This window comes from Flexithrix dorotheae DSM 6795, from assembly GCF_000379765.1.
GTDB classification, from domain to species: domain Bacteria; phylum Bacteroidota; class Bacteroidia; order Cytophagales; family Flammeovirgaceae; genus Flexithrix; species Flexithrix dorotheae.
Genome location: NZ_KB903454.1, coordinates 403699 through 519041, shown reverse-complemented (window position 1 = coordinate 519041; position 115343 = coordinate 403699). Strand labels below are relative to the sequence as shown.

Below are 115343 nucleotides of genomic sequence, written 5' to 3'. Positions count from 1 at the left end.
AAAATGGTGGCAGTTTTTGAAGGGGGGATTCTTTTGGCCAAAACAACAGGTAAGTTGCACTACTTCAATATGTTAATGGAAGATTTAGAAAGGGAAATATTAGAAAACCTTAAACTTTGATTTTTTTTAATTAAAAATATACCGATCGGTATATTTTGTTTTTGTCCAAATTAATTCTGGAGTAAACCTAAAAACAGATCTATGAAAAACAGAAGAGTAGTCATTACGGGAATGGGAGCCATTACCCCAATAGGAAATAATTTAAATCAGTATTGGAAGGCATTGGAGGAAGGAAAAAGCGGAGCGGCCCCAATTACAAGGTTCGATCATAAACAATTTAAAACGCATTTTGCCTGTGAGGTAAAAGATTTTGATCCACTGGATTATTTTGACAGAAAAGAAGCCCGGAAAATGGATTTATATACGCAATTTGCCATGGTTTCCAGTGAGGAGGCTTTAAATGATGCTGCACTTCCTTTGGATCAAATCAACAAAAAAAGAGTTGGGGTAATTTGGGCCACTGGAATTGGTGGATTTCAAACTTTTGAAGAAGAAGTGGAAGGCTTTGTGAAAAATGAAGGAAACCCAAGGTTTAATCCCTTTTTCATCCATAAGATTATTCCCGATACTGCCGCTGGACTGATCTCCATAAAACACGGTTTTCAGGGAATTAACTTTTGTACTGTTTCTGCCTGTGCCTCTTCCTCCAACGCTATTATTGACGCCTTCAATTACATAAAATGGGGCAAGGCAGATGTTTTTGTTACAGGAGGGTCAGAGGCGCCTATCACTCAGGCTTCTGTAGGCGGTTTCAATGCTATGAAAGCTTTATCCACCAATAATGAGGATTTCACCCGGGCTTCCAGACCATTTGATGAAAACAGAGATGGGTTCGTAATAGGAGAGGGAGGGGCTGCTTTAATTTTGGAGGAATATGAACACGCTAAAAACAGGGGAGCAAAAATATATGCAGAAATTATTGGAGGGGGGATGGCTGCTGATGCCTACCATATCACAGCTACGCACCCGGAAGGAATAGGAGCCTTTGATAGTATGAGCTTGGCCATCGAAGATGCCGGAATTTCTCCACAGGAAATTGATTATATCAATGCACATGCAACTTCCACTGGTCTTGGTGATGTATCAGAATTGAAAGCCATTTCAAAGCTGTTTGGACATGTTGAAAAACAACCCCTGATTAGTGCCACCAAGTCAATGACTGGGCACTTACTTGGTGGGGCAGGAAGTATTGAAGCAGTAGCTTCCGTAATGGCCATTCATAAAAACATTATTCCTCCAACCATTAATACTACTCAAATAGATCCTGAATTGCCAGAGGATGTTTCCTTAGTAATTGGGGATAAAGTAGCCGCCCCGGTAAATGTGGCTCTCTCAAATACATTTGGCTTTGGCGGACACAATGCCAGTATAATTTTTAGAAGAGTTAAATCACATTAAAGAGTAATCTGGCCACCATAAAATAGACTGCTAATCCTAATAAATCATTTGCTGTGGTAATAAATGGGCCTGAAGCCAAAGCCGGGTTTATGCCCATTTTATCCAGCAAAATCGGAGTTATAGTACCCATAAAGGAGGCCAATAAAACCACCGCAAATAAAGCGAGAGCAACCACGATAGCCATTTGAATGTCGGCAAAGAAAATATTGAATACAAATACAACTGTGGAAATGACCAACCCGTTAATCAAGGCCACTAAAAATACTTTAAAAAGCCTTTCCGAAGCAGAACTGGTAAAAATTCCCGCACTATTGGCTAAGGCCTGAACCACGATGGTGGAGGATTGAATGCCCACATTTCCCCCTGTAGCCGTGATCAGGGGAATGAAAAAAGCCATGGCAGGCACAAGTTTCAGGTCATTTTCAAATAAACCAATAAATTGTGCACCTATTAATCCGCCCAACATTCCCACTAAAAGCCAGGGTAATCTGGCTCTGGACAGCATCCAGACATTATCATCTTCTTCCACATTTTCGGAAATACCCGACATGATTTGCTGGTTTACTTCTGCGGTTTCTGTGATCACATCAATAATATCATCAATGGTAATTCTGCCCAAAAGTTTACCCTGAACGTTGACCACCGGAATCGCTTCCAGGTCATATTTTTGCATAATTTCGGCTACTTCTTCTTTATCGTAGTAAGTTTGGACCGATTGGATATCCGGAATATAAATTTCTTTTATTTCAGTATCGTCCTTCGAAAGAATTATTTTTTTTAGGGAAATTCTTCCCATCAGAGCATTCTGATTATCTACCACATAAACCGTTAATATTTTATCAACATTTTTGGTTTGCCGTCTGATCTCCTCAATTGTTTGTTTTACCGTCCAATTAATATTGGCACGAATAAGTTCTTTGGCCATTAATCCTCCGGCACAATCCTCATCATATTTCAATAAATCACGGATGTAGGCTGTTTTTTCCTTATTCTGCATGCCTGCGAGAACCTCTTCCCGAACTTTCACAGGTTGTTCATTCAGAATATCTGCAGCATCATCGGAATCAGACAAATCCATGAATTCGGCCAATTCCCTGGAGTTGAAAACCTTTAGAAAATCTTCCTGGGTATCTTCTTCCAGATTGGTGATAATGTCAGCCCCAATCTGTTTATCCAAAAGGCTTAAAACATATCTGCACTGTTCTGCCTCCATCTGGTCAAGGATCATAGAAATATCAGCAGCATGAAGTCCATCCAGCATTTCCCTAATGGCACTATCCTGCTTATTTTCTATGGCCTCCTCCAAATTTTTTAGATAATCTTTGGTTACCTCTAGAGACATGGTTTACTTTGGTTAAAAGTTTTCGGTAAATTTAATAAGGGCGTAAAGGTAAATATTCATTCTTACACCGAAAAAAATAACTTTGGAAGAATTATTGATTTAATAATTCTTTAATTTTCCTCGTTGACTTTTTGTACAGGATTTTTTAAATTATTTCAAATATTTTTTAATCATATGAATTTTTTTAGGTACTCAATACTTAGCACTATTATTATTTTCTGTTTCTGGATACAGTCAAATGCACAAAATTCTGATTCCACTTCTACCCAAAATTCACTTCAGGGGCAGTTTGAAGACCTTAAAAAGAAGTCTTCGGATTATGAAGTTTATGAAGTAGTTAAAAAATCGAACTTAAATAGTTTCTGGAAATCTATTACCGATTCTATTGCCGCACGGGATGGTGAGATCGCTAAGGGAAAAAGCAAAATTGTGGAACAATCCAAATCTATTGACGATTTAAAAAACCAATTGGCAGAGACGGAAAAAGCACTGGAAGAAAGTAAAGAAGGGCGAGACAACCTGAGTTTCATCGGTATAGTGATGAATAAGGATACTTACATTTACATCAGTTGTTTTGTTATTTTTATTTTACTTGGTGTGGCGGGAATTGCCTTTTCCAGATTTAAAGCCAGCAATGAAATCGCTCAGGAAAAAATAAAAGAATACGAGGAGGCAACAGAAGAATTGCAGGATTATAAAAAGAAAACTTATCAGAAGGAAACAAAACTCAGAAGGGAACTTCAAACTGAAATCAACAAGAATGAAGAACTAAATCAAAAACTGTTGAAAATTCAGAATAAATAAATGTTTTACTAAGGGAAAAAGAATAGGTTGAAATATCAAAAAAGCCAACAATCATCGCAGATTGTTGGCTTTTTTGATTACATGATAATCAATTTTTCAGGCTACTGATTTTTTAAAATACCTGCTCAGCCAGGTGTCTCCGGCACAGGTTAGCCATTCACTTTTCAGTTTTTCTTTTGTATCTACTAAGTTATTGAATGTAAGTGATTGAGGAGTGATTACTCCCGACTCCACTTTCTGTTTTATTTCCGAAAGGTTTACGGTAGTGACTTTTCCTCCTTCTTCTAGAAATGGAATTTGAGTTCTTTCAAATAAGCCCACACCCAAACCATTTTCTATTTCTTTTAAAGCGGCCACGGAGCTGTCAATGGAACAACCAGATGGTAAATTATTGGTAGTATCTACGCCCAATATAATAAATCTGCGGTAAAGTATTTGGAAAGAACCACAGAGGTTTGACCCATGTGATTGCCAGGTGCTAATAAAGTAAGTTAACCAGTCTTCAACTTTTTTTATTTCTTCTTCAGTTAAATCTCTAGCTGCCTGGTAGATCCATACTCTCGAATTTGAAGGCAGTTCAGAAAAGTTAGTGTACATAAATAAATTTTTAATTAGTTAAATTACGACATTTCATTACAAAAAAGGATTGTAATTGGTAGTGTTTGAGGCTATAGGCTAATTAATTTTGAGTGAAAAAGTAAAAATTAAATCCTTTACAACTGATAAATAAACAAAAAATTAATTTATTATTCCAATTAATCAAAAAAAATACAGCTTTCCGGGCTGAATTAATCTCAAATTCATATTTGGAAGGCAAAAATTAAGCAGTTTAACGGATTGCCCAGGCCCTATCTTCCTGACTTAAGTAAAAAGCAAAGCGATTACTTGTGCATTTTAAATAAATGAGCGTTTTAAACTTTCAGGTTTTTTTAAGCTTAGGTACACGCAAAATGCGTGCACCAGCTTAAGTGATTGTATCCAAAAAATATATAACCACTACAAATCATTTGCAGTTGCAATTAGTTCGGCTAGGTCCAGTACTTTTACTTCCTTTTCCCTTTCCTTATTTTTTACGCCATCGGAAAGCATGGTCATGCAAAATGGACAACCTGAGGCGATTACCTTTGCACCTGTGGAAAGCGCCTCTTCAGTTCTTTTTATATTAATTTCCTTTTTGCCTTTTTCCGCATCCTTAAACATTTGTGCACCACCTGCGCCACAACAAAGCCCGTTTTTTTTGCAATTTTTCATTTCTACCAGATCGGCATCCAGTGTTTCCAATACTTTTCTGGGGGCTTCGTAAATATCATTGGCTCTGCCCAGGTAGCAGGAATCATGAAAGGTAATCTTTTTCCCTTTAAATTCTCCGCCCTCTTTCACTTTTATTTTGCCACTGTCAATAAGTTGTTGAAGATATTGGGAATGGTGGATAACTTCATAGTTTCCCCCAAGCGCAGGGTATTCATTTTTGATGGTATTGAAACAGTGGGGACATGCCGTTACAATTTTTTTAATTTTATAGGCATTTAGAACTTCAATATTGGAAACAGCCTGCATTTGGAATAAAAATTCATTTCCGGCTCTTCTGGCAGGGTCACCCGTACAGGTCTCTTCCGGTCCTAAAACTGCAAAGTTTATCCCAACAGCATTTAAAATTTTTATGAAAGCTATAGTCACTCTTTTATATCTGTCATCAAATGAACCGGCACATCCCACCCAGAAAAGGATTTCAGGCTCCTGGCCTTTGGCAGCCATTTCTTCCATAGTGGGTATATTTAATGTATTGCTCATATATCTTATTGGTATTAATTTTTCCGAAAATAATTTAATTGCTGGGTTTTGGGTTACCCTTCTCCATTGTTCTTGAGGTCTTCCGCCCATTTAAACCTGTCAGTGGGAGGGAAGGCCCAAGGTGCTGCGTTATTTTCAATATTTGAAAACATGGCATTCCAGGCTGCTGGAGTAGACGATTCTTCCATGGCGATGTAACGCCTTTGTTGCAAAATAATATCCAGTGGATTGATATTGATAGGGCAGGCTTCCACACAGGCATTACAGGTAGTACAGGCCATCAGTTCCTCTTTGGAGGTGTAGTCACCATATAAGGATTTACCATCCTCAAAATTTTTCCCATGTTCATCAATATTGTGTCCTACTTCCTCCAGTCTGTCTCTGGTATCCATCATGATCTTTCGTGGAGATAATTTTTTTCCCGTCTGATTGGCCGGGCAGACTGAGGTACAACGTCCGCATTCTGTACAGCTGTAGGCATCTAATAAATTTTTCCAGGTCAGGTCGGTTACATCTTTGGCACCAAAGGTACCCACAGCGTCATCCGCAGGTAAGTCTCCTTCATTGCCATTGGTCATTCCCAGCATAATTTTAACTTCTTTAGTCACTGATTCCATATTGTCCATTTCCCCTTTGGGTTTCAGATCGGAAAAATAGGTATTAGGGAAAGCCAGGGCAATGTGTAAATGTTTGGAATAGGTGATGTAAATGGCAAAAGCAAAAATGCCAATGATATGAATCCACCAGGAAAACCGCTCCAGGTAAATAAGTGCTTTTGTATTTAATCCTTCATAAATGGGAATGAAAAGTTGGGAAACTGCAAATTTCCCCGCATCAGGGTAGTGACTTGCCACAAACGTACTCTCATCTCCTCTGGTCTGTAATATGCTATCGGTGGCATTCATAGTGAAAAGTGCAAACATAAGTACAATTTCCCATATTAATATAATGTTGCCATCAAGCGCAGGCCAGCCTTTCATTTCTGGTTTTTGAAAACGGGGTACCAGCTTGGAATTTCTCCTCAGGATAAAAACGGCACAGGCGAATACCACACCAAGGGCGAGAAGTTCGAAGAAATGAATTAAAAATGGATAAAATTCCCCAAGGAAAGAATAAAACAGCCTGTGAGTACCCAATATACCGTCCAGCACAATCTCAAGTACTTCCAGATTGATCAACAGGAAACCAATATAAATGGTGAAATGCATAAACCCGGCAAAAGGCCGATCAAACATTTGTTTTTGCCCTAAAGCCATCAGGGCCATGGTTTTCCATCTTTTCCCAGGCTGATCAGTCCTGTCTTCAGGTTTCCCCAATAAAATATTTCTCCGGATAAACCTTACCCGATTGTAAATTAATATGCCGGCTGCAATGAGTAAACAGCCAAAACAAAGTTGTTGAAATATTTGAAGGAATTGTTCCATTTAGCTTTGTGAGTTTGGTTTTTGGTTTAGGTTCAATAACTTAACTTAAGGTCATCGTTTGGAAAACTTAAATATTTTTTTTAGCACCAATGAACTTAAGTTCTTCAATCTACTTTTTTAATTAACATTTTCAAAATTAAAAATGTTATGCATGCAGAGTATTTTTTTCAAATATGCTGAAAGGAATAAAAAAATCAAACCTTGTAATCATATATTTTTAATAATTTTGGGGACAATTTTGAAAAACTTGAATGAAACTTTTTGATCCCTTAAAATTTGTTGATTATAATATTGACGGAAAAAATGCTATCCTTTATTACCAATGGAAAAAGGAATCGGAGACCATGGCTGAGGATGATTATAAATTAACGATGGCTTTTCTCCTCAACCAGGTAAAGGAGTACGACCTGAAACACGTAATTGCCAATCAGGTTGATAAAAAATTTACTATTGGACTCTCTATTCAGGATTGGGTCGCCAACATCATCAGAGTGGTTTCCGATTTTGGGGTGGTGAAAATAGCTATTATTGAAAGTCAGGAGTTTATCGCCCAACTTTCATTGGAGCAATTGGTGGAAGCAAGTAAAAAAATGCAGCATAAAGCCACGGTTTTATTTTTTAAGACCAAAAAAGAAGCTTACCAATGGGTTTTGGAGGAGGAATAGTGCAATTCATTAAATTATTCAGGTCTTGTTTCCCATAATTGCATATGATGGGTATCTTTACCCATTCATTAAAATTTTTATGGACATATTTTTTGTCCGCCATGATGAAAGGAGCTAACAATTCATATTTTGGTTCTATGGCAGAAGCCATAAAAACCACTCTCACCGGGTTTAAACTTACCTTTAAACACATGAAAGATGCTGTTACCACTAAAAGAAGGGGAACAGAATCAGCCAGCGATCAAAATTATTTTAAAAATCAGGAGGGTATTGTGACGCTTCAATACCCAAAGGAGCAAATCCCTGTGCCCGATAATGGCAGATACAAACTCCATAATGAAATAGATGATTGTATTGTTTGTGATAAATGTGCCAAAATTTGCCCGGTTAATTGTATTGATATTGAGGCCATTAAATCCACAGAAGCAATAGGAGAAACTTCTGATGGTACTGTAAAAAGGCTTTATGCAGCCAAATTTGACATAGACATGGCCAAATGTTGTTTCTGTGGTTTATGTACTACAGTTTGCCCAACAGAATGCCTTACCATGACTAAGGACTACGATTTTAGTGTATTCGATATCAATGAAATGAATTTTGAGTTTGCAGTGCTTACTCAAGCCGAGGCTGATGAAAAGAGAAAAGCATATGATGAAATTCAACGCATAAAAAAGGAAAAGACTTTAACTTCCAAAAAAGCTGCTGAATCTGAAAGCTCCAGTGGGGAGGAACCTAAAACTCCTGGTGCCAAACCGGTTTTCCGACCGAAATTAAAACCCAAACCAGCTGCATCAGCTAAGCCAAAAACTGAAGGGAAATCAGAAGATGCTGATTCTACTGCTAAAAAGCCTGTTTTTCGTCCAAAAATGAAGGCGGTAGTTAAACCCAACCAAGAAGGGGAGACTTCAAAAAACAGTGAAACAGGGGAAACTCCCAAACCTAAATTCAGGCCTAAGATTCGGCCGAAAATCAAATCAAAAGATGCTGCTGAAAATGAAACCTCAGAAAATGCTTCAGAGGAAGTAAAAGCCGAATCTGCTGAAAAACCTAAATTCAGGCCAAAGATTCGACCGAAAATTAAACCAAAAGATGCTGCTGAAAATGAAACCTCAGAAAATGCTTCAGAGGAGGTAAAAGCCGAATCTGCCGGAATACCTAAATTCAGGCCAAAGATTCGACCGAAAATTAAACCAAAAGATACTCCTGAAGATGAAGCCCCAGAAAATACTTCAGAGGAAGTAAAAGCCGAATCTGCCGGAAAACCTAAATTCAGGCCAAAGATTCGACCGAAAATCAAGCCTAAAACTGAGGAAGAAAATCCTGAAGCGGAAAAGTCTGCCAATGAAGAATCTGAAGCTAAGGATATAAAGGAAGAAAAGCCTGCTTTTAAACCTAAAATGAGACCTAAAATTAAACCTGTTATCAAAAAAAAGGATGACGGTGAGCAATAGGATTTTATCGCAAACTCATTTTTAATTTTTCATTATGACCATAGAATTAGGATTTTTTTATGCATTTGCCGGGATAACCCTGATCAGTGCTTTAATGATCATTTTTAGCAAGAATGTACTCTATAGTGCAATCTGCCTGCTGGGAACTTTATTGGGGATGGCTGCTTTGTATGTATTTACCAGAGCTGATTTCCTGGCGGTTACCCAGATAATGGTTTATGTAGGTGGAATTCTGATTTTACTGATTTTTGGAATCATGTTTACCAACAAAAAAGGGGAAGACCGGGTGTATTCGGGAGATAGGAATAAATTCATAGGAATAGCTATTGGAATAGCTTATTTTGTTTTATTGGTGACATCGGTGTTTTCTATCAATTTCCAGCAATTGCCATGGATCAAACAAGCTATGGCCAACGAAAATATTGTCAATAATTCTACCGTAAATCAAATTGGTATTAACTTAATGACAGACAGTGTTTTTCCTTTGGAAATAGCCGGATTTCTTTTGTTGGTAGCCCTAATTGGAGCGGCATTTATTTCAGGGAAAAAAGTGTGAATTGGAAATTAGGTTTTAGAATTCAGAAGTTGGTAATTAAAATGAAGATTTCTTCAGTTTTTTTCCATCAACCACTAAACCCTAACCACTAATCTCCAATCCCTCATAACTAATATTTTCCGCTTAAGCACTAAACTATTCCGGCTCCGTATTGAAAGTGTTCATTCACTGTAACAGGTAATTTTCCCTCAGCGGTGATTTTTCCCAGTATCAGTTTTGATGCACTTTTCTGGGTGAATTCTGATTCCTGATAAGTTAATATCAAGCCTTTCGTTTCCTGTATCTTTTCGAACTTACTGAGTGCATATGCATTGCCAAATACGGAAATAATGCTATTCTCTAATCCTGAAACATAATTTACCAGAGCTTTCATTTGCTCACTTATGCCAAAATCTTCCCTTGGTTTCATGGCAAGTTTATGAATGCCCAGAATCACTTTATCGTAGGAAGATATTTGTGCTTTGAGCTCCTCTAAACTTTTCCCGTTCAGTTCATTATCGAGCAAAAGCTGGTCTGCTTCAAATTTTTTTGAAATCGCTTTTTGAAAAACCAAAGCCTCCTGCTTATCGTCATTTTCTTCTTTACTTTTAAAGTGATGCTGAAGTTGCTTGGCTAATTCTGGTTTATGGAAAACCGGTACAACATCTTTGGCCATGAGAGAAATAACCAAAACCTTTTCCTCAGGTTTTAAAGGAAGTATAGCCCCCTCATTCCTGAGTAAAGTAATGCTTTTTTCTGCTAATTTTTGATTTAGATTTTTAGAAAAATTATTGTTTAATTCTGATTGAATCCTTTCTGTTTCAATAGGTTGAAACTTATCCAGTCCTGCCCATTTTTTTGCGGCCAACAATTTTTGACATCTCCAGTCAATGGCTTCCTGGGTAATCTCACCATTTTCTATGGCTTTTTTTATTTCCGTAATCGCTTTTTCCGGATCAACTGTGAAAAGTAATACATCATTTCCTGCCACCAGAGCCTTTGCATCTACTACTCCGGACGGAAATAAATCTGCCACTCCTTTCATATCCAGCGCATCAGTAAATGTGAGTCCTTCAAATCCCAAATCGCCTTTTAATAAATCGGTGATGATAGGCTTGGAAAGGGTGGAGGGCATATTTGGAGCAGGGTCAATTGCTGGTACATTCAGATGGGCAATCATCATACTGGCGATTCCTACTTCAATGAGTTTGCTAAACGGATAGAGTTCATTGTCTTCAAATCTTTCTTTGCTATGGCTGATCACGGGAAGTCCGAAATGAGAGTCGGTACTGGTATCCCCATGTCCGGGGAAATGTTTGGCACAGGCCAAAACTCCTTCATCCTGAAGGCCTTTCATGTATTCAGCAGCCTTTTCGGCAACCATTTCCCTATTTTCTCCGAAAGACCTAAAACTGATCACAGGATTATCCGGGTTATTATTGATATCGGCTACAGGGGCAAAGTTTACCTGAATTCCTGCCCTTTTACAATGCTTGCCAATTTCTCGTCCCATTTCGTAGATCAGGTGATTTTCTTCCAGAGCACCCAACGCCATTTGGTAAGGGAAAGCCGTAGAATTATTCAAACGCATGGCAAGTCCCCATTCTCCATCAATGGAAATCATTAAAGGCACTTTAGCCTTTTCCTGAAAATGGTTCACCATTTGGGCCTGTTTTTCAGGGGTTCCCTGAAAGAAAATAATGCCACCAATTCCCAGTTTTTCCACCAGCTGTAGAAGATCTTTTTCGTGGTTTTCATCCCTGTTGGAATATCCGGCAACATGGATAAGTTGGGCTATTCTTTCCTCAGGGCTAAGTTTTTGAAGTGTTTTTAATACCCAGGAGTGTTCCAGGTAATCTAAAAAAGCGGGTCTCATATAATTCTTTAGTTATGTGTTGTATCTTTTGGTATTTATTGATTTGGGTATTTGTAGTTGTTTTCCTTTCTGAAATTCAAATTATTACAAATGCTCCTTATTAAAAATCAATAAAAGTTTACTTTGATGGCTCAAAACTAATGATCCAAATTTAAAATCAGGTTGATTTCAAGTTAAAAAAATAAAGGCCTGGGCAGCAGTTTTTTTAAGTCAATAAATTTATTCTGGTAAAAATATAATTCAGTTTTTCTTTATTAATAATCATGCGGTAATAATCGGATTTTTCCAGTTGCTCAGGTTCATATCCATTGTGATTCAGGTATTTTTTTGAAGTGTTTTTATCGAACCAGTGGACCAGGCTAATTTCCCCATTAGCAATTTCCAGACAAGTCATTCCCCTTTTTCCTATCACGCAACCCGAGTTAAAAAGGCATGGAATGTTAATCATGGAATTATAAATTTGTTCTTTTTTCAAATCTTCATCTGTGGTATTTTCATAAATTTTTTCCAACTCCTTTTTGTACAGCTTAATCAGTTTTTTCAATGGTTTACCAGTAATCTTATCCATGGAAGAATATTCTCTGCAGAGCTGTTCTACCCTGGCTCTTATCCTTTCAAATTTACTCAAAGACTCGAACAACGGCCGGTGGGTATGTCCAATTATAGAAACTATTTTGTTCCGGCTGGCAAACTGATAGGCATTTTTTTCAATTTTATATTGCTTACGGCTGTTGTGGGAAACCGTATAATTTTTTATGCCTAGGGGATTAGCCAAATACCTTAAAGAATATCCCACCAGGGCATTATGTTCACTATATTTTTTGGATGCCTGATGCCCGTGAAAAAGGAAAATATTATTTTCCTTATATCTTAATGTAAGGGCATCCAGAATAGGATATGATTGGGCTGGAAAACCCTCTGCGTGAAGCCCTATATCGTGATTACCAATTATTTTGTAGAAATTACCTGCTTTATGAAACTGATCAAAAATATCATAAACATCCTGCCATTTTTTAACTATTTTATCCCAATCGAATCGTTGTAATTCTTCTACATCACCATTCAATATCAGCTTATATTTCTTTTTTAGATAATATTTTTTTAGGGCAGATTTAAAAAGATCGGCACTTTGCTTAAAGTCATCATTTTTCCCTCCATCACCCATATGAAGATCACTGAATACCACAATTCTATCTTTTTTATCAATAGAAACTTTCGGTGAATCTTTAAATAAATTATTGAGTAGGGAATAAACTACTCCTTTTTTTTTCTCTTCCATTTTGAGAAAGTCGGCAAATGGTTTTTGCGAATCTACAAATTTTAGGATCAGGCCTATGGGCCTTAAGGTAAAAATATGGTTAATTAAATGAATGGCCATAAGGTTACTGAACCTAAAATCGGTGGTTGTTAGTAATTTTTAAACTTTAATTTAGAATTACTTAAAAAAAATCGGAGTGATTTTTTTATTTCACTGTACCCAAATAAACACTTCCGTAAGTTCCAACCCTATCCCTTTTATGAAAATCCATCAGGTCTTTAGTGGTTTTAAAAGAAACAGCTTCTTTCACAAAATCGGGTAGGAAGTCAATTTCAAGGGCCGCAGATCTCATTAAAATTTGCGTGCCGGGAGTACTATTTTTCAGAATCAGTTCCCATTCCTCATTTAGCGCCTCAGGATCGTGAGAAGCCAGCCAATCCTGATGATCAAGTAAGATATAATGACTGTAATTTCCCGGATTTTCCTTTAAAAATCCAGAAATCGTATTGTTGTGTAATTTTAATCTGGAAGTTTTCTCTCTCAACTCCTGGAAATTCTCAAAGTTTAAGTATTCAGGGCAGCAGGATTTACTGTAACTTCCAGTAATGTAGGCATGCCAGAAGTAATTTTCATAAATAGGCAATTTGGTGAAAACATGTCGTAAACTAGACGAAATATAAGAAGGAACACCTCCCGGGAACTGATCCAGAATCAGTTGTTTTTGGGGTCTGGGAACACCCAACATGGACATGGTAAGTTGCCTCCCCAAAACCCATTTGATGAAATTATTGAAAAGTTTTGGCTCTATCTGATTATAAACTTTTTCCTGTTCATCGATTGATTTGGCATGAACAAGGTCATAAGTTAATTTCCTTAATGATTTATTACTGTCAAAAAAATTATTCATCCACCAGGCAAAACTTCCTGAAGTTCCATTGAAGTAAAAAGATTTTCTAATTCTGGAATCATAGAAGTACTTAAGTTTTTTATCCCAAAACTGTTGGGCATATTCAGGGATTAAACTTCTCAGGTTATCTTCATATAGTTTTTTGCTCTCTTTAAAATGACCCTTACCAAACATGGCAAAAAGATAATCGAATCTTCCATGTTCGAAAAGCGCAATTTTTAAAGCTAAAAGTGCATTCTGCTTTGGGTTAACATCAATGGTATCAATAGATTTGGGATTATCCAAAAGGTAATCGAGCACATTGCAACCGGCACTCGTAATCATTACAATCTTACTTTCTTGGTTGAAATTTAACAATTCCCTGTCTACTCTGGGGTCTTCCCAGCAAGCGTTATACACCAGATTCTTTGAATGAATTTCTTTGAATATATTATCCTTTAATCCATTGATTGTTTTTTGTAACTGAATACCCATATGCTTTTTGTTGAGTTGTGAAAATCGAGTGCCGACTCACCTGATTTAAGCCTTATTTTTCAGGCAGCCCGCAAAATTTCCCGGCAATTTAGAAAAAGCTGTCAAACAGTGTTTCACGGAATTTAAAATTTAAAACACTGTTGATTCCCCCTTAAACTTAGGTTTTGGGATATGTGCTGAATGTTAATAAATAGGTAATAATAAGTGAACGAAGCCGGTTTTTAAATTTTTTATAAAAAAGTTAGGGAAAGGGTGTACCTTTTTTTTGTACCTGTATTATGAGGAGCATAACATAGAAACAAACTCAAAAAAATATAATTATGGCAGGTTCAAATAAAGAAACAACCCGGCAAAAAATGATCGGTTTAATGTATATCGTTTTGGTGGCTATGCTTGCTCTTCAGGTTTCCAATACGGTTTTGGACAAATTTCTTCTTATTGATGAAAGTTTACAGCACTCGGTATCCTCCATCAGAAAAGAAAATTTAAGGGTATTTGAGGGAATTAAACGCTCGGTAAAAGACAGGGGAAACAAGCCGGAAGATTTGGATGTGGTAAAAAAGGCAAAAGATGTGATGTCTGAAACTGATGTGGTGATAAATGAAATTGAGAATTTAAGAAATGAAATTGTTGAAATCACGGGAGGATTGGATGAAAATGATCATTATAAAGGAATTGAGGAAGATGAAAAAGTAATGCAAATTACTTTGGGAAAAGGGGATTCGAAGGATGGAAAAGCTTATGAGTTGAAAAGATTACTGAATGCATATGCCGAAAAAATCTCTAAATTCGATTCATCGCTTAACATTCCAAATATAGCCCTAGATGCCATTGAAATCGATCGTTTTAAAAATGATAAAGATCAGAAAAACAAAGATTTTGCAGAGTTGAATTTCGAAGAGACTCCTATGATTGCTGCAATGGCAGTTTTAAGTCAGTTTGAAAATGAAGTAGTAAGAATTGAGGCCAAAGCCCTGGATGTACTTGCAGACAAAGTTGGCTTGGAGGAAGTCCCTTTCGATCAGGTAGAAGCTTTTGTCAGTCCGGTATCCAAAGTGGTCACTGCAGGTACTCCCTATAAAGCTACGGTAATGTTGGTGGCTTCATCCTCGGTGGCAAAACCCAAAATAACTACTTCTGAGGGAACCGTGGACATAGGGCTGGATGGTAAAGGAAGTGTGGAGTTTGTAGCCAATAGCAGTAATTTTGGACAGGATGGTAAAATAACCAAAACCTGGAGTGGAGCAATTGAAATTAATACCCCGGCCGGACCAAAAACCTACGAATTTACAGAAGAATTTGTAGTGCAGAAACCCAACCTTCAGTTTGAATCGGCTGCTATTCAGGCTTTGTATTACAATTGTGGAAATGAACTGAATGTAAGAGTTCCTGAATTAGGTATTCATTATAATCCAGAATTTAAAATTACCGGAGCGGAATATGAAAAAGGTAATCAACCCGGAAAGGTAACTGTAATTCCCAAGTCCAAAAGTGTGGAGGTTATGGTGAAAAATAATGGTGTGGAGATTGGAAAGCAACAATTTAGGGTAAAGCCAATTCCTTTGCCTACTTTGAAAATTTTCAATGGAAACCGGCCTATCGATCCGGTAAAGGGAGGGGCTCTTCCAAGAAGAATTAAAGCAGTTGCAATCCCTGATGCAGATTTTAAGGAATTTAACCCAAGAGATGCCAGATATAAAGTGACGGATTGGGAACTGATGATTGTCAGAAATAACAGGAATGTATTTTCAGACCGCTTTAGTAATGATGAAGTGAACCTAAGGAAGTTTCATGAAAAAGCCAAAACCGGTGACCAACTGGTGATGCAGATTCATAAAGTGGAAAGATTGAATTATAAAAGTGACAGAGAAGAGGTGAAAATGGGGCTGCAGGTATTTTATTATCCTATTAACTAATGGGTGTCCTAGGTGTTAAATAAGCTAAATTCATGGATAATAAGCTTGTTAACCTATTGATACGCTTTGCTAATTTCGTTAGGACAAACCCTTTGCCAGTTACACTTGAAATGGTTTAGAAAATTATCTTCATTACTAGCAATTAAACTAAAAAAATCTAAACCTTAAATTAAAAAGATATGGCCGGTACTACCATTTTAAGCCTCAACCATCAGGCTATGGAAAATCAATTGGAAAATAGAAGAATAATTTCATTCTATTTCCTTTATTTGAAATGGGAATTATTCTTTCCCCCTCGTTTAGAAAATTTGTTAACCTGGATTGTTCTGGTGTATCGGCCATTATTTTTAGAAATTACACTCCTGATCAACAAGATCAGCTTTTTGAGGTTATTTCAAATACTTTGGGCTACCTCTTCTCAATTCCATAAAACGGAAGATGAGATTAGGGCTGAATATCAATTGGTTGCCAATGCTCAGCAAAATCCTAAATTTTTCGCTCCAATTTACGAAAGATATTACGATAGCATTTTCATTTTTGTAGATCGAAGGATTGATGAAGAAGATGTGACCGCAGAAATTACCTCTCTGGTTTTTTATAAGTGCCTCAAGAATATAAAAAAATTTCAATTTACAGGTGTCCCGTTTTCAGCCTGGTTGTTCCGAATTGCCATCAACGAAATCAATCTGTTTTTCAGAAGCCAAAAAAATCATCCCAGAGCGGTTAGTCTTAAGCAAAACCATGTAGAAGATTTATTCTTTGAAATAAACCCCGGACACGTAGAAGTGGATAAAAGCCAGTTGGTGGTCAAACTATTGGAAACCTTAGATCCGGAAGAATTACAATTTTTGGAATTGAGGTTTTTTGAAGGAAGATCATTTAAGGAAATGGGGTTTTTGCTTGAACTTACAGAAGTAAATGCCAAAATAAAAACTTATCGCATTCTGAAAAAACTAAAGAAAGTTGCAGAAAGCCAACTGCAGTGAAACCTTGGACAAAGTAAAAACCCGGGATTATTCTACAAAATAATTGTTGGGTTAACTGGTTTCTATTTTAACCTTCCCAAAGGAAAAATCTAATTTTATTGTAAATTTGATAAGGTGAGTAGTAGAAGGTAATAATCACCAATAAATTTATTACAACTGATTGATTTTGAGGTGAAATTGCGCAATATTAAAAAGTACTGGTACTGAAGAAATGGTAAAAATAAAAGTCAATATAGATAAGCCAGATCCTCCAAAAAGGGTAATTCATAAGCATAAAAACTTTAATAATTTTATGGATTCCTACCATAAGTTTCATACACAGGATGGCATTCGGGAGATGTGGTACAGAGATAAGAAAACCCTGGCTTATATTGCCATCGCAGTGGTTTTTATTTTATTGATGTTATTTTCCAAAGATGAAAATCCGGAAAATAATCAGGATAATACCACCCCTAAAACAGAACAGGAAAAATAATTCCTGAAAATTATTAAGATAACGGGATTAAATTTTTAATATAGCAGGCATAGTCCGAATGGGTTATGCCTTTGTATTTTAAGTAGGAATTCATTTAAAACTAAAACCTTAAGATGTCAGAAAAGAAAATAAACTGGGGAATAATTGGATGTGGGGATGTTTGTGAAGTGAAAAGCGGGCCTGCTTTTAATAAAGTTCCGGATTCAAAACTGGTGGCTGTAATGCGAAGGAATGCGGAAAAAGCTGCAGATTATGCAAAAAGGCATGGAGTGCCTAAAAGTTATAGTGATGCGGATAAATTGATTAATGACAGTGAAGTAAATGCTATTTATATTGCCACTCCTCCGGGAAGTCATAAAGAATATACCCTAAAGGCAGCAAAAGCTGGAAAGCCTATTTATGTGGAAAAGCCAATGGCAGTGAATCATCAGGAATGTGAAGATATGGTTGCCGCATGTGAAGCGGCTGGTGTTCCCCTTTTTGTAGCCTACTACCGAAGATGTTTACCCTATTTTTCAAAGGTGAAAAGTATTCTGGATAGCGGTGAAATAGGCAAAGTCAGAATGGTAAATATTAAACTATATCAGGCTCCAAAACCTGCTGATCTGGAAAATGATTCGGAAAATTGGCGAGTCGATCCTGCTTTGGCTGGCGGTGGTTATTTTTATGATTTGGCATCTCATCAATTCGATTTTTTAGACTATTTCTTTGGTCCAATTGCTTCTGTGGCTGGTCAACAGGCAAATTTCGGTGGGTATTATAAGGTAGAAGATACAGTTACTGCTCAGTTTCAATTTGAAAATGGAATAATTGGGACTGGGAACTGGTGTTTTGTGACCAGTCCGGAGGAGGAAATCGATGTGGTGGAAATCATTGGGGAAAAAGGAGGTATTCACTTTTCTTCTTTCAATCTGGATATTCCGGTGACATTACTAAAAAATGGAAAAAAGGAAACTTATGATCATCCAAAGCCAGCCCATGTCCATCAGCCATTAATTGAAAAAGTAGTGGAAGAGTTAACAGGAAAAGGAAAATCTCCAAGTACAGGAGTTTCTGGAGCGCGTACAAACTGGGTTTTGGAAAAAATTGTAAGTTATTAGAACGAGTTGAATTTTAACCTTATTGGGGATTTATTCCACAGTTTGTTGAAGTTTTAAGAATGTTTTTGAAATCGCTAATTTTGTAAGTGGTTCATATTGAATGTTTTAATTATTTGGTATATAAATTTCATTAGTAGGAGCACAAACCAAAATTTACTACTAATGAAATTCTTAAAACCCTATCTTGTTTTTTGCATCATTATTTTTACGGTGCTTTCTTTTAATGCACCTGTAATTTATGGGGCTCAAAATCAGGATATTTTTATAGAGGGAGATTCTTCTAAAAATACTGTAAACTACATTGCCGAAAACCAGGATTATAAAGAAAACAAAAAATACCTGGTGATGTCGGATGAGGATATAGAGAAGAAAACTAATGAGTTAGCAGGAATTATTCCCGAAGTCACTCAAACAAATGGGGATACTTTTACACCAGCTTATTTCACCTGGGGAACAGTGGAAGAATTAAAATCTGATCAGATTTTGAATGAAAAAGGGGAGGTGTCCATAGAGGAAGACCCTAATCAGGTGGAAAGAGAGGTACAGGAGAAATTTATGATGGTAGATATGGAAGAGTTGAGCACTTTGCCTATTCTTGGAGAAAACCCTGAGCTCATTTCAGAGCATCCTTCAGGGACTTTTAAACTTGAAACCAAAGGAGCTCCAAAGCTCGTCATTTTGGATAAAGACAGGTTCTGGTCAGCATCTCCTTTTCTGGTGATTAAAATTGATTAGAAACAAAACCAAATAATAAAAAAAAGGGCTGCCAGGAGCAGCCCTCTTTATTCGGTACTTAAACTTCGGTTAAATAATTTGGCATGTGTTTAATGTGTTGCTTATAGCTTAGGTTAAAAGAAATTGCTGGTTCAAACTTCAAGTGTTTCTTTAATGGACTTCCCAACGAGGGGAGCACCATTTAAGATTTCTTCATTGGCATAACTGGCAAATTTTTCAAAGTTTTTGTGAAATGCTTTTGCCAGTTGAGTAGCTTTCTCATCATAGCGTTTTCCATCTTTCCAAAGTCCTCTTGGTGAAAGCACCTCTTTCGGAACTTCCGGGCATTCCTGTGGAATTGATAGTCCAAACAATTTGTCATTTTCATATTTCACATAATTTAATTTTCCTTCCAAAGCGGCCTGAATCATAGCTCTGGTATATTTTAGGGATATTCTTTTCCCTTCCCCATATGCTCCTCCTATCCATCCGGTGTTCACCAACCACACATTCACTTTATTTTCATCCATTTTTTTTCCTAGCATTTCTGCATATACTGTTGGGTGAAGTGGCATGAACGGTGCACCAAAACATGCGGAAAAAACCGTTTGAGGTTCTGTAACTCCTTCTTCCGTTCCTGCTACTTTTGCGGTATATCCCGAAATAAAATGGAACATTGCCTGGCCTTTGGTTAATTTGGAAATTGGAGGCAAAACACCATATGCATCACAGGTAAGGAAAAATATATTTTTGGGTTTTCCGGCAATTGAAGGCTCCATGGCATTATCTATATGATAAATAGGGTAGGAGACTCTGGTATTTTGGGTAACAGAAGTATTGGTGAAATCCACTTTTCTGGTTCCCGGATAGGTTCTCGTATTTTCCAGTAAGGCCCCATATTTTATAGCTTTCCAAATCTGAGGTTCTTTTTCCTCTGACAGATCGATCACTTTGGCATAACAACCTCCTTCGAAATTAAAAATACCGTTGTCTGTCCATCCGTGTTCATCATCCCCAATCAGTTTTCTGTTAGGATCGGCCGAAAGTGTGGTTTTCCCAGTTCCTGAAAGACCAAAGAAAATAGCAGGATCTTTTTTATCACTTGTATTGGCACTGCAATGCATAGATAATACATTCCTTTTGTGAGGAAGAAGGAAGTTTAAAACACTGAAAATACCTTTTTTAATTTCACCAGTATATGCAGAACCTCCAATCAAAATGATTTTTTTGGATAAGTTGATAATAGAAAAGTTTTCATTTTTTGTACCATCCACCTGAGGATTGGCTTTAAAATCCGGTGCGGCAATTACAGTAAATTCTGGTAAAAAATTGATTAATTCCAGTTCTGTGAGCCGGATAAACATGTTGTAACAAAAAAGATTTTGCCATGGAAGTGTATTAATAATTCTGACATTTAGTGCATATTCCGGTTCTGCTCCAGCCATTACATCCCGAACATACAATTCCTTACCACTTAAGTGTTGAACCATTTTATTGTAAAGGTTGTCGAACTGTAAAATTGAAAAAGGCTGGTTAATATCACCCCACCAGACGCTATCCATGGTAAGCTCATCTTTTACGATATACCTGTCTTTTGGAGCCCTTCCTGTAAATTTTCCGGTATCACACATTAAGGCTCCGGTTTCAGTAATTTTCCCCATTTTTTGTTTAAGGGTTTTTTCGATCAAAAGCGTAGGTTCCAGATTATAGAAAACACTTGGGTATTCTATGCCTATTTGATGTAGTTGATTTGCAATCTTTGTTACATTGGTCTTTTTCATGGGGATCGGTTAATTTACTTAAAAGTGTGTTTTTTATTTTAGGTTGATTCAAATATAGAGGAATTAATTTATTTAGCGAAATTTCGCTAAATAAATTATTACGCTAATTAAGTATTATTCACAAAGGTATGCCATAGGAGTAAATGAGAGCATATGAACCACTTGGAACTCATCCGGAAACGTTTTAAATTTTATAGAGGACAGGTTATGTTTTGGTGGTCCAAATCTTGGTTTTTGATAAATATTAAGAGCCCTACAACAAAAAACCTCTGGTAATTACCAGAGGTTTTGCCTCAAAAAAGAAGTATTTGGATAGGAATTTAAACTTTCAGAATCACCCCTGAAGAGGAATCTTTAGAAGCCCCGGTCACCGAACTCAAACAGTTAATTTCATTTCTCCACCGCAAAGTAGCCAGGAATCCGAAAATCATGGCTTCTTTAAATTCTATAATTTCCCTGGAAGGAATTTCAATTTTCACCTCAGGTAGTAATTTCCCTAAAGTTCTAATCAGGAAGGCGTGATAGGCTCCACCTCCGGTGATCAATAGTTTTTCCTGACTCCCTTTATCTTTTTGTTCCTGGTTTATCTTTACTGAATTGGCAATTTGGGAGGCAATATGATGGGTAAATGTATGGGCGATGTCCCAGTGAGCATAATCCTTGTATTTTTCAATTAAGGGAATTACTGTTTCCAAAACCCATTCTTTTCCCAACGATTTCGGTTCATTATTTTTATAAAAGTCAAGGTTTTCAAGTGCTTCAAAAAGGGTTGAAATGAATTTCCCATTCTCCGCATTTTTCCCGCCATCATCATAGCTTAAGTTTTCTTTTTGGGAAAGGTAATTCAATACCATATTGCAGGGACAAATATCAAAAGCTATTCTGTTTCCTTTAGATTCCGTAGAAATATTGGCAATTCCTCCGAGGTTCAGACAAAACTGATAATCGGAAAACAATAATTGATCGCCAATAGGCACGAGAGGTGCGCCCTGTCCACCCAGGGCAAGGTCCAGAATACGGAAATCATAAACCACAGGAATTTGTGTTTGGGCAGCAATTTGAGCTCCTGAGCCGATTTGTGTGGTCAGTTGAATTTCAGGTTGATGGTAAATGGTATGTCCGTGCGAGCCAATAAAGTCCACAGAAAGCTGATGCTTTTGAACGAAACTGGCAATTGTTTTTCCCAAATGTCTTCCCAGGTCTACATCAAATTTTGCATATTCCAATGCCGATTTGTTTTCTATAGAAGCTAATTGCGCCATCCAATCTTGGGAATAGGGGAAAGTCTCGGCTTTTAAGATTTGATAATTCCATTTTCCATTCGCCAACTTGAATTCACAATAAGCAAGGTCAATCCCGTCAAGCGATGTACCAGACATTACTCCGATAACTTTATAGCTGTTTTGTGTCATTTTGGTTGTTGGTTTTTTTGGTCTTTAATATGTGTTTTTTGATCTATTTATGAATCCTGATTCAAACGTGTAGGAAATGAAGTGGACGCATGGAAAAAGAAATAAGTCAGACCCTTTCGCCATTGTTGATTATTCTAACCCCTAATCCCCAAATACCAATTCCTGGCCACTAACTCCTAACCCCAAATATGCTTCCAGATGATATCATAAACCTCAACGGCTTTTACAGCAGGGTGGGGAAGTAGTTCCTTTTCCTTACTCATCAACACTGCCTGATGCTCGGGTTCTGTTGTTAACCTGCCATGGGAACCTTTTACCAAAGTAGCATCCAGGGGAATTACATCCATTAAATATCTGAATCCCAATTTCTTTTTGATGAGTTTTCCCCCGACTTTCAACAATGGCATTTTGATTTTCGGATCAAGAAACATTTCTACCGGATCGTAGCCCGGTTTCCGGTGAATGTCCACTGTCCTGGCAAAATCGGGTGCTTTATTGTCATCCAGCCAATAGTAATAAGTAAACCAGGAGTTTTTATCTGCTACAGCCACTAGTTCGCCAGCCCTGTCATGGTTGATATGATGTTGCTTTTTACCTTCTTCATCCAATACCATTTCAATTCCATCAACCTTTTCCAATAAGGCTTTTACCTTGGGAATATCTTCCTCATTTTTCACATAAACATGAGACAATTGATGATCCGATGCAGCAAAAGCTTTACTGGCTCCGGCATCTAGAAGTTCCAACCCCAATTCTTCTTTAACCGTGATATAGCCATTTTTTCTTAAAACCCGGTTAATATCAATTGGATGATTAACATCAGTTATACCATATTCTGAAAGTAAAATAACTTTAGCATTTTTCCCTTCATAGTAATTGATTAGCATTTCCAAAACACCATCAATTTCCTTTAAATCTTTGTGGATTATGGAGAAGTCATTGCCATACCGCTGGATATTATAGTCCAGATGGGGAAGGTAAATTAAAGTTAAAGTAGGATCATGCCATTGGTCTACTTTTAAGGAAGCATCTGCAATCCACTTACTCGAATTAATCGTAGTTTTTGGGCCCCAAAATTCAAAAAGAGGAAATTGCCCCAATTCTTTTTGCAGCGTATCTCTCAGATCCATCGGATGACTGTATACATCGGGTAATTTTCTACCATCTGCCGGGTACATTGGCCGGGGAGTAACTGAAAAATCAGCCGATGAATACATATTATACCACCAAAACATATTAGCACAGGTGAATTCCGGATTTTCAGCTTTGGCTGCCTCCCAAATTTTTTTGGCCTGCACCAGGTGATTGGATTGTCTCCAGAATTTGACTTCACATTCATCCCGGAAATACCAGCCATTTCCAACAATGCCATGTTCTGAAGGCCAGTTTCCGGTAAGGTAAGTATATTGGGCAGTACAGGTAACTGCGGGTAAAACCGGTTCAATATTGATCTGTTTCCCCTTTTCTAACCATTTGGAAAGAAACGGAGTATGTTCTCCTATTAATCTGGAAGTTAATCCAACAACATCTATGACAACCGTTTTTTGCATGAAGTGAAGTTTTATTTCAGTTTTTGATTAAATGTATCTTTCACCCAATTCAATTCCCGTGAAATGGAATCTGCCAGATTAATCTGTATGTCTTTGGGTAAAACCTCCCATGTATAGGTTTCTACCTCCAGATGATTGGTTATATGATTTGTTTGGATGTACGCCAATACCTTTTCAATTTCATCCTGAGTAGAATACAGTTTCCCATATTCTTTTAGAAAGATGGGTACGTGAAAATGGGTTCTCCATTCTGTGATGTCAGGTTGGTAAAAGTTTTCGAGGGCTGCAGGCAAATCATTGTAATTAATTAGCTTGCCATCTTCCTTTTTGGCAATTACCTGATGCAGATAGGTAGATTCCACAAATGGCAGAAAGGCTCCTTCTACCAGTTTCCTTTCCGGCTGATCTTTGGGCAAATGCGCCTTGAGCGCAGCACTGATTTGTATTTTGCCGATTTTTATGCCTTCTTTTTCAAATGCTTCAAAAACCGATTGAGGTTCTTCATATTCCACTGCAAAATGGCAAACATCATAGCAAATTTGTATGTGTTCCATAATAACCCGCTTGGCTTCCTCTGGAGAAATTCCTATGGTTTTAACCAAATGTGCACTGCCAACGGGAATCAACCAGTTTTTATAAAAATCAATGGTTTCCTGCGTATTTTCTATCAGTCCATCAGGTTCAGGTTCAATATCCAGATGTAGATTTTGATTTTTTAAGGCCTTAATTTCTGCCAGATAAATGGCGACTTCTGCATATTGAATGACGGATTGCTTAAAAGCCTCATTCAATTCTTCCTCTGTTTTGTACCAGTATTTATAGGATGCCGGTGAGGTGGAAATTCCCCCGTCTGGTTGATTTTCTGGGAGAAGTACAGAAAGTACATCGAATAACCTTTTGGTATAATCCAACCTGTCTGTTGTAGTCCAGTCAGGTTTATGGACATCATCTTTTACCCGGGTGTTGTGAAATCCTCCATAGGGAAAGCCATTAAGTGTGAAAACGTAATAATCATTAGCTGAAAGCCATGCTTTAAACTCAGCCAAATGGTTATCAGTTAAAATTTCTTCACTGGCTTTGCCTGAAAGTCTTAAACCAACTCCAAGAGGCTGATTAGGAGAGGACTTTTCCTTGATTTTTGGGAGGAAGTTTTCCAAACTTTCCTTTACCTCTTTCCAGCTTTCTCCAGCATGGATATTGGTACAATAGGTGAGATAATAATTGTTAGTTAATTTCATGTATTCAAAAAATCAAATTCAGATGAAATAATTTTCAGGTGATCCGTCCTTCTTGTTAGGCTTAGCTAAACAAGGAGGAGAATTTTAAAATATCTACTAAGGGAATTCCTTTTCTTAAAGCAAATAATCCCTTTCCAAAGAAAAAACAAAACCCTGAATAAATCAGGGTTCAGTATTAAATTAATTCAGAAGCTTATCGGAGAATGTTTTTCATTTTTCAATATCCACTTCCTGAAATTTTTCGAGTAAGGTAATAGATTGTATAATCAGGTCATTATCCATTTCGTGTACTTCAATTCCTTTACCCAGTTCTTCTAAAAGCATGATGGTTAATTCACCACCCAAATGTTCTCTGAATTCATTCAGACCATTTAAAACCTGAAGGTTCCCTTGTTCATCTTTTTGAGAAAGGCCCGGATGATAAAGTTCAAAACCTAAATCTTTGATCAATTGAATCACTTGTTCCCAATCCGACTTATTAATTCTGTTCTGCAAATACGAATAGGTCACATCAAGGGCGATACCTATGGCTACCGCTTCCCCATGCCTTACTTCAAAATTGGTCAGTTGCTCCAGTTTATGTGCCGACCAGTGGCCAAAATCCAGGGGCCTGGAAGAGCCCATTTCAAATGGATCACCGCCTGCTATATGGTCCAGGTGCATTTGGGCACAACGGTAAATCAATTCTTCCATAGGTTTCATTTCTCTTCTTGCCAAAGCCTTGGCATCTTTTGCTATGGCGTCAAAAAATGTTTTGTCTTTGATGAGGGCGACTTTTATCGCTTCGGAAATACCTGATCGCCAATCCCTTTCATTCAAAGTAGTGAGAAACTGAAAATCATTAATTACTGCAGCCGGAGGGGCAAATGAGCCCAGGTAGTTTTTCTTATTAAAGGCATTTACTCCATTTTTTACTCCAACTCCGGAATCATTTTGTGATAATACAGTTGTGGGAATTCTGATGTGTTTAATACCTCTGTGGGAAATAGCTGCAGCAAACCCTACCATATCCAGCACGGCTCCTCCACCAATTCCAATGATTAATGAATGTCGGTCAATGCCAAATTTGCTGGTGGCTTCTAAAATCTTTTGCAGGTACTTATTGTCATTTTTGGCCAATTCTCCACCTGGTACTTTTAGCACTTCATCGCATAAACTGACCTTGTGGCTAAGTGGCTTAAAATAATTGCGAATTTGCTCAACCAGATCCGGATGGTGTAGTATGACGCCATCATCAATCACTACATAAGCCCTGATGGATTTTACTTCACTAAATTTTAAAAGTAAATTTTTAAGCAGGGGATTATCACCCTGAAAAAGGTAATTTGTAAAAAAAACCTGATATTGAAAAGGCACTGAAAATGCCTGGTTTATAACCTTCATATACTTATCGATTCATAGCGGGTACTTTTAAAAAAGAACCCTTTCTGTAGCAGTAAATTGATATTCCCAGGAAATTATTTCCCAAAACACAACCCTAAAATTAAAACAGAAAAAATGATTTATTAAATCCATTTTGTTAATTAAGTTGATGAAGTGGGTTTATTGAGGTTTAAGTCACTGCAAATGCCTTGGCAATTACAATGGAAATGGGTAAAAGTATTAAAATAAGAATTCCAGTTTCCCATCCGGAAAATCCTGCAGAAATTGAAGCATCCATTACAATTAAGGATAATACCCCGGCTTTTACAGCTTTCCCAATTAAAGGTGGTTCCTGAAGTTTAATGGCTTTAAACAATGGTGGAAAAATTAAAAAGGCGAATAAAGCCAGAAAAGGGATACAGAGAATGGCATCAAAAAATGGAGTGAAACTTAAAGCCAAAATGGCCGATATGACAATGAGATACAAGGCTACACCACCTTTAAGCGCTTTTAAATTTTTCCCATGAACCTCTCCTCGGCTAATCATGGTAATGGCTGAAATGTATACGATTGGAATAAAGGCCAAATACCAGAATTCGTGAAATGCCAATGGAAATACACTAATGCCCAATAATAAATTTCCTCCCCTGCAAAGTCCCATATTTATTGGTCCAAAATAATGCTGGTGTTTTCCCCAGGCATCATACACCAGGGCAGCAATGGCTACTAAAACAGCTAAAATTAAACTCAATTCATTTACCTGATAAGCGGCCAAAATTCCAAGAAATAATAAACTTCCACCCAAAATAGCTGCATTTCCCCTGCTCACAACACCACTGGGAATTGGTCTTTCCGGTCTTTCAATTTTATCTAATGCTGCATCGAATACATCATTAAAAACTACTCCGCCTCCATAAAGTCCAATAGTGGATAGAAGCAGCCAGCCCAGGTTGGGGTCTGCCAGGCTTTCAAATGAGGGTTTGTTTTGTAAAGCAATACTAACAGAAAATCCGGCTAATATGTCTGCTAAAGCAGTGACAATATTAGCCGGACGAGTTAGCTTTAAATAAGCTATTATTTTCATCTAAGGTTTAATAATTTATAATCTGGTGCTAAAGCTTTTGTTTTCACTCCAGAGTTTAAATTTGTACTTATTTCTATTTAAAATTTAGATCAAACAATATGTTTGCCTAGCGAATAATATTGGATTCGTTCTCTATTTTTGGAGTTTGCCCTCTCAATACAGTATTATCTGAGAACATTTCCCTTTGGTCAATCGGAGCCCTTTCCAGCCAGTCGCTTTCTTTTAGTTGACCACTTTGGGCATAAGCTTCCAAAGGATTGTAATAGCAGGTTTTTTCCACATGGTCTTTTGGAATGCCTTTGTCCAACATTAAGGCAGCGGTTTTGGGAACAGAAAGCGGATCACTCACACCCCAATCTGCAGAACTATCCACAATAATTCTTTCAGGACCGTACTGCTGTACCACTGCAGCCATCCTTTCATTGCCCATTTTTGTGTTGGGGTAAATGGTAAAAGCTGCCCAAAAGCCTCTGTCCAATACATCTTTCACCGTTTCCTCATTATTATGGTCAATCACTACCATTCCAGGATCAATACCATGCTCCAGAATTACTTCCATACTTTTTATGGTACCCTGTTTTTTATCTCTGTGTGGCGTATGTACCTGAACCGGCAGATTCATTTCTTTTGCAAGTTCCAATTGTGCCCTGAAGTATTTGTCTTCAGCAGGCGTCTGGTCATCATAACCAATTTCACCTACACCCACTACACCTTCTTTCGCTACAAACATGGGTAAAATTTCCATAACCTGCTCGGCAAGGGCCTCATTATTGGCTTCCTTGGAATTCAAACCAATAGTGCAATAGTGTTTAATCCCAAACTGGCTGGCTCTGAATCTTTCCCAACCAATCAGGCTGCTGAAATAATCTTTGAATGTACCCACTTCTGTTCGGGGTTGTCCCATCCAGAAAGCCGGTTCAATGATCGCTACGATTCCGGCTTGTGCCATTCTTTCGTAATCGTCAGTGGTTCTTGAACTCATATGAATATGAGAATCGAAGAACTTCATGCCTTTTATATGCTCCATCATAATTTACTAGAATTTTTAGTTGGTTGTGCGTTATTGCTCAAAGTTACCAATTTATTTTTTAGAGATTAGTATGTTTTGTAGAAACCCCACTGCCAGCCTGCTGATAACCGGAAGGAAGTTGCCCTAATGTTTTCAGGTAATTTTTACCCAACTGATTCCAATCCAGATTTTTGGTTTTTACCCTTTTGTCAATTTCTGGATATCTGGCTTTTAATTCGGTGGCTTCTGGTAAATTACTGTCCTCGCAAACCAAAATAGCCGCTTCCTGCTCCAGTTCATTGCCTTCCTTCAAAAGCCTTTCAAGATCAGTAAACCTGGCCGTACTTAGGAATTTTCCGGTAAATCGCCACAGCTCGGGAATGACATATCTTCCAGCTGCCCACCTTTCGTGCGCAAAATCAAATAAAGTATCCGCAAGTTTTTGATTGGCTCGCTTGTCTGCTCCTGTAATTTTAAAAATTGGTCGTTCCGTAAATATAGATTTGAGAAGCAATTGATTCCAGGCAATTTCATCCAAATATTCGGCCGGGTATGGATTTTCAATGGCGATAGCGTCCAGGACTACAGTCATGTTTGTTCTTACTCCTTCAGCAGCTCTTTTAGTATGAGCTTCAGGCCTTGGCCAAAGTGGAATAGCTTTATAAAGTGCAGTGATTTCCGCTACATCTCCGGTTTCAAATAATTTATCAAGTGTGCTGATGTAAACTTTTTCGTCTTCATAGGGAATGAAAAGGGAAATATAAACCCGAACCACTTCCAACAGATTCCAGGAAGCAGGTCTAAACCCTGACCTGAGTTTATCTGCTTCAGCAATGCCGGATTCTTCCAGAGAAACTGGTTGTTTCTCGAAGAATCTGGAGGCAGCACTAAAAGCCAGAAAAAGTGATCGTTCATTGTAATTTTCTTCCAGCTTCTGAATTTGTCCACTGAGCCAGTTTAAATGTTTTTCTTCTGATGCAGCAGTTATTATGTTTAGTAGAAACGTTTTTGCCTGTTTAAGGTCGGCTTGAAAAGTGACGTTTTCCATTATATAAGATCTTTGTTTAATAAGGATGAAGGTATTAAAATATGGGAAATCAAACAAAAAAGGTATTATGACTTTTATCAATATCTCGCCAGAGGGTGAAAAATGCTTGCTTAAAAAGAGGAATTTTCTTTGGCTTAAGTAAAAGCGAAGCGACTTCTTTAGCCTTAACTATTAATGAAAGTTTGTAACTTTCTGGTTGAATAGGGACCTTCAGCGAAATGTCAGTCAATAACCATTTCCCTCAACAGCCCGATTTCCTTACTGACATCTACTTCATTAATTCCTTCCAGTTTGGCAATAGTTTTTCTTAAAAACTGCTGGTATTCATTTGATTCCTTTTGAAATGGCCTGTGGTTTATAGCCTTGCTTAATTTTTCCCATCGTAGGATAAAAGCTTTGGTCTCTTCATTAAAAAATGCATTGGAAAACTGTTGCCAGATGTACTCAATCGCCACATCAGAAGGATGAAGCATATCGCTGTTGTAAAACCTGTAATCTCTCAGATCGTCCATCATGATTTCATAGGAAGGGAAATAATGAATATTGGGAAATTCAGATTCAATTTGATGGCAGGCCATGCGCAGGGTAGATTTGCTTATAAAATTATTGGTAAAACCATCTTTAATATGCCGCACCGGACTAACTGTTAGAATGACCTTTATGTCTTTAGGTAGGAGTTGATGTATATCTTTAAATGCCGAAGTTATTTGTTCAATAGTCAGTAACTCTTTTTCAAAAAGGGAGGAGGGCATTTTATGGCAGTTGGCTACAATTTCTCTTGAAAGTTTGAGCCGGTACACATAAGCGGTTCCAAAAGTGAGAATCAGGTATTTGGAATGTTTTACAAAATCATTAGTTTGATTGAGTGCGGTTTTTATTTCCGCAGTAAGCGCCTCTTTTTCCTGTCCGCAAAAGGAGGAATGAAAATCGTAATGTACCCATTTTTCTCCGGAATTAATCAGTTTTTCTTCTGCAAAATCATGAGTTTTTAAAGTACATTCCAGCAAATTAAAAATGGAAACCGGATTGAATATAATTCCAAAAGGGTTGGATTTAGCCTGAAATTTATGGTCAATTAGTTTGTGGCCAATATTATCAGAAAAGCAGGAACCTAAAAGAAGCACAGGGTCATGTAAATTGATTTTTGGGTAAAGTATTTCCTGCTGTATGGGTGTCCTGAAAACTTGACTCATAAATATTCGTGGGTTTTTAATTTATTGTATCTATTAGAAAATGGTTAATTCTTCAATTGGAAAATATAGCCTGAGTGCCGGGGAATTTGCATATTGATGCCTTCAATAAAATCTTTTTTTGTTAAATCTTTAATCGTATAATTATGTCCAAGTGTATTTTCCAAAATGTAATTCTTTTCCTCTTTAATTCCTAAAAGTGGAATTACATCTTCGGGAATAACCAGGCTAATTTCCTGTCCTTTCGCTTTATCGAAGTTGACGATTATCAATACTTTTTCCTTTTGGGCAATGCGGAGAAAGGCATAAATTTTTTCATTATAATTTCCAGAATTAATCTGGTTAAATGGATGAAGGTCAAATAATCTTCCTTCTGAGAATGCAGAGTTAGACCTGACCATCACCAGCAAATCTTTGTAAAACTCCCTCAGGGAAGTTTGTTCATTGCTGAGTAGTGCACCATCAAATTTACCATCATTCATCCATCGCTGATGTTCGGGTACTCCCCAATAATCGAATATGGTTGTTCTTCCATCATTTCCTCCAAATCCCTCTTCGCCATCGCCTGGCTCGCCAACTTCCTGCCCAAAATAAATCATCACGGGTCCGGAATACCAGGTAGCGGAAATAATCATGGCGGGTTTGGCAAATACCGGTGAGCCTGCAAAACCTTTGGAAGCAATTCTTTGTTCGTCATGATTTTCCAGAAACCTTAACATGTGCTTATTCATGCCTTTTAAATCTCGCCAAATGGGAGGAAGGTCGTTGGTGCTGCCAATTCCTTTGGTAATACTTTTTAGTGTATCGTAAAGCTGCACTTTATCATAAAGAAAATCGAATTTTCCGGTTTTTACATAGTTTTCATATTCCTCGGGATTGTAGATTTCAGCAATAAATATCAAATCTGAATTAATTTCTTTTACCTGCGGGATCACCCACTGCCAAAATTCTACCGGAACCATTTCCGCCATATCGCAACGAAATCCATCGATACCTTTCTCTGCCCAGTAAATGAGAATATCCCTCATTTTTATCCAGGTATCTGGAGTGGGTTCAAAATGTTTTTGTTTGTCGTTCTCGTAATCTACTCCATAATTCAGTTTTACCGTTTCAAACCAGTCGTTAATTCCTGGTTTTTCTGTAAACTGATCATTGCCAGTGGCTTTGGCAGGAAACTCATCAAACTTTCCATTTTTGGTAGGGAATGCACTTCCCTTTCCAAGTGATTCATATTCAGCCGGAACCACAAAAGATTTTTCGGGGATATAGTAAAAATTATTACTGGAATCGAAGGCTACTGCAGTATTATCATTTTCCCCGAAATCGGTTACACCTTCTGGTTTTGCATCAGAATGATAGAAGCGTGCCACATGGTTGGGTACAAAATCTATCAGTACTTTCAGCTTGTTTTTATGGGTTCTGGTGATGAGTTCTTCAAATTCTTCCATTCTTTTGTCCACCTCCACTGCCAAATCGGGGTTTACATCATAATAATCCTTGATGGCATAGGGCGAACCTGCTCTGCCTTTTACCACATCAGCATCATCAAGGGGGATGTTATATTTCTGATAATCAGTTAGAACTGCATGTTCAATTATCCCGGTGTACCATATATGGGTAATGCCCAAATCATAAATTTCTTCCAGGGCTTTGTCAGTGATATCATTGAACTTTCCCACTCCATTTTCTTCAATGGTACCGTATTTTTGATTTGTTTTTACCTTATTCCCAAAAAGCCTGGTCATCATTTGGTAAATCACAATTTTGTCCCCCTTGGGATACTCATTTAGCAGGTATTGGCCCATAGCAGTTGTACTTAAATTCAGTTCTTCATCTGTTGTTTTTTTCCAACAACTCCAAAAAATAAAAGGAATAAATAAAAGTATTGTCCTTTTGATTGACATCGAAAAAAATATTGCTTTTAAATTAAGAATAGCCTTAAAAAAATGCTTTGATTCTAAACTTAAAGTAAATACTTTAAAAATTGAAAATGGAAGAATTATGGAGATTTTTTAAGAGACTATGCGAACTATAATATTAAAGTTAATTCTTAGCAGGGGCTTCTATAGTGGCCTTGCGTATTTTTGGCTTCTGAGTTTCAAAAAAGCAAAATTTCTACGAAAACCCTATGGGGCAAAAATTTTCCGAGAAATACAATGACCTTTTGAAGTCAAAACCAATACAAACTTCCATAATGTTTTTTAGTTATGATTTGGTTCCTGTTTTTACCTGAGAGAATTATTTATTTGACCTTCAAGAAATCTAATTCATTAGGCCAAAACCAAATACTGGGTAGCCATCCATTTCTGGAGATTGTTTTAAAAGCTTGTAACCATTTTCATTCATCATTTCAAGAAATTCATCAATTGTGTATAGGGGCTTGGCACATTTCGAATCGGAGCAAAAATCTCCTTTTCCATTATCCCCTTTGAAAGCATCCCTAATAAATATTTTACCTGTTGGTTTTAGTGTTTTTCGGAGGTTCTGTAACATTTCATTGGGTGCATCGAAAACATGAATTGTGGCATTTGTATAAATGACATCCACAGACTGATCTGGAAGATTAGATTTTGTTGGAGTTCCATAAATTATTTCGAATTGATTTCGAGCTCCCAGGTCATAACCAAGTTTACCCGAATAATGCGAGATCATTTTGTCCACATTGTTTTGTTGGAGGGTTTCCTGGTCAATGTCCTGAATAAGTACCTTGCAACTATCGAATTGGGTAGCCATAACTATGGTAAATATCCCAGACCCTGCCCCCACATCAGCCACCGTCATACCAGGTTTAATCTCCATAAATTCAATATAAGGATGAAAAATTTCATTAGTTTCTTCAATTGTAAAGACAGGCCCCTTCGCGTAAGGAGCACAAGAGGAAATTACAATAAGGGCAAGCAGAATAAGGCGTAGGTTCATCATGGTTATTAGTTTCAGTTTGATAAATCAATTCGAAAATAAAACCTCCATTTTTATACCAAGGTTAGTAGAAAGTGCAAATTCGGGCAATACAATTGCTGCCGGGCGCATTGGGAACAAAAGTGTTGTGTGCGGATTACAAATCCTATGATACAGATTCGCCATTACAAATGACGAATAGCCTAATTCAAGACATAATATAAGAGTTCTTTAATGAAGACCTTGCGAATATTTAGCTTTATTTACATTCGCTTTGGCATGAATCAAGAGATTATCTAATTTCTACAAAGTCGAATTGACCATTGTTGTTTTTATCATATAGTTTTAAAACTTTTCCATTCTCAAGTAAAATTTCATAAAACTCAAATATTTGATCATTGTCTTTATCAATGCTTTTTCCAACAAAATCACCATTCAGATTATAGAAAGATATATCCTCAAAATATCCATTTTCATCCTTATCTTTTGAAATACTTGATGGATTAATACCGCCTTTGTATTCTTCTACTTTTTCAAAATTTCTATCCTGATTTTCATCATAGTACCTTAAATATATTTTTTGATTGTTTTTTTGTATATATTCGACTATTGAATTATTATGGTTCCAGATTATTTCAAAGTTTCTATGATTTTGTTGATTGTAACTTGTATCCCAATTATTTATTAATAAAATTGTAATAATAACCGCATATCCAATTAATGCATAGTTTATCAAGTTAGAGGATTGCCTTTTTCCTTTTTCTAATCCAAAAATCAAATAGCCATTAGGATTATTTAGCTGAGTCAAAATACTTTGTACTTCATTTTGGAACTCCAATTTTATTGTAAGTTCACCAAATGCAAATTCACCTTTTTCAGGAGGGTTTGCCATATTTTTCTCTTCAAAAGGAATTGCAGCATGTTTAAATTCAGAAATGAGAATAAAATGGGCGGTTCGATTGAGTGTTTGAATTTTAAATTTTTCCATATAATTTTCTGAAGGTTATTTTTATTTAAAAACAAAATTAGCCTTTATCTTAAACAGATTTAAAACAAAAAAGCCCGGGAAACCCCAGGCTATTTTGTTTGGAATAATTACCTATTACATTAATTGTTGTATTAACAAAAAAATCATTCACTTCTCAGGCATTTGGCTGGGTTTACATTAGCTGCTTTTACTGCCTGCATGCCTACAGTGATCCAGGCAATGAGCAAGGCCAAAAATCCTGCGCCAATGAAAAACCAGATTTCCAGATCGATTCTATAAGCGAACCTTTGTAGCCAGTTGTCCAAAGCAAAGTAACTGATAGGCAGGGCAATGAAAATCGCAATTACCACCATTCTGGTAAAATCCCCTGAAAGCAAATAAATGATATTGATTACACTGGAACCCAGTACTTTCCTAATTCCTATTTCTTTCAATCTTCTTTCGGCTGTAAAAGTAGCCAGCCCGAAAAGCCCCAGGCAGGAAATGAGAATGGCGAATCCCGCAAAATACTGGGACAGTGTGGCCACTCTTTGTTCCGCTTTATATTGATTTGCATATTCCTGATCCAGAAACTGGTAATCGAAAGTAAACCCCGGATTGAAATCCTGGTAGAAATCTTTAATCTTTTCCAATGTTTCTTTTTCTTTTCCAGCCTCAATTCTAGCCATGATATTCCAGGTGATTTCAGGATTTATTATAAAGAAAAGAGGACTGACTTCTTCATGAAGGGACTGAAAATGAAAGTCTTTTGCAACTCCTATAATTTCCAGGTCATATTCCCCCCAAAGTTTGATCACTTTTCCAATCGGGTCTTGCAAACCCATTACTTTTATCCCCGCTTCATTGAAAATAATTTTACTTGTATCGGTACTAAATTCGGTGGAAAACGACCTCCCTTCCTTCATTTCGATTCCAAGTGTTTCTATTAAGCCAAAATCCGATCTCACATTTTCAAAGAGAATTTTATCATCAGGATTTTTACCCTCCCATTCCAGCCCACTGGTATTGTTTTGCCTTCCAATCATATCGTGTCCCACACTGGTGGCATTCACCACTCCGGGAATTCTTTTCAACTCGTTCAGAAATGTTTCCCTGCTTTCTTCCACTTTGCCATCCATAGGGAAATAAATGACATTATCTTTGTTGAATCCCAGGTTTTTTTTCTGTACAAATTCGATTTGTTTGTAGACCACCGCCACCGAAACAATGAGCATGATTGAAAGAATAAACTGAAAAATCACCAAACCTCTTCTTGCCCACAACTCTCCAAGTGAACTTCTGATTTCTCCTTTCAATACCACCACAGGGCGGAAACCTGACAGGTAAAGCGCAGGATAACTTCCCGAAATTATGCCGGTAAGTAAAGCTATGGCAAGCAGGGAGAGCACCAGGTTACCATCCAGTGCCAGTGCTATTTTCTTTTCGGTGATTTCATTGAATTGTGGTAAAAATAAAACTACCAGAATCAGTGCTACGAAAATTGATAAAAATGCCATGACCATGGACTCCCCAAGAAACTGAGAAATTAAAGCACTTCTTTTAATTCCCAATGCTTTTTTAACCCCAACCTCTTTCACTCTTCTTGAAGCGCGTGCGGTAGATAAATTCATGAAATTGATGCAGGCAATAAACAGGATAAAGGCGGCAATAATGGAAAATAGCCTGACATATTCTATTCTTCCCCCAGACTGTACTCCATTTTCATAGCTTCCAAACAGATATCTTTCCGAATAGGGCTTTAGAAATAAAGTGACATTGGACTGTTCGTTTTTTTTCTTTACAAAATCGGCAATTTTCTTTTCGAGTTCTTGTGGATTTGTGCCTTTCTTCAATACTGCAAAAGTGGGAGGCCCATTATTACCCCAGGAAGTTACCCATTCATTTTCATCCTTAAACTGTTCGAATGGCAAAACGAAATCAAATTGATAGGAAGAATTTTTGGGCACATCTTTAAATACTCCGGTAAGTTTATAATTTTTTTTATGTTGAACTTCAATGGTTTTACCAAGGATGTCTTCTGTAGTATCAAAAAGCTTTTTGGCCAGGGATTCGGAAATTGTGATGGAAGTTTTGTCAGCTAAAACCTGGTCTTTGTTTCCCTGAATAAGGTCGTAAGAAAAAATATTAAAAAAATCTGCCCCAACATAATAGCCATCTGCCTTTACATTGTGATCCTCTATAGAAAGTGTAAATGGGGAAATCCAGGTAGTGGTGGCTGTATATTCAAATTCGGGATATTCTTCTTTTAAAGCCTCAGCCAGAACTCCAGGGGTGGAAGACGTGGTCATGATATCTCCGGCATATTGTTGGTGCTCCATCACCTGAAAAAGTTGAGTGTCCTTTTCATGGAATTGATCTACCTTTAATTCATCAGTTACCCATAAATAGATAAAGAGGGTACAGGCAAGACCCGTAGATAATCCAATCAGATTAATGAAAAAGCTGTTCTTAAACCTTTTGAAATTTCGAAATGCGAGAAGCAGGTAATGTTGAAGCATAAAAAATGGAAGTTTGGAATTTTTATCTTTATTGACATAAGTGAGTACTTATGGTTGCATGAAAGGTTACAAAAGTTTGTTTAAATTTTATAAGTGGAGTAATAAATATTTTAATGGTAAATTAAATTGTATTTTAGTATAAAGTATAATTCTACTTATAGAGTAGAAGTATATGGTATAATTTGTTTTTCCTTAATTTATCTACATTTTGTTTCATTATTCAGGGTTCCTCCTTAATTTGAATTCTATTATGGTAAAAACGATTAGCATGGCTTAAAACCGCCATAAGAGTTTTTTCAATAGTGGTTCACTATAAATACTGCAATTATGGATCTCACACAAATATCAATTAAAGACTTTTTAATACAGAAAGGTTATCTGGATATTCAGGTAAAGCCCAATAAAGTCGGGCTTTTTGAGGTGGTTGGGAAATTTATGGATAAGGAAATGACCTTTCTGATTGACACTGGGGCTTCGAATACGGTACTTAACCTTGAACTGGCCGAATCTTTTGATTTGCAAATAGAGGAACTGGATACTCCCGGAGGAGGGGTGGGCACCAGTGAGGCTAAAGTTTATCAGGTAGATTCCTCACCCATTTCCATTCAGGGGTTTAATTTTGCCGATTTTGAATTACTTGCCATTGATTTTACCCATATCAATTTATCTTTACAAGCTAAGGAAATTGATCCGGTGGACGGTGTAATTGGTGCGGATTTATTAAATAAGTATGCGGCCATAATCGATTATAAAACCTCCACTTTATTTTTAATGGAAGATTAAAATGATCCGCCATTTTTTCATAACTGTATTATTCCTTTAGTTTTGGGGGAATTATGCGTAATTGAAATTGCTTTGGGAATTATGGGTGTTAATTACCTCCTAATATTCCATTACTTAAAAGGGATTCTCCATTAAAACAAATAGTGGTTCACTGTAATTTGATTGAAAAAGGATGTTTAAAAAGGAAGTAGAAAACTGGTTTAAAGGATTACAAAATGAAATTTGTGCTGCTTTGGAAGAAGAAGATGGGAAAGGAAAATTTAAATCTGACATTTGGGAAAGAGCCGAAGGGGGAGGAGGGGACTCTCGTGTAATTGAAGAGGGAAATATAATTGAGAAAGGTGGTGTGAATTTTTCCGCTGTTCATGGGCCAACACCTCAAAAGATATTAGAGGCGCTTAAACTAAAAAAGGCAGATTTTTTTGCCACAGGTGTATCTATTGTTTTACATCCGAGAAGCCCTATGGTACCTATTATCCACATGAATGTCCGGTATTTTGAGATGAGCACCGGGGTAAGCTGGTTTGGAGGGGGAATAGACCTTACTCCGCACTATATAGTAGAGGATGATGCCCGGTATTTCCATCAACAGCTCAAGGCGGTTTGTGATAAACATCATTCTGGTTATTATCCGAAATTTAAACAATGGGCGGATGATTATTTTTTTATCAAACACAGAAATGAAACCCGGGGAATAGGTGGAATATTCTTCGATCGACTTTCTGAAAATGAGGATTTTACCCTCAGACAAAGGTTTGAGTTTGTGAAAGATGTGGGGCGGAAATTTGCTCCAATTTACAGGCATTATATGCAAAAAAATCAATCTCTTCCTTTTGCTAAGGAGCATCTGGACTGGCAAAGATTGAGAAGGGGCCGGTATGTAGAATTCAACCTGGTTTGGGATAAGGGAACTAAGTTTGGCCTGGATACCAATGGAAGAACAGAATCCATTCTGATGAGTATGCCACCCGAAGCGAATTGGGTATATAACTACCAACCCAAGGAGGGTTCCCCTGAGAAGCAGACTTTAGATCTCCTTAAAAAAGGAATTGACTGGGTTTAATATTTTAACTGTCCTGATTTATTGAACCAAAATTATTTTGTTTAGTTATTACCTATTGATGATCCGATTGGATTGTTAGTTGATTGTTTGAACCATTCCCCGGCTTAGCATTATTATTCAACTTATTTTCCAGGGATTTACTCTTTTTTATGAAAGCCAGCCACATTACAAGTATTGGAGTTGCCGTACCGGAAGCCAGATTCTCTCAGCAGGCTATTGCCGATACCATGGCGGACTTAATTGATCTTGATGAGGAGAAAAGAAAAAACCTTCAAATTTTATATCGTGCTACCGGCATTAAATACCGACATTCTGTGATTGGAGCGTTGGAAAATGGGGATTTTACAAATTTCTATTTGTCCGGAAAAAATCAAAATCAGTTTCCCGATGTTGCAGCCCGGATGGAAGTTTATAAGGAAGAAGCCATCCAATTAAGCTTAATGGCAATTGAAAATGCACTCTCAGGTTTAAACAATTTTGAGACTCAGCAAATTACCCACCTGATTACGGTGAGTTGTACAGGTATGTATGCGCCAGGACTGGATATTGAAATTATTGAGCACCTTAAACTCAATTCATTTACCCAGCGAACGGCTGTAAATTTCATGGGCTGTTATGGTGTTTTCAATGGCTTGAAACTGGCTGATGCCATTTGCAAGGCAGAAGAAAATGCCAAAGTATTGTTGGTTTCAGTGGAGCTTTGTTCACTTCATTTGCAAAAAAGTGAAGACCCGGATGATTTGTTGGCGGCTTCCATTTTTGCAGATGGTGCTGCAGCGGCCATTATCGAATCAATGCCTTCAGCCGATTTATCATTATCTCCCCTCAATTTTTATTGCGATTTGTATCCCCAGGGCAGGGAAGACATGGTTTGGGAAATCGGGAACTTTGGTTTTGAAATGAAGCTTTCCGCTTATGTACCCGGTTTGTTGGGCAAGGGGATTAATACTTTAGTAGAAAATTTACTAAACCAACTTGGTTTAAAGTTGGAGGATATCCATCATTTTGCCATCCATCCCGGAGGTAAAAAAATACTGGCTGAAATTGAGCAAGCTTTAGCCCTCCAGCGGGAACAAAACGAAGCTGCTTATCAGGTGCTCAGAAGTTATGGTAATATGTCTTCGGCTACCATTCTTTTTGTAATCAAGGAAATATTGGAAAATCTCAAATCGAGCAATAAAAACCAAAATTTACTTGGAATGGCTTTCGGACCGGGGCTTACTATGGAGTCTATGCTTTTGAGGGTTTGTTAAGGGGGATTGGCTAATTGGAATTTGTAATTCCTAATTACTTACTGGTTTCAGTTTGTAACTGAAACTTGCGGATATTTTCAAGTTTATAAACTTGATTTATTATAAAGCTTAAGTTGCAAACTTAAGCTAGGTTAGAACTTGGTCTCAAGAATTTTCGCTCTTCGGAATTTGTAATTCCGAAGCCTTTTCGAAGGATTACAAACTCCGCTATTCGGAATTTGAAATTCCGAATCCCTTTAGTAGGATTTTTAATCCGAAAAACATTGCAGATGGATAACAAATCCAGCGATATAAATTCGCCATTGCAAATGGCGAATAGCCCAAAAAAAGATGAAACCCCAACCAGAAAACAAAAAAAGACTACCCAGCCGGGTAGTCTTTTTTTTAATTGGATTAACTAATAAACCTTAATTTTTGATTACACGTCTTGTGTGTCTTGCGCCTTCTTTGGTGATTACCTGAATCAGGTAAATACCTGATGGCTGAATGCTTAAGTCCAGCTGATGCCTCAACACTCTGTCGGATTTTGGAAGTACTTCCACATTAACCACTTTTCCAACAGTGTTAAACACTTTTACAGTCATTGGGGCATTACCCGGCATATCCACTTCCAGATTGAAGATTCCTTCACTTGGGTTAGGATAAACCTTTGTACTTTGGGCAAGGAATTCATCCTCAATTCCGGTAACAGCTGTGATACTGGCCACATTAGAATAGGGAGAAAGTCCTCTTTTACTGTAGGCCCTCACTCGGTAAGAATATTCAGATTCACCATTGATCAGGTTTTTATCCACATAAGTGGTTGTGCCTGCAGGAAGTGTATCCAATACTACAAATTCACCCACAGAAGTTAATGCTCTTTCCAGTCTGATTTCCAGTGCATCAGGATCAGTGGCTGTCCAGGCAAGATTGACTTCATCTGTAGTTTCTGACTTCGCTGTTAACTCAGTTGGTGTTTCTGGTTTATCACTTTCACTGGTTATTGGGGTAAATTCAATCATATCGAATTTATTCAAACCATCATCACCAGAACCAAGTCCTACATAAGCTCTACCGTCCATAGTCATGGCTATACCCGAGCTTCTGCCATCTCCAAACACATCCAGAACTTTTGTCCATACATCATTGGTGGCATCATATTCCCATAGGTTGTTATTTCGGGTTTCTTCATTGAGCTGACTCAATGGATTGCCCAGGAATCCTTCATTTCCAACTACCAGCCCAACATCTTTCAAATCTCCTTCTTCGTCATCTCCGGTAGCCAGATAAGCTTTACCATCAATTACAAAAGACACGGCTCCAGCTCTGGCAGATCCATCAAAATCTGCTTTTTGCGTCCAGCTATCCTCGGTGGCATTGTATTCCCAAACATCAGTTAACCGGTCTCCATTATCACCAGTAGCGATATAGCCTTTTCCATCTACTACAAAAGCAACTGCACCGCTTCGGGAAACACCTTCGAAATCATTGAGTTGTGTCCATGAATCGTTGGTAGCATCATATTTCCAGAAATCTTTCAGGTGTTTGTCTCCATCACTTCCTGTTCCTATGTAAGCAGTTCCATCAATTACAAATGCTGATGCTCCGGCTCTGGCACTTCCTGGGAAATCTTCCAGTTGAGTCCAGCTTCCCGTTTTGCTGTCATATTTCCAGAAATCGTTTCTATGATCAGTTCCGTCACTTCCTGTTCCTATATAGAAATTTCCATCAATTTCGAAACTCACTGAGTAGGCTCTTTCCACACCAGGGAAAGCATCTTTTTCCTCCCATTCATCAGTTACACTATTGTATTTCCAGAAATCTGCCAAAATATTATTTCCATTGGCACCGGCTATTACATAACCATTGTCATCCATTCCAAATGCAGCTGCAGCACTCACTTCAGAACCGGCAAAAACACTTGTCTCACGATATACACCCAATTCAGAATAAGTCAGCACATTGGAAGCATCTGATTGTTTGGTGCCTTTTGTAGCGACTACCAGATAGTTATAAGCTTTGCTTTCTACAATGGTTTCATCAGCATAAGTGCTTATATCTTTATCAACTGATCCTAATTCTGTGTAATTTAAAGGATCATCAGCTGGTGCCCTGAAGATTTTATATCCATCTTCATTCTGCGCATTGTCATCCCAGTTAAGGGTCATGGCAGTTGCAGAAACTTTGTAACCTGATAACTTGGTTGGAGCCACCAGAGCATCTCCTTCGGCAATCCTTCCCCCAGCTGCGTTTAGATCTGCATTGCTGAAATCGAACACAACTGTATTACTTTTACCTGATCTCCCAAATTCGTTGAGGGCAACCGCACCTATTACAATTTTGATTTTAATATTTGGCAGGATTTTCAGCAGGTTTTCTATACCAGTCATTACTTCCTGAGGAATCTCAATTTCTGTAGAAGTATTGGCTAAACCTTCTTTTACTCCTTCTCCAAGTACTACGCCACCTACTACAAATCTTCCAAATACATTGTATTCAACCGTTTCACTATTGGGGAATTCTGGTGCTTCCCATTTTGCGGAAATCTTATTGCCTTCCAATCCAGCAGTAAAATTGAGTGGAGCGGATGGTCTTGCACCAGTTGTAGTAACTTCCAATGTATCTGAAGCCGCTTCTCCGTCATGGTTATAGGCGATTACCACATACTTGTAAGTCGTTTTGGGAGCAAGACTGTCTTCATCTACAAACCAGGTTGTGTTTGCTTTCAGGTCTTCCTTAATAATTTCCCCATTTCGAACCACTTTGAATCCAGTTTCATTATTGGCATTGTCCGACCAGTTAATACCTGCCTTTCTAGCCAATACAAAAGTGGTACTTAATCCACTTGGCGCAGATGGTGGAACAGGATCTTCTGAAGTAGTGGCTTCAGCCTCCACGGTGGAAGAATTTCCTGCAATGTTGAAAGCACTCAATCTATATTCGAAAATAGAATTTTCATCCAGATCAGCATCAGTATACCAGGTAGAACCAGCTTCCAGAGTATCTAAAGGAATAAATTCTCCTTCTTCTTTTCTTTCTAATATAAATCCTTTTTCATTGTTGGAATTGTCTTCCCAACTCAGGTTTACTTGCGAAGTGGAAACTCCTTCTGCTACAAAAGCAAGTGGGGCATCCGGTGCGGAAACTGTAAGTTCAGTAAGTGTCCTGGCCTGAATTACAATTCCAAAACCAGAATTTCCATCGGCACTTACCGCTCTCAATCTATACTCATACAAAGTGTTTTCAACTAACCCTTTGTCATCAGTAAATTCTGATTCTCCGATTATGGTGGCAATTTCCCTGAATTTTCCTTCACCTTCTGCCATTCTACGCTCAATTTTCACTCCGGCAAAATTCACTTCATCCCAGCTGATCAGAATTTTGTCGACATCAACACCCTGGGCAGAGAAAACCGGAGCTGTTGGAGGCACAGGAACACTGGCAGTGGTGGTATCAATACTTTCAGAGAATCCGGAAACCCCATCAATATTGAAACCCTGGATGGCAAAGTTGTAAGACGTTGCGGGTTTAAGTTGCTTTACAATAAAAGCATTTTGTTTTCCTACTTTAATGAACCTTTTGTGGCCTGAGGAATCGCTTACCTGAATTTCATAACCCAGGGCCTCATCCGTAGAATCTTTCCAGGAAATCCATACAGCCGATTGCGTTACTCCTTCCACATTTAAACCAAATGGTGTGTTTTGTGGAGGCTTTGATTCATTCAATGTAGTGGCATCGGCAACATTACTGGCTTCTGAAGCCATATCGTTAATGGCTTTTACCCGGAAATAATAAGTGGTTTGGGGTTTTAAGTTAATACTATAAAATTCGGTAGCATTTTTAGGTACAAATGCCAGGTTCTTAAATTCCCCACCTTCTGTTTTTCGCTCTATCTGGAATCCAAATTCATTTGCTGAATTATCATCCCAGGTCAGTTTTGCAACATGTTTACCCAATGCTTCAGCTACTAAATTGGTTGGGGCATCAGGAGCCACACCACCTACTTTAAACTTCACAGGTTGTGTCCAGGCTGAGAAAACACTGTCTCCACAAACTGCTCTGATTCGTGATTCAAATTCACCAATTGGATGGTTTTTCAATACCACAGGTGAAGTGAATTTACCCTGAGAAACCCAGAATCCTTTGATTAAACTTTGAGCTTCTACGGTATCGCCTTCCCATGTAAAAGTGACTTCTCTTTCTTTAACTGTGGCTAATAAATCTGTTGGTTTTTCGCAAAGTGTCCCTCCTGATTCAGTTGTGAAATTAACGGTGTCTCCAACTGAATAGTGATTCAATTTCAAATCGCAAATCGCGTGAATAACTGCTTCATATTCTGTTTCACTTTCTAAACCAAAAACTGAAAATATGGAGTCAAAAGCTACCATTTCCTCCCAGTCATTTTCTCCTTTAATTCTGGTTTTGATCAAATAACCTTTGCCTTTTCCAGTCCAGCTTAATTCAGCAAAATTGGCAAATGCTTTTGCCGCTAAATTGCTCACAGGCTCACAGGTTGGCAAATCTCCGGTGGTGATGGAATAAGCTACCGGCTCTGACTGACGGAATGGCTCTTTGCTACAAATGCTGGCAATTTTAAGCTCATAATTTGTATTGGGTAACAATTGGAATAAAATAATTCCATTGTGTTTGGTAAATTCTACCCTTTCAATTGTTCCATCTGTGGAAACCGTTTTGACCAGATATTCTTGAGCGCCTTCTACAGCTGTCCAAGTTAATTTTACCTCAGTAGCACTTATGGTACTATCTGAAATATTGGTAACTACTTTGCAAACCTCTTCAGGTTTTAAGGTTTTCACCACAATGACATTGGAGTTCCCAGAAGTATTTCCTTCCTCATTCTTTGCTTTAATTCTATAGAAATATAATTTATCAGCAGATAAATTTCCTACAGGAATGGCTGTAGAATCAACTTCCAAATTATCATATCCCTCTACCAAAGAAGTAAAACCGCTATCGGAGGCCACTGAGAAAAGATATCCTGTGGCTCCAGGCATTTCATCCCAAACTGCTACGAATCCATCAGTTTTTACATTAAATGGTTTTCTGGCGATTGGATTAATTGGCGTATCAGGGAAAGTGTTGGCAAAAGCAATATTTGAAGGCCCTGAATCTCCTTCCTGGTTGTTGGCAATAACTTTATAAAAATATTTCTTACCAGGCTCAAGGTTAATATCAAGGAATTCGGTATTGTTTGCCTGTACTTCTCCAATCAGACTATAATCAGTCTCTCCTTCTTTCTTTCTGAAAATGATAAAGAAATCTTCATTTGGAGAATCATCCACCCATTGCAATAAGATAGATTTGGAAGAAACAGGTTCGGCAAATAAATTAACTGGTGGTACAGGAATCGCTGCTCCAGTCTGAATACCTCTTTTCTTTACATTCAGTTGAAGGTTACCTGCAAAATCGATGGCAGTAAAATAAACATCATAAAATCTATCTGCCTGCAAGCTATCGATTAGTCTTGGTACCGGATCGAAAGGCTTGTCAACAGGGATTTCTCCACTTTGTAAAGCCGCCTGTCCAAGGTGATTTAAACCTTCTTTTACCTGAATTGGAGAAGGGAAATTATCACTTTCTGATTCTACAATTGTATAGAAAACTTTTCCGGCTTCATTGAGTGAAACTTTCATTTCAAAACCATGTAGGGTAGGACCGAACACTTCGGGAAATCCTTCTGTAAATACCGGAGGTCCATCTCCTTCACCAGTGGTAAAAAACCAAACTGTTTTGTCCGGAGCACCTTCAAAACCTTTATCTCCGGCTATATTTTCTATAACCCCACTGTCCAGTAAAACATAGTATTTAGTATTTGGAGCTAATGGAGCGGGTAGCGTGAAATGGAATTTGTTAGGTTCAACCTTAAAAGAGGCAGTATCCATAGTATTTACGGTAAATACCAAAGAATCATTTGTGAATTTTTTGATTCTAAAATCTCCATTTTTCACCACAATTTCTTCTTCGAACTCAAGTCCAAAAGCCGTATTTACCGGTACATTTTCATCTTCCGGAAATGGATAAGCACCGATTACCTCAAATCCATCATTATTTTCACCATGGTAGTGGGTACTAAAGTGCCGGATATCATATTCCGGGATATTTGGAACGGTATCCACAGCTACCATAAATATATCATATGGCAAGTCCAGGTCCAGACCAGTTACGATATAGGTATAAATTTCCTGTGCGTTTGTCGCTACAATTTCACCACTTTTTAGGGCTGGAGAACCATTTTTGTCTTTCCCTTCTATTACTTGTAAAACGGAAGGAAAATAATTTCCTCCACCATGATAAGAAGTGTCCCCAGCCACAATTGAGTAATAAACTTTACCCGGTTCATTAAGGGCAATGGCAAGTTCCAGGCCTTCCGGTTTTTTATCATAATCCGGAGTGTTTCCTACAAACTGCGGTGGTGTTTCATCAGAACCATCGTTGGTTTTAAATCTCCATTTGAAGGGATCCTTGATGCCATTGAAAACCTTAGTCCCGTTAAAGTTTGTAACACTTCCACTGTCAATCAGAATATAATATTCTGTGAATGGCTGAAGGAAATTGGTGGTTTGGAATTCAATCCGATCTTTATCAATCGAGACTCTGGAAACATCGTCAAGCGCAATTTCTTCAAAGGTAGAATTGTCAGATGCTTTTTTAATGAAAATTGAACCACTTCCTATTAATTCAATATCTTCTGAAAAATATCCTGTAAACTCCCCAAAAACTGGAGCTTTCTGGTCTCCGGAATAGGGGAATGTGTGGTTGAGCCCAATTTTGTTTTCATAGTCAAAGTTGGTGTGTGTGCCATTACTTTCGGGATATTCCCAGGCATTTCCAAGGGAATCTTTAGTGATGAAAAATACCTGATAATCAGTATCCTCCATCAGTCCTGTAACCATAATTTCATAATCCTGATACGCCTGTGTGGCTATCATATGACCTGATTTTATGGCAGGCTGATTACTTCCATCCAATCCGTTCATCACCTGTTCTTTTGTGGGATAAGGCTTGTTTCCATCATGGTGAGAATGTTCAATGGTATAGAAAACCTCTCCAGGTTCATCAAGGACTATCCTTATGGTGAATCCATCAGTTTTATGATCGAAAAAATCAGGGGTGCCATTTTCAAACTCAGGTGCCTTATTGTCTGAACCATCATTAGTCTGAAATTGCCAATAATGCTTATCGTAAATTCCAGCAAATGATTTTTGCATGGTATTAAAATCAGTTACCAAATTAGAGTCAATCTGGATATAATAAGAGGTGGTAGTGTCAAGTGGACTGATTGGTTTAAAGTAAACATATTCATCCCCAATTTCTGTCTGTGTAGTATCAAAAATCGAGATTTGAGACACCAGATTGTCATTTGAATAATCCTTTATGTAAATATTTCCACCGTTAATTTTAACTTTTTCAGAAAAATACATTTCAAAATGGGTATCGGGCATTACCTGATTTCCCGAGTAAGGGTTATAATACTCAATCACTACTTTGTTGGTGATGTCTGGAGGTAAATTCACACCGTAGGAATTAGCATAATCCTGTACATTTTGGTTGGTATCTTCAGTTACCATAAATATATCGTAGTACCTGTCATCAGGTAATCCTTCAATCACTTCCTTAAATGTGGTAAAACTACTTTCTACATTGATAGCTCCACTTCTCAGGGCTGCTCCTCCGCTGCTGGTCTGTCCATTTATCACTTGTTCGTAGGTTGGAAACCCTGCCGTATCTGGTTCATTTACAGTATAATAAACAGTTCCGGGTTCATCAAGTGCTACCAATAACTCGAAACTATGTGGTGTTTTGTTGTCTGTCTCTGGTGTTTCTGATACAAAATTTGGAGGTTGGTTATCCGATCCATCATTGGTGGTAAAAGACCAAAAGTTTTTGTCAAAAATTCCATTAAAAGGTTTGCTTCCATCCAGGTTGGTAATGGCTCCGCCTTCTATTATAATGTAGTATTGGGTATTAATTCCCAGCGGATTAGGCTCTATAAGGAGGTTATTTCCTTTCACATGTGATTGGCTGGTATCATCCAGAAAAATCGTCTGAACCAGGCTGTCAGTTACATATTCATAGATGTAAAGGGCCAGGTTTTGAGTTTTAATGGAATCACTAAAGCTCATTTCCAGTGCTTCGTTTGGCATAATTTCTACTGATCCATTGTATGGAGTGTAGAAATATAACTCCAGAGAATCAGCGAAATAAAGTTCGCTTGATTTCAGACTGTAGTTTTCCATCGAAGACATATCCAGATCTGGTTTGGCTTGTACTGCTTTTGAAAAAATCAGTACCTGAATAATAGCCGCAATTACCATCTGGATTGGTAAGGGGATTGAAAAGTTTGATCTCATAAAAGTCGGGTTGTTTTGATATTAAAAAATGACCTGCATACTGAAAAAAGTCAATTGTAAATTTGGGGTAATAAGGTTACGATTCCTATTTACATGTACTGTTCAAGGCCTTGGGAAATAAAAGTTGGGGTAAGAAAAAGTAGGGGGTATTTGAAAAAAAACAAAAAATAGAACGTTAGGTGAAGGATAAAAAACAAGGGGATTATTTTAATAAATCGTATAAATAATAAATTATTGTTGAGGTTGTTTTGTTTAAATATTACTTTATTTAGTTGGTTTTTATTTTGTTAATGTTGGTATTTATTTGTTTAAATTTTGCTTTATTTAGAATAACAAGTATTGTGTGCCCAGGCATGATATTATAAATATCCTTGATATTTTTTAATTTTTACGATCTGTTTTCTGAATTTAATAAATCCAGGAGAGATTTTTTGTCATAAAAATACAGATGTAATTTTTCAGGGGTTTTGTAAAATTATTTGATTTTCGAGTGAAAGTTTTTTTTGGAGGAATACACAAGTAAATATTAGAAAAGTGCAATTATTAAATATTGTGTGTATAACTGATGACTGGGGGAAATTTATTTGTCCAGAGAAAAGTTATTGAAGCACCTCTGTTTTGGATAGGGATGGAGAAGTATTTTTGAAGCCGATAGTTAAGAATGAATTAGCCCAGTTCTGGTGTTTGATTTTGGTATACCTTTCCATCAAAAACCAGGTGATTATGGCTGAGAAAATTCCAATAAGTGACCCACAAAAAGTATCGATAAAAAAGTGATGAAGCAGGTAAATTCTGGAAATGCCAACTAAGATTGCAAGAGAAAAAATAGGTAGGATAAATCTCCTTTTATTTAAAATAAGAATGAAAATAATTGCCAAAGCAAAGGCAGAGGCAGTATGGCCGGAAGGAAAGGAGTTGGCGTAATATTGATCCACACCTTCTACAAAATTTAAACCGGATAAATCACCAAAGTAGCCCAGTGGTCTTTCTGCTTCAAAAAACAGAAACTGCTTAAATAAATAAACCACAAGACCATGAAAAATTCCTACAATGGCTACTAAAACAGCATAATAAAATCGAATAAAAAGACAGCCGATGATTGCCAATCCAAAGATAGCCCCATTTCCCATTGCTGTGAAATACTTGAAAAAATAATCCAAAATAGGATTGTGAGTGGCATTGAGGGTTAGGCAAACTACTCCCTTTTCCATAAAAATAAAAGGAAACAAAAGGAAAATATAAATGGCAAGTGAAATGGAAAATAGTTGGTTAAAGCCTTTTTTATCCATTTTTTCAATGTTTTAGATGCGTAAATTTCTAATTCAAAGAAAAAACTTGTTTGTTAAAATATGATAAATTGAAAAATAACAAAATATCAATATTAAAGGCATAATGTAAATGTAAAAATCAATATGTCGGATTGGGGGGTAATAGACTTTACTTTCAGTTTTTATTTGGAATTTTGATATGCCATTCCTACTTAAAAATTTCAAATCTAATTTCAAATTATAACATGATAAAGTAAAACCATTGAGTACGAAATTGGCTTTCCGTATTCAATGGCTTTCAAAATCTGATTTAATTTTTATTTAAAACAGGTTAGTATCGGGCTTAATGAACTCTTTATCGGAAAAGTTTCAACCCTTTATTTTCCTATAAATAAAAAGTAAGATAAGGGCACCTACTATGGCCAGAAGCAAGCTGCCAATATTAAACCCTGTTACGTTTCCCAGTCCAAAAAATGTTCCCAGATAACCGCCCAGCACACCACCGGCAATACCCAAAATAATGGAAACAATCCATCCTCCCGGATCTTTCCCGGGCATAATCCATTTGGCAAGGCTACCTGCAATAAGACCGAATATTATCCATGTTAAAATTCCCATAATTGAAAAAGTTTGGTTAGAGTTATTTTTACTCTAATTAAATGATAAGTCCAGAGGGAAAAGGGAGGTTTTAGTCAGAATGCTATTTTTACAGGGTGGAAGCCATATTTCTCGAACTCAAAACAGAATAACTAATCCTTTTTTCAATCTCCTGCACATTACTGTAGTTTCGTCCAAAGTCAATAATTGCCAATTTATTTTTCGGCCTGCTTTTGATGGTAATTTCTGCAGGACTATTAATTTTTTTTCGGGAATAATTAATTGAAACTTTCTCTCCATAGAAAGGAATCTCAATGGGTGATTTTAATGAAATGGTTTCTTCTTTGGTATTTACCACTGCTTTCAGATCTTTAAAGCCAAATGCAATTTCTTGTAGTTCATTAAAGGTAACAGGAAGTGTTATTGTCTTTTGCTGTTTCAAAGTCAGGGATGATTTTTTTTTGAGGTTTAAACCCAGATTTGACAAATATTTTAGATGGATGGAAACTAAAAATGCAGAAAAAATCCCGCCTACCAAGATTGTTTTTATTGATATTTTTATCACTTCCTTGAAACCAATTTGCGTTTTCACCATAAAGGGAAATTCAAAGTAAAAGGCCAGGCAATCTACTATTAAAAAAATAGAAGCATATAATATCATCGCCTTTAAATAAAGGATTCCTTTATACATTGTTTTTAAATTGTTAAGGTTGTGTAATTCCCGGCCACTCATCAGTTCTAAATGGTGATGCAGGTAAATTTTCCTTGTTATAAAGGTTTAAATCATCTGGGTTTTCGGCCCAGCCATATCTAATGGCAATAGGTGAGTTTACTTCATCAGTCCATACTATGACTTCATTTCCCTCTAGTTTGGCTTTGGCAAAATAGAATTTTTTATCCTCTCCAGCCAGTTCAAAACCATTAATATAACCATACTTATCTTTCACTAAAAGTCCCCCTCCAACATGTTCAAATTTAATCCTTACTTTTCCATTTTCTACGGAATGTGATTGGTATACCGGCCCTGAAAATACGATATCTTCATTGTAAGCTATTTTTCGAGCTGCCAGTGATAACCTGTAACCCACATCTTTTTTATTTCTGGGGTGAATATCATTGGCTTCCCCAATGTCAATGATTACCGCCTGCCCGGTATTGGGTAAAGATAAGGTCATGGATTGGGCTTCTCTGAGTTCGGCCCAGGCACTTTCACCAGGATCGCTTTTGGGAGCCATAAAATTAGCCAGCTGAACAAATAAAAATGGAAAATCTCCAGCCTGCCATTTATTTCGCCAATCCTTTATCATTAGTGGAAAAAGTGTTCTATAAGTATAAGCCCTTCCGGCATTGGATTCTCCCTGATACCAAATCACCCCAGTCATGGCATATGGTACGACTGGTGCCAGCATTGCATTGTATAATAAGGAGGGCATACTGTTAGGACTTAGGCTGGCATTTATAGAGGCTTCCCCAACTTTGTATTTCCAATCACCGGCAAGAGATATTTTTTTACCATTGGCGGATACAAATAATACTTCCTGGTCTCCATAAATTCCTCCTCCACCACCGGTATCATCCACCCGGATTACAATGGTATTTTCTCCTGCTTTTAATTGGTCCGGTTGGGCTTCATATTCTCTTTTGATGTTATAGCCTTCTGTTTTCCCAACTTGATTTCCATTTATCCAGGTCATTTCATTGTCATCCACCGGCCCCAGGCTTATTTTTATACCGGTTTGTACCTGCTCTTCGGTCAATTCAAAAGTTCTCCTGAACCAAACTATGCCGTCAAGATCGGCCAATCCCTGATTTTCCCAAAGTCCGGGTAATTCCATTTTTTTCCAGCTGGAATCATCAAAATCACTTTCAGCCCAAATGGCTTTTCCATCTACCAATCCCGGATCTTTATCCGGTATATTTCCAATGTTTGCGATTAATTTTTCCTTACGTAAAGCTGCCATTTTTTCTAAATCGGCCACTTTTAGCTCCTCTACTTTTGATTTAAATTCCGGAATTTCGCCAATGGCTTCGGGACTTGTCCAGGTTTCTACATTGGTTCCTCCCCAGGTAGTATTCAATAGTCCAATGGGCACGTTAGTGGATCCCCTCAATGCTTTGGCAAAATAATATCCTACTGCTGTAAAGTTTCCTGCGGTTTCAGGAGAACAAATTTGCCAGTCTGCTGCTTCAATATCCTCCTTTTGTAAAGTGGAAATTACCCTTGGAACTTTAAGATGCCTGATTTGTGGATAATTGGCGTTGGCTATTTCTTCTTCTGCATTGTTAGTGGCCTGTAGCACCCATTCCATGTTAGATTGTCCTGAACAGATCCACACATCACCAATCAAAATATTTTTAATGGTTTTGGTTACCTTTTTCCCTTTTAGGATCATTTCATAAGGCCCTCCTGCTTTCATGGCAGGGAATTTTACCATCCATTTGCCTTGTTTAACCTTAACTGTAAGAGATTGTCCATTGAAGCTAATAGTGATTTTTTCCCCTTTATCCCCAAATCCCCAAACAGGAATCTCTTTGTTTCTTTGCAAAACCATATTGTCCCCAAACACATTGGCCAGACGAAAGTCCGCAAAACTAATCTGAAAGGTAAACATTAAAATGATGGTGATCAGGCATTTGCGTTGGTGGGTAAATTTCATTCTCAAAAATAATGGTTAGATAAAAAAATAGCCTTCCATTGTGGAAGGCGTTAAATATAATGACAAATATTTTTTTTAACAGAAAAAATTAGAAAGAAAATTGTGGATTAATCAAATTGCGTTGAGAACTGGAATAAACCAGCTCGCCATCATCTGAAACATTAGTGCCAAGCGCACCGTGTTTTTGTAATTTATCTACTGTTTTCCGCACTCTTTCTACAGGGATTTCCAATTCGGCAACAATCTCTCCCAAAGTAGCTTTTCCTCCATTTTTGATCACAAATTTTAAGAGGTTAATTTCTTCATCTTTATTTCGCTCCTTCCTTAGCCACCAGGTACTTCCGGAAGCAAGACTAAAGGCCGCTACAAAAGGGGCAATCATATCAACTGCATGGTGTGCAGGTTCTATTGTAAATACGAAAGCGAATATTCCCGAAAGAATAAACCCTCCGTAGGATAAAACCCTTGCAATAAATTTCTTAATTTTCATTTTATCAAACTTTTTGGGTATCGGTTGTTAAATTAAGGAAAAAAAATGATATTCTAAAATGTAAATCTGTTGAATGGTAAATGGAGGGGATAAACTAAAATTAGATACAATCTTTTCCCAATTTGAAAAATACTTAGTGTACCTTAATTTATTGGGATACAAACATTTTTTTCTCCTTGAAGTTATCCAGTTATGAAAAATTACTTAATTATTGGAGCTTCCTCAGGAATAGGAAAAACTTTAGCGGAACAATTAGCCTCAGAAAACCACACTGTTTTCGGTACTTATAATACACATGCTATAGAAGGACACGGTAATGCCTCCTTCCATTTTTTAGATGTTTTATCTGATGATTTGGACTTAAGTTTTTTGCCTGATAAAATAGATGGCCTGGTTTATTGCCCTGGATCTATTAACCTGAAACCTTTTACCCGATTCAAGCCTGAAGATTTTTTGGACGATTTTAATCTGCAGGTAGTAGGTGGAGTTAAAATTATTCAAAAAGTTATGCCTTTGTTAAAAGCTGCAAATAAGCCTTCTGTAGTTTTATTTTCAACTGTAGCTGTGCAAAATGGGTTTAACTTCCATTCGCAGGTAGCCACTTCAAAGGGGGCAATTGAAGGCCTGACCAGGGCTTTAGCTGCGGAATTTGCGCCCAAAATCCGAGTGAATTGTATCGCGCCTTCCATAACCGATACCCCATTAGCCTCCGGTTTATTAAATAATGAAGCTAAGAAAGAAGCCAATGCCCAAAGACACCCTTTAAAGGCAATTGGAAGCACACAGGATATAGCCGAAATAGCGGCTTTTTTATTATCTGATAAAGCGCATTGGATTACCGGCCAGGTACTGCATGTGGATGGAGGAATGTCCTCCATAAAAGGATGATTTTTGGTTATTTTCTGGTCTGTCCTTCAAAAAGGTTTCCGCCTGCATGATACAAATATTGTAATTGCCATTTTTGAAGCAGGCCTATGTGATTAATTTTTCACACAGTGACCAACCCGGTGATTTATCTAATTGACTGATTTGAGGTAAGCCTGGTTTGGGCACATATTTGAATCAGAATAACAATATGCAGAATAGGAGTGACGTCCTGATGAAGTGGCATCCCTTAAAAATAGTATTTTATGAAAAAAATGTGAAATTAGCTGTAATTACAGCTGATTTTTTACTAAATTTAAACATACCCAACTTTACTTCCCGATTTAATTTTTTTAATGGTCAATTTCCTTTTTCTGGCCATTTAAAAGTATTTTAAACGGGATTATTGGTTTGGTTGAAATGTCTCAAAAATGAATTGTTCGTGTTAAGACCAGGATCCATAATTTGGTATTTTTGAGCTGAACACAGCTGTGAATGAAAAGGATAAAGAATCTGAATGCTATCCCATCAACTTAAGCTTTTTCTTAACTTTTAGTTCAGACTTAAATGAATTATCAGGAAATTTTGCCATCTGATCTCCTAAAACCCTTTATTCATGTTTATGCAATAATAGATGAAAATATGGCCTTCAACCAACCTCTTCTCACCCAAATTCCTCCTGGTTTGGGTACGGCCATCATTTTTTTTAGTAAAAAAGAGACTCGAATTTCTATGGAATCTTCCAGGAAATCATTGGAGGATATTCCTTCTGCCTATATTTTGCCCCATTTCGATAAAAGCTATAAAGTGGGGTTTGGAGGTGTTATGACTTTTATTGCCGTGATATTTAGGCCTGGGAAACTCAGGAAATTATTCAATTTATCTATGAATAATATAATCAACAGGCTTTTTTCCTTTGATGAATTGAATTTACCTGAATTAAAAATGATTTATGCGGAAATACAAAAAGAGCATAATAACAATGCAAAGGTAGCTTTACTCACTTCATTTTTTGAAAAAAAACTGAACCATGATTCCTTCTCTACCGACCTTGTAGATCAGATTATAACAGAGATGTTGACCTTTCCGGGTTTGCACATCAATGATTTGGCTGAAAAACTGAATAAAAGCGAAAGACAAATTAGAAGGGCCTTTAAGGAGGGAATGGGCATAACTCCCAAAACTTTCCAGAAAATTGTGAGAATTAACAATGCCATTCGTCTGATTCATTCGGATAAGGCAATGAAATTGACGGAAATAGCTTATGAAGCCGGGTATTTTGATCACTCTCACTTTAATGCTGAATTTAGAGCGTTTATAGGGAAAAGCCCGAAGGTATATGTGAAAAACAACAATTTATTTGTGGATATTTTCCACTGGAGGGAAGAAGTTGGATGATTATCAAATCATAATGGAAATCTATTTTTTAATCATTCTCGAAAAAAAAATAAAATGTCCGAAATTTCCTATTTTGTACTTTGTTTTCTGGCTAATTTGCATGTATAAAATTAAGTTGGATGAAATCATGTTTCAGCAATTTGGGTTCACTTCCTCTAAATGGTATAAAAGGTAAGTGAATTTTTTCAGGTGATAAGAAGAATAATTGCCAGTCTTTTAACTAAAATTCAATTAAGGCGTAACCAAAGCCTTTAAGATGTCATGAAAACTCACTTTTTGATACAAACCTAAATTAAGGCAAATTACCAAAGTTGCGTTTTTTGAACAAATCAGTGGCAATAATCCTAAGAAATATATTCTCTGGTTATTGCCCTGATTTATTTATACCAATTATCAAAAATAAACCCGCAATTAAGCTTTTCTGACTTACCTTTGCTGCATGCAAACATATTCTCCAATCATCACCAAGGCACTTCAACAACTTGAAATTTCTGACCTGAATGATATACAAAAAGCAACCTTACTGGCCAATGAAAACGACCAGGATATAGTGTTACTTGCCCCAACCGGCTCAGGAAAAACACTGGCTTTTTTACTTCCCATTTTACTTGCGCTTTCTCCTGAAGTGAAAGGTATTCAGGCTTTGATTTTGGTTCCTTCAAGGGAGTTGGCATTGCAAATTGAACAGGTTTTTCGGAAAATGGGCACTGGCTATAAAGTGAATTGCAGTTATGGCGGACATTCCTTAAAAACAGAGAAAAATAACTTTATCCATCCTCCGGCTGTTTTAATTGGCACCCCAGGCAGAATTGCAGACCATATTGCCCAGCAAAATTTTGATACCAGTGATATCCAAATCTTAGTGCTTGATGAATTCGATAAGGCCCTTGAATTTGGTTTTGAGAAGGATATGAGTAGCATAATGTATGCACTCAATGGATTAAAGAAAAGAATCCTGACCTCTGCTACCAAAATGAAGAAAATCCCAGAATTTACTGGAGTGGAAGATCCCATGGTTGTAAATTTCCTTCAAAAATCAAAACCGGAGGGATTAAGTTTAAAAGCTGTGAGGTCATTAGGGAATGACAAACTTGAGGCTTTATTTCAGTTAGTTTGCAAATTGAATTTTCCCGAATCGAAAGCTACCTTGGTATTCTGTAACCACAGGGCAGCTGTGGAAAGAATCAGTGAATTACTTTGGGAAAAAGGCCTGGTGCATGGAATATTTCACGGGGGATTGGAACAGGATGAACGAGAAAGAAACCTGATTAAATTCAGAAATGGCAGTCATAATTTATTAATTACCACTGATCTGGCTTCCAGAGGGCTGGATATTCCCGATATTGAGCATATTATCCATTATCAGTTGCCGCAAAAGGAGGAGGCCTACATCCATCGTAATGGGAGGACGGCCCGGATGCATGCTGTGGGCAATTCTTATCTGGTATTATCAGCGGGTGAAAAGGTTCCTCCTTATATAAAGGAGAAGCTGGAAATGGAGGAACTGGAAGATTCTTTTGATTTGCCAAAATCACCGGAGTGGGTGACCATCTACCTCAGTGCAGGAAAAAAAGAAAAAGTAAGCAAGTTTGATGTGGTAGGGCTTTTTTACAAAAAGGGAAAGTTGAAAAAGGATGAATTAGGGATGATTGAAGTGCTGGATCATGCAGTGTATGTGGCCATAAAAAAGGATAAAACTGCGGTAGTGTTACGGCAATTAAAAGGAGAAAAATTGAAGAAAACCAAGCCAAAAATTGAGGTAGCCAAATAGTCAGATATCCGAATTGTTTTAAACCACAGATTTTTTGGCCTTCTCCTGGAGGTTAACATTTAGGGGAAACCGAAGGTTAATTGTACTTCCCTTGCCCAATTCAGATTCCACCTCAATTTTACCCTGATGTTCTTTTATAATACTTAGGGAAATTGATAGTCCCAAACCAGTTCCCTGACCCTCTTCCTTGGTAGAGAAAAAGGGTTCAAAAATATGTTTTTGAATTTCAGGATCCATACCATGACCTGAATCTGTTATCGAAATATTTATTTCCTCCTCCCTCACACATGTGGAAATGATGATTTCTCCCTTTCCCTCAATGGCCTGAATGGCATTTACCAGCAAATTCATAAATACCTGATTCAATTTTCCGGGAAAGCATTCAATTTTGGGAATTTCACCATAATTCCTTGTGATTTTTATTCTATCCTGATATTGGTTGGCCAGCAAAATAAGGCTTGAATTAATTCCTTCATGAATATCTGCCAATTTCAAACCGTCACCTTCTATCCTGGCAAAAGTTCTAAGCTCTTTTACAATATCGGCAGTTCTGTTGGCTCCAATTCCAATGTCTCCGGCAACTTTCTTTACTAGTTGAATTAATTTCTCGTATTTATATTGGGCTTTAAGTGCTTTGATTTTGGCTAACCTTTCCTTTACATTTTCATCATTAATGGAATCATATTCTTTCATCAGAAACAAAAGTTTGTGTAAGGATTTCTCCAGCCCCACAATTCCTGATTTAATAAAGTTGATGGGATTATTGATTTCATGGGCAATTCCTGCAGTAAGAAAGCCAAGAGAAGCGAGTTTTTCGGACTGAACCAATTGGGATTGTGTAGATTTGAGTAGTTTTATGGTATTTTCCAATTCAATATTTTGCTTGCCCAAATAACCCTGCTGTGCTTCCAGTTCTTCATTTTGAGCTAAAATTTCTTTAGATTTTTCTGATATTTCTTTTGTTCGGTCCTCCACTTTTTTCTCCAGTATTTTATTCCTTAATTTTAGCATCCTTAATCTTATCCTCACCAGAAACCAAATGGATAGAATTGCTCCTATAACGTAGGCGATTTTTGCACTTAAAGTTTCCCACCAGAGTGGTAACACCTTTATTTCGATGGAGGCTTCTTGTTCACTCCATACACCTTCATGGTTGGAGCCTTTAAATCTAAAAGTGTAATTACCCGGATTGAGGTTGGTATAGGTAACTTTTCTGGAATGCCCTAAATTAACCCAATCCTCGTCAAAATTTTCCAATTTAACCTGGTAAAGATTGTTTTGGGAATTGGTGAAATTAAGGGATAAGCATTCAAAGGTAATGTTATTCTGATGCCTTCCAAGTGTCAATTCTTTGGATTTTGAGATGTCTTTTTCCAGAATAGAATTGGGATCGCCCGGAGAAACTGGTTTGTTATGAATAAAAAGGTTGGTAATGAATACCGAAGGAGGTTTCGATTTTTCTGATATGGTTGCCGGAACGAAAATATTAAAACCATTTACTCCTCCAAAAAAAAGCTCATTAGAAACCGAAGATTTTAAAAATGTTCTTCTTTTAAAGTGATTACTCTGCAATCCATCACTAATGCTAAACCGTTTGTAGTGAACAATTTCATTTTTCATATTTACTTTTATCCTAAATAAACCTTCATGTGCACTTATCCATAGAAAATTTTGTTCATCTTCCACAATACCCACAATGTTGATCTGATTAAATGCTGAAAATGTAATAAAGGTATCCGCTTCGATATCCAATAAATTTAGACCGTTTTCCTGTGTGCCAGCCCAAATTCTTCCATAGCTATCTTCAGCCACCACATTTACATAATTACTACCTAACCCATGGTCTGAATCATATTTTTTGGTAAATATCATGGAGTTAAGATTAAAGATATATAACCCATCAATACTGCAAACCCACCATTGTTGATTACTGTCTTCAAAAAAGTATTCAACCTGTTTTATTTCGTCATTATGATCATATTTAATTAATTCTCCCTTTTCTGGTTTTACCAAAAAAAGCCCCTGGTTGGGAATGGCCGCCCACAGCCTGTGTTTATTATCAAATTGTAAATAAAAAATGGAATTATTAAATTTTTCACCATTGGTAAGCTGAAGTGGATAGTTCGTGAATTTTTGTGTTTTTAAATCTAAAAAGTCAAGTCCATCATCCCAATGACCTACCCAAATTCCTGATTTCACACTGTCATAAACAATGGTTAATGGTATATTTCCGGATATGCTTCCTGGATCACTTTTGTCTTTTTGGAAGGTTTGGAAAACTCTGCTATTTTTATCAAAACAATTTAATCCTCCACCATCAGTACCAATCCATATTTTACCCTTAGGAGATTCTGCAAAACTAGTCGTATTGTTATGGCTTAAATGGTTGGGCTTATAAGGCTTATAATAATAATGGGAGGCTTTTTTTTCGTTAAAATCGATAACATAAAGCCCGGTAGAGAAACTTCCAAGCCAAATTCTGCCATCTCTGTCAGTAATTATTACCCGATAAGATTCAATCACAAAGTTTTCCGAAAGAAATAAACCTTCTAAACAGCACTGCTCCTTTATTTTTCCCTCAACCAGCGCTTTTTTGTTAAAATATAATGGTTGGGATTCTGTGGCCAGCCACAAATTTCCAAAAAAATCTTCGCTACAGGATTCTACTAAATCTTCCCCATCGAATGGGAGTTTACTTCCTGTTTTTTCCTCATATGTGAGGATCTTCCAATTTTCTTTATCAATAAATTGAAGTGGACTACTCGTTCCTCCGGCCCATAGCGAACCGTTGTCATCTTCAAAAAATAAATTGATCGTAGAGGTTCTGTTGCTTGAAAATGGAATAGCTTTAAATTCACTCACCTTTGGATAATAAATAGCACATCCGCTTTCCCCTCCAATCCACATATTCTTTTCATTATCCTCAAAAATGGTATTGATAAATCCTACATGTTCAGGGATGGACAGGGGAATGATTTTACCATCGGCCAATTTGAATAGTTTGGTGGTGGTTCCAATATATAAGTCTCCGGAAGAGCTGAGCCTCAGACACCTTAAATTTTCGTTTTCAAAGTATTTTTCAGATGGGTAATTGGTGTATTTATTGAAAACCAAGTCATAAACACTCAGCCCATCGAAAGTGGCGATATAAACTTTCTGGTCCTTACCAGTAATATCTTTTACCAAATTTGACAAAAGGCTATTTTCCTTTCCAGGTTCTTTTATCAAATGGTCAAAACCATAGCCATTGTAACGGTAAGCTCCTTCTTCGGTCCCTACCCAGATAAATCCGTCTGGATCCTGCCAGATACAATAAATACTTCCAAAAATAGACCCATCCTGTAAAGTAACCCTTTTAATAAAAACTTCTTTTTCTGGCTGAGCAAATAATGCACTTCCTGAATAAAGGAAGATAAAAATAAAATAGAGTAAAAAATTGATCTTAAACCGTCCAGGCTTATTGGTAAAGAAATCCTTCATTATTAGGTGAATATTTGGTTTAATATATAAAAAAATCAGGAGCCCATTACAGTTTTAAGCTTAAAAACTAGGCGGATGTATGGCTGAAAATTATTTTTAAAACTATCAATTATCGGTTCAGTACTGAATATTTAGGATTCGTACCCAATCCCTTTTCCCAATTTGGAAAAATTGTAAGTTTGTAGTTGAAAAATTTAAACAACCAGAAAAAAATGCGAAATAATTACCAGATTAATTTTTTAGTGTTAGGTACTTTTATACTAGGCTTATTTGCCTGTAACAAGCCGGGAAAAATGGCGGAAAACAAGGAAACCAAAAGGCCTAACATTTTATTCATCATGTCTGATGACCATGCTTATCAGGCCATTAGTGCCTATGATGACCATTTAATTCAAACACCAAATATAGATCGCCTGGCAGATGAAGGAATTTTGTTTTCCAATGCCTGTGTGACCAATTCTATCTGTGCACCATCCAGGGCGGTGATCCTTACTGGCAAACATTCTCACCTGAATGGTAAAATTGATAATAGATCTCCTTTTGATACAACCCAGACTACTTTTCCACAAATATTTCAAAAAGCAGGGTATGAAACTGCCATGTATGGAAAATTACATTTTGGTAACAACCCAAAAGGAGTGGATGATTTCATGATTTTGCCAGGTCAGGGAAGTTATGTAAATCCTAAGTTTATCACTCCAAAAGGAGATACTACTATAACAGGGTATGTGACGGATATTATTACAGACCTGACGATCAACTGGCTGGATGAGAAAAGGGATAAAGAAAAGCCTTTTATGATGATGTATTTGCATAAAGCTCCGCATAGACCTTGGTGGCCAACCCCGGATAAATTTGAGGAGTTTTCCAAAAAAGAATATCCACTTCCGGCTTCTTTATTTGACGATTATGCCAACAGAGGTACCGCTGCCAAAACTGCTGCAATGAATATTTTACATCATATGTGGTATTCCCATGACTCCAAAATAAAACCAGAAACCATAGAGGCTATGGGAGGAGTTACACCGAAAGCGAATATTGGTGGAAATTTCTTTAACGGTGCGTACAACCGACTAAATGAAGCGCAAAAAGCTTTATATGATCCGACTCTTGATTCTATCAATGCCGCATTTAAGGAGCACTGGCCAAAAATGAATGATAAAGAAAAAATGATCTGGAAATACCAGCGGTATATGCAGGATTACCTGGGTTGTATTGAATCTGTAGATGAAAATATAGGTAGGGTATTGGATTACCTGGATGAAAGCGGGTTGGCAGAAAATACCATCGTAGTTTATACTTCAGATCAGGGGTTTTATTTGGGGGAGCACGGTTGGTTTGACAAAAGGTTTATTTATGATGAATCCTTCAAAACACCATTGTTGATCAGGTGGCCCAATGAAATTAAACCGGGAACTACTAATGATGAAATGGTACAAAATCTCGATTTTGCCCAGACATTTCTGGAAGCAGCCGGAATTACTGCTCCATCGGATATGCAGGGAGAAAGCATAATTCCATTATTAAAAGGAGAAACTGATAAATGGACCAGAGAATCAGTTTATTACCATTATTATGAATACCCTAATGAACATATGGTAAAAAGGCATTATGGTATAGTGACCAAGGAATTTAAGCTGGCGCATTTCTATTTTGATGTAGACGAATGGGAGTTGTATGACAGAATTAAAGATCCGCAGGAAATGAATAATGTGTATAATGACCCGGCTTATCAGGAAGTAGTGAAAGAAATGAAAGCCAAACTGGCAGACCTTAGAGTAAAGTACAAAGATTCAGAAGAACTAGATCAGCAATACATAGACCAGTACGATTTGTAATTGGGATAGCAATTCCAAACATAAAAAGCCCTTCATAGTAATTTAATTTACTGTGGAGGGCTTTTTTAATGTTTTAAAAATTCTATTTGTAGTTTTATTTATTTACATTAAAGCAAATGTAAATACAGTGCTGAGGAAGTGTCTTAGAGGACTTTATTCAAGTGTAGTGGCAAGCAAAAAAAGAAAAATAAACGATGAAAACGCAAAAATAATGAATCATACTTTACAAATGAGAATTGAACAAAAATTCAAAAGATATGGAATTTATTTGGCTTTCATTGGTTTATTGTTTTTTAATAGTTGCCAAACTGAGGAGAATAAAAATACTACTCTAAATGATAATAACAATTGGTCAGCTTTTCGTGCGGATGGAGCCAGTTCCAACTATTCTTCACTTAATCAAATTAATACAACCAATGTTAATCAATTACAATTGGCATGGACTTTTGAAATGAAGGATATGCCATCTGATGCCAGAGCAGGATTAAGTCAATGCACACCGATTATGGTGGACGAGGTACTTTATACAGTTTCAGCAAAAGGATTGTTATACGCTTTAAATGCTAAAACAGGACAAGAACATTGGTCTTTCGACCCTTTTGAGGGAGGAGTTGGGGGAGGTACGATTCGTGGAGTGGCCTTTTGGAAAAACGGAAATGATAAACGTATCCTCTTTGGGTCAGGCGACCGTCTTCTGGCAGTAAATGCTAAATCAGGTAAACTTATTTCAACATTTGGAAAGAATGGAAGTGTTGATTTGAGAATAGGACTTCGAGACGACCCAAAGGACTTGTTTGTTGCTTTGACTTCTCCCGGTATTATTTATAAAAATTTGATAATTGTTGGAGGTAGGCTACAAGACCTCTATGGGTCGCCTCCTGGTTATTTACGTGCATACAATTGTAAAACAGGTGAATTAGTTTGGACTTTCCATACGATTCCGCTCCCTGGTGAACCTGGCTATGAAACTTGGCCAAAAGATGCATATAAAACTGCTGGTGGAGTTAATAATTGGTCAGGAATGAGTGTTGACAAGGAACGGGATATGGTGTTCGCCTCCCTCGGTTCCCCATCTTATGATTTCTATGGTGCTGACCGAATTGGTCAAAATCTTTATGGCAATTGTGTACTTGCGCTTAAAGCTTCCACAGGCGAATATATATGGCACTTTCAAACTGTACACCACGATTTATGGGATTACGATTTACCCGCCCCTCCGAACTTAGTAACGCTTAATCAAAATGGACAAACAATAGATGCTGTTGCTCAAATCAGCAAACAGGGTTTTGTTTATATTCTTGATCGTGATACGGGTGAACCAATATTTCCTATCGAGGAACGAGCGGTTCCAGCATCTGATATGCCTGGAGAACAGGCCTGGCCTACACAACCATTCCCTATACGACCCAAACCATTTGCCAGACAAGAAATGACTATCGAAGATTTGAGCAACTACTCTGAAAAAGACCATGAAGCACTAAAAAAACAGTTCGAATCGCTTCGTTATGAGGGCATCTACACTCCTCCAGCATTAAAAGGTACGATTATGCTTCCAGGCACAAGAGGTGGAGCACAATGGGGCGGTGCAGCTTTTGATAAAGAAACAAATATGATGTACATTCGGTCAATGGATGTAGCTGAATTAATGACAATTGTTGAAAGAGACCCAGCAGATTTTGAAGCTGAAACAGTTCTTCAAAAAGGCGCAACGTTATATCAAAACTATTGTGCTGCTTGTCACGGAAACAATAGACAAGGAAATGGTGCAGTTTTCCCTGCCTTAACCCATTTGGAAGCAGCCGTTCCCAAAACCGTATCGAGACAAAAAATTGCCAGTGGAGTTGGTCAAATGCCAGGATTTAGTAGAGCCTTAAGTGAGGGTGAAATCGAAACTTTACTGGCGTTCCTTTATAATGAAGAGGATAAACAGTTGGTAGATGATAATAACGCTAAAGCTAACGATGAAATCCAGTATTTTAACATTTCTGGTTACACCACTTGGATTGACCAAAGCGGAAATCCCGCTATTCAGCCACCGTGGGGTACACTAAACGCCCTTAATCTTTCGACTGGCGAATACGAATGGCAGATTAGATTGGGCAATAATGAAAAACTCCGTAAAGATGGTGAACCAATTACTGGCGAGGAAGGTAAATCTGGACCAATAGTTACCGCAGGAGGACTAATTTTTATAAGTGGTTCGGAGGACAAACAATTACGAGCCATCAATAAATCAAATGGTGAAATTTTATGGCAGACCAGGCTACCTGCTTTGTCAAATGCTACTTCCTGTACATATCAAGTGGGTGAAAAGCAATTTTTGGTGCTTTCTGTTGGAGGAACGAATGATAATCCTTCTGGTTCTGTCATGGCGTTTGCTTTACCAGACTAGCAAAAGATGGAATGAGTTGTAACATCTGCCTTACCATTAAATGAAAGTAATTGAACGTTGTAAAATGCAAATGCGAAATAAATATCCCAAATGTTTTTACACCAAATAGAGATGGAATAAATGATATTTTTGAGATAAGCAGCAAGGCTGAAGACATTTCTAAATTTAATCTGAAAATTTTCAATAGATTAGGCAGCAAGTTTTTGAAACAAACGAAATTAATAATTTTTGGGACGGGACAAATTCAGGAAATGAATTACCTTCAGGAATATATTATTGGTCAGTAGATATTAATTGTAGACAAGGAACCTTGATTTTAAAAAATAATTTTAATGGATGGGTACAAATCATAAAATGACAAAGAATAACAAGGATTCCTATCATAGTAAAAATAGCTGGCTTTTGGAATTTTCAGTTAACAAAAAACTGTTTCTGCAATTCGGTCGGGTGATGGAGTTGCGGATTTTTTTGGGGTTCTCCTAGAATTTTACCCAAGCTGAGCAAAAGGCAGTTTCACATTAAAACTACTGCCCTGGTTAAGCTGACTTTCGCACCAAACTTCTCCTTCCATGGCTTCTACATATTTCTTCACAATGGACAGTCCAAGTCCGGTGGATTTTTCATCGCCAGTTGGTTTATTGGAAATTTTGGCAAACTTGGTGAAAAGCAATGGTTTTTCTTTGTCTGGAATTCCCGGACCCTGGTCTTTAACAGCCAAAAGAACTCCTCTATCAATGGATTTGGCAACTAGGGTTACTTCTGAGTTTGATGGGGAAAATTTGATGGCATTGGTACAAAGGTTTTCCAAAACCTGAATCAGATAGTTTTCATCAGCCAGGCACGACAATCCTTTTTCTACTTCCAGTTTTATTTTAATATTTTTCTTTTGGGCATTTTCAAAAGTGTTCTTTTCCAGAATTTTTAATATCCCCTCTACTTCAATATTTTCAACCTGTAAGTTTACCTTCCCGGCATTTATAGCCTCAATATCCAAAATTCGGTTAATTCTTTTGTTAAGCACATCGGCAGATTGAGAAGCAATATCAATAAATTGATCACTGTCTTCTTTTCCTTGCGTCATTTTGATCAAACCCAAAACGCCTTTTATCTGGTTAAGGGGACTTCTTAGATCATGGGCAACCATGGCCATGATATTATCTTTTTCTGCATTTAATTTAATCAAACTTTCATTTTGTTGTACAATCCTATCCTGAGCCTCTTCTATTTCCTGGTTTTTGGATATCAACAGAGATTTTTGTTGAATCAGTGATTTTGACAATTTTCTTTTCCTTTGGTACAATACAAATAATACCAGGGCCAAAACCAGTGCTACAGAAACCCCTCCACCCAAGGCATAATTGAGTTTTTTACGTTCCATGGCCAGTGAGCTTTGTAGTGCATTTTCATCTGCCAAAGATTTTATCTCTTTATCTTTCATTTCTACATCATAAGTAGTTCTTAAAAGATTAAGATCCTTTCGGGATGACTGATCGAAAATGCTATCGGTAATCGTTTTAAATTCTTTGTGGTACTTTAATGCAAGTTGATAGGACTGAAGAGATTCATAATTTTTATATAGCAATTCAGATAAATCTCTTAAATCCTCAAGTTGTTCCTGTTCGCGGGCTTTTTCATAAGCGGACAAAGCATATTTTAAGGATGTTTTAGGCATATTTTCTTTGTGAAATAACTTGGCAAGAGCCAAATCGTTTTTTACTATGAGTTGGACATAGCCAAAGGATTGTGCTGTTTTCTGAGATTGAGTTAAATAATAATTTGCAGAATCTATGGCCCCAGCAGCAAGATGTATTTCTCCTAAATTATGTTTGGCTACTGCAACTCCGTAATTGATTGTTAGATTTTTAAATGTGCCTAATGAAAAATGCAAATCACTCAGCGCATCACTGAATTTTTTCATATCCTTTTTTAACATCCCCCTGTTTAGCCTGGCAATGGCCACTCCCTCAGCATCTCCGGATTCCATATTTAGTGTAATGGATTTGTTATAAAAGAATAAGGCATTTTTAAAATCATTGAGTTTTTTGTATATAATTCCGATGTTATTGATGGTTTTGGAATACATTTCAAAATCATCCTGTGATTCATAAATGTCCATGGCCTGTAAATACAACTTCAGCGCTTCTGTCCTTTTTCCCATATTGTCATAGTTTCCTCCTTTTTTATTCAAAGCATCTGCATAAATAAGGGAATCATTGATACTTAGAGCGAAGCTCATGGTGGAATCCAGGTAAAGAAAACTTTTGGCCATTTCAAATTCATTACCATAATAATTTCCAAGTTTGAAATAGATTTTCATCTTTACCTCAGGAGACAAGGAGAGCTTTGGGACCTGTTTGGCCAATAACTGGAAATAATACCGGCCACTATCCAGCTGGCCTAAATAGCTGAATTCTTCTGCCTTTTCCTTCATTACCAAAATCAGGACATCATCATTATTTTCCTTGATGGCGAATTGGTTGGCCAGATTTAAATAGGGTAAAACTGAATCGGGTGAGGCTTTGATCATTTTTCTGGCTAATTCCAGATAAATGGGACTTTTATCATTAGAGGTTTGAGTCAGCTCATGTTGTAAAGAATCAATCTGGGCAAAGCCAAAACCATGGTGGAATAGTAAATAGCCTGAAAGCAGGTATTTAATTATTTTAAGCGACAATTTAATAAATATTTTGTTGGTTGGTGTTTAATGCTGTGCTAGTTGATTTAGTTTATTTGATAAAATTAAGTAAAAAATACCCAATTTTGGGTATTCCGACTTAAGCACCCGTGCTCCACACCGGGTACTCCATACCGGGTACTATTATTTCTGAGAAATATTAATCTCTCTATCAGTCCTTTATGGTAAAATAATACAAGGTTAATTTTGAATTACTACTTAAAAGTAAAAAAAAATGTTTTTAAATCATATTTCTCCTGGAAATCAAGTTAAAGGGCTGTTTATTCTGCTCTCAGGGTGCGCGATGGATTGTTGCTGGCTACTTTTCCCATTTGTAAGGAAATGGTAATCCCCAGCACCAACAAAATTATACCTGCCGCTACCATAAAGCTGAGAAAGGTGATATCAATTCTGTAGACGTAATTTTGAAGCCATAAATCCATCATGTACCAGGTTATTGGAATGGTGATCAAAAATCCAAGGAGGGTAAGAACAATGAAATTTTTACTTAAAAGCAGAAATAGGGAAGAAAGATTAGCGCCAAGAATTTTTCTAACTGCAATTTCTTTTTCTCTGGTTTTAAGGGTGTATGAAAGCATCCCAAAAATACCCAGAAAGGCAATAAGAATGGCCAGGCTGGAAAATATATAAATTAATTGTAATTGCCTTTGTTCATTTTCATAAAGCCGGTTGTACATTTCATCCAGGAAGGCATGTTCCATGGCAAATTCCGGAAAGTTACTTTTCCAAATTTCCTGAATGGATGCCATTGATTGAGGAGTACTTTTGCCATCCATTTTTACCAGAATACTTCTCACCCAAATCGGTTCATTGATCATGACCACAGGATCTATTTTATTTCTCAGGCTTTCCTGGTGGAAGTCTTTGATTACGCCAATTACCGGACCCCTCTGCAAATTAATACCCCCTATACTCCATCCAAATGCTTTACCTAAAGCTTCTTCAGGATTTTGCCATCCAGCCATTTTCATGGCTGTTTCATTGATGATGTATTCCCGTGGCTGGCTTTGTAAATAATCTATGAGGTTATCCTTATCTTTTTTACTTATCTCCTGCCTTTCACGTTCAGAAAAGTTGCGCCCTGCAAGCATTTCTACATTCATCAAATCAATGAAATTTTCATCTATAATCTGGATATCCATAGTTGGGGCATTTTGGGGATCATCCACCATGCCCTCAGCATAGATAGGACCGGTATCCCGAATCGCTCTTGAGGGAACTTCCATAGATGCGGCCACACCTTCCACTCCGGGAATTTGATTTAATTGATCCTGGAGGAAATGGTATTTAAATTTTACTTCATCTGGAATATTGGTGATGGCCAGTATCTGTTCCTTATCCAATCCCAGTTTTTTTTCTACCATGTACCTGAATTGGGATTCGGTAATCAGAGCACTGCTAATTAAAGAAATACAAAGGATTAGCTGGAAGGCTACTAACCCGTTTTTTAAATTATACCTTCTTTTGGAGGGATTAAATCCATTTTTACTTTTTATAGCATCTATAGCCGCACTTTTGGTTAGGATAAAAGCCGGATACAAACCAGCAAAACAACCCAGTACAATTGCATTAAAAATAGCAAATGGAATAATCTGTAGAACCGGAATAGCCACTGGAATAAATTGGTTGAAGTAGGGAAGGGCAATGATCACCGTCATTATTCCAAGTATAGAAGCCAGCATTGTGATGACATTTGCTTCTAATAAGAAATAAATAACCAGATTCCCCTTTGAAGAACCCAGTGTTTTCCTAATCCCAATTTCCTTTATCCGTTTTAAGGATTGAGCTACATTGAGATTGATGAAATTAATACCCGAAAGTAGGAGCACAAATAACCCGACTATACCGAAAATATAAATATGGGAAATGTTTCCATTTAATTTTATTTCTCGGGCCAAATCGGAATGAAGATGTATAGATGCAATAGGTTGTAAGGGTAAATCGAAGTTGGAATTATCACCTTCAATCATATTTTTTTTGATAAAATCGGGCATTTTCCCATAAAGTTGATCGGCTGAGGATTCAGGTTTTAGCAATAAATAGGTGAAAGCCCATCCGGTTCTGGCTTCTGTAGAATCGAAAGAAGTAAGGAGGTTAACCGGAAAATGAGTATTGGAAGGCAGATCTGCCATAATCCCTGTGACTTTGTAATATTTTTTCTCCGTGCCATTTTTATCTAAAAAGGTAATTTCCTTATTCATGGGATCTGAGGATCCGAAGAATTTCCGTGCTAAAGACTTGGTGAGTACTACTGATTGAGGTTCCTGAAGGGCAGTTGCCGGATTTCCCCTGATCAAATTGAAATCGAATACATCGAAAACTTCAGCATCTGTGCTAAATGCATGGGGAATTTTATAATTGTCTTCCCCCACCAGGATATCACGGGGATCGTAGTCCTGAAAGCGGATAAGTTCCTCTATTTCGGGAAATACAGTTGGAATGTTGTTAGTCCAGTCCAGGTTATGCCTTGCCCAGTGCATATCGTAGTTTGCATTTTGGATATGCATGGTGAGTCTAAAAATCCTGTCTCTTTTGCTATGCATATTTTCATAACTCAGTTCATTCAAAATAAATAGAGCGATGAAAAAAGCAATGGATAATCCAACCGCCAGGCCAAACACATTAATAGAGGTGAAAAGTTTATTTCTGCTTAATTGCCTGAAGATGATTTTAAGATAATTTCTGAGTAAAAAATGGACGGACATGAGGAATAGTTTTTTAAGCTAAAGGAGGATTACCAAATATGTTCAACACATTTTTATAAAACCAGCATTTAATTTTTTTTAACTTTTGAATTCATTTTCCCCCCCAAAAAAAACTCAGAAAATGCGAATTTATGTGGTTTCCCTTCCAAATGAAATTAGAAGAACCCTGCTAGGAAAATGGCTTAATTAACCCTTTTGGGATTCTCGAATTAACAAATGATTATTTTTTAAATCTGGTTGACCTTTTCTTTCCTCCGTATACCTGTATAAGATAAAGTCAATTTTTTGATAAAAAAGTAATCGCTTATGAAATCTTCTCTTCTTTTTACTGCTTTTCTATTGTTTTGTACATGTATTCAGGCTCAGCATTTTGCGGGTAATTATCGGGGGGATCAGGGTATTGAAAATATCCAGGTAAATATTCAGCATCCCGTTAATGGGGAATACAAGGGGAATATGTCCGATGGAAAAGTTTCCTATAAATTAGTTGGAATTGAAAAAGAAGGTAAACTTACCGGTTCCCTTTACAATAGCCAGGGATATCTGTACTTTTCCTTATCGAGTTTTTCCGGTAGACAGGAAATGGTCATTATGCAGTATAATGCTTACGATCAGCCTGTTCCTTCTTCTGCAGTGAAATTTTCCTTAGTGAAAACTACAAACGTTCAACAGACCCCATCCGACAATTCCATAGTTCAAAAAAAGGAGAAGTCGGTTTATTTTAATGGGGTAAAAGCTACTTCAGAAATAATCAGTGGATTAGAGCAAATGTATAAGGTAAAAGTAATGGAGGGCAGGTATTGGTACGATCAGGTTTCAGGACTATGGGGACTGGAAGGAGGGCCAACGGTTGGCGTGATTTTACCGAATTTAAATTTAGGGGGGAAATTGCAGGCCAATGCTTCGAATGGGAAAACTGGTGTAGTGATAAATGGAAGAGTTTTACCTCAACAGGATTTGCAGTATTTACAGAATCTGGTAGGCTATATTCAACCCGGAAGATACTGGCTGGATGCCTATGGGAATGCAGGAAAAGAGGGAGGTCCTGTGTTGGGAAATCTGATGCAGGCGGCCAACAATACCAGAAATAATAATTCAGGTGGAAGTACTTTCTACAGGAATAATTATACTGGAATTGGTGGGGGATCGAGTGGGGGAACTACCTACGTAATAGGCAGTGACTTTAGTTATATTGGAGGAAATTAAGTCGTGTTTTATTCAAAAAAGGCCTGATTGCAAATTTTAAAGCAGTCAGGCTTTTTATTTTTTAGAAGAAAAATAGCCTTTAAGGCTCGTTTCCCATATAGAATCATTTTTCCCCTTCAAATGTTAACTTTTTAGATTTATTTTGTGTCTGGTCAATATACCACAAACAATCTTATAGAAATGAGAAAATTGAAATGGCTTTTTTTGTTGATGGTAATGTTTTTAGCTGATTTTGCTCAGGGACAAATCTACTCCCCTTATCCCTATGGATATAACCGGTACCCGTATTCCCGGACTCCCTATGGGAATGTACCCTTTGTAACATATGAGAGCAGCGGGCAATATTTTATCAATGAAGAATGGCTGGACGGGAAGGTGATTTTAAAGGACGGTAAAACAGTGGAAGGATATCCGCTCCGTTACGATTTGGAAAATAACAGACTTGAGGTAAAATTAGACGATGCCATCCATCCATTAGAGCTCAAACAAATCAAATCCTTCGAATGGTATCATCCGGAGTCCAAATTGATTTCCCTTTATGTAAATGCTTTTGATTATAAACTGGAAGGTGTACCACTAGTAGGGGTTTATGAGGTATTGTATGATGGCCCGGTGAAGTTATTTTCCAAAAAAGATGTAAATGTTTATAATTCCAGTTATGTGACGGGTTACAATTCCATCAGAATGCGGGAAAGCGCCTCTAAAGAACATGATTTTTTCTTTGCTAAAGGAAATGAAGTTTTTAAAGTAGAGAAATCATATAAAGAGAATCTTCATGTGTTCGAACCGCATGGCAGTGAAATTGGGCATTTTATTAAAAAACAAAAACTTAAGATGAAAAAGCCTGAAGATTTGGTAGCCGTTATTCAGCATTATGAATCACTTGTTTCCAATTAATTGCCATCCCATTTTTCTACCATTCTTGTAAATCCTTTTGGGAAGGATAAATTTGTTTCCAATTTTTAGTTTTTGAAGCCTTTAAGATGACTTCACAGGACCTAAAAAATAAAAACAATGAAACTACACATTTTTATTGGTGGATACCTATTTGCCGCAGTGCTTATTTTTTTACAAAACACCTCTTTCGCAACTGGCAACCCGGAGGAAGCTGAAGTCAGAAAAGCAATTGAACAAATGTTTGATGGCATGAGGGCAGGGGATAGCGCTGTAGTAAAGGCTGTTTTTGACGAAAATATAAGGTTACAAACTGTTTATGTAAAAGAGGGAAAACCTTTGTTGCATACGGGTTCCATCCAAAAATTTCTTGATGCTGTAGGTACTCCACACGATAAGGTTTTTGATGAAAAAATCCTGTCTTATGATATTAAAGTGGATGGCCATTTTGCCACAGCCTGGACGGAATACAAATTTTATTTAGGGGAAGAATTTAGCCATTGTGGAGTGAATGCATTCCATTTATTTAAATCTGAAGAAGGGTGGAAAATTACTCAGATCACAGATACCAGAAGGAAAGAAGATTGCGATTGAGGAGGCTTTCAAATGGGAAAATTTCCAATTTAAGCGCAGAAGGGGAATTTTAAGGAGAAAAGGCATAAATTTGTTTGAAATTTTTTAAACTACTCAGCATATGAAAAATACCAGCTGGCCTGTTTTTTCTCTACTTCTCATTTTAATTCCGGTTATTTTTGGAGGATGTTCAGGCGATCAGATTTCCCCAATAAACAGGTTGGTGGGAATGGTGAACGGAGATCCTTTTGAAAGCCTTTCTATTCAGGCAAAAGTGACTACAGAATCTAATGGAGAACTTAGAATTTTAATTAATGCTCAGGACGAACTAAATGAGGCTATTTTTGTAGGCATTCAGGAAACAGAGCAAAACATTTTGGGCACTCACGAAGTCATTCTCAATAGTGGTGAGTTTTTAGGCTATAGAGAACCCGGAAGCCTGACAACCATAGAAACCCAATCCTCCTTTAATTGTAGTCCTGTTTTAGGGACCATCTTTATTTCGGAATTCAACCAGCAAAAGAAAACCATCAGTGGCACTTTTGAAGGCACTGTTTGTTCATTTGGAGGCGTTCCAGTCATTGCCCTTACTCAGGGTGAATTTGTTTCTGTGAATTATCAGTAATATGATTTCTGCCCTATCCCAAAAAGAAATTCAGGTTTTAGCTCAGGATGGTTTTGAATTAGGAGCCAAAACGTTTCTTCCCGAAGATTCAAAAGAGGTGGTATTTCTCATTAGCTCGGCCACAGGTGTGAAACAAAACTATTATGAGCACTTTGCTCAATGGCTGGCCGAAAAAGGATATCAGACTTTTACATTCGATTACAGGGGAATTGGAAAATCAAAACCTGGCAGTTTAAAGGGGTTTGAGGCTTATATGCAGGATTGGGGAAAGCTGGATCTGGAAGGAATGATCAGACATATTAAACAGGAGTTCCCCAATAAAAAACTCCTGGTTATAGGCCACAGTGTTGGAGGACAATTGTTTGGGCTAACTCCTGCCTGCCAAATGGCTGATGGATTTGTGGGAGTTGGTTCGCAGATGGGTTATTGGAAACTCTGGCCAGTTTCACATTGGCCAAAACTTCTGTTTTTTTGGAAGTGCTTAATTCCTGTTATGAACCCGATATTTGGCTTTTTCCCTGCCAAAAAATTGGGCTTGTTCGAAGACCTGCCCAAAGGAGTTGCAGCACAATGGCAGCAATGGGGAACCAGCCCGGATTATCTTTTTAAATATTTACCGGAAGAAAAGGAAAATTACGAAAAAATACGAAAACCATTTTTAGCGGTAAGCTTTTCAGATGATGAATTTGCGCCCAAAAAAGCGGTGGATAGATTAGTGGGGTTTTATGCCAATGCAGATATGAAACATATCCACCTGACTCCGGATTCAGTGGGAGTAAAAAGGCTTGGTCATTTTGCATTTTTTAGAAAAAAATATGAAAATAGATTGTGGCCGATGGTATTGGAATGGGCTACTGAAAAAGGGTTCCTTTATTAAACTTTCCTATCATTTCTTGCAACTATTTTGTAAACTTGCCTGAACTTTTACCCTACCAGATTGTTAGGATTAAAGAATTTGACATGGAAGCAATGAAAGAAGATATTAAGAAAAGAGAAAAGAATACACTAAAAGACTATTTGTCACTAGGCCCGGTGTTAACCTATTTTTTCAGGAAAAAAAGCCCAATCGAAAATCCTAATTTTAACCTGAGAATGATGCATGGAATTAATAAAATTTCCATTGTTATCTTTTTATTGGCTATTCTTTTTTTAGCCTACAAGTTTGCTTTTGTTTATTAGGAATTTGTTCAATTGGTCAGACTCGGTCACATTTATATTGCGATCGAAACAAATTACGCATTTTCAATGCCATTAAAATTCCATGAATTGCAAATTCCCAGTCATCTCGTTTTTAGAAGGCAATTGAGTTGATACTAAGCGATATTTTAAGGTCCAAGTGTGATTCTTGAACCTAAGAAAGAATTCTAATTCTTAATCTCCAACCATTAACCTTCTAACTAACTGCTCTTTTCCTTCTTCAATTTTTCCAGTTCAAACATTTCATCCCGCAAACGTGCTGCTTCCATAAAGTCCAGTTCCTTGGCTGCTTTTTCCATTTGCTTTTTGGTTTTGGAAATTAATTTGTCCAGGTCATCAGTTTCCATATATGCCACTACAGGATCGGCCGCTACAGAACTTTCTTCTTTTTCCACATAATAATTCTTGGCTGCCTTTTTAGAATCTGCCACCTTGGTTTGCCCAAGAATTGAGTCTTTTGATCTTGTAATAGTTTCCGGTGTGATGCCATGCGCTTCATTGTATTCAATTTGCTTTTGTCTTCTTCTCGAAGTTTCATCAATTGCACTTTGCATGGAATCTGTAATTTTATCGGCATACATGATTACCCTTCCATTAGAATTTCTGGCGGCCCGGCCAATAGTTTGAATGAGCGATCTTTCGTTTCTTAAGAATCCTTCCTTATCTGCATCCATAATGGCTACCAGAGAAACTTCTGGTAAGTCCAGTCCTTCTCTCAAGAGGTTTACGCCTACCAAAACATCAAAAACTCCAAGCCTTAATTCTCTCAATATTTCCACCCTGTCCAGGGTTTTGACTTCGGAGTGGATATACCGTGCCTTCACACGGATTTTATCCAGGTATTTGGTCAGTTCCTCTGCCATTCTTTTGGTCAAAGTGGTAATCAAAACCCGATCACCCTGTTTAATGGTTTTATCAATTTCATCCAGTAAATCATCAATCTGATTAAGACTGGGCCTTACTGAAATCTCTGGGTCAAGTAGTCCGGTAGGACGGATGATTTGTTCTACCACAACCCCCTGGGATTCCCTCAGTTCGTAGTCAGCGGGAGTGGCACTCACATAAATGGTTTGAGCCATCAAATCTTCAAACTCATTGAAAGTAAGTGGACGATTATCCATGGCAGAAGGCAATCGGAAACCGTAATCTACCAGGTTTACTTTTCTGGCTCTGTCACCTCCCCACATGGCCCTAACCTGCGAAACTGTCACATGGCTTTCATCAATCACCATTAAATAATCATCAGGGAAATAATCGAGCAGGCAGAAAGGCCGTTGCCCCGGTTTTCTTCGATCGAAATATCGGGAATAGTTTTCCACACCAGAGCAATAGCCCAATTCCCGCATCATTTCCATGTCAAACTCTGTCCTTTCTTTAATTCTCTTGGCTTCCAAAAACCGTTGTTCATGTTCGAAATGATTGACCTGAGCTACCATATCGTCCTGAATTTCATGGATGGCTTTATGCAACACATCTTTCCCCGTCACAAAAAGGTTTGCAGGGAAAATGGCAATAGCGGCTTCACCCGAAATCTTTTTCCCCGAATTCGGATCAATTCGGTGAATGGATTCTATTTCATCTCCCCAGAAATAAAGTCTGTAGGCAAAATCGGCATAGGCTGGGAAAATATCTACCGTATCCCCTTTCACTCTGAAATTCCCTCTTTTAAACTCTGCCTCTGTTCGGCTATAAAGAATATCAACCAGGGCAAACAACAACTGGTTTCTTGGAATGACATCCCCTTCTTTCATTCGGATAATATTTTTCCCAAATTCTTCCGGATTTCCTATACCGTAAATACAAGAAACCGAGGCAATTACAATTACATCTCTTCTGCCAGTAAGCAATGCAGAAGTAGCAGATAATCTTAATTTTTCAATTTCTTCATTAATGGATAAGTCCTTTTCAATATAGGTATTGGAGGTTGCCATGTAGGCTTCCGGCTGGTAATAATCATAGTAGGAAATGAAATATTCCACTGCATTTTCCGGGAAAAACTGTTTGAATTCTCCATAAAGCTGTGCAGCCAGGGTTTTATTATGACTCAATACCAAAGTGGGTTTGTTCACTTCTGCAATTACATTGGCAATGGTAAAAGTTTTACCAGAACCTGTCACTCCCAAAAGCACCTGAGCGGCTTCATTATTTTCAATTCCGGTAACTAATTCTTTAATAGCGTTTGGCTGATCTCCGGTAGGCTGGTATTGTGAAGTGAGTTTAAAATCCATAAAAAATAGAACTTAATGAAGAAAAATAATGGGTAAAAATAAATAGAAAGATGCTCAAACAATACCAAATACCGGATTTGTTTGAGGATTGGTGATGGACTAAAGATTGTGGGTATTTTAAAGCAACAAAACCAGGACTTGCCTGGTTTCATTTTGGAAAATTTTTTGGAAAGATAATGTAGTTAATTAATATCCAGTATTGTAATCATTTTATTATGAAAATCCTTTGTATCAGGCACACGCAACAGGCATGCAATATTCCTTAAAACTTACTTCTCAGGTAAAGTATTGATGTCCAAAGTACCTGTCTGGTATTCTAACAGTATTTTCTGGAACATTAATCTGTATTTCGCCTGGGCCATGTCTACTTCCGACTGGATAAAAGCATTGGTAGTTGTGGTCACATCTATAATTGTGGCATTTCCCAACTCGTAACGGGCAGTCTGGGTTTCCATGGCAATTTTAGCTGCATCGAATTGAGCCTGAGCTGATTCGTATCTGGCTACTGCTGCTTTGTAGTTTTGAAGGGCAGTTTGCACATCCATGTAAATGGCCTGTTCCTGATTTTTAATATTTAATTGTGCATTCTCCATCTGAATTCTGGAGGTAATGACATTAGTTCTGTTTAGGTAATTGGAGAAAATTGGGATTCTCAACCTTAAACCTAAAGTTTTATTAGGATTGTTTACCCTGATTTGATCCTGAAATGAAACTTTTTCCCCTGTACTAGGATCAGTGGCAGAATTGTTATAATAGCTATCATAAGAATAAAATGCTTCTAATGTAGGATAGTAACCTGACTTTGCCATTTTATTCTGATATTCAGATGATTGTTTCAAAGAATTTAATTCCTTTAAATCATTTCTGTTACCCAATGCGGTTTGATAAAGGTCTTTTAATTGATAAGTTTCCACGAGTTGAGTCGCAAATGCCCATTGTGGTGTGGTTATATCGAATTCCAAAAGAGGTTCAAGCATTAAAGTTTGGCCTAAAAGTGATTTGTCATTTTCCATGGTATTAATGGCTTCCACTAGAGCCAATTCCAAAGATTTTATTTGAGATTCCTGGTTGTATTGATCTCCAATAAAAATCTCTCCCACTTCTACAAAACCTTTTATTCTTTCTAAAATAGTTGATTGAGATTCAATATTATCTTCTGCAATTCTGATCAGTTCTTTATCAAAAAGTACAGTAAGGTATTGCAGAGCTACATTGTAAATAATGTCCTGTTCTGTTCGCTTAACCCTGAATTGCTGTGCGTCCAGGTTATGGTTGGCCATTTTTAAACCATTGACATTCCGGAATGCATTGAACAACGTCATATTAGCTGAAATTTGTGGATAAAAATCCTGGGTAGTGGTGTTAACCAATTTGGCTTCCTGAGGAATGAATTGGTTACCATTTTGTCTTCTAAACTGAGCGTAAGCACTGACATCAGGTAAAAACTGTGCTTTACTTTGTGCCTGTTCTGCTTTATTGACAATTAATTGATTTTTTTCAGTTTTAAGCTGAATATTTTCCTCCAAAGCTTTTTGTACTGCCTCATGAAAACTTAATTCTAATTTTTGGGCAAAGCCTATTTGTGATATTGAAAAAAATATGCTTATTGAAAACAGTTTTAAAGTGATATTGCTTAATTTCATACCCTGAATTTCCGGTTTGTTTTGTTTGTATAATTCCAGATTTGCAGGTTGAAATACAATTGCAGTGCCACTTATTAACTTGTTGATAATCATAAGTTTAAAATGATATGTATTTATAAGAGTGTCCGCCATCGGTCAATATTGTTCGTTGGGGTACAATTGGTTTTAATAAAATTTCATGATTGAATGATGTAGTCAGTTTTTTCCAAATGGTTCAAAGTTTAAAGACGATAATTGTAATTTTAACTTTCACTACGCTCAATCCTGTAAAAGGGCAGTCATTTGAGAATTATTACTATAAAGTTTACCAAAAAGTAGATTATGTAGACAGCCTCATAGACTTTAGAAATGAATACGGTAATCGCAAAAAGGTACCGACTGAATTTGAATTGCAAACTCTGATTGCCATTTCCCATTATCCCGAATTAAAGAATATTCGATTAAAGTTTAAAATTAAAAAGAAGAATGTATTCCCAATTTCTGCCAGACCAGGCTTTAATCCGATTAACTTCTTTAGATCCAGGAAAAATCGTCAATATCTCATCTTTATGGAAGAAGGAACCGGGTATGTATTGGACAGAACTTTTAATGGTCAGGTAGGTATTATTGGCCATGAGTTGGCGCATATTCAATATTATAAAAGTATTTCCTCCTGGCGGTTAATTAAAGAAGGTATTAAATACACTAAACATTCAGCATTCAGAATAAAATTTGAAGAAGATACAGATAAAAGAGCTATTGAATATGGGTTTGGATGGCAATTTTTGGAGTTTCCCATTTACATCAATCCAGTAGAAATAAAAGAATATATGCGGCAAAAAGGTTATCCACTTGAAATGGAAGATTAATCCAGTTGGCCAGAGACCTGATAATTGGTGATGATACTGGTATTGAAAACATCATCCTTTTTAATCACCTTTCTTGTTTCGAGAATACTGGTAATGAAAAGTTCTTCAGGTTCTGATTCTAAAATTAAGTTTCTAACAGAAATCACATCAGGAATAAGTGCTAAAGTTTTTTGACTTGAAGTTTTGATAGTATCTAGCCGGGCAATTTGCACCCAATTATTCAATATACTATCGGGATCGGTTACATCTGGAGATGTGGTTAGAAATACTCTTATTTGTCTGAAAGAGTTTAAATCTCCACTGCCATTACTGGCAATATTCAGTACAACCTGTTTGGGAATAATATCTTCAATTTTATCATCAGGCAACCTGAAAGTTTTTATTAAATCATCTGTATTTGCATTAGTGGTAATGAATTTTTGGTAAAGCAGAGTATTTACAGGAATAGAATCTGTTGCGATGAAATCTAATTGACCACTAATATTTGAAGTTACATTAATTTGTTCCAGTTCATTCGAATTGCAGGAATAAATTAATAAGGAGCCAAAAATTAAAATAAATATGTTTTTTATAAAGGCCAATTATTTGAAGTTTTATGCATCAAAGTTTTTGGCAAATATCAGAAAATATCTGGAAAGGAAAATCACTAACTAACAATTTATAGATTTTTAACAGGGAAGAAAAAGAATTTACTTGCTTTGTTTTTTACAAGAGTTATCTTTGAGCCAGTATATTAATAATATGGTATTTAAAATTTCAGGCTTTGAAAAAAATTGCAATAATCGCACATGATGGTAAAAAAGCAGATATGGTGGCTTTTTTAAAAGACCATATAGCTCACCTGAGCGGTATTGAAATTGTAGCAACAGGTACAACGGGAACACATGTTGCTAAAGCAGGATTGGAAGTTGATGCCAAACTTTCCGGTCCGCATGGAGGTGATGCTCAGATAGCCGCAATGGTAGCGGAAAAGGAAATTAAGGCAGTTATCTTCTTTAGAGATCCACTAGGTAAGCATCCTCACGAACCAGATGTACAAATGCTTTTGAGATTGTGTGATTTATACAATGTACCATTGGCCACCAATCCTGCAACTGCCCATTATTTAATTAATGGAATGTTTGAAGAAGGGGAAAAAGTATAAATTTTGAATGACTAGAATTTTAAAACATCTAGTTTTCCCTGCCCTGGGGTTACTTTTATTTGGATGTGGTTCAAAGATAGAAATCTATGAATGGGTAAGATTGGATTACTATTCTATTAATGCAAATAGTAGGGATACCCTGTTTGGTGATGAATCAGTTCATTATGAAGATTATGCCATGTTAGTGCAGTTAAATCCTATAAATTTTACAACTGTTTCTTCAAGTGACTGGGTTCAGGCTAGTGAAGGATTTCAAGCGAAAAATAGAATTGTAAAACTGGAAGTCATTACCAAAACGGATTACAATAAAGCCAAACCTTCCGGTAAGCTCTTGAATGATATACTTGTGGCCAGTTTTATTGAAGAAGGAGATAATCCCGAAAACAGGGTTTTTCTTGATGATTTTGTTAGTGAATTTGGCAAAAAATCGAATAGAATTGAAGAAGGGTTTGAGATATATTTTAGAGAAGGAGGTGGATTTGCGGCTCCCTGTACCGGATATTTAGATCCAGAGGATCCCGATAATGAAGATAATCAAAAAGATTACGAGAATTGCATGTCCGATTCAAAGCAATTTGAGATTTTTATTCAACTAAGTAATGGGACGAAATTTAGCGGGACTACCTTTAGAATAAACCTGGAAAATGAATAAAACTTCACTATATATTTTGCCTGCCGGTGTTTCCGGATTTTTAAGGGAAAATGAAAATACAAAAATTCAGTTCGACCATCAATTGTTCTTAAAGGCTAGTAATTCCGAAAATTTGTGTGAAAATCTGCTACTTTCCCATATCGATTTGTTAGAAAAGGAAGCGAATAAGAGTTATATGTTCGCCTATTATGTCAGGCAGGATCTTCCTGATTTAATTGTATTTTGTAATAAATATTTCCCAATTGTGGCTTTTTCCGAAGTTTTGGATGAACACAATCAGCCACAGGAAAATCCCTTTCCGGACAATCATTTTTGCGACTTGAAATCACTAAATTCTGTTTTTGAACCAGATTTTAAAGTGCTGGACAAATCCTATCTCACAACAAAGGTAGATGCAGATGATGAGGAAAACAGTAAAAAAGTTTCCCAACTCACCAACTACGAATTCTCGGAATTTTCCTTTTGGCAACCTCAAATAATTGGAGATATTCTATTCAATGATTGGGAAAAAAATCCGGCCTGAACCGATGCGACTAAAAATTCTGAGTATTGTTCCTTTTCCCTTATTACCTGCTCAATCTGGTGGGCAAAAAAAAACAGTTGGTTTCCTGAATGCGCTGGGAAATTATGCTGACCTCACCGTTGTAAGTACAAAAAATACTTCAGATAATACTTCTGGAAACTTTCAATATATCAAATTATTAGCTCCGGGTTTTTATCGCTATTTCAATTTCTTTTCTTTAAAGCCCTTAAAAAAAATTGGAAAGGAATTCGATTTCCTCATGTTAGACCAGCCTTTTATGGGGTTGTTGGGTGTTTGGCTTTCCAGTCTATTAAATAAAAGGTTGATCATTCATTCTCATAATATTGAATATCAGCGGTTTAAAACTATTGGGAAATGGTGGTGGAAAATGCTGTTTCATTATGAAAAATGGGTGTTTTCCAAAGCTGATTTCGTGATTTTTATTTCGGAAATTGAAAAACAATTTGCCATTACGAAACTTCGTGTAAATCCGGAAAAATGTCTGGTAGCCACTTATGGCACTCAAAAGAAAGATATCCCACAAGTTTCCGCATCCTTTAAAAATGAGTTTAAAAATCAAATAGGAGTGAAGGAAGATGAAAAGGTATTTTTGTTTTTTGGGGTGCTGGATTACGCACCAAACAGGGAAGGATTGGATTATATTCTTGAGGAAATTAATCCCTACTTAAGCAGGCATGCTAATTTTAATTATAGCATTATTATTTGTGGGAGAGGTCTGACTGAAAAGTACCAGCGGTTGGAAAATAATCAGTTGGAGCATATGAAATACATGGGGTTTGTGGATAATATTGATGATTTTATTGCCATTTCCGACATTGTGCTTAATCCCATACTAACAGGAGGAGGTGTGAAAACCAAAGTAGTGGAGGCACTTGCGATGAACAAAATGGTAGTTTCTACCGAATCAGGGGCAGAAGGTGTTTTTCAGGAAGTTTGTGGAGGGAAATTAAAAGTTACTCAGGATAGGGATTGGCCAGCTTTTTCCCAGGCCATTATTCAGGGCTTAAATGAAAATAGTGATATCCCGTCTGGTTTTTATCAGTATTATAATATGGACAATATTGCGAAAAGAATCACCCGGTTTTTTGAAGAAAACCTTTCCAAACAGAATTAAGCCGCCAGCTTCTTTCTTTTCAAAATTCCATTTCTTGGGTTGAAAATAAAAGCAAAAATAAACTCAACACCTATAACCGAAGCCATAGCACCTGCAATAGAAGCATCAATAGCCACTGCAAGAAAATACCCTCCCAATGCTGCCCCAATGCCGAAAATTACTGATAAAAAGAGCATGGTTTTAAGGTCTTCTGTGAGTAGATAGGCTACAGCAGGAGGGCCGATTAAAAAAGCCACAACCATAATTGCTCCAACAGATTCGAAGGAAAAAACAGTAGTGAGGGAAACCAGACTCATGAGAGAGTAATGCCAGAACACAGTAGAAATTCCCAGTGAAGTAGCTAATATGGGATCGAAACTGGTAACTACTAAACCTTTGTAACCAATTAAGATAAACACAATGATAATCAGGAGGTTAATGGCTAGCAACCATACTGGTTCAGGGCCGAGATTATTGCCTCCAATATAAAGTGTATCCAGTGGAACATAGGCAATTTCACCATATAGCACGCAATCTTGATCGAGATCTACCTGTCCTGCAAACACAGAAATGAGAATTACTCCAATGGAAAACAACCAGGTGAAAGAAACTCCAATAGCGGCATCTTCCTGTAATTTTCCTTTTTTGCTCAATAGCTCAATTAGAATAGTGGTGATCACCCCAAAAATTGCAGCTCCAACCAACATGGGGAATGATGCTCTTGAAGCAGTAACCAGATAGGCCAGTACAATACCGGGAAGCACAGCGTGGGAAATGGCATCCCCCACCATGGTCATTTTCCTTAGCAATAGGAAACAGCCCAATAAGGCACAACATGTGGCCACTAAAGAACCGGTTAATATTATCCAAAATGCATCCATATTACTTCAAATCTTTATAGGGAACAGGGGAATCATGGGGATCAATTAAAGGAAATTTCAGGTGAACTTCCAGGTCTTTTTCAATTTCCGGAGTAATGAGATGCTCCATAGCTTCTGCATCATTGTGAACATGATCGGGCGCCATTTTCATATACTTGGTCAAGTATATTTCCCAAAGTCTGTGAATTTTAGTTACCCTTCTTCCTTCTTCCTTTCCCAATTCAGAAAATTTTGCTGCATTTCCTTTCAGAATTACTAAATTCCTTGATTCTAACTGTTTTAACCCGGATTTTAGTTGTGCTTTATTCATTTCCCTTTTCTCCAATATTTCCCAGGTTGACCAGAATTTGTCGAAATTGCCCGCTTTTTCACCTAAATGATAAAGACATTTTAGAATATTTTCCCTTAGGATCTTTTTCTTATTTAATCTCCTTAGCCTAACCTTGGAAAGTATGCCTTTTTTAAATCCAAAAATGATTGAGATTATAGCTATGGTAGAGAGAATTGTCACTATCCAGGGACCTGTAGGCATTTTGGGCAAAGTATAAGAGATGAAGGTGCCCATAATTCCTGAAATTACCGCAAATGCTGCAGCCAGGAAAATCATCCATTTCAAATCGTGTGTCCAAAAACGAGCGGCTGAAGCAGGTGTAATGAGTAGTGCAGCCATTAATACTACACCCACGGCCTGAATGCCAATGGCAATGGCAAAAACAGTTAATACAGATAAAAGTAATTCCAATCTTTTTACCGGAATGCCCCTTGAAATCGCAAAATTCCTGTCAAATGTGACGAGTTTGAGTGGATTGAAAAGGATGAATATTAAAATGATCAGGACTAAGGAAAATAAGCCAAAGGTGATTGCATCGGATTGCATCATAGCAGCTGCATTGCCAAACAGAAATTTATCCAGACCGGATTGCGAAGCATTTCCAGAGTTTTGTATAGTAGTTAATAGTAAAATGCCAAAACCATAAAAGACAGATAATACAAGGCCCAGTGCCGCATCAGTTTTGAGTTTAGTCCGATTGGTGATGAAATCAATTGTGATTAGCCCCAGCCATCCACTTCCAAAAGCGCCTAACATTAAAACCATAGGATTTTTAGTTTGCGCAATGATAAAGGCAAGGCAGATGCCGGGCAAAATGGCATGGGAAATTGCATCTCCCACAAGGGCTCTTTTTCTCAGAAATGTAAAACAGCCCACAATGGCTGCACTGGCACACATTAAAATGACAGCCATGAGTACCCATCTGACCACAGGATCTTTAAAGAAAAAATCAATTATCAATTCCATGGTAATTTACTTTTTCTCCCGGATGGGGTGGGAGGTTTGTTTTAATAATTCCCCAACCTGCGTCAGGATATTCAGACGGCCTCCGTAAGTTTGATTAAGCAACTCCTGATTGAATACATCTGAGATTTTCCCGGAAGCAATTAACCTGGTATTCATCATCACCAGCCAGTCGAAATATTTGGGCGCTGTTTGTAAATCATGATGCACGACCATAATCGTTTTTCCCTCGGCTTTCATTTCCTGGAGTAAGGAAATAATGGCATTTTCTGTGGCCGCATCCACTCCGGCAAAGGGTTCATCCAGTAAATAAAGTTCTGCTTCCTGAGCCAGGGCTCTGGCAATAAAAACTCTTTGCTGTTGGCCTCCGGAGAGTTGGGAGATTTGGCGTTTTGAAAAATTCTCCAATTGAACCTTTTTTATACAATCATTGGTGATTTCCCGATCTCTTTTACTTGTTCTTTTAAACAGGTTTTGTTTGGTATATCTGCCCATTAAAACAGCATCATATACGCTTGTAGGAAAGTCCCAGTCAACAGAACCTCTTTGCGGTACATAGGCTACTTTATCCCTTACTTTATCTAAATCATTCCCAAATACTTTCACATAACCACTACTTGGCTTTTCCAGTCCCATTACGGCTTTTAGCATGGTGGTTTTCCCCGATCCATTCGGCCCTACAATTCCAATCAGATTACCTTCGGGAATGGTATAATCTACATTCCATACTGCCGGTTTGTTTTCGTAAGTTACCGTCAGATTATGTAGTTCCAGTACGGGATTATCAACATGTGAAATCATAATTACTGTATTAAGAAATTCCTCTAATTTAGGTTTTATTTCAATGAAGAAACAATGGCATTGACATTGGATTTTACCATGCCAATATAGGTGCCTTCTTCAGTACCTTCTTCGCCCATGGCATCGGAAAATAAAGTTCCTCCAATTTTAACTTCATGTCCATTTTCTTTACAACCTGCTACCACCTTTTCAAGCGATTTGGAAGGAACGGAAGTCTCTACAAATACTGCTTTAATTTTCCTGGAAGAAATGAAGTTTACCAGTTCAGTTACATCTCTAAGGCCAAATTCAGAAACAGTGGATATACCCTGAAGGCCTTTTACCTGTATATCATATGCCAGTCCAAAATAACCAAATGCATCGTGTGCAGTAATCAACACTCGGCCATTTTCAGGAATTTTTTGAATCTCTGTTTTCACCCAATTATCCAGTTCAGAAAGTTTGGCTAAATACGTTTCTGTATTTTTCTGGTAAACCGATTTATGATCAGGATCAAACTCGATGAGTTTTTTAGAAATTTGGTTAACAGCTGCTTTCCAAAGACTTACATCAAACCAAATATGCGGATCATAGGCCTGAGCACCATCATCCGGAGCTTTTAATTTATCTTTGGAAATCCCCTCGCTTACCGGAAATACAGGTTTTTCCCGGGCATATTTTTCGAATACTTCTACCATTTTCCCTTCCAGATGTAATCCATTGTAAAAGACCACATCGGCTTGTCTTAATTTCGATAAATCTCCGGGAGTGGGTTTGTATAAATGCGGATCAACTCCGGGTCCCATCAAACCCTCTACCGTGGCCAAATCTCCGGTTATGTTGGCTACAGCATCTTTTATCATTCCGGTAGTGGCCACAATGTAAAGTTTTCCGTTTTCTTTTTTATTTTCTTCTTTTCCGCAACTAAATAAAATCAGCGAAAAAAGTATAGTGAAGTAAAACTGAATTTTCATAGCAGGTTTAAAAAATATTAGGTTATTCATTGAATAGTAAATAAAATCAATACCCAAATTTTTGATTTTTGTTTAATGAAACAAATATAGATTTAAAATCAAGTTTAGACAAGTCTAAATTTAATTTTAATAAAATCTAAATATGAAGGAGTGGCTTTAATTCAAGAAAGTGAGTCCTTTTTATCGTCTCCTTTTATTTTTACGGTTTCCGCTTTTCTTTTTCTTGTTTAAGGCTTTAAGATAGGGACTGTCTTTTTTCCTTTCCTTTTTTTCATGAAAAGCTCCTTTAAAGCCCGGGTTTTCCCGTCTTTTCTGGTGATCAATCTCCTTATTAATTTTTTGTCTTTCTTCCTTGGTCGTAGGCAGAATTTCCAGGTTTGCCGGCAAATCCTCTACGGGAATCTGCATTCTGATGATTTTTTGGATTTTTCCAATATGGTATTTTTCAGCAGGATTACAGAAAGTCAGGGCAGTCCCCGTATTATTGGCTCTTCCGGTTCTTCCTATTCTGTGGACATAATCTTCATAAATTACAGGCACATCAAAATTAATTACATGTGAGACACTGCTGACATCGATTCCCCTTGAGGCCACATCAGTAGCTACCAAAGTTCTCACTTCCCCATCCTTAAAACTATCAATGGCATTTATTCTGGAATTCTGACCTTTATTGGCATGTAAAACTCTTGTTTCTCCTTTGCCTTTTCTCGAAAGAAATTTGAATATATTATTTGCGTGCTCCTTCGATTTGGTAAATATGATTACCCGGGAAAATGTTTCTTCATCTGCTAGCAACTCCCCAAGAAGGTTAATTTTGGTGAGGAAATTCGGGATATAATAGAGCTTTTGTTCCACTAATTTTGCCGGAGTGGCTTGTGGCGTGACTTCAATTCTTTCGGGAAATTCCAAAAACTCTTCTGACAGGGTAACTACTTTATCGGGGAGTGTGGCGGAAAAAAGGAGGTTCTGTCTTTTTCTGGGAATGACTTCCAAAAATTTTCTAATTTGAGGCATAAATCCCATGTCCATCATCCGGTCGGCTTCATCCAAAACCATTACCTTCAATTGTTTGAAAACGAGTTCTCCTTTGAGGTAAATGTCCATGACCCTGCCTGGTGTTCCCACCAAAATATCAACTCCCTTCTGGATTTCTTCAATCTGGGTTTTGGGTCCAATTCCTCCATACACACAAACATGCCTAAGGTCTGTATATTTCGCCAGTTCTTTTATTTCCCGATCAATTTGAATAACAAGTTCTCTTGTTGGGGCTAAAATCAGGGCCCTAGGATCATTCCCCTGCGCATATTTTATTTTCATCAGGATAGGCAAAACAAAAGCTGCAGTTTTCCCTGTTCCTGTCTGGGCTATTCCAAATAAATCCTGACCAGCCAAAATTCTGGGAATAGCCTTTTCCTGAATAGGAGAGGGTTTGGTAAATCCCATGTCAGCAATGGCATTGAGTAATTGTTTGTTAAGCTTAAAATCTGAGAAAGTCTTTTCTTCTGTGGCCATAAATGTATGATTCGGAATTTCTGCTTTTGGAATTACAGTTTTTAAAAATGCAAAGTTAAGGAAAAAGATAGGGATTGGAAGTTGGGTTTTAGAAGCTAGATGTTAAGAGGTTAGAAACTAGATTTTAGAAATCACCTACTACCTTAAATATTCTCGCTGGTTCAGGTTTGCAACCTGGAACTTGTTAATTAGATTGGAAAGATTTAGAAGAAGTCTGTGACTTCGGTGAGTTTTTGGTAAGGTATATTTTTAACGAGATATAATAATTTGATATGAGATTTAAACCCAAAAATAAGATCAGTAGATGGACTGGCTTAATGGCATTTATAGGTTTTGGTTGGATTTTAATGGGAGTTCATTCTTTATTTTCAGAAAAAAAACATGGGTTAGATTGGTTAATAATACTTTTGGGAGCGTTACTTATTTTTAATTATTATTTTTTTAAAAGAAAAAGATAATTGAATATGTGATTTTTTTGAAATGGCTTATAATTTTATGCTGTTTTTGATTTGTAACTTCAGTAATTTCCAGTTACAAACTGTAAATTATTAATAGATTTAAGTTTTAAAACTTAAACCATATTGCGTTTGATTTTTTTTATTTTGATTATCAGTAAGTTAAATATTTTAATACTCCATCAATTTCCTAATCTTTTCCCTCAATCTATCTTTGGGCAAAAATTGATCCTCTAGTTTGGCTGCAAAAGGCACGGGAGTGTCCAGGCTTCCTTCCCGCATTACCGGAGCGTCAAGAAATTCAAAACAGTTTTCTGCTATCCAGGCGGCAATTTCCCCAGAGAAACTTCCGGTGAGGCAATCTTCATTGCAAACCAGAACCTTATTGGTTTTCATCACAGAAGCCTTAACTGCTTCCTTATCCCAAGGTATTAAGGACCTTAAATCAATAATTTCCATGGAAATCTCTGGGAATTCTTCTGCAATAGCTCTCGCCCAGTGTACTCCCATTCCATAGGTAATTATAGATAAATCAGTTCCCTGAGTTACTACATGGGCTTTTCCAATTGGTATTGTATAAAAATCATCAGAAACTTCTTCCGAAATAGAGCGGTACAATGCTTTGTGTTCAAAATATAATACAGGGTTTGGGTCTTCAAAAGCACTAGCCAAAAGTCCTTTGGCATCGGTTGGTGTTGAGGGATAAACCACTTTTAAACCCGGAGTGTGTGTAAACCAGGCTTCATTGGATTGGGAATGGAAAGGGCCTGCTTTTACTCCGGCTCCTGTGGGCATTCTCACCACCACATCGGCATTTTGCCCCCAGCGGTAATGTGATTTTGCAAGGTTGTTAATGATCTGATTGAATCCACAGGTAACGAAATCTGCAAATTGCATTTCTACCATGGTTTTATAACCTTTTATAGAGAGCCCTAAAGCTGCCCCCAAAATGGCTGATTCGCAAAGTGGTGTATTCCGAACCCTGTCTTTACCAAACTTTTCTAAAAATCCTTCTGTAATTTTGAATACTCCGCCATATTCAGCAATATCCTGACCCATCAATACCAGGTTTGGGAATTTTTCCATTGCCTGATAAAGTCCCTTGGATATAGCATCTACCAATCTGATATTTTTCTTTGCAGCTGGTAAAGGCTTTTCAATGGTTTGTGGGGACGGTGCAAAAAGGTCGGCCAGTTCACTTTCTTCACTGGCTTCAGCTAAAGGTTCTTCGAATGCAAGGGAAAGGCCTTCTTCTATTTCTTTTTTAATGCCTGATTTTATTTCTGAAATTTCCCCATCGGAGATGATCTTATTTTCTAAAAGAAAAGTCTCATAATTCTGCACAGGATCTTTGGCCTGCCATTCTTCCATCAATTCCTCCGGAACATATTTAGTCCCTGAAGCTTCTTCATGACCTCTCATCCGGAAAGTTAAAGCCTCTACCAAAATTGGTTTGGAACCTGAAATGGCTTTTTCCTTCGCTCTCTGTATGGTATAAATCATCTCCAGAAGATTATTGCCATCTACCTGAAGGGCTTCCATGCCATAACCAATGGCTTTATCCGAAATACTAGCGCACCGGAATTGCTCATTATTTGGTGTGGAAAGTCCATAACCATTATTTTCTACCAGAAAGATTACCGGTAAATCCCACACCGCTGCCACATTAAGAGCTTCATGAAATTCCCCCTGGGAAGTGGCTCCATCTCCCGAAAAGGCAATTGTTACTTTTTGATTATTCTCCAATTTGTTGGCCAGTGCGATCCCATTGGCTACCGAAAGTTGGGGACCCAGGTGGCTGATCATTCCTACAATATGATGTGCATTTGAACCAAAGTGAAACGAACGGTCACGACCTTTGGTAAACCCTGATTTTTTCCCCTGAAACTGAGCGAAAAGGCTGGTTAAGGGAATATTTCTGGAAGTGAATACTCCCAGGTTACGGTGCATAGGCAGGATATACTCCTCAGGGTCTAATGCCAGTCCAACACCCACGGCAATGGCTTCTTGTCCTATTCCGGAAAACCATTTGGTGATTTTCCCCTGTCTGAGCAGGATCAGCATTTTTTCTTCTATAAGGCGGGGCTTGATCAGGGCTTTATAGATCATTTTTAATGATTCATCAGAATGCGATTCACCGGAATGCGATTCCCCGGAATATTTTTTTCTGTCAAACCGGATGGCATTATATTGATTGATTTCAGGCATGTGATTATTGGTATATTGGTGGTGTGTGTTAATTAATTAGTTAGTCAGGCAATTTTGGAAAAAAGTCGGAAAACAAAAAATCCCGAAGCTTTACTTTCGGGATTTTTTTAAATATTTTTTGTAAAAAGAGCTGTTTCAATTGCCTCAATAAGCCCATGTTAAATAGGTAGCTCCCCAGGTGAAACCACCTCCAAAGGCAGCCATCACCAGATTGTCTCCTTTTTTAAAGTCTTTTTCCCATTCCCACAAACACAAAGGAATGGTTGCTCCAGTGGTATTGCCATATCGCTCGATATTCATGGTCACTTTGTCCATCCCAATTCCCATTCTATTGGCGGTTGCCTCTATAATTCTTTTGTTGGCCTGATGTGGAACCAGATACGCAATATCATCACCTTTCAGGTTGTTTCTTTCCATTATCTCGGCAGCAGCATCAGCCATTCTGGTTACAGCAAATCTGAAAACGGCTTTTCCTTCCTGATAGAAAAAATGATCTTTTTTCATTAATTTTTCAGGTGTTACGGGTTCAATGGAGCCATGCCCTTTTACTCTGAGCAAATCCTTTCCTTCTCCGTCAGATTTTAGAATGGCATCCTGTAAACCATATCCTTCGGTGTTGGGCTCAAGTAGGACTGCACCAGCACCATCACCAAACAAAATACAGGTAGCCCTGTCTGTATAATCCATTACGGAGGACATTTTATCGGCCCCAATTACGATCACTTTTTTACTTCCGCCAGACCGGATAAAATTGGCTCCTACTTCAATGGCATATAAAAATCCTGAGCAGGCCGCAGCCATATCAAAACTGTATGCATTTTTAATTCCAATTTTATCGCAAACCAGATTTGCGGTGGATGGAAATAGCATATCGGGCGTAGAAGTAGCCACAATAACCCCATCAATTTCGTCAGGTTTAACTCCCGTCTTTTCCAGTAAACCTTTCACTGCCTCTGCAGCCATTACAGAAGTACCCTGTCCTTCTCCTTTCAGAATTCTTCTCTCCTTAATTCCAGTCCTAGTGGAAATCCATTCATCGGTTGTGTCAACCATGGTTTCCAATTCCTTGTTATCCAGAATATAGGGAGGAACCCAGCCGTGAACCCCGGTAATTGCAGCTGTTACTTTATTCATAAAAAAATATTTTTGTCAAATGTTTTTATTTGCCAGGCCCTCTTAACAATTCATTCCAGTGCTTTGACTAAATATCAACAAAGAATAAAAATAAAAATGTGTCTTAAAAAATGCTTTGTTCTAAAAATTTTCCTCAAAATTGCTTTCAGATTTACAATTTTCCAAAATTAAATAGAATTATGCCTGCTGATGCTTTATTTTGAGCGACTGAAAAAGTTTTATAGCAAACTCCAACTGTTTGAAGTAGGAAAAACCATTGTAAATCATTCAATTTTATGTGACAATTAATTTACAGGACTCTCTACTTAACCTTTGACAGCTATAAATGATTTATATGCAAAATTAGGCATATAAAACTTTAATAATTGTGTAATTAAATTTAAAAATACCCATTCACCTCAACTGATTTAAAATAAGCCAAAATTGCTTGTAACAAATTGGTAGAGCGACTTAATTTATTCGTAAATGTTAATTTTAATATCACCTGCAAAAACGCTGGATTTTACCGCAAATAATTTGACTGATACCAGTTCTCAACCTGTGTTTCAGGAAGAATCGGAAATATTAATTAAAAAACTCAGAACTTTTTCCCGAAAAAAAATAGGGGAATTAATGAACATCAGTCCACAGTTGGCTGAGTTGAATTACGACCGCTACCAAAACTGGTCTCCTGAATTTAAAGTTCCCGCTGCCAAGCAGGCAGTTTTAGCCTTTAAAGGAGATGTTTACCTGGGGCTTCAGGCGGAAACATTTGTACAGGAAGATTTTGATTTTGCCCAAAAACATCTCCGCATATTGTCTGGCTTGCATGGCTTACTAAAACCGCTGGATTTGATCAGGCCTTACAGGTTGGAAATGGGTACTCAATTGCCTGTAAGAAGGAAGAAAAACCTATATCAGTTTTGGGGGGATAAAATTACAGATACTTTAAATTTCTTTCTGGAAAATGAAGAGGAACCAGTGGTGATTAATCTGGCTTCAAACGAATATTTTAAATCGGTAAACCTCAAAAAGCTTAAAGCCACAGTAATTACTCCAGTCTTTAAAGATTTTAAAAATGGAGATTATAAAGTGCTGAGCTTTTTTGCCAAAAAAGCAAGAGGATTTATGTCTGCATATGCGATTAAAAACAAACTTACCAATCCCGAAAATTTAAAATTATTCCAGGAAGAAGGTTATAGTTATAATGACTTGATGAGTAATGGAAATGAGTGGGTTTTTACCAGAGGTTAAAACTAATACTTGTTAATATTTTTGTGGTTTTTAGCAAAAAAGTCCTGTGAAATATTTGAATTGTACAAATATTAAAGATTTCTCAAAAGTTATTCACATAGTTACCAACATTTGTGGATAACTTTTTCTTGCTTTTTTCAATCAATTTTATATTGGGAAATTAATTCGAAAGTATCCAGGTTAAGGCATAATAATTTTCCATAATCGGGATAAACTGTTGACCTGAAGTCACTTCCAAAAACACAGCCATTGTCGAGTGGAATTAATGGCTTTTTATTTTGTATGGCCTCTTCAATTTCAGAGAAAGCAGTTGGGGTATGGCCATAAATTATTTGTTTTCCTTTGGCTAAATTTTCATCGTAAAAATAATTTCGAATCCATACCATCTGATAGATATTTTCAAAAGGAGATGCAGAAGAAAAGTCAAACCCTGCATGAACGAGAAAGCAATTTTCTAATTCAAAAAAATAAGGCAGACTCTTCATGAACTTTAGGTACCTGGATTTTACCCTTCCCATAGAATTGAGCAGGTCAGTGGCATAGTTTTCTTCGGCATATTGACCTAAAAATTTAGGCGCATTTTTTCCCTCAAAATCAATATAAATTTCTTCATGATTTCCCCTTAATGGAAATACCTGATATCCATCCTCCATTAATTTTAGGATGTAATCAATAACTCTGGAACTTCCCGGCCCGCGGTCTACATAGTCCCCTAAAAGAAACAACTGATCTTCAGGTGTAAGTCCAATTTTTGAAATTAAAGCCTTGAAGGTATGAAAGCATCCATGAATGTCCGAGGTTACCAATCTCCTTTTTTTTGATAAAGGTATTGAATGTGTGATATTAAAATCATTTTCGTTCATAAATAACTTTGCATTTAGAATTTATCTGGGTTTTGGGGGAAAAGGGAAAATCAACCATTGAGTTGAGCTTTAAAATGAAAAAAATCTCCTATTTTTAACCTTAATTACCCATTTAAGTTCAAAAAATCATGATTATTACGAGTTGTGGTGAATGTAAATAAAAATGCTCAATTTCTTTTCAGAGTCTTCTCTTGGGAGAACCCCTGAAAAAGGATAAAGTTCAACATTAAACAAAGGGACGCGAAAAGGCAGACCCTGCTGAGCATTACTTTAACTATATCATAGGATCACCGCAAATTGTTACTATCAGAGAAAATTAATAGCTAGCCAAAAAAACTAACGCGATTAGTTGCTATAATTCATTGACCAAAATCAACCACCTTGAGTATACCATTAAAATTAGTTGCTGCATTTTTTTTGCTTATTTATTCTCCCTTATCCAAGGCAAGTGTAGGAAGCATCACCTTTGACTTTGAGGAATCCGATAAATCAGCAGAGGAAAGAACCATCACCCAACCTTATGAATTTGCTCATCCTTATCTCGCAATGGGAGATTCTTTGAATAAAATCAAAGATTATGAAGGTAGCATTAAGGCATATAGAAAGGCAGAAAAACTGTTCAGAAAAGAAAAAAACTGGGAAGGAGAAATCAATGCTATATTTGAAATAGGTATTTGCTATTTTGAAGACAGGAAATTTGAAGAGGCGATTGAAATTTTTGAAGAGGGGGAAAGCATTTGTAAGGAAAAATTGCCTAATCATTCTGGACTTTTATCTGCTTTAATTTTTTTTAAGGGAAGTTGCTATCGCTATATGAAAGAGGGTGATCTTGCCCTGGAAGAATTACAGAAATGTTTAGCAATAAGACTAGATGCCTATGGCAAATGGAATTCAGCCACGGCAAGAACCTATATAGAAATAGGAAATGTCTATCAATTTGTGTTGGGTAATTTTTATAAGGCAGAGCAAAATCACAAAACCGCATTGGATATTTTAGAAACCAAAGGCCTGGAACCCAAAGCAAGTTTGAAATTCAGACTTTTTTTTAATTTAAGTAATTCTACAAAAGGAAAACATGATAATCACAAAGCCTTGATTTATGCTCAGAAAGCATTAAACCTTTTAGAATCGGGAGAATATAATAATGAAGCGTACAAAAAATATTGTTATCATCTTATCGCCCAGTGTTATAGTAATTTAAATGATTTTGATAACTCAAAGTTGTTTTTTGAGAAAGCTATAACTACCCATCAAGTCCAAGACATTAAAAATGACTTTTTGTTAGCAACATATTTTAATGGATTAGGGCAATTATTTAAAAAGAGTAAAAAGCACAAAATTGGATTGAAATATTTTCATAAAGCCCGATACATATTGGAAAAGATCAACAAAAAAGAGCTTTATGTAAAAAAAGAATTGGGAAATATATATCAAAACTTGGGAAATACTTTTCTTTATGGAAGCGATAAGAATGACCCAATAGAAAGAGTGCTAAAAAAAGATTCTAGTCTATTTTATATTAAGAAGACCATAAGGTTGAGGGAGGATTATTTCTCTAATGAAAATAACTTTGGAAGTTCTTCTTATTTTTTACTTGGAGATTATTTTTATAATTGGGATGTGCTGGACAGTGCTTTCCATTATACCAATTATGCATTAAGTTTTTTTATTAAGGATAAAGAAAAACAGGAAAATGAAAACTTATATATTGAAGACTTAGATATTAGCGTACTAAGTTTGACTGTTTTAAGAAATTTATTAAGAACTTCTTTTTGGATTTATAAGGAAGACCCACACAATAGTCTTGATTACCTACACAATTCCTACAGGCTTGTTAAAATTGCTGATCAAATGTTGACTGAGCTCAGTGGGAATCTTCAGCGAGAAGATGATCAGTTGGCTTTAAATGAGGAAAATAAACAAGTCTATGAATATGGTTTAGCTGGATTGTGGGAGTTGCAAAAGTTATATCCAAAAGAACACAAATACAAGAAAGAATTTGTGGAAATGATGGCAAAAAGCAAAGCCAAACTGTTGTCAAAAGCTTTTGCCAAGGCGGAAAGTATAAATCAATTAGGTTTACCCACTGACTTGACAGAAAAGGAAAAAAATTTAGAATATGAAATTTCGTATTACCATGATTTGCTTAAAAAAATAACTGAGAAATCAAAAAAGGCTGCAATTTATGATTCTTTGTTCCAATTGGACAAAGCAAAAGAGAGTTTGCTATCTCAATTTCAAAAGCATTACCCTCATTATTATCAGGTTAAATATCAGGATAGAAAGGTATCCATTGAAGAATTGCAAATGTTTGCAGTTCAAAATAATGCTTTAATCATTGAATACTTTTGGGGAAGAGATTATAACTATGGGATGGGTATCTCTGCCTCAGGAGTGGAAATATTTAAAATTGACAGTAAAGTTGAATTTAATGTTTTAGTTTATTTGTCCTCGCTTGCAAATGGCTTAAATGGCACCAATGCCCAAAAGACCTATGAAACTTTTACTTCAAATTCGAGTGCCTTGTATGAATCGCTTGTGGCTCCTGCCTTTGGAAAAGATAAGATTGATAAATTGATCATCATTCCTGATGGAGTTTTGGCCTATATTCCATTTGAGTCCCTTATTTCCAAAAAACCTCAATCCAGGATTTTGGATTATAAAAACCTCAAATATCTTATCAATGAATATACCACAAGTTATGTCTATTCAAGTGATTTTTTATTGAAAAGCACAACTAAACCTGGTGGTGCTCCAGAAGTTTTGGCCTTTAGTTTTACTGACCCCAAAGAACTAACAGGAAACACAGAGCCTGCTGCATACAGGAGAAATCTGGGAATGCTTTTAGGAGCCCCAATGGAGATCATGGCTATATCCAAAATGTTTGAAGGCAACTATTTTATGGGGGAAAATGCCACAGAAAAGAATTTTAAGCAAAAGGCAAAGGAGTTTGATATCATTCATCTGGCTATTCATGGCTTTGCTGAAAGAGGTAATAATGGAGAGGCTTATTTGGTTTTTAGGGATAGTCTGGATGGAGAAGAAGATGGGGTTTTATATGATTATGAACTGTATAATTTGAATCTAAATGCCAGTTTAACCTTTTTAAGTGCCTGTGAATCAGGGGTAGGGAAAGTTCAAAAGGGAGAGGGAGTATTAAGTATGGGGAGAGGTTTTGCTTATGCGGGCTGTCCTTCTATCATCATGAGTTTGTGGCAGGTACATGATAAATTTGCCCTTGAAATTGTTGATGAATTTTATAAAAATATAAATGAACAAAAACTTGTAAATGAATCTCTTAGGAATGCCAAATTAAGATATTTGGAAAAGGCAGATGAAAGGACTGCTCATCCGGCTTACTGGGCACCTTTGGTTTTTGTGGGAAAACAAGATTTAAAATATGGGAATAATTTCAAAAATATTTATTTTTCGATAGGGATTTTAGGGATGGCCATTATAGTCGGATTTCTTTTCCAGAAAAAAAGTAAAAGCAAAAAAAAGCAGCCCTAAGGCTGCCGGAATTATAATTTTTAGGTTTTTAATCGTCACCATTAGGTGGTAATTCAACATCTCCCCCTCCCCCTGTTGGGGTATCATCCCCGTCAGGTATTCTGTTGATTAGGTTTAAGCTTAATTTTTCGTTAGCGTTTTTTAAGTAATTCATAAATTGGAAGTTTTTGGTATTAAATAGGTTTTGGGTTCTTTAACCCAAGTTGTTAAAAATTATTATTGTTATTAGGTAGATGCTGATTTTGAAAGGGTTATAGATGTAACTAAAAGCAAGTCATTTCTACAACTTAATGAAAAAATGTTACAAATAAAATCTTGTTATCATTTACGCATCCAGTGACTTCAGGTTAGATTTTAAATCCTTTATTAAAATTCATTAACTATAAATGTTGTTTCAAATAAAAAAAAAGCACTTTAGCAATTGAAATTCATTATTATCATTTTTTCCTCAATAAGAACAGGCCAATAAATGTTAATGCTCCATTGACAATCAGAATTTCAAAACCAAATATGTACCCGCCAAACCATACTTCAGAGTTGGCATTCAGGATATAAGAGATAATGGGAGTAGCCAGGCAAAGTGGAAGCACAAATTTATCCTTTACTTTATATTTTGTAAATAGTCCAAAAGAAAATAAGCCTAGTAAGGGTCCATAGGTGTAGCCAGCTGCCCGGAAAACTGAGTTAATTACACTGTCATCGTTGATTTTATTAAAAATAAAAATCGCTAAAAACAGAATTACCGAAAACCCTATGTGAACAATCATTCTTGTTTGTTTCCTTTTTTCTTCTGGCAGTTTATCAAAATTTAGAAAATCCACACAAAAGGCAGTAGTCAGTGAGGTAAGGGAGGAGTCGGCACTGGAATAAGCCGCAGCTGTAATGCCCAATAAAAATATTACTCCTGCCAGAAGATTGAAATGATTGATGGCCAGGTTAGGGAAAAGTTTGTCTGTGCTAAGGAGTTTTCCTGTTTCTTCATTGATGGCCAAAACAATTCCCTGATCTTCGGCAAAAACGTAAAGCAAAACTCCCAGACTAAGGAATAGCAAATTTACAAAAACCAGTGTGATGCTAAACCAAAGCATATTTTTCTGGGCTTCCCCAATATTCTTGCAAGTGAGGTTTTTTTGCATCATGTTCTGGTCCAGGCCGGTCATCACAATAGCGATAAATGCACCTGAAAAAAATTGTTTGAAGAAGTTATTGCCCGGTTTCCAGTCCCAAATGAAGATTTTGGAGTAATCAGAATTTCCAACCTTATCCATCACCTGGTTGAAGGACAGGTCAAGTTGTTGGGCGATGATGTAAATACTGATGCAAACTGAAAGCAACATAAAAAAGGTCTGGAGAGAATCTGTCCAGACAATTGTTTTTATACCGCCTTTAAAGGTGTACAACCAAATCAGAATAATGGTAATTAAAACAGAAACTTCAAAAGGAACACCGAAGCTATCGAAAAAAGCGATTTGCAATACTCCGGCAACCAGAAAAAGCCGGAAAGAGGCACCTATTGTTTGGGAAAGTAAAAAGAAAAATGAACCAGTTTTGTAAGACCAAATTCCAAACCTGTCCTGTAGGTAGGTATAAATGGATACCAGATTCAGCCTGTAATACAAAGGCATAAGTACCGTCCCAATTACCAGATAGCCTAATAAATAGCCAAGCACAATTTGGAAATAAGTCCAGTCTGAATTACCAACTTCTCCTGGTACTGAGATGAAAGTAACTCCGGAAAGTGAAGCTCCTATCATTCCGAAGGCTACTAAATACCAGGGCGATTGTCTATTTCCCGTAAAAAAAGTGTCTGTATCAGCTTTTCGTGAGGTAAAATACGAAATACAAATTAAAAGAATAAAATAGCCAAAAATGACGCTAAATACCAGTGCTGGGCTCATTTGCTCGTTTGTTGTTATTGGTGATAAAGCCCGGTTTGCTTGATGCAAAGTCAGGCCGGTATCATAAAGATATTTTTCACAAAGGGGCGAAATTAATGGTTAAAGACCAAATGTCCGATCAATCTTCATTTAATTGCTAAAAAAAAGGCCTGTTAATTCAACAGACCTTTTTTCTGGCAAATGGAGTGACGTTAGTTTCCTCCTAAATTTTTGGGTAATCTTTTTCTTTTTTGAGTTGGCTTTCCGGAATATTCCAGCATAGAAGGATCACAAATACAATCCAGCACATATCCTTCCCTTCCTTTATAAACCAATTTAAATTCTGTTCTTCTGTTATAGTCATTTCGGCAACCATCAGGCCCATAGTGCTCATCCACCGGATATTCATAGGTGTAGGCACATTGCTTTATTCTGTTTTCAGCAATTTGGAAATTAGCGAGTGTATCCAAAATATAGGTTACAGCTGCCTGGTTTCTTCTGCCCGAAAGCGCTTTATTGTCATAATTGCCATCCAAAGGACACCTGTCAGTATGAGAACTTAACTTCAGGTCCAGGTGTGGGTATTTGTATAATACTTCTGCTACTTTGGTAAATTCCTTTTCTGGAATCACTTTCGCTCCATCTTTTTTATTGAACTCGTTTGTAGCGAAATTGTATCGAATATTTCGGATTAAAGTGATATTCTTTACAATTATCCCATTGAATTCCAACAGGCTTTTTAAGTTGGCCTGCACCACAGAGTCTTCCAGGTTTTTAATTTCAAAAGGATCAGATTGATCAAAAATCTGAACATTTGAACCGCTAAGTTCGGTGTTCCCTAAATAGTTGATTCCATTAGTGAAGAACAATTCATATAGTTTATCCTGTTGCAGAATATTTTGCTCGTTTAATTCATTTACATCTTTATCGAAATTGAAAAATACCTGTTGTTCTCCTTTTACATTAGCCAGAATAATTAATTCCACATTCGGGCTTCTATCCAGGTAAATATCAATTCTGATTACTCCATTTTCGGGAATTGAATCAAGATCAGAAGAGAAGCCTTTTCTCCCGGGTCTGTAACCCGGAGCACCGGCAAATGCATTAAATTTTTGGTTGAGGGCAAATTTGTCGTAGGAAGCTTTTCCCTCCTGATCTACTTTCAAAGGCACTCCAATGGGCATAGCTCCATCTTGGAACAGGCTAACTTTGGCTGTTGGAATAGGTAGTTTACTGTCTTCATCAAACACGTAAACTTCAATTTTCATTATCCTGAATTTATAGATGTCATCATCAATTTTTGTGGAATCACCTCTGTCTGATGAAAAATATCCGCATGAACCATTTTCATTGAGGATTAATGCAAAATCATCCCTTGGAGAGTTGATGGAATTTATGGAGTCTGTTTCATCTCCCATATTTACAGGTTCTGCAAATACATTATTATTGCTGATAACCGATTTGTAGATATCCAAACCTCCAAACCCTCCTGGCACATTACTGGAATAATATAAAGTGGCTACACTGTCTTTATCCAAGTGGTAAAATGGAAATACTTCATTGCCACTGGTATTAATGTTTTTTCCCAAATTTACCGGTGCCTCCCATTCTTTACTTTCAGGATTGTAATCACTATAGTATATATCTGAATTACCAAAGCTGGAAGGAATTGGTGCATCTGAAGAAAAATAAAGTCTGGTACCGTTATGAGATAGGGTAGGATGACCAATAGAGTACTTCTCATCGTTAAAAATATGGGCCTCTGGACCGGTAAATTTTATTTGATTGATGTTCCAGGCCACCGTGTCGCTTTCCCGTTCTGCCACAAAAAGTTTAAGCGTATTGATTTTTACTTTCTCAAAACCTTTTGTCTCTTTAAAGTTTTGTTGATTACTGAAAGTATTCCCGGTAAAAACCAGTTTATTCCAGGAACCGGGGAAAAAGGCCATACTTCCTTCATTATAATTTAGATCCCTGCTAACATTAATAAATCTGGATGGGAGGGTTTTAATGGTATCTTTCAGGTTCGAGAGGATATTTTCATTATTTTCAGGCAGGTGAAATCCTAATAAATCCTTTCTGTTGAGTTCAGAAACATATAAATCCAGGGTTGACCTTTCCTCTCCATTCAGTGTTTTAGTTTTTGTCCCGTCATTATTTCTGTCGGAAACAAAGATCAGGTGGTTATCCTTATAGATAACAGGTCCGAATTCAGAATCATCAGAGTTGATGGATTGTGTATTCAGTTTGTTTAATAAAAAGGTCTTGTTCTGTAAAAAGGCGCTCTTAGGTGCATTAGGATCTTCCTCCACCACTATGGTAAATTTGTCAAGCAGGCTCCTTGCTCCATAATACTTTCCACTTAGGTTCAATAATACCTGGGCATACCGAAAAACATCAATATCTTCCACTTTATTATTATCAGTGAGGTACATGCCATATTTGGATTCCAGGTTTTGTTCGCATCCATCAAAATTGGCATTAATGGTAATGACTGAATCCAGTTTTCGAATATCCTTTTCACTCAGGAATTTACTATACCATTCCAGGGCTTTTGCCATATCCCTGTTTCCCCAGTAGGATCGCGCTATTTGAATATCGTAAGGGTCCTTTATCTTTAGATTATCCCGGAGGGTTCTGTATAATCTTGCGGCTGATTCGTAGTCTTTGGCCTGACAATACATACTATCAGCGACTTCATTCAGATTTCTATGCTTTCCGTAAATCCGGGCATAATATTTTTTTGCAGTGGAGAAATTGTTAAGCTCTACAAAACATTCTGCCAGTTTTTGTGTCACCAAATGGGTGTGAGCAGTCAAGCCTGCTTTTTTCTCCATTTTAAGGATTTTTTTATACAGCCTGGCTGCTTTTTGGTAGTCTCTGTTGCGATAGAGGTAACCATCGGCAAAAGAAATATAGCCTTCAATATATTCTCCAGCTGGAACGGGATTGAATTTCTTTCTGGTTTTTAAAAACTTTTGATAATAAATTAGAGCAGGTTCATAATTTTCCTGCTTCGATAATTCATGGGAATAAGCCAGATAACCTTCAGCCAGTTTATTTGCCGTATTTTCGTCCTTCTTATTCTTACTATAAGCTTTTTCGTAATTTTTAAGTGCTACTTTAAATTCTCCCATTTTTAAAGCACTATCTGCCAAAGCAATTGCTCCGTTTGAATCCTGTGCAATGGTAAAGTGAGAAAATCCGAAGTTTATGCTGATTAATAAAATTAAGAATTGGAGTTTATTCATTCCTATTATTTTTGAGTTTTGTTAGTCAGGCTGGAGGAGAAAATATTTTCTCTGTGAGCCAGTCTTTAAAGTTTGCCTAATTTTTCTGGTCCTTCTTTTTCGGGAATAAAGTCTGGTTCAATTCTGGAACCATCAATACTGTAAATAATACTTTTGTCACAATCACAATCTTCCCCAAAGTTAGCACGATTTGGATAAATAAATTTAAATTCTGTTCTTCTGTTGTACATGTTTTTGCAGGGCGTCCCTCTTTTTTGATTCACCTTCCTGTCTCTGGGCCTTAGTTTAAAACCTTCTGGCTCCGTAGGATAGATATTGTGAACAGGAAACTCTTGACCAAAAGCACAGGTAATAATTCTTTCATTTTTAATTTCCTGTTTTAAAAGAAAATCCTTGGCGGCCTGGTTTCTCCTTTCTGATAACCGGTAGTTGTTATTTTTATCTTCAGTGAAATTGGAATAAGGACATTTATCGGTGTGAGAACTGATTTTTACCGTGAGGTGTGCATAATCCTCCATTAAGTCAGTTACTTTTTGTAATTCCACTTGCGGGTCTACTTTTCCATCTTTACTAATAAATGTATTTCTCCCAGTGATATACCGAATATTTTTGATAATGGTTTGTTTCTCAATAATAATCCCATGGTGGTTAAGACTGTCATTGAAGGCCTTGATTTTTTGCTCCTGGTCGAAATCCTTTATTTCGAAAAAACTGCCAATAGGAATAGCGGTAGAGTAGGGTGTTTCACTTTCGGTATTGATCAGTCTGTTACTGCCGTTTTCATCAATGAGTTCATAAAGGACATGGGGTTCCAGATGCACCTTTAAGCCATTTTGGGTAGTACCATCAAATGATTTGGTCAATTCAATAAATACTTGTTGTTCGCTTTCAATATTGGCCAGAACAATAACCTTGGCCGGTACTTTTTCCAGCCAGATTGTATCCCGGATTATGCCATTTAGAGGAATTGAATCTTCTGCAGTATAAACCCCTAATCTACCGGGCCTGTAGCCAAAGGCAGTGGCATGAAAATCGATGTAATCATTTAAAGGAAATTGCTTTACATTCAGAAAACCCTCCTGATCAGTAGAATCCGTGTTGTGGAAAGGAACATTGGTTCCGGAAAAGCTTAAGTTAGCTTTACTAATTGGCTGATCTTTATCCTTGTCCATTACTACAATTTCCATTTTGTAGATTCTGAATTTATAAATATCATCCTGATCATTTTTTCTGTCTGAAGAGAAATAACCACCACTCCCCATTTCATTCATTACTAAGGCGAAGTCATCCCCAACAGAATTAAGAGAATTGATTTGACTGTCCGGGTTTTTGAGGTTTTTCAGTTCGCCAATTGGCATTCCGTTGTCATCCAATTGTATTTCATAAATATCCAAACCGCCCATTCCTCCCTGTCGGTTGGAGGAAAAGTACAGGGTCAGGTTTTCGTTGTTATCTTTATGTACAAAAGGAAAAACCTCATTTCCTATGGTGTTTACCACAGCCGGCAGGTGTTTAATGTCACCAAACTTTCCTGATTCTTCATCAAAATGTGAAAAGTAGATATCTGAATTATTGTGGTTGACATCCGAGGAGAAATACATCAGGGTTTTTCCATTTGCCTGAACCAGAGTAGGGTGACCCACATTAACTTTCTCATCATTAAGTAAATAAGCCATTTCTCCCGAAAATGCTACCTGATTGACAATTTCCCATGAAGTGGTATCATCAGGCCTTTCCGCAATAAATAGTTTTAAAGGATTGAGTTTGGCTTTACTAAGTTTGTCTCTTTTGTTTAAATGTTTTTTATCTGCGTAATAGTTTCCTGTAAATATGGCTTTATTCCAGTTGTTGGGAAAAAAGGCAATAGCTCCCTCATTATAAGAAACATTTCGTTCTGTTTGAAAAAATTTTGGCAGGGTTTCTATTCCATCAGTGGAGTTGGATAATGAAGCTGTATCCAGGTCATTTTTTTCTGTTTGAGGGGCTATGGATAGGATTCCTTTTTTATCCTTATCCATCAATGAGTACATAAGAATATCGTATGGTCTTCTGTCCTCATCGGCCAGGTTATAAGTAACCGGGTTAGCCGTATTTCTATCAGAGGCAAATAAAAGTGTATCGTTTTTGTAAATTGTCGGGCCAAATTCTGATCCACTTAAATTAATGGATTCGGTTCCAACCGGGTTCACCACAATTACATTGTCAAAAAGATCAATTTCCGGGGCATTGGGATCAAGCTGATCATCCCAAATAACTTTTTTCAGGAGTGCTTTTGCCTCCAGGTATTTTCCTGTTTGGTTCAGGTTTAACTCAGCATACCGAATAATGTCCAGATTTTTCTTTTCCTCTTCTAAAGAAAAAGTAGCATTTGGATTGGCCCTCCACGACTGGCAATAATCCTGCTCTACAAAAATCTGGGTTTTCTTTTGAATGTTCTCAACATCTTTATCGGAAATGATTTTATCATACCAAAAAAGGGAGGCTCCTTTAAATAATGCTCCGCTTTCCCAATAAGACCTGGCAATCAGCAAGTTGAAAAGTTGGTCTTGTGTGGAATCTTTTTCATACTTATACAAAAACCTGTACATTCTTGCTGCATCCAGTTTGTCCATATTGATGAAACTGGAACTATTTTCCTCCTTTCCACTTCCCTGGCAAAGTAGGGTGTTTGCGCTTTTATAAATGCTATCGCGGTCAGGGTAAATCCTGTTTAAATATTTTTTTGCTTTTGAATAATTCCCAAGATCAACAAAATATAATCCCATTTCCCTCAGCAGGGTAATTGTATCTTCTTTATTTCCACTTTCTTTTACCAAAGGCATCATTTCCTTTTCGTAAATCCGTAGTGATTTGGGGTAGTTTTTTACAGATAAAAACCCATTGGTGAGGTTGTAATAATCCTGCTTAACTTTTTCGTAAGTCAGTGCATTATGTTGCTTAAGGGTTTTTACATACTTTTTGAAATAAAGCTGGGCATTGGAAAAATCCCTGTTTCCTAAGTATTGAGCAAAACTCTGATAATAAGAATTCCCCAGTTTTTCTAAAACCAGGGAATCATTTTTTACTTTCTTTAAATGTTTCTTATAATATTTTGCGGCAAGTTTAAAAGAATCTACTTCATAATTTTGATCTGCTAATTTCAGAAATTTAGTTTTTTCCTGAGCCTGTAATTTTGGGAAAATGAAAACCAGCAGTACAAAAGTTAAAAAAGTAAAATTCTTAGTCATGGTTATTAGAAGTAACGTGGAGTTAAAATTACATTCTTATTGATTCCAAACCTATAATTTAACACGATTTCATGTGTTCCATACTGTTCTTTCATTAAGTCAGTGGTGGCAAAATCATAAGCATAGCCAATTCGAATCATTGGATTTTTCAATTGTATTTCGGCTATAATACTTACCGCATCTAATGATCTGTAGGATGCTCCCAGCCACAGGGTTTCATTAAACAAAAAGCTGGCATTCAAATCCATTTGGATTGGGGCTCCCTCCACATATTTTACCAAAACATTTGGCCTGAATTTTAAAGTTTCAGAAAAAGTAAATACATAGCCACTATATGCAAAATAATGTTTTTGTAATTTAATATAAGATTCTGCATCACTTTCTCCAAATTGTTGGTCCATTAAATTAGGAGCAGACAATCCAAGGAAGAATTTGTCAGTGTAATAATAAACTCCTGCTCCAAATTCTGGTCGTGCTGTAGGATCGATTTGCTGATTTAAAGGATCATTAGGATCTTTTGCCAACAAAGTTCCAGCTTTGTAGGTGGATAATCCGGCTTGCAAACCAAATGATAGTTTACCCAAACCAACCGGGATTTTATAAGCGAGGGCTCCCATCAACATATTTCGGTCAGTCACCCCAATATGATCATTCACAAAAGAAAGCCCAACAGCAAGGTTGTGTTGAATTGGAGCATGACCAGAAAATGTAGAGGTAAATGGCTTTCCACTTCCGGTATTAGTCCACTGGATTCTGGATAAGGCAGATAAACTAATGGATTCATGACTGCCTGCATATGCAGGATTTATGGCCATTCCATTAAACATATATTGTGTGTAAATTGGGTCTTGTTGGCCATAGCTGGTAGCACTAAACAATACCATAACAATCACAAAGATCTTTTGAATGATTTGATAGTTCATTTTATCTTCTTTTTGTAAGTTATAATAGTTTCAGTAAACAAAAGGCTGGCTTATTATTGGATTTTCCAGTCTTCTGTTTTTTGTTAGGTACTAAATCCTCTTTTGGGTGAAGTACCATTTTGTTGGTAAAGGATTTTGGACTAATAAGTCCATGATCCATGCTGGTTTTTACCAGCTATTTTTGGTTCACAAAACTGATTTTCAATCTGAAAACCAGTTTTGTGAATGAAGTTTATTTAATCTGTTGTTGTTCCTCTTATTTCCACATACCCACTGATTGTATCACTTCCATCCCCTAGATCGATGATGTAGAAATAGGTACCATCCGGAACTTTATCCTTCACACTAATTCCGGTATTTTTATTAACCTGACCATACCAAGAATTGACCACATCATTTTTATAGCCATTTTTCTCAAAAACCAGGTTACCCCATCTGTTAAATATTTTAACCACATTATTAGGGTAGCAGGAAATATTATCAATGTACCAAATGTCGTTTTGGCCAGAATCGTCCGGGGTTACTAATTCATAAACCTTAATCGGAGCCCTGGTAATGGTGACGGTGGCTGTATCACAAATATTACAGTCATCGCTACAAACGGTGTACATGAATTCATCCGTACCTCCCTGACCCACAGGTGGGGTATAGGTAAAGAATCCTTCTTTGTCCATATCAACGGTTCCCCCCAGTTTAGTTTCTCCATTGTCCAGTACTGCATATCTGTAGAATTCTGTCAGTGAATCATTGGCTGCAACGCTTTCGGAGAATTCAATAGATTCACATCCTTCAGAATCATAAGCATCATTTTCAGCTACTGGTTTATCACAACAAATATCAATATATATGGAGGCCGTGTCATATACTGTACCTGTTTCTGTACATCCTTCACAAACTACATAGTACTGTAAAGAATCTATTCCTTTAAAACTAAGATCGGTCAACAGGTACTTAAATGTACCATTTTCATTAAAGGTAATTTCCCCATAAAGTGGTCTGCTATTTTCAATTAAAAAGAACTTAGGATCCTTACAGGTTGGAGGTAAAATATCATTTTCTAATGCATTACCAGTCAATCCATTCTCACAGTCATATTTAAAGCTGTCATCTCCAAGTTCAGGTTTAGGACATGGAGGAACCACACATTCTGTAATGGTGAATTTTACCCATGCAGTATCAAATGACGCAGAGAAGGCTTCACATCCCATACAAACCCCTACATACTGAATACTATCTGTTCCCACAAATGTGGAATCGTAAAGCGTATATACAAACTTGCCATCCTCCTGGAGTTGGAAATCACCATGGTTGGCGGCCATTCCCTCTACCAATTGGAAAATAGGCATATTGCAGGAATCAGGGAAAATATCATTGATACTTACATCTCCAAGGAAGGTTGAAGTACAGTTTTGATAGCTTAATTCATCATCCATTAATTCAGGAGGATAACATTGCGGCATATCAGGACATTTTTGTATTTCAATACTTATAGTGGCCGTATCATATGCGGAAGTAGTTCCCTCACAGCTGAAACAAACTGCTCTATACTGGAAGGTTTCCACTCCGGTATAGGAGGTATCATTTAAGGTATAGGTAAAACTTCCATCTGTTCTGAAATTAATTGAACCATTTAATGTGGTTTTGTCACCAACTAATTCGAAAATCAGGCTGTCACAGTTATTAGGCATTACATCATTGGTTGCTGCAATCCCATCGAATGTGGTATCACAGGCAATGTAAACGAAATAATCGTCCTCCAGTGATGGAGCTTTGCAAACCGTATCAGGGCATGTGGTAATATTTAAATACACTCTTGCAGTATCAAAGGCTAATGGGGTTGCCTCGCATCCTGCACAAACGCCTATGTAAGAAAAAGTATCTACCCCTACAAAGTTAGGGTCGTTTAAAGTGTAGGTAAATTTGCCATCTTCCTTAATCACCACTTTTCCATTTACAGGCTTTATCAGGTTGTCGGCAGAGAAAATTAGTGAATCACAATTCGGGGAAATTACTGCATTTTCAGCAAGGTTTCCGGTAATTACAGGACTACAATTGTCATACTCCAACTGATGATCTGCCAACTGAGGCTTATCATTTTCGCAATCCTCACATTCAGTAAATTCAAAAACTATGGTGGTGGTGTCAATAGCAGTAGGCTCCGATTCACAATCAATACAGACTCCTGCATAAACCAATGTATCCATACCTACATAGCCGGGATTATCCAGCACATATTCTAAAATTCCATCCTGGTTTAAAGTTGATTTTCCAAATTTTCCATCCTGTACAAGATTATAAACCAGCTGGTCACAATTTGCAGGAAGCGTGTCATTCACCGCAAAGTTTACCTTGAAAGTATCAGGGCAGCTATGGAATGAGAAGAAATCTGTTCCTAAAGCAGGAGGTAGGCAGGTAATACATTCCTCCACCGTGATTTTAACTGTAGTGCTATCACACAAATCTCCACATTGTGCAGATTTTGTACAGAGTTTATAGGAAAATTCAAATGTTCCAAAATAATTACTATCAGGCTCGAATGTAAATAATCCATTTGAAGCGAAAGTCGTGAAATCAAATTTACCAAAAGTGCTGTCAGGTACTGTCAACAATTCAAAGGATCTTTTGCCTGAGCAGTCGAATGTGGTATCATTAGCGAAAACTGAGCCCTGGAAACTTTCGGTACACCCCGGTAATACATACACATCTTCATTAGCAATAGGAGCAGTACAATCAATAACTTTACAAGGTAGAATAGTTAGAAAAACTATAGCCTCATCACTTACCCCACAAGGATCTGATATTTTATAAGTAAACTGATCTTCACCAGTAAAAGTGGAGTCTGGGGTATAAGCAAAACTTCCATCTGAGTTTAACTCAAGTGTACCATGTTCGGGTGCAATTACCGGAATGGTATCCACCACAATGGGATCATTATTAGGGTCAGAATCATTGTCCAATACATTCCCGATGATATCAGTATTAATAAATCCGGTTAAAGTATCATTGACAGCAACAGGAGGTTTGTTACAGAACAAAGTTTCATCAGTTTCATCAATCGCTCTTACTACCAGCAAATGATTGGGCAATTCAGAAGGAATTACTTTGAACTCTACAGTATCTCTTTCGTATTTTCCATTTTTTAAATAAGCAGGATACCTGACTTCTACAATATAATCTGTAAGTGGACCGTCTGGTAAACCAAAATGGACAATGGATGGATCCTGAGTACCATGGCCGTTTCCTCCATTTACTTCTCTTACTCCACTAATAACTTTGCCACAGCAATCTTTTAGTTTAACTGTTGCTCCTAGGGCTAGTCTTTGAGTGCCAAGATGATTAGCATTCTCATCTCTGTCTTCTAGAATTTTTACAAAAAGGTAATCGTCTGATTTTGATATAGTATTGCCACTTGTACCGTTTGCCCAGGTGGCATTATTTAAATCATTTTCCCAATATTGGTTGGCTTTTCCATTCATGTTTACATACAAGTCCAAATCACCATCCTGGTCAAAGTCAACGAAAACACAACCCTCTCCATCTCCATTCAGGTTAATACCCCTGTTGTCTTGTACAAATTGCATGGGTTGACCTGAATTTGATCCTAAAACAGGGTCATTAATTTGATTTATGAATAAGAAACTTTCTCCCTGATCATCAGCGAGGAAAATATCAATATCACCATCATTATCGATATCGCCACAGGCAAGTCCATCAATCTGATTCCCAATGGTTGGAGAAATTCCGGTAATACTTTGTGGCAGGGGAGTAAACCCAAATTTTTCTCTTTGGTAAATGATAGTAGAATCGGCTGCGGTCCAGATTAAATCAAAGTCTCCGTCATTATCAAAATCGTATAATGAAACCGAACCCTTATTGTCATTGTCTGCATCCTGAATATCCAGAGCATTAATAAAATTACCCGGATTTTCGGGGTTATTTACCGCAAAGTCATATTCAATATATTCGTTTTTTCTGGCGATAATATCTACATACCCATCATCATTGAAGTCAGTTACTGAGGCGTAATCACCATCACCAGCATTTAGCGCACCAACTGGAAGTCCAATAGATTGTGGGGAAACGTATTCAAATTCACCACTTGCAAATCCCTTATTTCTGTAGATTTCCATTCCCCAATTGTGGTTTTCAATAAAAAGATCCAAATCACCGTCATTATCAAAATCCAACACACCGATTCCTTCAGTATTCATACCTCCAGGAATTCTAAATAAGGTATCTGTAGGGTCGGTAAGATCGGTGGTGAAAAGCACAAAGTTTGGTTCCTGGTTACTTCCCTTTCCGAAAGTAAATCCATTAGCACTTCCATTATTAAGGTAAACTTCCAGCCTTTCAGCCGAGTTTCTCACAAAATCATTAGCCCCGTCATTGTTAAAGTCAGCGATTACCATAGATCTTTCCAGTACGGAACTTCCAGGTAATCCAGGAGCAATACAGCCCTTACATTTAGCTGCTGTGACATCATCAAATGATTTAGTGGATGGATTGTAAAAATAAACCCTGGTTCTGTGATTAACATCATCCTGAAAAGTATTGACTATAAGGTCAAGATGTTGGTCGCCATTTAGGAACCCAAAGGAAAGTCCTCCGTCTTTTTCTCCGTTCAGGTTGATTTTGTAGTTTGCCGCTTTCTCTGTAAAAGTATTTTGCCCAATGGCTGGAAATACAAATAGAAAGCAAATTGCCAGGTTGAATAAGCTGATTTGAATAAGTTTGTTCATGGATTTGTTATAAATAAACTTAAGTTTAAATATTTGTAAAGTAATTATAAAGCCTCTTCCAAAGCTCTTACTAATGTTTGCTTTCCATACAATACCCGAACAACTAAACCCTGGTTATATGGTTAGCCAACTTTACAGTCTGGTTTGGTTTATTAAACATTCTCAAAAACCCTTGTTTTCCCAATTTTACTCTTAAAACTTTTGCTTCGTAGATGGTTTTTTATAGAGTAAGTATTGAAATTACATGTATAATGTAAGGTTTTAAAGAAATTTTGCCTTGTTTTTAATTCCTTTGAGGCTGCAAATATCCTCATTTAATTTTATTCTCCGAATTTTGTACCAAATTATATGGTTTTAGATGGATTACCCGGTTTGGTTAAGCATAATTAACAACCTTTTGCCTTCAGCGGGCCTGATGTAATTTGTAGTAAGGAATTGTCAGAAATTATTGGTGAAGGGAAAGTTTTAGGGTTTTAACTTTCATAATCGATTTATTCTAAAATTGGGAACCTTTGGAATGAATTGGGTAAAAAGCGGGCAATCTGAGCATTATGCCTAGATAAAAAAGAGGAAGTGAATTCATTCACTTCCTCTTTTTTATAATCCTCATGTATTTGGGCCTTACCTAAAATCGAAATATAGGGTGGCTTTCATATTTTTTGCATTTCTATTATAATGTACCATATTCTTTTTCCCCTGAGGACCCAGCTGATCGGCATTTTTAAATTTAGTTCCTATAGGACTAATGGCGTGCATAAATGCGATTTCTCCTTTTGGGAATACACCGTCATTATTTGTATTGTAGGCTCCTTCAGGGCTGTCAGGAGTAAATAGTTTAAGGAAAATATCATCAGTTTCAGAAATGACTGTAAAGTTTTGTTCTTCTGTTTGAAAGGTGGCCCAGTATAAATTGGCATGGTATCCTTTGAATTCAGGGTACTCCCAAAGTGTTTCTCCGGTAATTGTATTATTATATTCCTTTTCCCAAATCCCGAATTTTGTCCCTCTCATCCTGTTTTTCCAAACCCTGTAAGGGCCTTCTCCCAGCCATTTTATACCTGTTACTTTTTCTTCTGGGTAATTGAATTCAATACCGATATAATCATATTGTCCCCCTTTCGGCAGATATTCATAATGTAATTTCAACAATCCATTTCCCTGCATGCGGTATTGAATGGTTTTCATCATACTTTTCTCTTCGAAAATGAATTCTACCAGATAATCATTTTCATCTTTACTCTGCTTCACTTCTTTCAATTTCGATTCCCCCAACATTTCATCAGCCACAGGCCCCCCTGAGAATGAAATTAACTCGCCATTGTTTTTCACCGTTTTAATTTTACCGCTGTTTTTTTCAAGAACCAATTCTATTTTATTGGCTTTTAAAATAATTTCATCACCATATTCCTCACCGGTTGCCACTAAATCAGATTCCTTATTAATTTGTTTTGAAGCAATAACTTTTGCCTTTTGCACGGGCCAGCTCCAGGTGAAAATTTCTCGATTATAAAGATCGGTTGCCTTCAGGTAAAGCACATCAAACTCCTCCCAGTTTTCGGGCAAATCTATTTTTAATTCTCCTGCTTTAAAAGGAGCCACTGAAGGGGATTTTATATTTCCTGTAACTGAGTTTATTGATTTGTTTTCAGAAGAATTATAATTTGGAAGACTTGCAAGCTCCCAATCAAATTTTACCTGATTCAGGTTGGTATACAAATATTGATTTTCAATAGGAATTATTCCTTCAAAATATTTGGTGATTTTATCCAGCTTAATGACAATTGGGGACCATATTTCCTTTATGGCATAAAAGCTGCCTTCTTTTTCTCTGTAGGGCCCTACAATGCCATCCGGAGCATTACTTTTATTGGTATCTACCATTCCGTTTTTATCCGTTCTTACTACTCCTTCATCTCCAAATACCCATAAAAAACCTCCAATAGCCAACGGTTTTTGTTGCATCAGATTCCAAAAATCTTCCAATCCGGCTCCATGACCACCATCATATAGTCCATGTAAAAATTCTGTAGGGAAGAAAATATCTGAACTGTTAAACGCACCGTCAACACAGCAATCATAATCTATATAGTGTTGAGTATCAGTATCCCTGAACTTTTCCCATGGATGAATTAATGGCCTTTTTTGAGGGTCATATAAATAAAAATCATCGTCAATTTCATAATTCCATCCTCCCTCATTTCCATTGTCCCAGATAATTATACTAGGATGGTTCACATCTCTGACAACCGTTTCTTTTACAAGTTTCCTACCCACTTCTGTATCGTAATTGGTTTGCCAACCGGTAACCTCATCCAAAACAAACAAGCCTAAAGAATCGCAGACATCCAGAAAATGAACATCCGGAGGATAATGAGACATCCTCACCGCATTCATATTCATTTCTTTGATCAGGTTGACATCAATTTCACTGAGTTCCCTGCTCAGGCATCGGCCAGACTCCGGCCAAAAGCTATGTCTGTTCACGCCCTTTAAATTGATTTTTACATCATTTACAAAAATGCCAAGCTCTGGTTTGAGCTCTACAGTACGGAAACCAAATTTCTCTGTAATGGTATGAACAATTCCCTTATTGTTTTTGATGGAAAATACTACCTGATACCTGTTGGGAAATTCAGGGGACCATAAATTGGGATGATCGACTTTGGTGTTTAGGATAACTTTATCCTCTTTTTTTTGTACCGAAGCAGAAAAAGCTGAGCCAATGTTTTCTCCGGAAAGGGTTTGAATTTGGCCAGTCACTGCTGAAATATCCTTGTTGTTTTTTAAATAAATGTGGGCGGCAAAACTTCCATTTGCTTTGGCATCAATAGCTGTCCACTCTATATGTTGCCTGGGTAATGCTTCAAGATAAACCGGACGATAAATTCCCCCAAAAAGCCAAAAATCAGCTTCTCGTTCAGCAGTGTTTACCGATGGGTTTGATGACCAGTTTTTTACGGTTACTTCCAACAGGTTTTCTTCTCCAATTTTCAAAA

79 protein-coding genes and 1 pseudogene (2 of these 80 only partly in view) are annotated in these 115343 nt (G+C 37.1%); 33 read left to right on the top strand and 47 right to left on the bottom strand.

All coding sequences use genetic code 11. The annotated features are described in order from the left end of the window. Window positions 1-120: the final stretch of a TetR/AcrR family transcriptional regulator gene (locus A3EM_RS0124270; RefSeq protein ID WP_026210564.1), read on the top strand. The gene continues 474 nt to the left of window position 1, outside the view; the window shows 120 of its 594 coding nt (coding positions 475-594); its start codon lies beyond the left edge, outside the window; its stop codon occupies window positions 118-120. Between the two features lie 81 nt (window positions 121-201). After that, window positions 202-1458 carry a beta-ketoacyl-ACP synthase II gene (gene fabF, locus A3EM_RS0124265; protein ID WP_020530856.1) on the top strand — a complete coding sequence of 419 codons (1257 nt, stop codon included), beginning with the start codon at window positions 202-204 and terminating at the stop codon, window positions 1456-1458. Here fabF and mgtE read toward each other — a convergent pair. Next, window positions 1445-2800 carry a magnesium transporter gene (gene mgtE, locus A3EM_RS0124260; RefSeq protein ID WP_020530855.1) on the bottom strand — a complete coding sequence of 452 codons (1356 nt, stop codon included), beginning with the start codon at window positions 2798-2800 and terminating at the stop codon, window positions 1445-1447. The two genes, fabF and mgtE, sit on opposite strands and share 14 nt — an antisense overlap. Window positions 2801-2974: 174 nt before the next feature. Between mgtE and A3EM_RS43540 the strand changes: the two genes are divergently transcribed. After that, the gene (locus A3EM_RS43540) at window positions 2975-3604 is read left to right on the top strand and encodes a hypothetical protein (protein WP_020530854.1); all 630 of its coding nucleotides are present in this window, start codon (window positions 2975-2977) and stop codon (window positions 3602-3604) included. A 96-nt stretch (window positions 3605-3700) separates the two neighbouring features. Here A3EM_RS43540 and A3EM_RS0124250 read toward each other — a convergent pair whose 3' ends face one another. The 3 genes from A3EM_RS0124250 to A3EM_RS0124240 form a co-directional block, all read right to left on the bottom strand. Continuing rightward, entirely contained in the window at window positions 3701-4201 is a 501-nt protein-coding gene (locus tag A3EM_RS0124250; protein WP_020530853.1) for a hypothetical protein, read from the bottom strand. A gap of 399 nt (window positions 4202-4600) precedes the next feature. Then, window positions 4601-5395: a (Fe-S)-binding protein gene (locus tag A3EM_RS0124245; RefSeq protein ID WP_020530852.1), complete on the bottom strand. Its 795-nt coding sequence runs from the start codon at window positions 5393-5395 to the stop codon at window positions 4601-4603. Between the two features lie 53 nt (window positions 5396-5448). Further along, window positions 5449-6819 (bottom strand): 4Fe-4S dicluster domain-containing protein, encoded by a 1371-nt coding sequence (locus A3EM_RS0124240; RefSeq protein ID WP_020530851.1) that lies wholly within the window; start codon window positions 6817-6819, stop codon window positions 5449-5451. 251 nt (window positions 6820-7070) lie between these two features. On the opposite strand from A3EM_RS0124240, the gene A3EM_RS0124230 reads away from it, so the two are divergent. The 3 genes from A3EM_RS0124230 to A3EM_RS0124220 all read left to right on the top strand — a co-directional run bounded on the left by A3EM_RS0124230 (window position 7071) and on the right by A3EM_RS0124220 (window position 9491). Next, window positions 7071-7484 carry a hypothetical protein gene (locus A3EM_RS0124230; RefSeq protein WP_020530849.1) on the top strand — a complete coding sequence of 138 codons (414 nt, stop codon included), beginning with the start codon at window positions 7071-7073 and terminating at the stop codon, window positions 7482-7484. A 101-nt stretch (window positions 7485-7585) separates the two neighbouring features. Then, complete coding sequence (locus tag A3EM_RS46950) at window positions 7586-8935, top strand: 4Fe-4S dicluster domain-containing protein (protein ID WP_211212011.1); 1350 nt, start codon at window positions 7586-7588, stop codon at window positions 8933-8935. A gap of 34 nt (window positions 8936-8969) precedes the next feature. Further along, window positions 8970-9491: an NADH-quinone oxidoreductase subunit J family protein gene (locus tag A3EM_RS0124220; RefSeq protein ID WP_020530847.1), complete on the top strand. Its 522-nt coding sequence runs from the start codon at window positions 8970-8972 to the stop codon at window positions 9489-9491. A gap of 130 nt (window positions 9492-9621) precedes the next feature. Here the strand turns inward: A3EM_RS0124220 and A3EM_RS43535 are convergent, their stop codons facing one another. The 3 genes from A3EM_RS43535 to A3EM_RS0124205 all read right to left on the bottom strand — a co-directional run bounded on the left by A3EM_RS43535 (window position 9622) and on the right by A3EM_RS0124205 (window position 13985). After that, on the bottom strand, window positions 9622-11346 hold the full coding sequence (locus A3EM_RS43535) for a glycoside hydrolase family 3 protein (RefSeq protein ID WP_020530846.1): 1725 nt from the start codon (window positions 11344-11346) through the stop codon (window positions 9622-9624). Between the two features lie 205 nt (window positions 11347-11551). Then, window positions 11552-12625, bottom strand: a complete 1074-nt coding sequence (locus tag A3EM_RS0124210; protein WP_026210562.1) for a metallophosphoesterase — start codon at window positions 12623-12625, stop codon at window positions 11552-11554. A 184-nt stretch (window positions 12626-12809) separates the two neighbouring features. After that, the gene (locus tag A3EM_RS0124205) at window positions 12810-13985 is read right to left on the bottom strand and encodes a BtaA family protein (RefSeq protein ID WP_020530844.1); all 1176 of its coding nucleotides are present in this window, start codon (window positions 13983-13985) and stop codon (window positions 12810-12812) included. 320 nt (window positions 13986-14305) lie between these two features. Between A3EM_RS0124205 and porM the strand changes: the two genes are divergently transcribed. From porM to A3EM_RS0124180, 5 genes are all read left to right on the top strand, one after another. Further along, entirely contained in the window at window positions 14306-15901 is a 1596-nt protein-coding gene (gene porM, locus A3EM_RS0124200; RefSeq protein WP_020530843.1) for a type IX secretion system motor protein PorM/GldM, read from the top strand. 179 nt (window positions 15902-16080) lie between these two features. Then, window positions 16081-16887, top strand: a complete 807-nt coding sequence (locus A3EM_RS43530; protein WP_020530842.1) for an RNA polymerase sigma factor — start codon at window positions 16081-16083, stop codon at window positions 16885-16887. Between the two features lie 211 nt (window positions 16888-17098). After that, window positions 17099-17362 (top strand): hypothetical protein, encoded by a 264-nt coding sequence (locus A3EM_RS0124190; RefSeq protein ID WP_020530841.1) that lies wholly within the window; start codon window positions 17099-17101, stop codon window positions 17360-17362. 113 nt (window positions 17363-17475) lie between these two features. Then, window positions 17476-18462 carry a Gfo/Idh/MocA family protein gene (locus A3EM_RS0124185; RefSeq protein ID WP_020530840.1) on the top strand — a complete coding sequence of 329 codons (987 nt, stop codon included), beginning with the start codon at window positions 17476-17478 and terminating at the stop codon, window positions 18460-18462. A gap of 162 nt (window positions 18463-18624) precedes the next feature. Further along, the gene (locus A3EM_RS0124180; RefSeq protein WP_020530839.1) at window positions 18625-19197 is read left to right on the top strand and encodes a hypothetical protein; all 573 of its coding nucleotides are present in this window, start codon (window positions 18625-18627) and stop codon (window positions 19195-19197) included. A gap of 131 nt (window positions 19198-19328) precedes the next feature. Here A3EM_RS0124180 and pckA read toward each other — a convergent pair whose 3' ends face one another. The 13 genes from pckA to A3EM_RS0124110 all read right to left on the bottom strand — a co-directional run bounded on the left by pckA (window position 19329) and on the right by A3EM_RS0124110 (window position 37234). After that, window positions 19329-20957 carry a phosphoenolpyruvate carboxykinase (ATP) gene (gene pckA, locus A3EM_RS0124175; protein ID WP_020530838.1) on the bottom strand — a complete coding sequence of 543 codons (1629 nt, stop codon included), beginning with the start codon at window positions 20955-20957 and terminating at the stop codon, window positions 19329-19331. A 320-nt stretch (window positions 20958-21277) separates the two neighbouring features. Then, on the bottom strand, window positions 21278-22369 hold the full coding sequence (locus A3EM_RS0124170; protein ID WP_020530837.1) for an anhydro-N-acetylmuramic acid kinase: 1092 nt from the start codon (window positions 22367-22369) through the stop codon (window positions 21278-21280). A gap of 176 nt (window positions 22370-22545) precedes the next feature. Beyond that, window positions 22546-23919: an alkaline phosphatase family protein gene (locus A3EM_RS0124165; protein ID WP_020530836.1), complete on the bottom strand. Its 1374-nt coding sequence runs from the start codon at window positions 23917-23919 to the stop codon at window positions 22546-22548. Between the two features lie 11 nt (window positions 23920-23930). Then, window positions 23931-25157 carry a metabolite traffic protein EboE gene (eboE, locus tag A3EM_RS0124160; RefSeq protein ID WP_020530835.1) on the bottom strand — a complete coding sequence of 409 codons (1227 nt, stop codon included), beginning with the start codon at window positions 25155-25157 and terminating at the stop codon, window positions 23931-23933. Window positions 25158-25367: 210 nt separating this feature from the next. After that, entirely contained in the window at window positions 25368-26540 is a 1173-nt protein-coding gene (locus tag A3EM_RS0124155) for a 3-dehydroquinate synthase (RefSeq protein ID WP_020530834.1), read from the bottom strand. A gap of 169 nt (window positions 26541-26709) precedes the next feature. Next, complete coding sequence (gene eboC, locus A3EM_RS0124150; RefSeq protein ID WP_020530833.1) at window positions 26710-27603, bottom strand: UbiA-like protein EboC; 894 nt, start codon at window positions 27601-27603, stop codon at window positions 26710-26712. Window positions 27604-27709: 106 nt separating this feature from the next. Continuing rightward, complete coding sequence (locus A3EM_RS0124145) at window positions 27710-28633, bottom strand: TatD family hydrolase (protein WP_020530832.1); 924 nt, start codon at window positions 28631-28633, stop codon at window positions 27710-27712. 58 nt (window positions 28634-28691) lie between these two features. After that, window positions 28692-29660, bottom strand: coding sequence for an EboA domain-containing protein (locus A3EM_RS43525; RefSeq protein WP_020530831.1), 969 nt, complete (start codon window positions 29658-29660; stop codon window positions 28692-28694). Between the two features lie 221 nt (window positions 29661-29881). Next, entirely contained in the window at window positions 29882-30853 is a 972-nt protein-coding gene (locus tag A3EM_RS0124135) for a GSCFA domain-containing protein (protein ID WP_020530830.1), read from the bottom strand. 44 nt (window positions 30854-30897) lie between these two features. Next, window positions 30898-32754: an alpha-amylase family glycosyl hydrolase gene (locus A3EM_RS0124130; protein ID WP_020530829.1), complete on the bottom strand. Its 1857-nt coding sequence runs from the start codon at window positions 32752-32754 to the stop codon at window positions 30898-30900. A gap of 358 nt (window positions 32755-33112) precedes the next feature. Beyond that, window positions 33113-33772, bottom strand: coding sequence for a class I SAM-dependent methyltransferase (locus tag A3EM_RS0124120; RefSeq protein WP_020530827.1), 660 nt, complete (start codon window positions 33770-33772; stop codon window positions 33113-33115). Between the two features lie 268 nt (window positions 33773-34040). After that, entirely contained in the window at window positions 34041-34736 is a 696-nt protein-coding gene (locus A3EM_RS0124115) for a hypothetical protein (RefSeq protein ID WP_020530826.1), read from the bottom strand. Window positions 34737-34879: 143 nt separating this feature from the next. After that, entirely contained in the window at window positions 34880-37234 is a 2355-nt protein-coding gene (locus A3EM_RS0124110; RefSeq protein ID WP_020530825.1) for an ABC transporter permease, read from the bottom strand. 327 nt (window positions 37235-37561) lie between these two features. Between A3EM_RS0124110 and A3EM_RS0124105 the strand changes: the two genes are divergently transcribed. The 3 genes from A3EM_RS0124105 to A3EM_RS0124095 all read left to right on the top strand — a co-directional run bounded on the left by A3EM_RS0124105 (window position 37562) and on the right by A3EM_RS0124095 (window position 40333). After that, a complete protein-coding gene (locus A3EM_RS0124105) occupies window positions 37562-38017 on the top strand; it encodes a retropepsin-like aspartic protease (protein WP_020530824.1) in 456 nt (151 codons plus the stop codon). Between the two features lie 172 nt (window positions 38018-38189). Then, complete coding sequence (gene hemF, locus A3EM_RS0124100) at window positions 38190-39080, top strand: oxygen-dependent coproporphyrinogen oxidase (RefSeq protein WP_020530823.1); 891 nt, start codon at window positions 38190-38192, stop codon at window positions 39078-39080. A 149-nt stretch (window positions 39081-39229) separates the two neighbouring features. Continuing rightward, entirely contained in the window at window positions 39230-40333 is a 1104-nt protein-coding gene (locus A3EM_RS0124095; RefSeq protein ID WP_020530822.1) for a type III polyketide synthase, read from the top strand. Window positions 40334-40740: 407 nt separating this feature from the next. On the opposite strand, the gene A3EM_RS43515 is transcribed toward A3EM_RS0124095, so the two are convergent. From A3EM_RS43515 to A3EM_RS0124060, 6 genes are all read right to left on the bottom strand, one after another. Beyond that, window positions 40741-48684, bottom strand: coding sequence for a fibronectin type III domain-containing protein (locus A3EM_RS43515; protein WP_020530820.1), 7944 nt, complete (start codon window positions 48682-48684; stop codon window positions 40741-40743). Between the two features lie 599 nt (window positions 48685-49283). Continuing rightward, entirely contained in the window at window positions 49284-49973 is a 690-nt protein-coding gene (locus A3EM_RS46190) for a phosphatase PAP2 family protein (RefSeq protein ID WP_020530819.1), read from the bottom strand. 348 nt (window positions 49974-50321) lie between these two features. Continuing rightward, complete coding sequence (locus tag A3EM_RS0124075) at window positions 50322-50570, bottom strand: GlsB/YeaQ/YmgE family stress response membrane protein (RefSeq protein ID WP_020530818.1); 249 nt, start codon at window positions 50568-50570, stop codon at window positions 50322-50324. A gap of 88 nt (window positions 50571-50658) precedes the next feature. Next, window positions 50659-51240 (bottom strand): hypothetical protein, encoded by a 582-nt coding sequence (locus tag A3EM_RS0124070; RefSeq protein ID WP_020530817.1) that lies wholly within the window; start codon window positions 51238-51240, stop codon window positions 50659-50661. Between the two features lie 13 nt (window positions 51241-51253). Continuing rightward, window positions 51254-53206 (bottom strand): sialate O-acetylesterase, encoded by a 1953-nt coding sequence (locus A3EM_RS0124065; RefSeq protein ID WP_020530816.1) that lies wholly within the window; start codon window positions 53204-53206, stop codon window positions 51254-51256. Between the two features lie 88 nt (window positions 53207-53294). Beyond that, on the bottom strand, window positions 53295-53696 hold the full coding sequence (locus A3EM_RS0124060) for a hypothetical protein (protein ID WP_020530815.1): 402 nt from the start codon (window positions 53694-53696) through the stop codon (window positions 53295-53297). 192 nt (window positions 53697-53888) lie between these two features. Between A3EM_RS0124060 and A3EM_RS0124050 the strand changes: the two genes are divergently transcribed. The 3 genes from A3EM_RS0124050 to A3EM_RS0124030 all read left to right on the top strand — a co-directional run bounded on the left by A3EM_RS0124050 (window position 53889) and on the right by A3EM_RS0124030 (window position 57729). Beyond that, on the top strand, window positions 53889-54584 hold the full coding sequence (locus A3EM_RS0124050; RefSeq protein WP_020530813.1) for an SDR family NAD(P)-dependent oxidoreductase: 696 nt from the start codon (window positions 53889-53891) through the stop codon (window positions 54582-54584). Window positions 54585-55127: 543 nt separating this feature from the next. Continuing rightward, window positions 55128-55958: a helix-turn-helix domain-containing protein gene (locus A3EM_RS0124040; RefSeq protein ID WP_020530811.1), complete on the top strand. Its 831-nt coding sequence runs from the start codon at window positions 55128-55130 to the stop codon at window positions 55956-55958. A gap of 439 nt (window positions 55959-56397) precedes the next feature. Next, on the top strand, window positions 56398-57729 hold the full coding sequence (locus A3EM_RS0124030) for a DEAD/DEAH box helicase (protein WP_020530809.1): 1332 nt from the start codon (window positions 56398-56400) through the stop codon (window positions 57727-57729). An 18-nt stretch (window positions 57730-57747) separates the two neighbouring features. Here A3EM_RS0124030 and A3EM_RS0124025 read toward each other — a convergent pair whose 3' ends face one another. Next, a complete protein-coding gene (locus A3EM_RS0124025) occupies window positions 57748-61209 on the bottom strand; it encodes a sensor histidine kinase (RefSeq protein ID WP_020530808.1) in 3462 nt (1153 codons plus the stop codon). 212 nt (window positions 61210-61421) lie between these two features. Between A3EM_RS0124025 and A3EM_RS0124020 the strand changes: the two genes are divergently transcribed. The 3 genes and pseudogenes from A3EM_RS0124020 to A3EM_RS48520 all read left to right on the top strand — a co-directional run bounded on the left by A3EM_RS0124020 (window position 61422) and on the right by A3EM_RS48520 (window position 65797). After that, window positions 61422-63047, top strand: a complete 1626-nt coding sequence (locus A3EM_RS0124020; RefSeq protein WP_044239639.1) for a sulfatase family protein — start codon at window positions 61422-61424, stop codon at window positions 63045-63047. A gap of 52 nt (window positions 63048-63099) precedes the next feature. Further along, the gene (locus A3EM_RS0124015; protein ID WP_020530806.1) at window positions 63100-65439 is read left to right on the top strand and encodes an outer membrane protein assembly factor BamB family protein; all 2340 of its coding nucleotides are present in this window, start codon (window positions 63100-63102) and stop codon (window positions 65437-65439) included. A 50-nt stretch (window positions 65440-65489) separates the two neighbouring features. After that, window positions 65490-65797, top strand: a pseudogene (locus tag A3EM_RS48520) (T9SS type B sorting domain-containing protein). 129 nt (window positions 65798-65926) lie between these two features. Here A3EM_RS48520 and A3EM_RS0124000 read toward each other — a convergent pair. Both A3EM_RS0124000 and A3EM_RS0123995 read right to left on the bottom strand, forming a co-directional pair. Then, window positions 65927-68113, bottom strand: coding sequence for a tetratricopeptide repeat-containing sensor histidine kinase (locus A3EM_RS0124000; protein WP_020530804.1), 2187 nt, complete (start codon window positions 68111-68113; stop codon window positions 65927-65929). A 281-nt stretch (window positions 68114-68394) separates the two neighbouring features. Further along, window positions 68395-70839 (bottom strand): ABC transporter permease, encoded by a 2445-nt coding sequence (locus tag A3EM_RS0123995; protein ID WP_020530803.1) that lies wholly within the window; start codon window positions 70837-70839, stop codon window positions 68395-68397. A gap of 306 nt (window positions 70840-71145) precedes the next feature. Between A3EM_RS0123995 and A3EM_RS0123985 the strand changes: the two genes are divergently transcribed. The 6 genes from A3EM_RS0123985 to A3EM_RS0123960 all read left to right on the top strand — a co-directional run bounded on the left by A3EM_RS0123985 (window position 71146) and on the right by A3EM_RS0123960 (window position 75316). Continuing rightward, a complete protein-coding gene (locus tag A3EM_RS0123985; protein WP_020530801.1) occupies window positions 71146-72045 on the top strand; it encodes a hypothetical protein in 900 nt (299 codons plus the stop codon). 180 nt (window positions 72046-72225) lie between these two features. Then, window positions 72226-72942 (top strand): hypothetical protein, encoded by a 717-nt coding sequence (locus A3EM_RS0123980; RefSeq protein WP_020530800.1) that lies wholly within the window; start codon window positions 72226-72228, stop codon window positions 72940-72942. Window positions 72943-73059: 117 nt separating this feature from the next. Continuing rightward, window positions 73060-73533 carry a nuclear transport factor 2 family protein gene (locus A3EM_RS0123975; RefSeq protein ID WP_020530799.1) on the top strand — a complete coding sequence of 158 codons (474 nt, stop codon included), beginning with the start codon at window positions 73060-73062 and terminating at the stop codon, window positions 73531-73533. A gap of 100 nt (window positions 73534-73633) precedes the next feature. Next, on the top strand, window positions 73634-74137 hold the full coding sequence (locus A3EM_RS0123970) for a DUF6252 domain-containing protein (RefSeq protein ID WP_020530798.1): 504 nt from the start codon (window positions 73634-73636) through the stop codon (window positions 74135-74137). Window position 74138: 1 nt separating this feature from the next. After that, entirely contained in the window at window positions 74139-75014 is an 876-nt protein-coding gene (locus tag A3EM_RS0123965; protein ID WP_020530797.1) for an alpha/beta hydrolase family protein, read from the top strand. Window positions 75015-75097: 83 nt separating this feature from the next. Continuing rightward, on the top strand, window positions 75098-75316 hold the full coding sequence (locus tag A3EM_RS0123960; RefSeq protein ID WP_245576542.1) for a DUF6728 family protein: 219 nt from the start codon (window positions 75098-75100) through the stop codon (window positions 75314-75316). Between the two features lie 218 nt (window positions 75317-75534). Here the strand turns inward: A3EM_RS0123960 and uvrB are convergent, their stop codons facing one another. Together uvrB and A3EM_RS0123945 are read right to left on the bottom strand one after the other, a co-directional pair. Further along, window positions 75535-77562, bottom strand: a complete 2028-nt coding sequence (uvrB, locus tag A3EM_RS0123955) for an excinuclease ABC subunit UvrB (protein ID WP_020530795.1) — start codon at window positions 77560-77562, stop codon at window positions 75535-75537. A gap of 269 nt (window positions 77563-77831) precedes the next feature. Further along, on the bottom strand, window positions 77832-79298 hold the full coding sequence (locus A3EM_RS0123945; protein WP_020530793.1) for a TolC family protein: 1467 nt from the start codon (window positions 79296-79298) through the stop codon (window positions 77832-77834). Window positions 79299-79414: 116 nt separating this feature from the next. Here A3EM_RS0123945 and A3EM_RS46185 point away from each other — a divergent pair, with 116 nt between their 5' ends. Beyond that, complete coding sequence (locus A3EM_RS46185; protein ID WP_020530792.1) at window positions 79415-80053, top strand: hypothetical protein; 639 nt, start codon at window positions 79415-79417, stop codon at window positions 80051-80053. On the opposite strand, the gene A3EM_RS0123935 is transcribed toward A3EM_RS46185, so the two are convergent. After that, window positions 80050-80634 carry a hypothetical protein gene (locus A3EM_RS0123935; RefSeq protein ID WP_020530791.1) on the bottom strand — a complete coding sequence of 195 codons (585 nt, stop codon included), beginning with the start codon at window positions 80632-80634 and terminating at the stop codon, window positions 80050-80052. The two genes, A3EM_RS46185 and A3EM_RS0123935, sit on opposite strands and share 4 nt — an antisense overlap. A 182-nt stretch (window positions 80635-80816) precedes the next feature. Between A3EM_RS0123935 and A3EM_RS0123930 the strand changes: the two genes are divergently transcribed. The 4 genes from A3EM_RS0123930 to A3EM_RS0123915 are packed head-to-tail and all read left to right on the top strand — an operon-like array spanning window position 80817 to window position 83507. Beyond that, complete coding sequence (locus A3EM_RS0123930; protein ID WP_020530790.1) at window positions 80817-81197, top strand: methylglyoxal synthase; 381 nt, start codon at window positions 80817-80819, stop codon at window positions 81195-81197. Between the two features lie 7 nt (window positions 81198-81204). After that, window positions 81205-81849: a hypothetical protein gene (locus A3EM_RS0123925; RefSeq protein ID WP_020530789.1), complete on the top strand. Its 645-nt coding sequence runs from the start codon at window positions 81205-81207 to the stop codon at window positions 81847-81849. After that, entirely contained in the window at window positions 81842-82372 is a 531-nt protein-coding gene (locus tag A3EM_RS0123920) for a hypothetical protein (protein ID WP_020530788.1), read from the top strand. Before A3EM_RS0123925 ends, A3EM_RS0123920 begins: the two co-directional genes overlap by 8 nt. A 4-nt stretch (window positions 82373-82376) precedes the next feature. Then, window positions 82377-83507, top strand: a complete 1131-nt coding sequence (locus tag A3EM_RS0123915; RefSeq protein WP_169513400.1) for a glycosyltransferase family 4 protein — start codon at window positions 82377-82379, stop codon at window positions 83505-83507. On the opposite strand, the gene A3EM_RS0123910 is transcribed toward A3EM_RS0123915, so the two are convergent. The 7 genes from A3EM_RS0123910 to A3EM_RS0123875 form a co-directional block, all read right to left on the bottom strand. Continuing rightward, window positions 83504-84367: a metal ABC transporter permease gene (locus tag A3EM_RS0123910; protein ID WP_020530786.1), complete on the bottom strand. Its 864-nt coding sequence runs from the start codon at window positions 84365-84367 to the stop codon at window positions 83504-83506. The two genes, A3EM_RS0123915 and A3EM_RS0123910, sit on opposite strands and share 4 nt — an antisense overlap. A 1-nt stretch (window position 84368) precedes the next feature. Then, window positions 84369-85664 (bottom strand): metal ABC transporter permease, encoded by a 1296-nt coding sequence (locus A3EM_RS0123905; RefSeq protein ID WP_020530785.1) that lies wholly within the window; start codon window positions 85662-85664, stop codon window positions 84369-84371. Between the two features lie 6 nt (window positions 85665-85670). Next, window positions 85671-86462, bottom strand: a complete 792-nt coding sequence (locus tag A3EM_RS0123900; RefSeq protein WP_020530784.1) for a metal ABC transporter ATP-binding protein — start codon at window positions 86460-86462, stop codon at window positions 85671-85673. 35 nt (window positions 86463-86497) lie between these two features. Beyond that, complete coding sequence (locus A3EM_RS0123895; RefSeq protein ID WP_026210554.1) at window positions 86498-87415, bottom strand: metal ABC transporter solute-binding protein, Zn/Mn family; 918 nt, start codon at window positions 87413-87415, stop codon at window positions 86498-86500. Window positions 87416-87595: 180 nt separating this feature from the next. Next, the gene (locus A3EM_RS43500) at window positions 87596-88927 is read right to left on the bottom strand and encodes a DEAD/DEAH box helicase (RefSeq protein WP_020530782.1); all 1332 of its coding nucleotides are present in this window, start codon (window positions 88925-88927) and stop codon (window positions 87596-87598) included. A gap of 626 nt (window positions 88928-89553) precedes the next feature. Continuing rightward, window positions 89554-91590, bottom strand: a complete 2037-nt coding sequence (locus tag A3EM_RS0123880) for an alpha-ketoacid dehydrogenase subunit alpha/beta (protein WP_020530780.1) — start codon at window positions 91588-91590, stop codon at window positions 89554-89556. Window positions 91591-91734: 144 nt separating this feature from the next. Next, window positions 91735-92724, bottom strand: a complete 990-nt coding sequence (locus A3EM_RS0123875; RefSeq protein WP_020530779.1) for a beta-ketoacyl-ACP synthase III — start codon at window positions 92722-92724, stop codon at window positions 91735-91737. Window positions 92725-93189: 465 nt separating this feature from the next. Here A3EM_RS0123875 and yaaA point away from each other — a divergent pair, with 465 nt between their 5' ends. After that, window positions 93190-93957 carry a peroxide stress protein YaaA gene (gene yaaA, locus A3EM_RS0123870; protein WP_020530778.1) on the top strand — a complete coding sequence of 256 codons (768 nt, stop codon included), beginning with the start codon at window positions 93190-93192 and terminating at the stop codon, window positions 93955-93957. Between the two features lie 137 nt (window positions 93958-94094). On the opposite strand, the gene A3EM_RS0123865 is transcribed toward yaaA, so the two are convergent. Then, complete coding sequence (locus A3EM_RS0123865) at window positions 94095-94820, bottom strand: metallophosphoesterase family protein (RefSeq protein ID WP_020530777.1); 726 nt, start codon at window positions 94818-94820, stop codon at window positions 94095-94097. Between the two features lie 381 nt (window positions 94821-95201). Between A3EM_RS0123865 and A3EM_RS0123860 the strand changes: the two genes are divergently transcribed. Beyond that, complete coding sequence (locus tag A3EM_RS0123860) at window positions 95202-98330, top strand: CHAT domain-containing protein (RefSeq protein WP_157638051.1); 3129 nt, start codon at window positions 95202-95204, stop codon at window positions 98328-98330. 28 nt (window positions 98331-98358) lie between these two features. Here A3EM_RS0123860 and A3EM_RS48375 read toward each other — a convergent pair whose 3' ends face one another. From A3EM_RS48375 to A3EM_RS0123820, 7 genes are all read right to left on the bottom strand, one after another. Beyond that, complete coding sequence (locus A3EM_RS48375) at window positions 98359-98484, bottom strand: hypothetical protein (protein WP_020530775.1); 126 nt, start codon at window positions 98482-98484, stop codon at window positions 98359-98361. Window positions 98485-98767: 283 nt separating this feature from the next. After that, window positions 98768-100228 carry a sodium:solute symporter gene (locus tag A3EM_RS0123850; RefSeq protein WP_020530774.1) on the bottom strand — a complete coding sequence of 487 codons (1461 nt, stop codon included), beginning with the start codon at window positions 100226-100228 and terminating at the stop codon, window positions 98768-98770. Window positions 100229-100419: 191 nt separating this feature from the next. Beyond that, window positions 100420-103458 (bottom strand): PD40 domain-containing protein, encoded by a 3039-nt coding sequence (locus A3EM_RS0123845; RefSeq protein ID WP_020530773.1) that lies wholly within the window; start codon window positions 103456-103458, stop codon window positions 100420-100422. A 65-nt stretch (window positions 103459-103523) separates the two neighbouring features. Further along, the gene (locus A3EM_RS0123840) at window positions 103524-106685 is read right to left on the bottom strand and encodes an OmpA family protein (protein ID WP_020530772.1); all 3162 of its coding nucleotides are present in this window, start codon (window positions 106683-106685) and stop codon (window positions 103524-103526) included. Window positions 106686-106690: 5 nt separating this feature from the next. Continuing rightward, a complete protein-coding gene (locus A3EM_RS0123835; RefSeq protein ID WP_020530771.1) occupies window positions 106691-107608 on the bottom strand; it encodes a PorP/SprF family type IX secretion system membrane protein in 918 nt (305 codons plus the stop codon). 236 nt (window positions 107609-107844) lie between these two features. Then, the gene (locus A3EM_RS0123825; RefSeq protein WP_020530769.1) at window positions 107845-112347 is read right to left on the bottom strand and encodes an Ig-like domain-containing protein; all 4503 of its coding nucleotides are present in this window, start codon (window positions 112345-112347) and stop codon (window positions 107845-107847) included. A gap of 621 nt (window positions 112348-112968) precedes the next feature. Further along, window positions 112969-115343 carry the 3' portion of a glycoside hydrolase family 2 gene (locus A3EM_RS0123820; protein WP_020530768.1) on the bottom strand. The gene runs 424 nt beyond the window's last position, so only the last 2375 of its 2799 coding nucleotides appear in the window; its start codon lies off the right edge, out of view; the stop codon is at window positions 112969-112971.

What these genes read in the sequence shown, in the direction of transcription:
- A3EM_RS0124130 (WP_020530829.1), bottom strand. Translation starts at nt 32,754, where the DNA reads ATGTCAATCAAAAGGACAATACTTTTATTTATTCCTTTTATTTTTTGG.
- A3EM_RS43500 (WP_020530782.1), bottom strand. Translation starts at nt 88,927, where the DNA reads ATGGCCACAGAAGAAAAGACTTTCTCAGATTTTAAGCTTAACAAACAA.
- A3EM_RS0123965 (WP_020530797.1), top strand. Translation starts at nt 74,139, where the DNA reads ATGATTTCTGCCCTATCCCAAAAAGAAATTCAGGTTTTAGCTCAGGAT.
- A3EM_RS0124105 (WP_020530824.1), top strand. Translation starts at nt 37,562, where the DNA reads ATGGATCTCACACAAATATCAATTAAAGACTTTTTAATACAGAAAGGT.
- A3EM_RS0124210 (WP_026210562.1), bottom strand. Translation starts at nt 12,625, where the DNA reads ATGGAAGAGAAAAAAAAAGGAGTAGTTTATTCCCTACTCAATAATTTA.
- A3EM_RS43525 (WP_020530831.1), bottom strand. Translation starts at nt 29,660, where the DNA reads ATGGAAAACGTCACTTTTCAAGCCGACCTTAAACAGGCAAAAACGTTT.
- A3EM_RS0123880 (WP_020530780.1), bottom strand. Translation starts at nt 91,590, where the DNA reads ATGCCTGAAATCAATCAATATAATGCCATCCGGTTTGACAGAAAAAAA.
- A3EM_RS0124030 (WP_020530809.1), top strand. Translation starts at nt 56,398, where the DNA reads ATGCAAACATATTCTCCAATCATCACCAAGGCACTTCAACAACTTGAA.
- mgtE (WP_020530855.1), bottom strand. Translation starts at nt 2,800, where the DNA reads ATGTCTCTAGAGGTAACCAAAGATTATCTAAAAAATTTGGAGGAGGCC.
- A3EM_RS0124180 (WP_020530839.1), top strand. Translation starts at nt 18,625, where the DNA reads ATGAAATTCTTAAAACCCTATCTTGTTTTTTGCATCATTATTTTTACG.
- A3EM_RS0124020 (WP_044239639.1), top strand. Translation starts at nt 61,422, where the DNA reads ATGCGAAATAATTACCAGATTAATTTTTTAGTGTTAGGTACTTTTATA.
- A3EM_RS0123960 (WP_245576542.1), top strand. Translation starts at nt 75,098, where the DNA reads ATGGAAGCAATGAAAGAAGATATTAAGAAAAGAGAAAAGAATACACTA.
- A3EM_RS0124095 (WP_020530822.1), top strand. Translation starts at nt 39,230, where the DNA reads ATGAAAGCCAGCCACATTACAAGTATTGGAGTTGCCGTACCGGAAGCC.
- A3EM_RS0124110 (WP_020530825.1), bottom strand. Translation starts at nt 37,234, where the DNA reads ATGCTTCAACATTACCTGCTTCTCGCATTTCGAAATTTCAAAAGGTTT.
- A3EM_RS0124155 (WP_020530834.1), bottom strand. Translation starts at nt 26,540, where the DNA reads ATGAAGGTTATAAACCAGGCATTTTCAGTGCCTTTTCAATATCAGGTT.
- A3EM_RS0123875 (WP_020530779.1), bottom strand. Translation starts at nt 92,724, where the DNA reads ATGAATAAAGTAACAGCTGCAATTACCGGGGTTCACGGCTGGGTTCCT.
- A3EM_RS0123840 (WP_020530772.1), bottom strand. Translation starts at nt 106,685, where the DNA reads ATGACTAAGAATTTTACTTTTTTAACTTTTGTACTGCTGGTTTTCATT.
- A3EM_RS0124115 (WP_020530826.1), bottom strand. Translation starts at nt 34,736, where the DNA reads ATGGAAAAATTTAAAATTCAAACACTCAATCGAACCGCCCATTTTATT.
- A3EM_RS0123850 (WP_020530774.1), bottom strand. Translation starts at nt 100,228, where the DNA reads ATGAGCCCAGCACTGGTATTTAGCGTCATTTTTGGCTATTTTATTCTT.
- A3EM_RS0123975 (WP_020530799.1), top strand. Translation starts at nt 73,060, where the DNA reads ATGAAACTACACATTTTTATTGGTGGATACCTATTTGCCGCAGTGCTT.
- A3EM_RS0124135 (WP_020530830.1), bottom strand. Translation starts at nt 30,853, where the DNA reads ATGAGTCAAGTTTTCAGGACACCCATACAGCAGGAAATACTTTACCCA.
- A3EM_RS0123970 (WP_020530798.1), top strand. Translation starts at nt 73,634, where the DNA reads ATGAAAAATACCAGCTGGCCTGTTTTTTCTCTACTTCTCATTTTAATT.
- A3EM_RS46185 (WP_020530792.1), top strand. Translation starts at nt 79,415, where the DNA reads ATGGTTCAAAGTTTAAAGACGATAATTGTAATTTTAACTTTCACTACG.
- pckA (WP_020530838.1), bottom strand. Translation starts at nt 20,957, where the DNA reads ATGAAAAAGACCAATGTAACAAAGATTGCAAATCAACTACATCAAATA.
- A3EM_RS0123905 (WP_020530785.1), bottom strand. Translation starts at nt 85,664, where the DNA reads ATGGAATTGATAATTGATTTTTTCTTTAAAGATCCTGTGGTCAGATGG.
- A3EM_RS46950 (WP_211212011.1), top strand. Translation starts at nt 7,586, where the DNA reads ATGATGAAAGGAGCTAACAATTCATATTTTGGTTCTATGGCAGAAGCC.
- A3EM_RS0124065 (WP_020530816.1), bottom strand. Translation starts at nt 53,206, where the DNA reads ATGAAATTTACCCACCAACGCAAATGCCTGATCACCATCATTTTAATG.
- A3EM_RS0124060 (WP_020530815.1), bottom strand. Translation starts at nt 53,696, where the DNA reads ATGAAAATTAAGAAATTTATTGCAAGGGTTTTATCCTACGGAGGGTTT.
- A3EM_RS0124070 (WP_020530817.1), bottom strand. Translation starts at nt 51,240, where the DNA reads ATGTATAAAGGAATCCTTTATTTAAAGGCGATGATATTATATGCTTCT.
- A3EM_RS0123900 (WP_020530784.1), bottom strand. Translation starts at nt 86,462, where the DNA reads ATGATTTCACATGTTGATAATCCCGTACTGGAACTACATAATCTGACG.
- A3EM_RS46190 (WP_020530819.1), bottom strand. Translation starts at nt 49,973, where the DNA reads ATGGATAAAAAAGGCTTTAACCAACTATTTTCCATTTCACTTGCCATT.
- A3EM_RS43535 (WP_020530846.1), bottom strand. Translation starts at nt 11,346, where the DNA reads ATGAGACCCGCTTTTTTAGATTACCTGGAACACTCCTGGGTATTAAAA.
- A3EM_RS0124050 (WP_020530813.1), top strand. Translation starts at nt 53,889, where the DNA reads ATGAAAAATTACTTAATTATTGGAGCTTCCTCAGGAATAGGAAAAACT.
- A3EM_RS0123835 (WP_020530771.1), bottom strand. Translation starts at nt 107,608, where the DNA reads ATGAACTATCAAATCATTCAAAAGATCTTTGTGATTGTTATGGTATTG.
- A3EM_RS43530 (WP_020530842.1), top strand. Translation starts at nt 16,081, where the DNA reads ATGGCCGGTACTACCATTTTAAGCCTCAACCATCAGGCTATGGAAAAT.
- eboE (WP_020530835.1), bottom strand. Translation starts at nt 25,157, where the DNA reads ATGAAATTAACTAACAATTATTATCTCACCTATTGTACCAATATCCAT.
- A3EM_RS0124075 (WP_020530818.1), bottom strand. Translation starts at nt 50,570, where the DNA reads ATGGGAATTTTAACATGGATAATATTCGGTCTTATTGCAGGTAGCCTT.
- A3EM_RS0124250 (WP_020530853.1), bottom strand. Translation starts at nt 4,201, where the DNA reads ATGTACACTAACTTTTCTGAACTGCCTTCAAATTCGAGAGTATGGATC.
- A3EM_RS0124245 (WP_020530852.1), bottom strand. Translation starts at nt 5,395, where the DNA reads ATGAGCAATACATTAAATATACCCACTATGGAAGAAATGGCTGCCAAA.
- A3EM_RS0123985 (WP_020530801.1), top strand. Translation starts at nt 71,146, where the DNA reads ATGAAATCTTCTCTTCTTTTTACTGCTTTTCTATTGTTTTGTACATGT.
- A3EM_RS0124230 (WP_020530849.1), top strand. Translation starts at nt 7,071, where the DNA reads ATGAAACTTTTTGATCCCTTAAAATTTGTTGATTATAATATTGACGGA.
- fabF (WP_020530856.1), top strand. Translation starts at nt 202, where the DNA reads ATGAAAAACAGAAGAGTAGTCATTACGGGAATGGGAGCCATTACCCCA.
- A3EM_RS0124165 (WP_020530836.1), bottom strand. Translation starts at nt 23,919, where the DNA reads ATGCAAAAAACGGTTGTCATAGATGTTGTTGGATTAACTTCCAGATTA.
- A3EM_RS43540 (WP_020530854.1), top strand. Translation starts at nt 2,975, where the DNA reads ATGAATTTTTTTAGGTACTCAATACTTAGCACTATTATTATTTTCTGT.
- A3EM_RS0123995 (WP_020530803.1), bottom strand. Translation starts at nt 70,839, where the DNA reads ATGTCCGTCCATTTTTTACTCAGAAATTATCTTAAAATCATCTTCAGG.
- A3EM_RS0123925 (WP_020530789.1), top strand. Translation starts at nt 81,205, where the DNA reads ATGACTAGAATTTTAAAACATCTAGTTTTCCCTGCCCTGGGGTTACTT.
- A3EM_RS0124040 (WP_020530811.1), top strand. Translation starts at nt 55,128, where the DNA reads ATGAATTATCAGGAAATTTTGCCATCTGATCTCCTAAAACCCTTTATT.
- yaaA (WP_020530778.1), top strand. Translation starts at nt 93,190, where the DNA reads ATGTTAATTTTAATATCACCTGCAAAAACGCTGGATTTTACCGCAAAT.
- A3EM_RS0123910 (WP_020530786.1), bottom strand. Translation starts at nt 84,367, where the DNA reads ATGGATGCATTTTGGATAATATTAACCGGTTCTTTAGTGGCCACATGT.
- A3EM_RS0123845 (WP_020530773.1), bottom strand. Translation starts at nt 103,458, where the DNA reads ATGAATAAACTCCAATTCTTAATTTTATTAATCAGCATAAACTTCGGA.
- A3EM_RS0123915 (WP_169513400.1), top strand. Translation starts at nt 82,377, where the DNA reads ATGCGACTAAAAATTCTGAGTATTGTTCCTTTTCCCTTATTACCTGCT.
- A3EM_RS0124145 (WP_020530832.1), bottom strand. Translation starts at nt 28,633, where the DNA reads ATGATGGAGCATATAAAAGGCATGAAGTTCTTCGATTCTCATATTCAT.
- A3EM_RS0124170 (WP_020530837.1), bottom strand. Translation starts at nt 22,369, where the DNA reads ATGACACAAAACAGCTATAAAGTTATCGGAGTAATGTCTGGTACATCG.
- porM (WP_020530843.1), top strand. Translation starts at nt 14,306, where the DNA reads ATGGCAGGTTCAAATAAAGAAACAACCCGGCAAAAAATGATCGGTTTA.
- A3EM_RS0124185 (WP_020530840.1), top strand. Translation starts at nt 17,476, where the DNA reads ATGTCAGAAAAGAAAATAAACTGGGGAATAATTGGATGTGGGGATGTT.
- uvrB (WP_020530795.1), bottom strand. Translation starts at nt 77,562, where the DNA reads ATGGATTTTAAACTCACTTCACAATACCAGCCTACCGGAGATCAGCCA.
- A3EM_RS43515 (WP_020530820.1), bottom strand. Translation starts at nt 48,684, where the DNA reads ATGAGATCAAACTTTTCAATCCCCTTACCAATCCAGATGGTAATTGCG.
- A3EM_RS0124025 (WP_020530808.1), bottom strand. Translation starts at nt 61,209, where the DNA reads ATGAAGGATTTCTTTACCAATAAGCCTGGACGGTTTAAGATCAATTTT.
- A3EM_RS0124190 (WP_020530841.1), top strand. Translation starts at nt 17,099, where the DNA reads ATGGTAAAAATAAAAGTCAATATAGATAAGCCAGATCCTCCAAAAAGG.
- hemF (WP_020530823.1), top strand. Translation starts at nt 38,190, where the DNA reads ATGTTTAAAAAGGAAGTAGAAAACTGGTTTAAAGGATTACAAAATGAA.
- A3EM_RS0123895 (WP_026210554.1), bottom strand. Translation starts at nt 87,415, where the DNA reads ATGAAAATTCAGTTTTACTTCACTATACTTTTTTCGCTGATTTTATTT.
- A3EM_RS0123920 (WP_020530788.1), top strand. Translation starts at nt 81,842, where the DNA reads ATGAATAAAACTTCACTATATATTTTGCCTGCCGGTGTTTCCGGATTT.
- A3EM_RS0124205 (WP_020530844.1), bottom strand. Translation starts at nt 13,985, where the DNA reads ATGGGTATTCAGTTACAAAAAACAATCAATGGATTAAAGGATAATATA.
- A3EM_RS0124120 (WP_020530827.1), bottom strand. Translation starts at nt 33,772, where the DNA reads ATGATGAACCTACGCCTTATTCTGCTTGCCCTTATTGTAATTTCCTCT.
- A3EM_RS0123980 (WP_020530800.1), top strand. Translation starts at nt 72,226, where the DNA reads ATGAGAAAATTGAAATGGCTTTTTTTGTTGATGGTAATGTTTTTAGCT.
- eboC (WP_020530833.1), bottom strand. Translation starts at nt 27,603, where the DNA reads ATGAAAATAATAGCTTATTTAAAGCTAACTCGTCCGGCTAATATTGTC.
- A3EM_RS0123825 (WP_020530769.1), bottom strand. Translation starts at nt 112,347, where the DNA reads ATGAACAAACTTATTCAAATCAGCTTATTCAACCTGGCAATTTGCTTT.
- A3EM_RS0124240 (WP_020530851.1), bottom strand. Translation starts at nt 6,819, where the DNA reads ATGGAACAATTCCTTCAAATATTTCAACAACTTTGTTTTGGCTGTTTA.
- A3EM_RS48375 (WP_020530775.1), bottom strand. Translation starts at nt 98,484, where the DNA reads ATGAATTACTTAAAAAACGCTAACGAAAAATTAAGCTTAAACCTAATC.
- A3EM_RS0124220 (WP_020530847.1), top strand. Translation starts at nt 8,970, where the DNA reads ATGACCATAGAATTAGGATTTTTTTATGCATTTGCCGGGATAACCCTG.
- A3EM_RS0123945 (WP_020530793.1), bottom strand. Translation starts at nt 79,298, where the DNA reads ATGATTATCAACAAGTTAATAAGTGGCACTGCAATTGTATTTCAACCT.
- A3EM_RS0123865 (WP_020530777.1), bottom strand. Translation starts at nt 94,820, where the DNA reads ATGAACGAAAATGATTTTAATATCACACATTCAATACCTTTATCAAAA.